The organism is Paenibacillus tianjinensis (genome assembly GCF_017086365.1).
Taxonomy (GTDB): domain Bacteria; phylum Bacillota; class Bacilli; order Paenibacillales; family Paenibacillaceae; genus Paenibacillus_AQ; species Paenibacillus_AQ tianjinensis.
Genome location: NZ_CP070969.1, coordinates 4,430,459 through 4,545,801, shown reverse-complemented (window position 1 = coordinate 4,545,801; position 115,343 = coordinate 4,430,459). Strand labels below are relative to the sequence as shown.

Here is a 115,343-nt window from a genome sequence, read left to right as displayed (position 1 = left end):
GCGCCTCCAAGTATCCACGCAGATGCAAGCCCCGGCCAGCCGGTCATGTCCATCTTCAGCCTGCGCCAGATCTGGCACATAAAGCTTGCAACACTCGCATACATGAATCCGCTATAGAGCGGGACACCAAATATCTTTGTAAGCCCGGGCTCAGGGTAGGACCAGGATCCCATACTGACCTTATAGATTTCCAGAAGCAGGCCAATCAAATGGAATACACAGATTACTTTGATTTCATCCCAAGTTTCGAGTCCGCTGCGGTACATCAGATACTGCACAGTTAGGAGTATAATCAGCACAGCATCATAACGGTAGATGAAAGGGATCTCAACCATGCCGGAAAGCGCCAGGGTTCCAAAGATTGCAACAGGAAAAATACAGCTCATCGCCTGATGATAGCCAAAATGCAGCAGCTGTATGACGGGTTTCAGTGGTATCATCTCCTTAGTGAGGGTTATCCCGCAAGTGTACTTATCGAATCAGCAGGAGGCGGAACGATGCAAAAGAAATGGGTTGTGGTAACCGGCGCAGACAGGGGTGTAGGACTCAGTCTGGTTAAGCAGCTGCTGGATCAGGGTTATCATGTGTTTGCCGGGCAGTTTCAACAAGAGAATGATAATGCACTCGGTCAGCTTAAGGCAAGCCATAAAGAGCGGCTGCAGGTACTGCAGCTGGATATAAGCAGTGAAGATAGTGTGAAGCTTGCGCTGGACGAAGTCTCAGCAGTTACGGACCGGGTGGACATTCTGATTAACAATGGTGCGGTTCTGGGGGATATACAGGCTACGGTGCAGGAAGAGCTGGATTTTGCAGAAATGGAGCAGGTATTCCGGGTAAATACGCTGGGAGCGCTACGGATGTCGAATGGCTTCATTGAACCGCTTCTGCGCAGCGAGAGCAGGCTAATCGTTAATATTTCCTCAGAGGCCGGGAGCATCGGAGCCTGCCGGCGTACCAGCTGGTACGCCTATTGTATGTCCAAGGCAGCGCTCAATATGCAGTCTCAGCTGATCCACAATGGGATCTCGGGGCAGGGCGGTAAGGTGATGGTCATTCATCCGGGGCATGTGCAGACTTATATGCAGGGGAAGCTGGACGAGGCAGGGAGTCTCACTCCTGATGAATCGGCCGCATATATTCTGCAACGGATTGAGAACCGCCTGAAGCAGGATGAAGAGGGGCTGGAGCTTACGCTAACCGATTATGCCGGAAATACGCTGCCGTGGTAGGAGTAAGGCATCCTGGGATTATTTTATTGCAAGGTTACAGTACGCCCGAGAGTGATGGCCTCTTCTATCGCCAGTGATACCCTTACATCCTTTAATGCATCAGATAAGGAGTAGGATGAGATTCCCGTCTGCAGGTAGTCCGCCATATTTAACAAGGATTGAGCCATGGCAATCTCTTCATCGGACAAAGGGGAAGGATGAAAGGGATTCCGGAACAGACACTGCTGGCCTGCCCGCAATTCATAGAGTGCGAGACTTTCCAAACTTCCCTCCTGTCCTCCTTGTATCCGTTTCAGTTGGAGGTATTCTGTTTCATCGGTACCCAGACGTCGGACAATATCATTATCACGGATTTCACCATGTGAACCGCGGATGAGGACCCGGTTAGTGCGGAGCGGAGAAAAATATTGTGAGCGTGTAAAATCCAGCACGGCGCTTTTGCCGGACGGGAAAACCATAATGGCGATATCCTGCTGCTCCATCTTCAAGGTATCTTCGGCCTCTTTGCCTCTGTATGAAAAGTCCATGATGAGAACCTCGAGCCGGCGGGCTGTGATTTCACATGATACTTCAGAGACGGAGAGCCATTTGCGGATCAGGCTGATACCATGGTAACCATGCGCCACAGAGGCTTGAACATGGCATACCTGTCCGAGAAATCCGGCTTGAATCAATGCTGCTCTGGCCTGATGGTGAGGATGAAGCGGATACTGCTCTGCAACCTGGATAGAGGTGGAACCGGCTATGGGGAGGAGTCTCTCATAATCGGGAAGCGTTGCAGCAGTTGGAGTTTCGGCTAGCACCGGTATTTTTAAGGCATTCAATTCTAATAGTAAAGAGACAGCAGCGTCCTTAGATACCGCCAAGACCACAAAGTCGCTGTCAGCAGCAAGACTTTCGATTGAACTGTAGACAGGCAGCTTCCATTTGTCGATTAGATTCTGGTATTTGGAAGGGTTGCGAATCCATAAGCCGGTGACCTGAAATTGCTGCGGATGTTTTGGAGCCAGCGTTATATAACAATTTGCCCTCCAGCCGCTACCGATAATCCCAAAACGAACAGGTTTATTCATCGTTGTAAACTCCTCGGTTGATGTAATCTTTCAGCAATTTATACCATCTCTGTATTTAAAAATCAAGGAGTTTAGAATCAAGTAAGTTAATGAAGAATTTAGTGATTCCCGATAAAAAATAAGGATGTGGCGTATTTACATTCCGTTTGAATTCATAGATTACACTACATGATGTCCGACTACAGAGATGGAGGTAATCAACCTTTGGAATTGTTTGAATATATTTTACTCATGCTGGCAGCGCTGGCGGTATCCAATCTGGTGAACCGGTTTATTCCGTCGGTCTCTGTGCCGATTATCCAAATCGCGCTCGGAATGGCGATCACCTGGCTGCCCCTGCATTATGAAGTGATATTAAACCCGGAGCTGTTTCTGCTGCTGTTCATTGCACCGCTGCTGTTCAATGACGGAAGGCACGCGGATAAAGAGGCGCTTTGGAAGCTGAAGAAGCCCATTCTTTTGCTGGCGTTGGGTCTCGTGTTCCTAACGGTCGGTGCTGTGGGGTATTTTGTACACGCTCTGCTTCCGGTGATCCCGCTGGCGGCGTCCTTTGCGCTGGCGGCAGCCCTGGCGCCTACGGATGCTGTGGCCGTGGGTGCGCTGGAGCAGAAGGTCAAAATCCCTCACCGGACGATGCAGATCCTCGAAGGAGAATCTTTGATTAATGATGCATCGGGTCTGGTATCCTTTCAATTTGCCGCAGCCGCTATGGTTACCGGAATGTTCTCCTTCAAGTCCGCCGGGCTCAGCTTTATTTCCATCTCACTTGGCGGGGTGGCCCTGGGTCTTCTGCTCACACTGGTGAAATATGGAGTGGTAAAATGGCTGCGCAGACTCGGCATGGAGAACGTTACACTCCATATGCTGATTGAGATTCTGACACCCTTTATGATATTTATGGCGGCAGAAGAACTGGGGGTCAACGGCATTCTTGCCGTAGTCGCTGCAGGGATTGCCCATTCTTTCAGCTATAAGAAAATGAATCCCGAGGTAGCCAAGCTGCGGGTTGTCTCCAAAAGCACCTGGTCCGTTATCATCTTTGTACTGAACGGCCTGGTCTTCCTGCTGCTCGGCACACAGCTGCCGGAGATTATTCAGACGATTTGGAACAGCCCGGAAATCGGGAATTTCAAAGTCGTGATGTACACTCTATTGTTGACAGCAGCCGTACTCGGGCTGCGGCTGATTTGGGTACTTCTAATAGATGTCCCGGAGGACGGCGGAGAACGCAGCTCGGGGAAGGGCAGATTCAAAAAGGCGCTGATCCTCTGCCTGTCGGGCGTCCGGGGAACGATCACACTGGCGAGTACGTTGTCATTGCCGTTTTATCTTAATGATGGAACTGCCTTTCCATCGAGGGATCTCATCATCTTCCTGGCGTCCGGCGTGATTTTGTGGACACTGCTGGCCTCCAATTATCTGCTGCCGCTGCTGCTCGGGAAAGAGCCGGCAACGGCGCAGGAAGAAGAGGAGGTACAGGCCAAAATTGAGATTCTGAGAAATGTGGTTGCCGGCTTAAACGATCTGACCACAGACCAGAACCGGCTGGCTGCCGTTCAGCTCATCAATACGTATACCTCCAGAATCCGCACGCTCCGGAAGGACGACAGAAGTGATAACATGCAGCGTGCCCTGGGCCTGTCGGTCCTGCAATGGGAACGGGAGAACACGCTGCTTGCGCTGGAGCGGAAAGAAGTCGATCCTTATACCGGCTACCGGTATTTGAGAAGAATTAACCAGATGCTGTATATGAGTACGAAGGATGCCCGGTATAAAAGAGAGTTGTTCCCTGTTAAGCAATGGGATGATGTGGTTGGCATCCTGCAGCAGGCCCGCCTAAGCTTCCGCGAAAGACGAGCCGAACGGACCAGACTCAGAATTCAAAACATTTCTTATGTACTCAAACAGCTAAACGCGCTCCTTGCGGAGGGAAAGCCTGAGATGGAAACGGTCAGTGCATTCATTCTGCAATATGAACGGATGTTGCTTCGTCTGAACAGAAATCAATCAGGTACTGGCACCCGCGAGGATTACGATCTGTCATTGCAGGAGCTGGCCCGGGCCGGAATTCAGCTGGAGCGGGACAACCTTCAGGCCATGTTCGAGACCGGACGAATCTCCAGACAGGGCATGAAGGAAATGAAGCGCGACATCCTCTTCATGGAGCATGATCTGCGGGAAGAAGCGGTTTAGCGGAAGTCCCGCGCGGTCCAGGAGACGGAAACAGAGGTAAAAATCCCTCTGATTTCGCCCTGCGCGCCCCAGAAGCCGGAATCAGAGGTAAAAATCCCTCTGATTTCGCCCCGCGCGCCCCAGAAGCAGGAATCAGAGGTAAAAATCCCTCTGTATTTTGCCCCGCGCGCCCCAGAAGCAGGAATCAGAGGTAAAAATCCCTCTGATTTCGCTCCGCGCGGTCCAGAAGCCGGAACCACATCCTCGGTTCCGTAAGCTAATTCAAAATGTTACCGGTTCTTACTTGGCATCAGCGGGGATAAGCAGCTCCGTTACCTCACGGCGCATGCTGAGCGGAGCCTCTTTAATAGGCTGGCCCAAGCGCACCAGCATCTGGATTGTACCGCCACCTGGGGCGTATTCCCGGTGAATGGCCCGGTAAGGCTCCTGCATCTGCAGATATTCCTCCAGTACCTGGCTGAGCGGCTGCATGGCCAGCCCCAGCTGATGTGCCTCCAGAATCAGCCGGCTGTATACGATTCCGCTTCGTACCTGACTGTCACGGCTGTTGTCTTTGGTTAGGATTAGGGCATAGGCCGGCGTGCTGTCCACCGCTGTCTGAACAGACTGGATCAGCCGGTCCTCCGCAGCTTTTCCGCTGTTCATGGACGGGAAGAGGGTGACGAGTCCCTGCATGATATGTTTCATGAAGCCGGTAGTGCCTTGGCCCTCTACGGAGAACCCGTAACGGTATTGATTTTTCTCGCGCTCATTCGCACGGAAGATGTCCTCGGATTCTTTGGCTACAGATGCTGCCGCTGCCTCGATGGCAGCCCCCTGCATGGCATAATGGCCCAGCTTATCCAGGTTAGCCTTGTCCTGAACAATGCGGATGGACACGCCGCTGTCATCACTGACAGCTTCCAGCTGTTCAATCTGTTGCCTGGTTAATGGAACTGGCGAATACGCCATCCGGTTAGTATCGGGGAGAAATAGGTCATCATATAACGGGGTGTCTTGGGGCGGGCGCTTTCGCAGCGTTAGTTTTGCAACGGGGTAAGTATCCATACTTTGTGCGAGCGTCTGCTCATTATATTGACCCATGGGAAATAGGTCTAAGCCAACCGCATATCCCAGCTTTTGGCCGGCTACATCGATATAGTCCAGGAAGGTTCCCTGGGAGATCATCATCTGCCGTGCAAGCGGATCAGCCTCCTTGCTCATCCGACTGCTGTCTGCGTAGAGGTACAAGCTCATCGGCTCACTGCCGCTTAGCGCGATTCTCCAGGGCTGCATATTATGTCCGCTTGCGGCAAGCAGGCCGTGTGCAGCCAGGCGGATCCGCGGATCGCCGAATTGTGCAGCATAGGTCGTATTCCACGGTTCAAGATAGGCTGGTTTCTGAAGAACACCGCTTATGTAGAATAAAATGCCAACGATAAGAAGCACTAAGGCGGATAGACTTATTAGAACAAGACTCACAGATTTCTTCACCGCTTTCTTCATATCTATTCTCCTTTAACGCGATTATTGAGCCGGTTCCAGGAAACGGAGCAGCAGGTGGAACGATTCCTGGATGAATTCACCGGGACCGATTTTATAGTAGCGCTCAAGGTAATGCTTCTTGGTCCTTACCGTGCTGAATATGCCAAGCATACTGGCCCATAAGGTCATTGTGGCTTGATCCACCGGCAGATCCGCACGAATGCTGCCGTCCTCCACACCTTTTTGCAGTGCAGTTTTCACGAATTGCAGAGCTTCTTCCCCGAGCGCATAACATTCGTCCCTGGACTCATCGGGTATCCCGTTCTGAAAATCAACCAGGCTGTTCTCATATTCAATAATGGCCTGAAAATAATGCGGCTCCCCGCAGGAAAACTCATAGTAAACCGAGGTAATCTCCCAGAGTGCTTCCATTGCGCTAAAGGAGTTGTTCCCCTGAAGCTTGTCTTGTAAGAGGCCGATTAAGCGCCGGTACCCCCTGATCATAATTTCAAAATAAATCTGCTCCTTGCTGTTAAAGTAAGCGTACAGAGTTCTTTTGCTGAATTCGGCCTGCTTGGCCACATCATCCATAGTAGAGCGTTCATAGCCCTTTTCAAAAAATACATGCTCTGCGGCTTCTATGATGTCCTTCCTGCGAAGCTCCATCTCTCTGCTTCTTCGTTCTGCGCTTCCCAACATAGATCCCTCCGTAAAATTCACTTAAGTGCAGTTGATTACACTATTAGTTTACTTTAATCTACGGGGTTTTTCAATTTTTTGTCAATGACTTCAGTACCTTGTTGAGCGGATTCGGCCCGGCAGCGGGCACACCGCTTACCGGAACCGCCGAAGAGAAGAGTGGCAGGCAAAGCGCTCTACTTTCTTAATGCTTGGCTGGAATGGAGTATCCCTTACGCTGATGGAATGAAATGGACCGGTAGGTACGCGCCAGCTTCCGGCGTTGTTTGGTTCCTACGGCGGATGCTGAGGTTTTTAGCGCTTTATTATTTGCATTTCTGAGCAGAACCGAGGCACGGTTACCGCTGTACACATAATTGGCGTACGTTTCAAATTCGGAAAAGCCGAACTGCTTTTTCCTGTCGATACTGCGGAGAATGGCGGCATGCCAAGGCATTCCATGACGGGCTTCAATGGTTCTTTTTAAAGCGGTAAGCTTAGATTTCTCAAACAGCATATAATGCGTCACAAAGGATTTGGGAGAAGGTGCGGCGGTTCCCATCAGCTTCCGGTAAGTGCGGAAATATTCCGGCTGGCTCCAATTGCGGCAGTAAAAGACGGTTTTACCCTCTGAACGGAACCGGTGGGGGCGAATCAGCACCGTATCGGCATCGATAACCAAAAAATAATTTTCCCGGCAGATATGATCCCCATTCAGCTTAAGCAGCTGCTGATACAGCCACCCGGAACGGTTCCAGCGGGAGGAGGAATAACGGATGTCCTTTTTGGTAAACGGCAGAACGGTAGTCTCATCGACGAAAATACAGCCTTTGCGAGAGCACATTTCCCTGATTCTGCTGCTGCCGGGTGAGACGATATAGATGTGGCTGATGGGGTGGCGTACATAGCGGCGAAGACTGTCGATCACATAGGGAAGGGTGGCCAGATCCTTTTCAATGGCCGGGATTAGTACGTCTATAGAAGGGCCGCTAACGTGTGAGCCTGCTGAGGTTGTAGACATTAGGTTCATCTCCGTGCACAAATTGACACTTGCGCGTCTGCACTAGAATATGCCTGAGCCTCATGGGATGACCGGGCAAAGGAAAGCTGAAACTTAATATTCCCGGACGGGACAGATGGTTCATTCCGCCTCGCCTGATTCTGCATAGGATGCACTGACTTTGTAAATCAGGAAAAGGGTAACCCTTTTCGGACAGGAGAGTGCAGGTGTGAAGGCAAGAAAAGCTGTTTCATTGCAGAGCAAATGGCTAAAAACGAAGCTGCTGCTTCAGAGTGCTTCCATCAGACCCTATATCCCGGATACCCGGAGATTTACCAGACGCAATCTGGAGCAGATGATCTACAGCTATGGAATGATCTACGTCAAGCCCGAAAGGGGAACCTACGGGAATGGCGTAATCCGCGCGGAGCGGGGGGAACGGGGGGGCTTCACCTACCAATATGAAGAAACGGTCCGCCATTTCGACACCTTTGATTCCTTTCATCAAAGTCTGGCGAAGAAGACAGGCGGCAGAAGGTATCTGATTCAAAAAGGGATTCACCTGCTGAAGCATAACCGCCGCCGTTTCGATATCCGGGTAATGGTGCAGTTAAGTCCCAAAGGAGTCTGGGAAGCTACCGGAATTATCGGCCGGCTGGGCCATCCGCGCAAGATTGTTACGAATTACCACAGCGGCGGCAAACCAACGGCGATCGAAACCTTACTCAGTACCCATCTGCCGGCACAGAGGCTTACTCAGCTGACGGGTGAACTAAGCACGCTTGGCGTCCGCATGGCAGCTCATATGCAGAAAACCTATCCGAAGATTGTGCAGATTGGCGTAGATGTCGGATTGGACCGGTCACTGACGCCATGGATTATTGAAGTGAATATGAATCCGGATCCCTACATCTTTAATCAGCTCAAGAATAAGTCCATGTACAAAAAAGTAATGAGATACCGGCGATTTCAGATGAAGAAATAGCTTATGAAGGTGCAGCAGCAGACTTGGCTTGATGTTCCCTGTGGGTTATAGTTAAGGGAAATATTCAGGGCAGGGAGCGAACAGGATGATAGCATTAATCTTGGCTGCGGGGTATGCGACCCGTCTTTATCCGTTAACGAAGGATACGCCAAAGCCGCTGCTGCCGATTCAAGGAAGCCGCACGATTCTGGATCTGTTGGTGGACCGGCTGGAGGTTCTGAAGGAAATCACGGAGATTCTGATTGTGACGAATGAGCGCTTCTTCGGCGCTTTTCAGCAGTGGCATCTTGATTATGGCGGGACGAAGCCTGTCCGTATTCTGAATGACGGCACATCTTCCCCTGATACACGGTTAGGTGCGGTCGGTGATATCCAGTTTGTCATTGAACGGGAACACCTCAAGGAGGATCTGCTGGTTCTGGCAGGCGACAATGTGCTCGGCTTTGGCCTTGAGGGGTATCTGAATTATTTTCATCAGGTGGACAAAGACTGTATTCTGGTCCGGACGGTAGATAATATCCAGGAGCTCCGCAGTGTAGGCGTGGCTGAGCTGGATGAGGAGATGCGTGTCCTTTCTTTGGAAGAAAAGCCGCAGTCGCCCCGGACGAACATAGGTGTATTTGCACTCTATATCTATAAGCGTTCAACGCTGCCGCTGTTTTCCCGTTATCTCGCCGAAGGGGGCAACCCGGATGCGCCGAGTTATTTCCCTGAGTGGCTGCACTCCCGCCAGGAGATCCGTGCCTATTTTACGGAGGGTGCCATTGAGGATGTCGGTACACCTGAGGCTTATGCGGAGATGCGGGATAGGCTGGGTAACATTGAGGAGAACAAAGGTAAATAATTGATAATAAGCTAAAAAGCAGGCTTCCTTCGGGATCATGCCAGCTGTTCACAAGTTCCCGCACAAGTAGAGCGCAATAGAGAAACAGCCCATATGAGCGTAGGGCCGAATTAAACAAATGGCGATGCACCCCGGTGAAATGGGGGCATCGCCATTAGCTGTCTACTCCTCGGAATGCGCGGCTTCGTCCTTAACTTCCTCGCGGAAGCCTTTGATGCTTTCTTTGCGTCGTTCGTTCTTTGCCTCGATTTGTTCACGTTCTTTGCTGCTGATTTCAGAAGAAAACTCGTTTAAATAGTCTTCGGCCTCATGCAGGTTTTGCATGGTGTGCTGAATACTTTGCTGTAAATGCTCAACATTGTCTGCACGGTTATCCGGCTTTGCCATTTGTACAATCACCTCCTGTGATTAGAGCGCCGTTAGGACGCTAACCTGTAGGTTGATCGTTGCCGGACGATTTTATGCATCTTTTTGCCATATGATTTAACACTTTCTGCTTAATAAACATCCCGCGCATACCGCTTGGATAAGGACATTTCTTTTACATAATGATTCGCTTCATCCGCTGTCATGCCGCCGTGCTGCTGGATAACCATCTTCAGCGCGGCATCTACCTCTTTGGCCATTTGCTGGGCATCTCCGCATACGTAGAAATGCGCGCCTTCTTGAAGCCAGGCCCAGAGCTCGGCTCCATGCTCAAGGATACGGTGCTGTACATAAACTTTGTCCGCCTGATCGCGGGAAAAGGCCGTATCCAGCCGGTGCAGGAAGCCTTCCTTTTGAAGATCCTCAAGCTCCTCGCGGAAATAGAAATCACTTTCCTTCCGCTGTTCCCCGAAGATCAGCCAGTTTTTTCCCTTGGCCCCGGTTGCTTTGCGTTCCTGCAAGAAGCCCCGGAACGGTGCAATGCCTGTGCCCGGACCGACCATAATCATCGGGGCATCGGGATTAGCCGGCGGGCGGAAATGGGCATTCTTTTGAATGAAAATGGGAATGTCCGTATCCTCGGTAGCGAGATCCGCAAGAAAGGTGGAGCATACTCCCTTGCGGGCGCTGCCGTTACTCTCGTAGCGGACAGTGGAAACGGTAATATGAACCTCGTCCGGACTGGCTTTCGGGCTGGAAGAAATCGAATAGAGGCGGGGCTGCAAAGGCTTGAGCTGCTCCATAAGCTCCTGTGCGCTGAGGGGAACCGGAAATTCCTGCAGCACATCGATCAGCTGGCGGCCCCACAGCCATTGCTTGAGCTCCGCCGGGTTCTCATTGTCTAGCAGCTTGCTTAACCGGGCATCCTGAGAGCGGTCACGGATGAAACGGAGCATATCCGGTGTCACCCGGGCAATCTCGAAATGTTGGAGCAGCGCTTCGGTCACCGGCATCTCTCCCTGTCCTTTGACAAGCACCGGAGTAGAGGGATTAATGCCCAGCGTATGCAGCAGCTCGTGGACCAGATCCGGGCAGTTGGCAGGCCACACGCCCAGAGCATCGCCTGCTTCGAACTGGACCCCGGCAGACTTAAGGTCGAAGGCGTAGTGGCGGGTTTCTTTTTCAGATCCGGCCTTGTTCAGGTTCTGCTTGAATAGGAGTCTGGACGATACCGGGTGGTTCCGGTGATATCCGTGCGGTTCTGAACTTGAAGCTACCGGAGCGGATACAGCAAGCTGAGGGGACGAATTACGGCTTGCTTCGGCAGGTACACCGGGCTTCGGGCTGCCTGTAAATCCGCTCAACAGTTCAGAGATATCATTCGTCCAAGCATCCACCTGCTCTTGAAAGTCTGTATCGCAATGGGCACAGTCAAGCAGCCGCTGCGCGCCAAGCTCCGTAAGGCGGTTATCCAGATTCCGCCCGAAGCCGCAAAAGAGATCGTAATTGGAATCCCCGAAAGCGAGCACAGCATAACGCAGACCCTGAAGCTGGGGGGCATTCTCTACCTGAAGGGACTGGAAGAAGCTTTCGCCATTGTCCGGAGGGTCCCCGGCTCCGAAGGTGCTGGCGATGAACAGGGCAAACCGGTTCTTGGCCAGATCGCTCACGGAGTATTGGTTCATATTTACGAGCCGTACATCATAACCGGCTTGCTGTAGCTTCCTGGCGCAGTCAATGGCTGCACCCTCCGCATTCCCCGTCTGTGAAGCCCAAAGAATAGTTACCGGAAGCTTGGCCGCAGCGGTACTCTCCGGCAGCGGGGCAGCCACTGATGGGTCTGATTCTGTTAGCGTTACTGTTCTTGCGTATGCTTCCGCTCCGGTAAGCGGGACGCGGGAGAACATGCCTGCGAGCAGGCCATCTACAAAGAAACGGGTAGGTGCTTCAAAAGGTGCGCTGGACGGAAGAACCGGGATGCCGGAAGCGGACCCGCCAGCCTCGGTGCGCAGGCTGGTGAGGAAGCCGGAGAGATAAGCCTGTTCGTGGCTATCCAGATTCAGGGCTGCAGGGACTTCAATCCCTAGCAGACCTGCGAGTGTGTCGAGCTGCTTCATCGTTACGGCCTCCTCAGGGTGGATGGTCTCAGTGCTGGCTGGCTGTGAAGCCGGACTCTGGTCTTTGGCCGGCGTATGCCGTTCTCCGCCAGGCTGAACTGCAGCCTTGACCAGAGACACCGAACAGAATTTTAACTCGGGCTGCAAGGACATTGGGTCGACGGCATCATTGGTAACATCATTGACAGCCAGCTGAGCTCCAAAGACATCATTCCAGTGAAAAGGGGCAAAGCAGTTGCCGGGGCGCACACGGTCTGAGAGGACCGCCGGAAGAACAGCCAGCCCCCGCCGCGAACGGAGCTCCACTGGCTCCCGGTCTTTAATTCCCAGGACTTCAGCATCTTCCGGATGAATTTCTACAAAGGGTCCCGGATTTAATTTATTGAGCTTCTGGACTTTGCCTGTTTTGGTCAGCGTATGCCATTGATGCTGCAAACGGCCGGAATTCAGCACAAAGGGATAGTCGTTGTCCGGCAGCTCTGCAGGCGGCATATACGGACGTGCCCAGAACACAGCTTTTCCGCTTTCTGTCGGGAACACAAGATCCGGAGAACCTTTATCTGAAGGCTCGTTCTGTGCTGTGCCGCCTTGACGGTTCAGATACCGGATGGGATTCCGGTCGTTCGGCTGATCCGGCGCACTTGGCCACTGAACTGGCGTTTCCCGCAGCCGTTCGTAAGTAGCCCCGCGCAGGTCGTATCCTGTTTTCGGATTCCAGGCTTGCTGGATTTCCGCGTAAACCTCGGCTGAAGAAGAGTAGGAAAAAGCCTCAGCATAACCCATCTCAGCGGCTACCCGAGCGATAAGCTGCCAGTCCGGCATGGCTTCTCCAGGCGGCTTCACGGCCTGCTGCATCAGGGTCAGGTTGCGCTCCGAATTAATCATCACGCCTTCACCTTCAGCCCATAAGGCTCCAGGCAGCAGGATATCCGCATACCGGTTGGTCTCGGTATCCAGGAAGCTGTCCTGGGTAATAACCAGCTCTGCCGCTTCCAGGGCAGCGATGACCTTCCTGCGGTTCGGAACGGTAGCCACCGGATTGGTGCAGATGATCCAGCAGGCTTTGATCTGGCCTGTGATCATGCTTTCGAACATGGAGATGGTACCGGCACTGACATCCGTTCTAAGAGTGCCTTGGGGAATTTCCCACAGCTTCTCTATGAAGCTGCGGTCAGCCTCAGACACCAGAGAACGCTGTCCGGGCAAGCCCGGCCCCATGTAGCCCATCTCCCGGCCGCCCATGGCATTGGGCTGTCCGGTGAGGGAGAAGGGACCGCTCCCCGGACGGCAGATCGCTCCTGTAGCCAGATGCAGATTACAAATAGCATTGGTGTGCCAGGTGCCGTGAATGCTCTGGTTGAGACCCATAGTCCAGCAGGACATCCACTCTGGAGCCTCACCAATCCACTCGGCCGCCTGACGGATATCCGCTTCCGGAATGCCGGTGATTTCGGAGACTTTATCTGGCGGATAATCCTCCAGGAATTCCTCCATGCTCTCAAAGCCCAAGGTGAACCGGGAGATAAATTCCGGGTCCGTATGGCCGTTCTTTACCAGCAGATGCAGCAGTCCGTTAAGCAGGGCCAGATCCGTTCCGGGTCTGATCTGCATGAACAGGTCCGCCTTCTCCGCCGTAGCCGTCCGCCGGGGGTCAACGACAATCAGCTTGGCGCCGTTCTTCACCCGGTCCATCATCCTCAGGAACAGAATCGGATGACAATCGGCCATATTGGCTCCGATCACGAAGAATAAATCGGTCTGATCCATGTCCTGATAGGAACCCGGAGGGCCATCCGCCCCCAGGGAGAGCTTGTAGCCGTTCCCGGCACCAGCCATACACAGACGTGAATTGGACTCAATATTCGGCGTCCGGATGAAGCCTTTGGCCAGCTTGTTAATCAGATACTGGGCCTCCAGCGACATTTGGCCCGATACATAGACGGAGAGGGCATCCGGGCCGTGTTCCTCCAGAATGCTGCGCAGCCGCTTCGCGGTTTCGGAGATGGCTGCGCTGATTTCCATTTTTACAGGTTCAGCCCCCCGGGAGGGGCGGCTGTAGGCATACTCCATCCTGCCGGATTCCGTAATCGCAGCTGCAGCGGTGCTGCCTTTGGTGCACAACCGGCCGAAATTGGCCGGATGCTCCTTATCCCCGGTAATTTTGACTACGCGGTTATCCGATACTTCGAGTATGATCCCGCAGCCAACCCCGCAGTAAGGACAGACGCTTTTAACTTTGTCAGTTGTCATGTGAGTTCACCGCCCCGAAGTTTTCTATACGAGCTGATTAGTAATTTACACCCGACTCTGCCTTCGCCCAGGACTTTCTCCAGGATCTTGTTACAGCGTAGAAGATTAGGGTGGTGAGGAGCACAATGGAACCGACCACGAGAAATCCGGTGACCTGTGAGCCTGTGGACTGCTTCAGCGGGCCCAGGACGTAAGTCGGCAGCAGATATCCGCCAAGACCTCCGGCTGCACCGACAATGCCGGTAATGACTCCGATCTCTCTGGAGAAGCGCTGAGGGATGATCTGAAAGACCGAGCCGTTCCCCATCCCGAGGCAGGCCATCATTACGCTGGTATAGAGCAGCATCACAAGGAATGAACCCGGCATTGAGGCAATGGCAAACGCACATACCGAAATCACACTGTACAAAACAAGCAGCAGACGCATGCCGCCAATCCGGTCCGCAATCCAGCCGCCTAAAGGACGGAAGAAGCTGCCCGCGATAACTGTAATGGTAACCAGGTATCCTACCTGGATTTTGGTCAGCCCGCCGGGGTGTGCGGCGTCGCCGTACACATCGTAGAAGAAAATGCTCGCGTAGTTGGCGAACCCGACAAACCCGCCGAAGGTAATGGCGTAGAACATCGAGAACCACCAGGTATCCGCATGCTTGAAGACGCTGAGGTAATCTTTGAGCGGTTTAGGTGCAGGGGCATTCGGGGCATCTTTAGCTAATATGGCAAAAACAATCATAACGATCGCCAGAGGAATCAGCGCGAGTCCGAATACACTGTGCCATCCGTAAGCCTGGGCGATTTGCGGTCCGAAAAAGGTAGCCAGCGCGGTTCCGCTGTTTCCTGCACCGGCAATACCCATCGCCAGCCCCTGATATTGCGGAGGGTACCAGCGGCTTGCAAGGGACAGCGATACGGCAAAGCTTGCACCTGCGAAACCGAGCAGGAATCCGATCATATGAATCTGCAGCAGGCTGCTTCCGCCAAGCCAGCCCCACAGGAGGGGAATAATGGTGAGGAACATCCCGGTCAGACCCGCTTTTTTGCTCCCGATGCGGTCTGCCAGGATCCCCATTGGAATCCGGAAGATCGAGCCGCCGAGGATTGGGATGGCGACCATGGTTGCTTTTTGGGTATCTGACAATCCGAAGTCCTTGGTAATGTAGAGCGATAGCGCTCCGCACAGCACCCAAATCATGAAACTTACGTCAAAGTACAAAAAAGCTGAGAATAAACTCGGGGCATGACCCGCCTTGCGAAAACTTTTTGCTTCCATTGCTGACATCCTCCTTTTAATAAACCCCAAGTAAGTGAATCGACAAAAAAGGGCCGACTGACAGAACCCGCATACCTGCGGATTGTGTTAATCGGCCCCGTTGCCAATTGCAGCCACGTCATCGTAGCTGACTTTATAAACAAATGTAAGAATGCCGGTACAACAGGCCATCCAGCCACAACATTGTGGGGAGAACCCGTTGTTTCCTTTGTTGACACAATGCTGTGTCGTTGAAATCTTATATTGTCAATATAAATAGTCACACTGAAAATGTCAATAATGATGACATATAAATTTTTATTTATTCATATTTATGCTTTTTTTAGAGCGGATTATTGGATATTGTGTTAGGTATTCTAACATATAATGAAAATTCCAACAAATAAGAGATCAACGACCTGGATTGTCGCCGACCTCTTATTTTTACTAAGCTTAGGCTTTTTTAGCTACGGCCTGCTTCAGCACCTGACCAGTGTGGGGCACCCGAGAATCTGTTGGCGAGAGCTGCGTGCCCGGGTAAAAGTGCCTTTGATATCGGCGCACGCGGGCTGTATGGGGAAAATAGAGGTAAATGTACCTTTGATTTCGCCGTAGACGGGTAGTATGGAGGAATTAATGGTAAAAGTGCTGTTAGTCTTAAAAGTGGACACCCGTTAAAAGCCCAGAGATAATGAGAGTAACGAGGAGGTGTCCACATGAGTGGAACACGAAAAAGCTACAGCGACGAGTTTAAGAAACAGACGGTAAAGTATATCCAAGAGCAGACCAAGACGGTGGCGGAACTGGCCCAGGAGCTCGATATCCCTGCAAAAACCCTACATCAATGGCTAGGAAAATACCGGCAGTTTCAGAGCGAACCTGTGTCCAGTCCGGAAAAGGTTAAAGAGCTCGAGCGTCAGCTGAAAGAACGAGATCGGCAACTGGCCGACTTGGCCGAGGAAATGGAAATTTTAAAAAAAGCAGTGCACATCTTCAGCAATCCAAAGAACTGAGATTTCAGTTTATCGAAGATCACCGCTCCCGGTATTCTGTGGAGAAAATGTAACAGCACCCTCGAGGTATCAAGGAGCGGCTATTACAAGTGGAGAACCGCAAAGCCAAGTCTACAAGCAGCCCGGAAAGCGTTGCTGTGCCAGTGGATTACCTATTATTTACACAATGGTAAAAGTACCTTTGAATTCGGCGCAAGCTGGCAGTATGGAGGAATTAAGGGGAAAAGTACCTTTGATTCCGGCACAGACGGGCAGTAATGAGAAATTAAGGGGAAAAGTGCTGTTAGTCTTAAAAGTGGACACCCGTTAAAAGCCCAGAGATAATGAGATTAACGAGGAGGTGTCCACATGAGTGGAACACGAAAAAGCTATAACGACGAGTTTAAAAAGCAGACGGTAAAGTATATCCAAGAGCAGACCAAGACGGTGGCGGAACTGGCCCAGGAGCTCGATATCCCTGCAAAAACCCTACATCAATGGCTAGGAAAATACCGGCAGTTTCAGAGTGAGCCTGTGTCCAGTCCGGAAAAGGTTAAAGAGCTCGAGCGCCAGCTGAAAGAACGAGATCGGCAACTGGCCGACTTGGCCGAGGAAATGGAAATTTTAAAAAAAGCAGTGCACATCTTCAGCAATCCAAAGAACTGAGATTTCAGTTTATCGAAGATCACCGCTCCCGGTATTCTGTGGAGAAGATGTGCAGCACCCTCGAGGTATCAAGGAGCGGGTATTACAAGTGGAGAACCGCAAAGCCAAGTCTACAAGCAGCCCGGAAAGCGCTGCTGTGCCAGCGGATTACCTATTATTTTCACGATACAAAGGGCCGCTATGGCAGTCCCAAAATCACGATTCTCCTGCAGCGTGAAGGCCATGTAGTCAGCGAGCGCACCGTAGGGAAGTACATGAGAGAGCTGGGTTTCCGGTCCTGTGTAGCAAAGAAATTCCGCGTGAATACGACCGACTCCAACCACGATTTGCCTGTTGCACCTAATTTACTGAACCAGCAATTTTTCACCGAAAAACCGAATCAGACTTGGGTCGCAGACATCACCTATATCCCCTGCCGGGAAGGGCGGATGTATCTCGCCAGCGTGCTTGACCTCTGCACCCGGGAAATCGTAGGTTGGAGGCTGGGCGACCGTATGACCACCGATCTTGTTTTAGGTGCCCTGGACGATGCTTACAAGGCTAAACGCCCCAAGAAAGACCTCATCCACCATTCGGACCGCGGATCACAATATGCCTCTGCCGACTACCGAAAACAGTTGAAGAAATACCGCATGAAGGCAAGTATGAGCCGCAAAGGCAACTGTTACGACAATGCCTGTATTGAATCTTTTCATAGCCTGTTGAAAAAAGAGTTTGTGTACTGTACTCGATTTAAAACAAAGAAACAGGCCTATGAAGAAATCTACCAGTACATTGAATTTTTCTATAACCGCAAACGAATCCACGGCGCTCTGGGCTACATATCTCCGGTCCAGTTCGCCGCGAAATTCAAGCGAAAAGCAGCTTAATTTTGTCTTTTGGTGTCCACTTTCTTGACGGAGGTCCAAAGTACCTTCGATTTCGCCGCAAGTGGGCAGTATGGGGGAATTAAAGGTAAAAATCCCCTTGATTTCGCCACAGGTGGGCAGTATGAGGGAATTAAAGGTAAAAATCCCCTTGATTTCGCCGCAGGCGGGCAATATGGGGGAATTAAAGGTAAAAATCCCTTTGATTTCGCCTCATTCGGGCAGCAGCCCTCTCGGCTCCAGAACCTTAGCCTACAGCGGGGCTTTCTGCTAGACCGAGTTAGAGGCCGGGGGCTTACTCACCGATCCCCGGCCTTCGCTCAAGCCGCTGAAGTGCGGTCGGCTGCCTGATTTACCTTGGAGCGGCGGCCAAGAAGGAAGCCTACCAGCGAAGCGAGCAGCTGCTGAAACACCATGCCTAGTACGACGGGGACGGCGACCGGAGCGGGGAAATAGGACACCGCGAGTACCGCGCCGGCGCTGATATTGCGCATGGCGCCGTTGAAGAGCAGGGCGACTTCATCTGCTTCGTTCCAGCGCAGAAGCCTGGCGATGAGAAAGCAAAGACAATAGCCGGTGGAAGCCATCAGCACAATGACAGCGGCCAGACCAACCAGATGAAGATTGATGTCCGCCAGGTAAGGGGAAATGACGGAGCCGTTAATCATAATCACGGCAGCCATGAACAGTTTGGATAGAGGGTTCAGTCTCGGGCTCCATACGGGAGCGACCGCACCCTTGCTCCATTCATTAAGCACCATACCCAGGAGAGAGGGCACGACAATCATCCAGAAGAGGCTGCTCATCATGGCCCAGGTATCCAGCTCCACACTGGTTCCAATCAGCACGGAAAGGACACCCGGTACGATAAAGGGAGCCAGCAGCGTGTCGATCAGAATAATCGAGAGGGTAAGAGCGGTGTTGCCTTTATAAATGCTGACCCAGATAAAGCTGCTGATCCCCGTAGGAATCACCGCAGCAAGCACAAGGCCGGTGATGGTGAATTCATCCGAGTGGTAGAGCACATTCCCGAGTCCGAAGGCAACCAGCGGCATGGCCAGATGAAGGATAAATAAGCAGGCGAACAGGGGCACGGGCTTTTTGAGCACATTCACAAAATCTTTAAATCCAAGACTGATGCTGCCGGCAAACGTCATAAAAGCAAACAGCCAGGGAGACAAAAAGGTGTAAGGAGTAAGCGCACTGCCGCAGAGTACCCCGGTCAGGACACTCAGCGGAGTGATCAGCGGCATCATCCGGTTAAGCACACGGTTCACAGCAAGAAGCATGTCATGACATCCTTTTTTGGTAAGTTCCTACTATTATACACCTTTTGAAAAAGCCTGCATGTGACGACACCTCAATGATACGCCCCGCATCTCTTCCACTTTTTAGTAAGCGGCTTTACCAGCCTATGGTATAATCATTTACAACTTATAACATTAATGAGAGGGAGCCAGGAGGAAGGGAATGGAGGAGCGAAGCAAGAGAAGGAAAGCACAACGCAGCAAAAAACGTACCCGCAAGACACTGCTTAGTATCTCAGCTATACTTGGTACATGTCTGATCGCCGGAGCTGTCTATGCCGGAACACTGTATTTTAAGGCCGAACGGGCGCTTGACCGGATATCGGCATCTGGGACCCCTCCCGCTGAAACTGCTGGTCCTGCATCACCAGTGCCCGGAGCATCGGCAGATGCTGAGGCTCCGGAGGAAAAGGATGAGAATAAGCCGCTTACCTTTTTACTCGCCGGTGTGGATAATAGAAGCGGCAGCGGAGGGACGCTGAATACGGATGTGCTGATGCCGGTGGTTTATGAGCCTGTTACAAGGAAGCTGTCTATCCTGTCGATCCCCCGTGATCTGAGGATCACAAGCCGTGAGATCGGCTCGCATAAGGCCAATTACTACTATGCCTATTATTACGCACATAACAAGGACGAGGATTTAAGCAAAACAAGAGAGTTCTACGGCAGTATCCTGCAAATGGATATTGAGCATATGATTCTGATTAATTTTGCAGCATTCAGCAGCATCGTGGATGAGCTGGGCGGGCTGGATATCAATGTGCCGATGGATATGCGGTACGTGGATAATGCCGACGGTACTAATATTGACCTGAAAAAAGGGATGCAGCATTTAAGCGGCAAAGAAGCTTTGGATTTCGTCCGTTACCGTAAATCCAACCGGGGAACCGCAGAGTCATCCGATTTCTCCCGTAATGAACGGCAGCAGGAGGTGCTGAACCTCATTCTGGATAAGCTGGATTCCGTGAGCGGAATTGCCAAGTGGGGGGAGATTATCGATATTCTGGGCGATAATATCCGTACCGATATTAGCAAGGATCAGCTGATGAGCTGGATTCTGAATTATAACTCCATGAAGCCTGCATCCAGTGAACTGCTCACTCTGGAATCGGAATGGAAGAGCCCGTACGCGTACGCGAATGAAGAGGATCTGGTGGAGAAGCTGCAGAATTTACGCACCCCGCTGGGATTGCCTGCGCTTGATACTCAGGAGCTGCTGCATGATTTTGGCATCACAGAACTTAATTAGCTGAAGATTGTAAATAAGCATTAGGGGAGTAGAGAACATGGGTTACCTGGAGGATATTACGAAGGAATTATTCAACTATAAGCCGGAGCTTACCCGGCAGGAGGACTTTGACCAGTTTTGGGAGGAAACCATTTCCGAGGCTAGGGCAGTTCCATTGAATAGCAGCAGACAAAAAATAACCTATCCCATTGAGCAGGTAAGCGTATATGAGATCAGCTTTGACGGGATGGATACAACGCCGGTGTACGGGTGGTATATTGTTCCTGATTTCATGCAAAAGGAGAAGTACCCGTGCCTAATCCATTATCACGGATTCAACGGCAGCCGGGGGGAGCCCTCCGAGTTCATGCACTGGGTATTGATGGGTTTTGCTGTGGTGTCGATTGATTGCAGAGAGCAGGGCGGACGCACCGGCAGCCGGGCCCCCTCATCCTGGGGATACTCCATGAACCTTGCCAGTAAAGGTGCGCGCAGCAAATATGAGTATTATTACCGCTATCAATATATGGACTGTATGAAGGCGATCGATTTTGCCTGCACCCAGCCGGAAGTGGACCCTAAGCGGATTGTCGTTGAAGGCGGCAGTCAGGGCGGGGCTTTGACGATGGCAATGGCCGCGCTGGATGACAGGCCTGTAGCAGCGCTCGCAGATGTTCCGAGCAACAGTAATCTGGTGCGGAGAATAGAGGGTGAGCATGGCGCGTTTGCCTCTGTAGCCGACTATCTCCGCCGGCATCCGGAAGAACTGGATCTGGTGATGAATGAGCTGAGTTATTTCGATACGATGAATATGGCCGGGCGGATTACCTGCAAGGTGCTTGCCTCCGTAGGCCTGAAGGATGAGACCTGCCCGCCGGAGATGTATTTTGCCACCTATAACCGGATTACCGGGGAGAAAGATATCAATATTTATCCGTTCAACGCCCATGAGGGCGGGGGAGCGATTCAGACCGAGGCCAAGCTTAAATCGCTGAAACAATGGTTTCCGGAGTGGTTTCTCTAAGCATAGAAACTGGAACTGTACACCGCCGGCCATGATCCATCCGGAGTGAAGCTTCTCTACGATCATCATTCCAGCCGTAGGTGGATAACCCTCGGCAGTTAAGCTTGGCCGAACCCAGCCGGTGCCGCCCTAATGTATGAACGGCTGATTCTGCCGGATTCAAGCACCGCTGCAATAGCCCCGCCGGATATTGTTCCGGCGGGTCTTTTTGTGCAGCTATCAAGTGGTTTGCCGGCAGACGAACAGGTCTTTTCCTTACCATTACCATCAGGACTTATCTGTGTTCCCGGCCCGATTCCCGGTACTCCCTGGGAGATTTGCCGTACCAGCGTTTGAACTGGCGGCTGAAATGAGCGATATCGCGGTAGCCGAGCAGGGCAGAGATCTGGCTGACCGGTAGCCGCAGATCATCCAGCAGCACCTTGGCCTCATGAAGCATCTGCTGGGAGAGGAACTCCCGGGGGGAGAGACCGAACACCTGCCGGAATACCCGGTAGCAGTGCGAGGAGCTGATGCCCAGCTCTGCAGCAATATCATCGACGCCAAGCGTCCGGTCTTCCTGTACATCGTGTTTGAACTGCTGGTAGACAAGTCCCTGGAGCCGGCTGCGGATCTGGTGGGCAAGCTCTACCTTCTCATAAGTAGCAGAAGCATGCAGATTCGCCTCAATCGAGAACGCCTCCCACAGCTGGCCGAACAGGTCGAAGACCGCGGACTGCAGCATCATCCGCTGAGACATGGTAATATCCCCATGGATTGTAGTTGAAATGTCCACCAATTTGCTTAGGGGAGGCGTGAGTTTATGCGCAATGGGGCTTGCCGCGGTAAAGAGCATATGATTCAGCCGGCTCAGCAGCGAGATCAGAAGCTTGTCATCGATGTCAAAATGAATGCAGAAATAGGTGAACGGCTGGCCGTTGCCACTCTGGCTGGAATGGGAGTCTCCGGGTCTGAGCAGGACCAGATCCCCGGCCCGCTGCGTATAGCTGCGGTTATTGACGTTCATCCGCTGCTCCCCTTCAAGCACATAGTTGAATTCGTACTGCGGGTGGGCATGAATTGGATAATTCCAAGCACCGCTTACTTTCCTCAGATGCATGCCGAACAGGTTCAGCGTAGTTTTTACGTCCGGTATAATCGTTTCACTGATGCTTTCTCCAAGTGCAGGCGGCATAAAAGCTGAAGCCATGAGCAGTTCCCCCTTGGTTTATCTAGTTCAATGGTTTATCTATTAGTATAGCTGACATTAGCTTGATTTGGGTAAATTATTGCTTGATTTGACAATGTTCCCTCCGGGTAGCCCGTGGTAGGATAAGGAAGTACCATCAGGCAAATCGATCCTAAACGTACGAACCGGGAAGGAGTCATTATGACAAAATCTAATCTGTTCTATAATGTCCAGCATTCACCGATAGGTGCTTTTGCAAGCTTCACTTTAGGTTTTAAAGGCAAACATGGGGGACTTGGACTGGAGCTGGGTAAACCGGCTGACCAGAATGTGTATATCGGATTCCAGTCCGCAGACGGTGCAAGTTACGAGGCGCTGCCTTTTTTCGATCAGGTCGAGGATGCCGGCGCCAGATACGATATAGAAAAAGCGGATGAAACCGCAAAGGAATTGCAGCAGGGACTCCCTGTTCCGCCGGGCGAGAATGACGAAGCTAAGACAAATGGATCCCATCAGCCGTCCGGCGTACTTTTGAAAGCGTTTCAAGACCATGAAATCAGCAGAAAACTTGGGGCAGCGACTGATACCTGGCAGGCGGGTGACCTGACTTTTCAATTGTACTCCCCTGTCCGTCCGGTTCCTGACCCGGCCGCTGCTGATGAAGCTGCGCTCAAGGCAGCCCTGCTGCCGGCAGTCTTCGCCGAGCTTACACTGGACAATACAAAGGGTACTTTTGCGCGAAAAGGCTTCTTCGGTTATGAAGGCAGCGATCCCTACAGCTCCATGCGCAGACTCAGCGACACCAGCGGAGGGGCTTTTCAGGGAATCGGACAAGGCCGGCTGATGGCAGTTGCCTGTGACGCTGAGGAGGTCCAGTCTGCACTCGGGTTCACGATGGAGAAGATTCTGGAGGCTAAGCTTACGCACAACCTGGCATTCGGACTGGGCGGCACAGGCGCCGTGTTGATGGAGGTTCCTCCGGGGGAGAAACGGACATACCGTTTTGCCATCTGTTTTTACCGGGGCGGATTGGTGACCACAGGAATCGATGCCAGCTATGCATATACCCGTTACTTTAACAATATTGATGCCGTGGCCGGCTATGCGCTGGAGCATTTTGATGAGCTTACCGGTTCCTGTTCAGCAGCGGATGCATGGATTGCCTCTGCGGGGCTTACCGGAGATCAGACCTTTATGCTCTCGCATGCGATTCACAGCTATTATGGCAGCACTCAGCTTCTGCACGACGGGGACCGGTACATCTGGATCGTGAATGAAGGTGAATACCGAATGATGAATACGCTGGATTTAACGGCGGATCAGCTGTTCTTTGAACTGGTAATGAACCCGTGGACGGTGCGCAATGAGCTCGAATTGTTCGTAGACCGCTACAGCTATGAGGATAAGGTTGTCTTTCCGGGCGGAAACGAGGAGTACCCCGGAGGGATCAGCTTCACTCATGATGTCGGCGTCGCCAATGTATTCTCGCGGCCGCAGTATTCCGCTTATGAGCTGGCCGGGCTGGATGACTGCTTCTCTTATATGAGCCATGAGGAGCTGGTCAATTGGCTGGTCTCGGCGCTCGTCTACATCGAACAGACCAAAGACCGTGATTTTACCGATAAAATGCTCCCGACACTCCGTGCCTGCTTTGACAGCATGCTGAACCGCGATCATCCGGACAGCAGCCAGCGCAACGGCCTGATGGGTCTGGACAGCAACCGTACCCAAGGCGGTGCCGAAATCACTACCTATGACAGCCTTGATACCTCGCTTGGGCAGTCCCGCAATAACATTTATATGGCAGGAAAATGCTGGGCGGCCTATGTGGCGCTGGAGAAGTTCTTCGGACAGGAAGGACTGGCTGAACTGGCAGCAGAGGCAGGGCAGCAGGCCGTGAAGTGTGCCGCTTCGCTATCTTCCCAATTAAACAGTGACGGTTATATTCCTGCTATTATCCATGAAGACAACCAATCCTGTATCATTCCGGCGATTGAAGGACTGGTCTTCCCGCTCTTCACCGGCTGCGGAGAAGCGCTCGATCCCGGCGGCAGATTCGCGGAGTATCTCAGCGCGCTGAATACCCACCTCCATACGGTGCTGGTTCCAGGCATCTGCCTGTTCGAGGACGGAGGCTGGAAGCTGTCGTCCACAAGCAATAACTCGTGGCTCAGCAAAATCTATCTGTCCCAGTTCATCGCCCGGGAGATTCTGCAGCTGCCCTGGGAGGAAAGCGGACTTGCGGCTGATGCTGCGCATGTGAACTGGCTGCTGCATCCCGAGCTGTCCTACTGGTGCTGGAGTGACCAGATCTTATCCGGCCTGATAGGTGGAAGTAAGTATTACCCCCGCGGAGTTACAGCAATCCTCTGGCTCCTGGAAGGTACGGGCAGCAGATCGCTGACGGACTGCAGAAAAGCCAATAGCTAGGTAAATCCTACACTCAGGTAAAACACAGGAGGAGTCTTCCAGATGATGAAAGAATCCAATGAGCATCATGTTTCGATCGAAGATCATGGTTACGGCGCCTGGCTGGGCTATCCGGCACTGCCACAGGGCAGGCTGCAGGAGCAATATGTAAAATGGTGCGGAGCGGTGAGCGTTACGGAAGCTGATGATACGGTTCAGGCTGCACTGGCGGAATGGAGCAGGGGCATCGAAGGTATGCTTGCTATCCGGGTCCAGGCGGATCATAAGTTAAGCTCCGGCAATTTAAGGGTTGCCATCGGCACCTTCGGGGGCGGGAATGCGCTGATCCACAGTGTGTTTAGTGAGGCTGACATTCGCAAGGTGGAACGTGAAGGATTCGCCATCCGCACGAGTGCAGATCATCACTGCATTGCTGTAGGAGCCGCTTCGCCGGCAGGTGTTCTCTATGGAGTGTTTCACCTGCTGCGCCTGCTCGGCACATTGCAGGAGATTGAGGAACTCGATATAACCTTGAATCCGGTAAACGGGCTTCGGATGATTAATCATTGGGATAACTTTGACGGCAGTGTAGAGCGGGGGTATGCGGGGAGATCCTTCTTCTATGAAAATAACCGGTTTAAAGGGGATATGGGACGGATCCGCGACTACGCTCGGCTGATGTCCTCGACCGGCATCAATGCCATCGCGATCAATAATGTGAATGTCCATGCCCTGGAGACGCTGTTTATTTCGGATTATTTGCCCGAGGTGGCAAGCATAGCTGATATATTCAGGCTGTATGGCATCCGGCTGTTCCTGAGCGTTAATTTTGCCGGACCGATGCATGAAGGGGAAGTGGGTACAGCTGACCCGCTCGATCCGGGCGTGCGCAGCTGGTGGCAGCGCAAAGCGGCCGATATTTACCAGGCGATCCCCGATTTCGGCGGCTTCGTGGTCAAGGCGGATTCGGAGAACCGTCCGGGACCGTTCACGTACGGGCGCGACCATGCCGATGGTGCGAATATGCTGGCGGAAGCCCTAGAGCCCTATGGCGGAATCGTCATCTGGCGCTGCTTTGTGTACAACTGTAAGCAGGACTGGCGTGACCGCAAGACAGACCGGGCGAGAGCGGCCTATGATCACTTCAAACCGCTAGACGGCAAATTCAAAGACAATGTCATTCTGCAGATCAAGAACGGGCCGATGGATTTCCAGGTCCGGGAACCGGTATCCCCGCTGTTCGGGGCGCTGGAGCGGACTAATCAAGTGATCGAATTCCAGATTGCCCAGGAATATACCGGCCAGCAGCGCCATGTCTGTTACCTTGTCCCCCAGTGGAAAGAGGTGCTGGAATTCAATACGTATGCCAAGGGGGAAGCTTCTCCGGTTAAGCATATTGTAGACGGCTCGCTGTGGGGCAACCGGTACAGCGGGATCGCGGCGGTGTCCAATGTTGGCAATGACTTGAACTGGACCGGCCATCTGCTGGCCCAGGCTAATCTGTACGGATACGGCCGTCTGGCCTGGAATCCGGAGCTGAGCGCGGAAGAGATTGCCGGGGAATGGATCGCTCTTACCTTTGGCAAAGATCCGACAATAGCAGCTGTGATCAGCCGGATTCTGCTGGATTCTTGGGAGATTTATGAATCCTACACAGCTCCGCTCGGCGTGGGCTGGATGATCAATCCGGAGCATCATTACGGGCCGAATGTGGACGGCTATGAATATTCCCAGTGGGGGACGTACCATTATGCTGACAACCACGGGATCGGAGTCGACCGGACCGTGAAGAGTGGTACAGGCTACAGTTCCCAGTATATCGGCAGCAATGCTGCACGGTATGATTCGCTCGAGGAATGCCCTGATGAATTGCTGCTGTTCTTCCATCATGTTCCGTATACCCATGTGCTCCATTCCGGAAAAACGGTGATCCAGCATATTTATGATACTCATTTTGCTGGCGCAGAACGTGCGGAAGAGCTGGTCACCTTATGGAGCAGCTTGCAGGGGAACCTCAGAGAGGATCTGTATGTGCAGGTGGAGGAGCGCCTCAAAGGGCAGGCCGCTCATGCCAAGGAATGGCGCGACCAGATCAATACGTATTTCTTCAGAAAGAGCGGCATTATGGATGCAAGCCAGCGGATCATCTACTAAAGAGGTGAATGGCCATGACAATAACCTTTGGACATATCATTGATCGCTTGACGGCCGGCGTCGTCCGGCCTGATCCAACCGTGGACAAGCTGGACCCGGGAAGCCTGGAGACAGAGGTGCGGGGGATCGTTACGGCCTTTGCAGCCTCACACTATGTAATTGAAGAGGCGGCTTTGTTTGGGGCGAACCTGATCGTGACTCATGAAGGGGTTTATTACAGCCACCAGGATCAGCGGGAATGGCTGGGCGGGGATCCGGTATTTTTGCAGAAATCTGCTTTGATTGCATCATCAGGTATCGGGATTTACCGGTTTCATGATGATGTGCACCGTTACACGCCGGACGGAATAACAGAAGGGCTGATCCGTGCACTCGGCTGGGAGGATTATGTAACTGAGCATCGGGCCGCAGTGTCGATATTAACCATTCCGGCCATGTCCGTCAAAGACGCTGCAGAGATGGTGAAGCGGCAGCTGGCAATCTCTTACCTGCGTGTGGCGGGCAATTTAGCTGCTTCCTGCACCCGGGTGGGCATTCTGGTTGGTTATAGAGGCGGAGGTTCAATGACAATTCCCCTGTTCGAACAGGACGGCCTCGATCTGATTATTGCCGGAGAAGGGCCGGAATGGGAAACTCCGGAGTATGTAAAAGATGCCGCCGCACAGGCGCGCAACCGGGCGTTAATGATGCTGGGCCACGCTGAGAGCGAGGCACCCGGCATGAAGCTGCTGGCAGAGCGGCTGTCGCAGCAATTCCCCGGCCTGCCCGTCCGCTTTGTGCAGGACAGGCCGGTATTTCAAATCCTATAGTTAATCCAATACCTCTTTGCCGACAGGCGGACGAAAGGGACCCTCAGGTTCCGTATGTTTCCCCCTGCCGGCAAGGAGGTTTTTGCAGTTTATAGAGCGTGAGGGTGGTCTTATTCAATTGTAGGCGTAGAAGCTTAACAAATACCTAGACTTTGATGTAGTCTGAGAAGTTCTCCTGCAAATAGAGCGAGTTAATGTCTTCGCGCAAATGGTGATGGATCAGCGCATCCAGCTTGTCCGTTTCCTGCCGGGTCATGTATTCAAGGATGCGCTGGTGCTCCGTCCAGATCTCCTCCAGCTTCTCCTGACGGAGCATGTGCAGACGCCGGTATCTGACATAATGCACATTGGACTGCTGTATCAGATTCCATAGGAATTCCCGTCCGGCAAGCCGGAAAAGGGCAGCGTGGAATGCATCGTCCAGGTTGAGGAAATGCTCTGTGGCATCCTCTTGATGAATTGCCGCCTTCTGCCTGTCCAGAATCTCCTTCAGCTCATGTACACCCTTCAGCACAAGATGGGCCGAGAGGTATTTCATGATCTCTTTTTCCAGGACACTGCGCAAATAAATAATCTGTTCAACCGACTCCAGATCAATAAACGAAACCAGGTTGCCCTTCTTCGGATAGATATCAATATAGGATTCCAGACTGAGCTGTTTCAGCACATCACGCAGCGGGGTCCGCGAAATCTGGAACCGTTCGGATAAAACAGTCTCACTGAGAATAGTGCCGGGCTTCAGTGTCAGGGTCAGAATTTCATCTTTTAGCGTCTTCATAATTTGTTCTTTGATCGACATTGTGTTTCGGCTCCATCATCCGTATTTTAAGTTCTAGTATACATCAATGCCCGCGGTGATAAAAGAAAACTTTCACTATACAATTCAATGTTTTCGCTATATATCGATAATCGTATACGTTTTCAAAAGAAGTATTGACAAAATTATGTTGTTTATTTATGATCTACTCAAAACTTGTATACAAGATTTTAGGGTATGTGCAATCATTGGTTTATACATCATAAGGAGGGTTTATCAATGAACATGACGTGGAGATGGTATGGCGAAGGGAACGATAACATCACGCTTGACCATATACGGCAGATTCCGGGGGTAATGGGCATCGTCTGGTCGCTGCATGACAAGGTAGCCGGTGAGGTCTGGGAGATGGAGCGGATACAGGAAGTGGCGGATCAGATTACGGCCAAGGGCTTCAGCACCGCCGTGGTGGAAAGCGTCAACGTTCATGATGATATCAAGATCGGCCTGCCGACCCGTGACAAATATATCGACATCTATATCGATACAATCCGTAAGCTGGCTACAGTCGGCGTTAAAGTTATCTGCTATAACTTCATGCCGGTGTTTGACTGGACGCGCACGGAGCTGTACAAGGAGCTGCCTGACGGTTCGAACGCCCTCTTTTATGAAAAGGCTGCCATCACCGATAATCCGCGTGAGATGGTAGACCGGATTCTCAAAGGCGCAGGTCAATTCACCATGCCGGGCTGGGAACCGGAACGGCTGGCGAAGCTGGATGAGCTGTTCGCGGCTTATGCTGATGTGACGGAAGATAAACTGTTCAGCAACCTGCAATATTTCCTGGAGCGTATTATTCCGGTATGTGAAGAAGTGGATATCAAAATGGCGATTCACCCGGATGATCCGGCCTGGCCCATCTTTGGCCTGCCGCGCATTATCCGCAGCCGCGATACGATCCGCCGTTTCCTGGATTTAGTGGACAGTCCATACAATGGCCTGACTTTCTGTACAGGGTCGCTTGGCACGAATCCGGAGAACGACCTGCCGGCGATGATCCGCGAGTTCCATGACAGGATATATTTTGCCCATATCCGCAATGTGAAGGTTTTTGACAACGGGGACTTCATCGAAGTATCCCACCGCGGCCGCGACGGCAGTGTCGATGTGGCGGAAGTCGTAAAGGCCTACCACGAGAACGGGTACACGGGTTATGTGCGTCCGGATCACGGCCGTCATCTGTGGGGCGAAGAGAAAAACTGCCGTCCGGGGTACGGCTTGTATGACCGGGCGATGGGCATCATGTACCTGCTCGGCGTATGGGACAGCCTGGATAATGTGAAGGGAGCGAAATAAATGCTGCGCCTGAGCCGATCCAGTATCCGGGATGAAGCAGAATCATGGGAGGCAGCCGGAGCCATCCTTCCTAAGTTTGACTATGACACAATAGCGAAGAACACGCTGGTGAAGCCGGAATGGATTCATTTCGGTGCGGGCAATATCTTCCGCGGGTTCGTGGCGAATGCCCATCAGAAGCTGCTGGACAGCGGCGCAGCGGACACGGGTATCATCGCGGCGGAAACCTTTGACTTCGAGATGATCGATAAAGTCTACAAGCCGTATGATAATCTGACTCTGCTGGTGCTGATGAATGCGCGCGGCGATTTCCAGAAGAAAGTCGTCAGCAGCATCGTAGAAGGCATCACCGCCGATAAGAACCGTGAGGATGATTACAACAGGCTGACGGAGGTGTTCGAGAACCCGAGCTTGCAGATGGCAAGCTTCACCATCACGGAGAAGGGGTATTCCCTGACCGGCCCGAACGGGCAATATCTCGGCATCGTCGAGAAGGATATTGCGGGCGGGCCGGAGCAGCCCGTGCATGCCATGAGCATTGTTGCTTCGCTTGCATACAATCGGTATCTGAAGGGCGCATACCCGATGACTTTTGTCAGCATGGATAACTGCTCCCATAACGGCGATAAGCTGAAGAATGGCGTCGTAACCATTGCCAAGGAATGGGCCGCCAAAGGGCTGGTGGAAGCAGGCTTCTTGGCTTACCTGGAGAATGAGCAGCTGATTACCTTCCCGCTGTCGATGATCGACAAAATCACACCGCGCCCTTCGGAAACGGTGCAGGCAGCACTGCTTGAGCAGGACATCGGTGAGATGGATGTGATTGTCACCTCCAAGAATACCTATACTGCCCCGTTTGTAAACGCTGAGATCAGTGAATATCTGGTCATTGAAGATAAGTTCACGAATGGCCGTCCTCCGCTTGAGCAGGCGGGCATTATCTTCACCGACCGGGATACCGTCAACAAGGTGGAGACGATGAAGGTGACCACCTGCCTTAATCCGCTGCATACCGCACTCGCCGTATCGGGCTGTCTGCTCGGTTATACCCTGATTGCCGATGAGATGAAGGACGATACGCTGCGCAAATTTGTGGAAATCATCGGCTACACGGAAGGGCTGCCGGTTGTTGTGGATCCGGGCATCCTTAGTCCGAAGCAGTTTCTGGATGAGGTGCTGCAGGAGCGCTTCGCCAATCCGTTTATACCCGACACGCCGCAGCGGATCGCAACCGACACCTCGCAGAAGGTGGGCATCCGCTTTGGAGAAACGATCAAGTCCTATGTCCGCAGAGAAGATCTGGACCCGGCTGACCTGACGGCCATTCCGCTTGCTATCGCCGTCTGGTGCCGCTATCTGCTGGGCGTGAATGATGAAGGAAGTGCCTTCAACCTAAGTCCGGACCCGCTGCTCGAAACATTGCAGGGACATCTGCAGGGTGTGAAGCTGGGCGACACCAGCTCTAATGTGCGCGCTATTCTCGAAGATGAGCAGCTCTTTGGCGTGAATCTGTATGACATCGGGCTTGGCGACAAGATTGAGGGTATGTTCTACGAGCTGCTGGCCGGACCGGGCGCGGTAAGAAGCACACTGGAGAAGTATCTGAAATAAGGGGTAAGGGGACATGAGCAATGAAGGAACTTATTCATGAGGATTTTTTGCTGCAGTCTGAGGAAGCCCGGATACTCTATTATGAGTACGCCAAGGACTTGCCGATTATAGACTACCACTGCCATCTTGATCCGCAGGCCATTGCTGAAGATAAAAGGTTTAACAGCATTACAGAGTTGTGGCTGGGCGGGGATCATTATAAATGGCGTGCGCTTAGAACCTTTGGCGTTGATGAGAAATATATTACGGGCAGTGCTCCGGATGAAGAAAAGTTCGCCAAGTGGAGTGAGGTTCTGCCCTTTACCATCGGCAATCCGCTGTTTCACTGGTCGGCCCTGGAGCTGAAGCGCTTTTTTGGCGTAGAGGAGCAGCTGAATCCGCAGAACTGGCGGGAAATCTATGAGCATTGCAATACGCTGATTGCAGATAAGGGCTTCTCCGCCCAGGGGCTGATCACACGCTCTAATGTGAAATGGATCTGCACTACGGATGATCCGGTGGATGATCTGAAGTACCATGCCCGGATAGCCGGGAATGGTCTGGACACCTTCAAGACCGGCGTGACCCCGACCTTCCGGCCGGATAAGGCGCTGCTGATTGAAGCAGAGTCTTTTCTAGGATATGTATCCAGTCTGGAGCAGGTGGCAGGGTACCCGATTACCAGCTTCGCGCTGATGGAACGTGCCCTGCTGGAGCGGATTGAATATTTCCACCGTCAGGGCTGCATGATCTCCGACCACGGCTTCTCGCATCTGCCGTATGAAGAAGCTCCGGCCTCAGTCCTCGAAGATATCTTCAGCAGACGTCTGGGTGGTGACAAGCTCAGCAGGCTGGAATGTGACCAATACGCGACTGCACTGCTGCTGGCTATGGGACGGAAATACGCTGCGCTCGGCTGGGCCATGCAGCTGCATATCGGGGCCATCCGCAATCCGAATACGCGCAGGTTCCGCGAGCTGGGACCGGATACAGGCTTCGATACCATTGGCGACAACAGCTATGCCGACCGGTTATATAAGCTGCTTGACGGGCTTGACCGGACCGGAGAGCTGCCCAAGACGATCATATACAATCTGAATGCGGCACAGAATGATGTGCTGGCAGCGATGATCGGTTCTTTTCAGGGCGACGGCATCAAGGGCAAAATCCAGTTCGGCTCCGGCTGGTGGTACAATGACCAGAAGGACGGCATGATCAAGCAGCTGACATCCCTGTCGAATCTTGGTTTGCTCAGCTGCTTTGTAGGCATGCTGACGGATTCCAGATCGTTTCTTTCCTACACGCGCCACGAGTATTTCCGCCGTATTCTGTGCAACCTGATCGGAGGCTGGGTCGTAAACGGCGAAGCGCCAAGGGATCTGCCTTTCCTGGGCCGCATCGTACAGGATATCTGTTATCATAATGCTGACCGCTATTTCGAATTAGGCTGATGACCTGATTCCGTTATTCCTATTTAGCGCAGAGACTGTAGTTCCGGGCTCTGCGTTTTTTTTGCTATTCTGATCTTGTCTCGTTTGTCCGTTAGAGCGACTCTATGATGTATAATGAGATATCAATGTAGAGGAATTAATTGATTTAAATTTAAGGGAAGGTGGCGGAGGAGAATTTTGGAACTGTAGGAGCGGTAACGTCCGCCTTTGTGTGCGGATTTCCACCGCGATCAGCGGTACAAATTCGAGAAATCTGCAGACAACAGCGGCCGGAAGGCCAAATATTCTCTGTAGTCACGGCCATTCCTTAAAATATAAACCGATATGGTAATAAGATCATGAGGAGCGGAAGGAATGAACGCATCAGAATTTCAGCAGTATGTTAGAGCATTTAGTGAAGTGAAGGGCTTTGATACGAGTACCATTGAGCAGCGGATGTTATACTTGATGACAGAGGTCGGCGAATTAGCCAAAGAAGTGCTCTCAGTGTCCTTTCATCCCGATGCGGAACGTAAAGCGAACCTGGGTTACGAGATGTACGATGTGGTGTGGAATATTTTTGATCTGGCCAATAAGCTGGACATTGATCTGGAGAAAGCGTTCCGCGAGAAGAGAGTGATTAATGACCTGAGAAATTGGGATTAGGGCCGGTCCAAGACCGGCTCCTTTCTATCTAACAGTAATCCCTTGTTCACAAGATAACTTATTCGCTGCGCAGTGCAACCACCGGATCTTTTTTGGCGGCGAATTTGGCAGGAATGAATCCGCCCAGCATGGTCAGTCCAACGCTGAGCACGACAAGTCCGAAGGCATGCAGCGGGTTCAGCTGAGCCACATTCGATAGTTCAGTAATCGACTTGAGAATGATGTTGACGGGAATGGTCAGCAGATAAGCGATTCCGATGCCCAGCAGTCCAGAGAGCGAACCGATAATGCAGGTCTCTGCATTGAAGACACGCGTAATATCCTTTTTGCGTGCCCCCAAGGCGCGGAGTACACCGATTTCTTTGGTCCGTTCTAGCACGGAGATGTAGGTGATAATCCCGATCATGATCAGGGACACGACCAGCGAGATGGAGGCAAAAGCGATCAGCACCATCGTAATTCCGTCCATAATGCCGCTGGAGAGACTGGTGACCATCTCAGCCAAATCGGTGTAGACAATCATTTCTTTATCGCTGCGGCCTTCATTCCATTTATCCAGATACTCCACAATGCCTTCTTTGGCTTCAAAATCTTTAGGATACAGGGAGATGGAAGCTGGAGTGGCTACAGCACCCAAAGCGGCAAGTGTATCTTCCTTGGAACTGGAGCTGCCCGGATCAGTACTTGAACCGGAGCCCCTCATTCCAAGGCCGAGGCCCATACCACCGCCGCCCATGTTCAACCCGCTGACTTGAGAGAATACCTTGCCAGTAAGCACATTAACCTGATCCTGCTGTTGCTGGGCTTTGACAATGGCCGAGTTCTTAGCATTGGTTATAAACTGTTCTGTCAGACTGTCAGAGTAAGCAATTCCCGCCGACATGGTGGACATTGGGGAATCCTGCTGCTTACGGATGATGCCGGAAATTTTCAACGTGACGGCATTGCCGCTGTTATACATTGTACTCAAATTGGCAGCATTGCCGTTCAGCTTAAACATACCGTCAGATTCAATATAGTAATCATCGTTATAGATCAGCTTGAACTCCCGGCCGACTATATTATCGAAGCTGATGTTAGCTGCTTTATAATCAAGGCCGAGAGCTTCCAGAATGCTTTGGCTCATCCGGTTATATTCATCGACGACCATAACGAGATCCGTGGATTTCTCCGGCAGGCTTCCGGCGAGCAGATCATAATAATCGGCAAGATAGCTGCCTTCCGCACCGGCGGGCTTATCGGGATACGAGGTGAAGTTCAGACTTGCTGCATCGACGGGAACAGCAGTAGCGCCGTCAGATTTGAGAATATTCATGCTCACCTTGCGGCTGTAAGACACACCGTCCAGCAGGGCAGGGTCGATACCGTCCAGATAATTCAGATATGCTTCACTTAGTACATTAGTATGCATAACCGTGTTGGCGGATGGATCATAAGGGTATATTTCATCCGCGCTGGTGAACTCTGTCCACTCTTTGTCGGTCTTACGGGCGTCTTCCGACGGCCGGCTGGACAGATCAATACTGGCAGCCGATTCATTGATGGTCACCGGGAAATTGGATAACGCCCCTGATTCATAGCTGCTGATCTGCTTGTCGAACCCGTTCGAGAGCGACAGGATTAGCGCAATACCGATGATGCCAATGCTGGAGGCGAAGGCGGTGAGCGCCGTTCTCCACTTTTTGGTGGAGATATTTTTGCCGGATAATTTGAGTGCGGTAAAATAGCTCATGGCCGTCTTTTTCAGCTGATAATTGGTATTCTCCTGAATCTCGCTTGGCGGATTGCTGTCCGAAATGACCTTTCCGTCCCTGAACTGTACGGTCCGGTCGGCATAAGCCTCGGCCAGCTCCGGATTGTGGGTGACCATGACAACCAGTTTGTCCTTGGCAATCTCTTTGATCAGCTCCATAATCTGTTCGCTGGTTACCGTATCCAGTGCACCGGTCGGCTCATCGGCGAGAATAATGTCTGGATCATTAGCCAGTGCTCTGGCGATGGCAACACGCTGCATCTGGCCTCCGGATAGCTGGCCGGGCTTTTTGTGGATATGTTCCTTCAGTCCGACCTTTTCCAGCGCTTCTACAGCCTTGCGGTGTTTGATCTCAGCACTCACACCGCTTAAGGTCATCCCCATTTCCACATTGTCTGTAATGCTCAGGTGGGAGATCAGATTATAGCTCTGAAAGATAAAGCCCACACTGTTATTGCGGTAAGCATCCCAGTCACTGTCCTTGAAATGTTTGGTTGAGGTTCCGTTAATGATCAGATCCCCGCTGTCATATTGGTCGAGCCCGCCGATCAAATTCAGACAGGTTGTTTTGCCCGAACCGCTGGGTCCGAGAATCGCCACAAACTCGTTTTTTCTGAAGTCCAGATTGACATCATTTAAGGCAATTTGCGTGAAACTGCCCGTGGTATAACTTTTAGAAATGTTTTTTAATTGCAGCATACCGTAATCTCATCCTCTCTTAATCCATCCATCTCTCTTGTGTGTGCAAAGCGTAACATACGATTATGAACTGAACATCAACTCGTACAGCCTGACAGCCGGGGAGCTGCTTATGTATAGTAAGTGTTACGCTGTCCGTTCATAATGGGTTCATAAAGTTGTAGTACAATGTTATAAGGATTACTGAACCTCAAGGGAACGCAGGTGGAGAAATGATCAACATTCTTGTAGTAGAGGACAACGACAAGCTGCGGCAGCTGATCGGCACAGTGCTTACCAAACACGGGTATAACCCGGTAATGGCAGTGGATGGACAACATGCGCTGGAGCTGCTGGATACACATTATATTGATTTGATTATCTCGGATATTATGATGCCAAACGTGGACGGATATGAACTGATCCAAAGGCTTAGAGAGGCAGGCTATAATACTCCGGTGCTGATGGTTACCGCGAAGGAAAGCTTCAAGGACAAGCAGTGCGGGTATCTGGCCGGCACGGATGATTATATGGTGAAGCCGATTGATGTGAACGAGATGATTCTGCGGATCGGGGCACTGCTGCGCCGGGCACAGATTGCGAATGAACGCAGGCTGGTTGTCGGGGAGGTCATACTGGATTCGGATTCCATAACAGTCTATCGCGGGGATAAAAGCCTGCTGCTGCCCCAAAAGGAGTTCTATCTTCTGTACAAGCTGCTGTCCTACCCGAACAAAATCTTTACCCGCCAGCAGCTGATGGACGAGATCTGGGGGATGGACTCGGAGACGGATGCGCGTACCGTGGATGTGCATATCAACAGGCTGCGTGAACGTTTCAAGGACTGTCCTGAATTCGAGATTGTTACCGTCCGGGGATTAGGGTATAAGGCGGTGAAGCGCTGTTGATCAGGCCGAGGAAAATACGTAATCTGTGGGGGACGCTGGTTCTAATGGTGTTCTTGATTATGCTGAGCGCGGCGCTGTTAATGGCACTGATGAGCTTTTTGATCGTACATTCGGGAATTATTGATGTGGAGCGGTTCAATATCTTTTGGCCGATTTCCTTTGTAATGATTGCCAGCATCCTGATCGGGACGGTTATAACTGCGATTTCGGGACGCAAAATTCTGACCCCGATCATCGATCTCAGTGAAGCCGCCAAGCAGGTCGCCAAAGGCGATTTCAGTATCAGAGTTGCGCATGAGGAGCATAGAGTCGATGTACTTGGGGAGATGGCCGTCAATTTTAACCGCACGGTGCAGGAGCTGGGCGGCATTGAGACGCTGCGTAATGATTTTATCGTTAATGTCTCGCATGAATTTAAGACCCCGATTGCGGCGATTGAAGGTTATGCCACCTTAATGCAGGACCATGATCTTTCGCCTAAGGAACGCCAGGAATACAGCCGGCTGATCATTGAGAGTACAAGGCAGCTGTCCTCTCTGTCCAGTAACATCCTGAAGCTGTCCAAGCTAGAGAATCAGGAATTCATTGTGGACAAAAGCCAGTTCGGCCTTGATGAGCAAATCCGCCAGGCCCTGCTGCTGCTGGAAGCCCAGTGGAATGACAAAGATATCAATCTGGACCTCGACCTGGAGCCTGTCGTGTTCTATGGCAACGAAGATCTGCTGATGCAGGTATGGCTGAATTTACTCGGGAATGCCATTAAATTTACGGATAGCGGAGGGGAAATTGCCGTCCATCTCTCCACCACAGGCCATGCCGTTACTGTGACAATCACAGATTCCGGAATCGGGATGACAGAGGAAGTAATGAAGCATATCTTCGTGAAATTCTATCAGGGGGATAAATCGCGGTCGGCAGAAGGCAACGGCCTCGGGCTGCCGCTGGTCCGGCGCATCGTGGAGCTGTGCGGAGGAGAAATTTCGGTTGAGAGCACGCCGGGGGAAGGCTCAGGGTTTGCGGTTAGTTTTCCTATTGAGAATAATAGATTGTGAATAAATTGAATTGTAATGGAAAACCTCTTTACCCGTCAGAGTCTCATTTGCACTGGCAGCGGTATAGAGGTTTTTTAATGCTAATTTAGTTAGAGTATTGACAGTTAGAGTTCTAACTATTATGATATCTTTATTACTTAGAATTCTAACTAAACATTATGAAGTGAAAGTTCGGAGGAATGAATATGAGTCAGGAAACATCTAATCAATATTATCTGGAATCAGCCCCGCTGAAGAAGGCGATTACCCATTTGTCGATACCCATGATGATTGGAATGTCGGTCGGGACCATTTACAATGTTATCAACGCCTATTTCATCGGGCTGCTGCACAATACGCATATGCTGACAGCGATTACGCTGGGCCTGCCTATTTTTACTGTATTAATGGCCTTCGGCAATGTGCTGGGAGTAGGCGGCGGTACGTTTGTGACCCGGCTGGCTGGTGAGAAGAATCCAGAGAAGGGCCAGAGAATCGCCGGTTATTCCTTCTACGCAAGTATTATCACCGGTATCGTAATCGCACTGCTTGCTTTTTTGGCGATTAACCCGATTACACGGCTGCTTGGTGCGGATGACGCTACGTTTAATTTTACAAAGACCTATGCCACGACCCTGTTCGCCGGCGGGTTCGTGATTGTGCTCAATTTTGCGCTGGAGCAGCTGGTTCGCTCGGAGGGGGCATCGAAGGAATCGATGTACGGGGTGTTTATCAGTACTGCGCTTAGCCTGATTTTTGATCCGCTGTTTATTCTGGTGCTGAACTGGCATGTGGCAGGCGCGGCGCTGGCGATGATCCTGGCGAATGTGGGCTCGGTAGTTTATTACATCTATTTCCTGGAGACAAAGAGTGAACATTTAAAAGGATTCTTGAAGCATTTCAGGATTTCGGTGCAGGATAAGCTGGAAATTTATAAAATCGGAATCTCTGAGCTGCTTCAATCCGCTTTTCTGATTGTGACAACGCTGCTGCTGAATAATTATGCCATTCTATATGGAGACCATGTGGTTGCCGGCTTTGGTGTGGCGCTAAGAATCGTTCAGGTTCCGGAGTTTCTGTCGATGGGGTTATTCCTCGGTCTGATCCCGCTGTTTGCTTTTACCTATGCCGGCCGCAATATCGAGCGTCTTAAATCAAGTATTAAATATGCCTTTGCCTGCATCGGAACCATTTCTATTGTGTTCGTCAGCCTGGTATTTATCTTCAGAGACACGGTCCTGCACTGGTTCTCCAACGACCCGTCTGTGATCAGCAGCGGCGTAACGATCCTGGCAGCGATGCTGATCTCGGCTTTGTTTAATGGATTCACGGGACTTTTCATGAGTATTTTCCAGGCCACCGGACAAGGCGCACCTACAGCGATTATGGCGATTACTCAAGGCATCCTGTATATTCCGGTGATTATCGTGCTTCATTATCTCTTCGGACTGAATGGTGTTATCTGGTCTATGACCGTAACGGAAGTGATTACTAGCGTGATGGGGGTTATGCTGTTCGTTATGTTTAATCGGAAGCTCAAAAAGGTGAGTGTGAACGAGGCAGACGGGAATGTGGCTGGAGCATAGAGGCAGCGCAGGCAGTATTGCTTTTAATGAAAAAAAGTACCATAAAAGTATTCGCGCGTTAATTTGCTCTAATCCGGCTTCTGGAAGTGTGACGCGCAAAATAGGTATGGAGCAAGAAGGGGTACTTAGAGAGCATGTACGGAAAGAAGGCCGGTATGAGGATCTGGTGTATTACGGAATAATTAACCTATCATGGACTAACGGGTCTATCTGAAACCGTTCCGTCATGGCTCATAACAAATAGATGAACTTCATGATCCTTAGGATTAACATAAGCTATGATAATATGATCAGCATGAGCTGGAAGATCATCCGAACGGTCATAACCGGGTACTTTGAAATTCATATTTCCAATACGGCGTAGCGGGATTTTCTCCCGCTAATATCTCCAACATGGATGGCGTAAAGTAAGTTGTGTACCAAGATTTGGAGCCTAGTCAGGCAACAAAAAAGTAGGGTATTCTCGGGATTGCGAAGTCCACCAAGAAAGGAACCCTACTCGATGACTATTCTACCCGAAAACATGTTAAATAATCTATTTGAAAATCTTGTCACCCAGTTTGTAAAAGATAATCTGGAGTCCATTATGAAAGCGGAAATCCAGCAATTCATGACCAGTGATGAGTCAGGGAATCACAACAGCCGTAACGGATATTACACCCGGAGTCTGCACACGAAATACGGAAATGTTGAGGATCTGGCCGTTCCTAGGGACCGTCAGGGAGCTTTCCAAACGCAGTTGTTCGAGCCCTACCAGCGGCGGGACGGGTGGCTAGAAGAGGCCGTCATCCAGATGTACAAAAGTGGCATGGGAACGCGAGATGTGGCCCGGTTCATTGAAAGTATGTTCGGCAGCCACTACTCACCCACCACCGTCAGCAACATTACAGCTACGGTACTTGACGACATTCATCAGTGGCAGAAACGCCCGTTAAACAAACGCTACTCCGTGATCTACCTGGACGGCCTATATGTGAAGCTCAAGCGCAGCACCGTGAGCGGAGAAGTCGTTTATTTCGCCATGGGTATCGACGAAGAGGGTCACCGGCAGATCCTTGGCTTTTACGTAGGCGGCCAGGAGAGCGCAAACGGCTGGCGTGAGGTGCTGAAAGACCTTTACAACCGTGGTGTCCAGGAAGTCTTGCTGGGCGTATTTGATGGGCTGCCGGGACTCGATGCAGCGTTTCGTGAAACCTATCCGAAGGCGGATGTGCAGCATTGTATCGTCCACAAAGTGCGTTCGACCTTTCCGAAAATTCGAGTTCAGCACAAAACGGAAGTCATTGAAGATCTGAAGACCATCTACACGGCTGCAGACCATGATCTGGCCCGGGCTGCGTTTGACACGGTGAAGGCCAAATGGGGCAAGCTCTACCCGAAAGAAATGCGGTCCTGGGAAGAACAGTTACCGACGCTGCTGACCTTTTACAAGTATCCCGTGCTCATAAAAGAAGCCATTTACACATCCAATCCGATTGAACGAATGAACAAGGAAATTCGAAAACGCCTGAAGCCAATGAACAGTCTCACGAATATGGATGCGGCAGAGAAAATTGTCTACCTGGACGTCATCGATTACAACGAACGTTTTAGCGAACGGGTCATTCGCGGCTTCGGCGATCTGGAAGTAAAGAAGAAACTAAATGAGATGTTTGAAGCGCGATATTCAGCGCAGGCAGAGCAAGAGAAGTAACTCAAAATCCCTTGTTCTTTGGGGCGGGTCCCCCCGCCCCAAAGAACATCTGCACTTACCAACGAACACCCGAGAAGTTACATTCTGCTCTTTTACACAAACTTCTTGACGCTACCCCAACATGGCTTAAAGTTAGCTAATTCGAAGATTTTAGAGGGACTTTTTCCACCTAATATTCATTTTTAGTATAAAATGATTGAATTAGTGGGAGCTTTTCCCGCTAGATTGATGAATATAACTGACCGGGAGGGGTTCCATCCACGCTATGCTAGATATCCATCAGATCCATGTTCGCCTTCAGTGGATAATTACAAAATAAGGCCAGACGAGTCAGCAAGTGACGGTCTGGCCTTTTTAGGCGATACAAACAGGGAAGACTTCCTATTTAGTTGAGGCTTTTTTCAGGATCTCATGGACTTGGCTGACCATGGCGGTAGCGTCTGCACGGGTGATGGCGTCTTTTGGATGGAAATTGCCGTCTGCGTCCAGGCTCACGATCTTGAGGGCGATCGCCGTTTGAATAGCCCCGGAGTTTAAGATGTCGATCTCATTATTATCCTTGATCTCCACCGGATTCAGCTTGATCATCGGCAGCTGACCGCTCGTTTGCAGCGTATGCACCAGCAGGTAAGTGAAGGATTCACGGCTCATGCTGGAAGCGGGAGCGATCTTGATCTGCAGGCCGGCTTCAGGTCCTACGGCTTCTTTGATCAGTTGAACAGCCTGCTCTGCCGTAAGGATCTCGCTTGCAGCTTCAGGTGCCGGGTGAGCCTTCAGGTATGCCAGTGCATTGCTGATGGCTACGGCTGCTTCAGCCCGGGTGATTTTCTGCTGCGGGTTAAACTTCCCGTTTGCATCCAGCTGCACAACACCGTAGTTCAGGGCGCGTTGGATCGAACCGGAATAGTCCGCCTTCACTTGGTCCTGGTCTTTGAATTCTACGACGACTGGCTTGATCATCGGCAGACGGCCGCTGATTTCGATGGCATCAATAAGCTGATGCGTGAATTCCTCGCGTGTTAACTTCTGGCCCGGCTTCAAATCCGCCGGCAGGTCCAGTCCGTGGACAGCAGCAATAATGAGAGCCTGTGCGTACCAGGCGGAATCATTGGCATTGGCAAAATAGTCCGAGGCCTTGGGCTCCTTCACGAATCGGATCAGATCAAGATTCAGTCCTAAGGCACTCACGATCATTTGAACCCCTTCAGCTTCCGAGATGGGAATATGCGGGCCGAACTGGGAGGCGCTGATTCCTTTGATCAGGCCGCTATTTTGCAGGGCGATGATCTTCTCTTTATCGGGAACGTTATTTAAATCTGTAAAGGCTGCGGCGGAAGCGAATTGCTGTCCGGCAAAACTTAGCGCCAGAGCAGCGGCGGCGGATAGGGTAACAAGCTTGAATGTTTTTTTCATTTTTTCTTCACCTCGTGATGTAGTTTGTGGTTTATTTGAGCTCTTAGACGTGCATTCGGACAAAAAGGTTTCCGCAAGAGATTAATTAATTTATGAATGAACGTTTACCCTATGCTGTACGTATAATAATTATTTGCTAACAGTTAGGAAGAGGTGAAGGACCATGCTTACCATCAGACATTTTACCAAGAGCTATAAAGGCGGAAAAAAAGCAGTAAATGACCTGAACTTAGTGGTCGAACGGGGAGACATATACGGCTTCATTGGACATAACGGTGCAGGCAAGACGACGACCATCCGGGCGGTGGTGGGCGTACTTGATTTTGAAGAGGGAGAGATTGAAATTGACGGGATTTCGATGAAAAAAGACCCGTTAGCCTGCAAATCCCGTATCGCGTATATTCCTGACAATCCGGACCTGTACGAACATCTTACCGGGATCCAGTACCTTAATTTTATCGGCGATCTCTTTCGTGTATCCAAAGCGGAACGCGAGCGGCTCATTCAAAAATATAGTGATGCTTTTCAGATGACTGCCCATCTCGGCGATATGATTTCATCGTATTCTCACGGAATGAAGCAGAAGCTGGCGATCATCTCGGCGCTTATTCATAAACCGAAGCTGCTGGTATTAGACGAACCCTTCGTGGGACTTGATCCCAAGGCTGCCCATATGCTAAAAACAATCATGGCAGAGCTGTGTAGTGGGGGAAGTGCGATTTTTTTCTCCACACATGTACTGGATACCGCAGAGAAACTCTGCAATAAGATCGCAATCATTAAGGCGGGCGAGCTGATCGCCCACGGGAAGACGGAAGAAGTTAAGGGCGAGAACAGCCTGGAGGATGTATTCATGGAGCTGATCGATAATGATTAATATCTGGAGATTAACGAAGATTCAGCTGCTCTCTGCCTTCGGTTTGAATAAAGCCCTGCATACCCAAGATGTGAAGGAAAGACGCAAACTGCTGCTGCTAAGTATCGCCATAGTCCTTGGTGTGCTAATGATCGCGGTTTTTTCATTTGGATATAGCTATGCCATGGCACTGGCTTTTGAACAGATAGGCCGGGTGGAGCTGCTGCTGGCCATAATGATGGCTGTTACTTCGATGGTAGGGTTCTTCACGACGGTTTATAAGGCAAGCGGTGTCCTGTTCAGCTATAAGGATTACGATCTGGTGATGTCGCTGCCGGTAAAGACGAGTCATGTGGTGGCAAGCCGTATTCTCCAGCTCTATGTGCTGAATCTGTTTTTTACGTTGATGGTGATGCTGCCGGCGGGTTTGGTATATGCGCTAAAAGCACATCCGGAGGCCTATTATTATCTGCTGTTTCTGCCGGCGATGCTGTGTATTCCATTAGTCCCGATTATTGCAGCAACCGTGATTGGCGCGTTCATCAGCTGGTTTTCTTCCCGGTTCCGGGCCAGCCGGATGATCAGTCTTGTCCTGACCTTTGCCGTCGTGATTGCGCTCATGGCAGGTTCATTTACTTTGAAAGGTAACGGGCAGGAGGAACTTGCTGATCTGGGCACCGGACTGGCAGATATGATCTATAAGCTGTATCCGCTGGCGGCTATGTATGTCGATGCTGTCTGCTCCTACCGGATAGATTCATTTGTTTTATTTATTCTGTTATCGGTGCTGTCCTTTGTATTCTTTGCTGCCGTACTAGGGTCGCGTTATAAAGCGATTCATACAGGTCTAATGACCAGCCATGCAGGCGGCAAATATACAATGAAGCCGTTAAAAGCATCCACGGTATTTCACGCTCTGTATCAGAAGGAGCTGCGCCGCTATTTCAGTTCTTCCAATTATATTTTGAATACAAGCATTGGCATGGTTCTGTTATTGATGTCGTCAATTTCCCTGTTGTTCATCAGCCCGGAGCAGCTGGGGGAGCGGGCCGAAATTCCAGAGCTGCAGCATTACTTGAATACACTGGCGCCTGTCTTCGTCTCCATGTTCATAGCTTTAAGCTGCACAACGTCAAGCTCCATTTCTCTGGAAGGCAATAATCTTTGGATACTCAAAAGCGCTCCCGTACCTAAGCACATCATCCTGCTCTCCAAGGTTGCTGTAAATCTCACCATTACAGTACCTATCACGATTGTGAGCTGTGTAATACTGATACTATCGCTGCGGACAGGATGGATGGATAGTCTCTTACTGCTCGTAATCCCTGTGATCTATGCCTGCTACTCTGCACTGATAGGCGTTATGGTTAATCTGAAACTGCCTAAGCTGGAGTGGACAAGTGAGGTTCAGGTGGTTAAGCAGAGTGCGGCGGTACTGGTGGGCATGCTTATCGGGATGATTAGTTTGCTTGTTCCGGCAGGGCTGACGATTCTGCTGACGGGTGTGGACGGGAAGATTATCATGCTTGGAGCCGCCGCAATTATGATTGTGTTGAGTATGGGGCTGTATAGGTATATGAAGCGGAACGGGGAGAAGCTGTTTCGAGGATTGTGAGGATTGTGTACAATAACTTAACCGTAGTTTAACCAAATCCATGTGTACACCACATATACAAGTGTCATAATAGTTTGAACACTTGGGTCCCCATACGTTGTTCCCTATAGATGGAGAACGTGGTTATTGCAGCAAAGGAGCGGTGACGATATGCAAACGGGTCAGCAAGAAGCACAGAAAGAGGCTCGGATGGGAAGGTTGGGTGCTCTTTTAGAAGTGCTGAGGGTGTCTGCCAAATTGGGACTTACCTCTTTTGGGGGGCCGGTTGCCCACCTGGGTTACTTTCATGATGAATACATACGCCGCCGAAAATGGATGGATGAACGTAGTTATGCTGACCTGGTAGCTCTTTGTCAGTTCCTTCCCGGTCCAGCGAGTAGTCAGGTTGGAATTGGAATAGGTGTTGTAAGAGCAGGTCTGCTTGGGGGTCTTGTGGCATGGCTAGGCTTCACTTTGCCGTCAGTCATTGCGTTAGTTGCCTTTGCCTTCCTGCTTCAAGGCTATGATATAGGCAGTGCGGGGTGGATTCATGGACTAAAGATCGTAGCGGTAGCTATCGTTGCCCACGCTATTCTTGGGATGGGACAAAAGCTTACACCGGACAGGAACAGAGTAACAATCGCTGTCATTGGAGCGGCTATTACCTTGTCTTGGCAAACGGCATTCAGTCAGGTCCTTATTATCGTTGCTGCCGGAATAGCAGGTTTATGGCTTTATCGTAAAAAAGCTGCGGAGGGAACACCAGACCTGCAAATACCAATCAGCAGAACCCTCGGAGCCGTCTGTTTAGTTTTATTTTTTGTGCTGCTGGCAGGACTGCCTCTTCTCAGGGGGGCAGGAGAAGCCGGGTGGTTAGCCATGTTTGACAGCTTTTACCGTTCCGGTTCTCTGGTGTTCGGCGGGGGACATGTCGTCCTCCCCCTCTTGGAACGCGAAGTAGTTCCTGCGGGTTGGGTTAGCCAAGAGGAATTTTTGGCGGGCTACGGGGCTACGCAGGCAGTTCCAGGCCCGTTGTTCACTTTTGCAGGGTACCTTGGGACTATGGCGGGTGGGATTTTTGGGGCAGTGGTTGCCATTTTCGGCATTTTCCTGCCAGCCTTTCTTCTAGTGATCGGTGCGCTTCCTTTTTGGAACGGATTACGAAACAGCCCGAAAATCCAAGGGGCATTGGTTGGAATCAACGCTGCTGTAGTCGGTATACTGCTTGCTGCATGGTATGATCCCCTTTGGACTACAGCTATTTTGGAGCCATCAGATTTCGCGTTAGCCGTCATTTTATTTGTAATGCTGTTCTTCTGGAAGCTGCCGCCTTGGGTGGTTGTGGTAGCTGGTGCAGCAGGTGGAATGTTGCTGGGGGTTTGAGGGACACTATGTCATGGTGCTTACGAACCCGAAGGGAGCTACAACAATGATAAAAGGACATATTATCACCGGTATCCTTTGCATACTCCTCATGTTTCACACGCAGCCGGTTGAAGCGTCAGGAGGTAGTTTGAAATCAAGGCCGGTTGAACCCTCATTGCTAAATTCGCTTCGTCAGGGTGGATATATTCTTTATGTCAAGCATGGAGAGGCCACAGCAGGAGAAGATATGGCGGATATCGATTTCAATGATTGTTCAACCCAAAGAAATCTTTCTGAGACCGGGAGAAGACAAGCTGTGCAATTTGGTGAGGCGCTGCGCAGACTGCATATTCCAGTCGAGACTCCGGTTCTGGCGAGTCCCTTTTGCCGGGCAAAGGAAACTGCGGAATTGGCTTTTGGTAAGGGCAAGATCCAAACTGATCCATTCTGGATTAGAATCTATCAATTAAGTGGTACCTTGTCTCCCGCCGAGCAGCAAGGGATTATAAAAGACTTAACTTCTGTATTAGAAGTATTGCCTTCCCCAGGGACTAACCGGATTATCATCGCCCACAGTTTCCCTCAAGGGGTTGGATTAGGGGAAATCGCAGATTTGGGAACCGTAATTGTAAAACCAAACGGGCAAGGCAAAGGCTATCAGGTTGCAGGCCGGTTCACTTTAGATGAATGGTTAGGCTTACTTCGGGAAGCGAGTTAAAAGGATTGACAACCACAATTTAGACATGTTAATTTATCACTAGAATAAAGGCAATGTAACCTTAGGGTTCAACCTCGCTGAGAAGTGCGGGTTGGACCCTTTTTGCATTCAACCTATAGAGGAGGATTGGGTATGATTAGAAAAGAATTACTCCTTCAGCGGCTTCATGAGATCGGCAAGTCGCTCGAACGTAAAGGTGGAGCTCTTGTATTATTAGGGGTGGGTTCCGTTGGGGTTGAGACTGAACGGCTGGATGAATATTCGGATTTAGATTTTTTTGTGATTGTGAGACCGGGGGAGAAGGACAGATATATTGACCGGCTGGATTGGCTCGAAGATGCACATCCTCTTGCCTATTCCTTTAAGAATTCAGAGGCAGGATGCAAGATCCTGTTCGAGGACGGAATATACGGGGAATATGCTATATTCGAGGAACGGGAGCTCCCGGAAGTCTCCTATACAGAGGGACGGGTCGTATGGAAGGATCCGATGTATGATAACACGGAAATCGCCAAGCCAGTAAGTCCGCTGCCCTCTCAAAAAAGTGATTCCCTGGACTTTCCTTTGAACGAAGCCTTAACTAATCTGTACGTGGGGCTGTGCCGTTATGCAAGGGGGGAACGCTTATCTGCTATGAGGTTTATTGAGGTATATGCGGTAGACCGAATCCTGTCGGTGCTTCATCTGCTGGAGCAAGAGGTGGATTACTATCCCGACCCGTTCGGGAATGAGCGGCGGTTAGAGAAGAGATATCCCCGTTTTGCAGAAATCATCGGAGACATGATTCAGGGGTACGATCGTGTTCCCGAATCGGCACTCCGTATTTTAAATTTCATCGAAGCCGTGTATCCGGTTAATTCAAGGCTAAGCGAAGAGATCCGGCGGCTGGCTAATCGGATTGACGGATAGATAAACCGAAGTTCTTATTGGCAAATTAGGTTGAATAAAGAATGGGGTGTGAATAAGACCATGAAGACAATAGGACTTATAGGTGGTATGAGCTGGGAATCCTCCATGCTGTATTACCAAATCATCAATGAGACGGTAAAAGTGAGGAAGGGCGGACACCACTCTGCAAAGTGTCTGCTGTATTCATTAGATTTTCAAGAAATTAAGGATCTTCAGCATCAGGGGAATTGGGCGGAAGCTACGAAGGTTATGATTGAAGCGGCACAAAAACTTGAAGCAGGCGGAGCAGATGTCATCGTCATATGCACGAATACGATGCACAAGATGGCCTCCCAAGTGATGAACTCGGTTTCGATTCCGTTACTTCATATCGCTGCTCCGACGGCAGAGAAAATTGTTTCCGATAAAATAAAGAAGGTGGCCTTGTTAGGAACCGCTTTTACGATGGAGCAACCCTTTTATAAGGATCGGCTGACCGGTCAGTTTGGACTTGAGGTTGTAGTACCGGATGAAGCAGACAGAGCGGTTGTTCACGATATTATTTATCATGAGCTTTGTCTTGGAATTATAAATGAACATTCAAAGAAAAAATATCTGGATATCATTGACAGTCTTATCCGAAAGGGGGCGGAAGCCGTTATTCTCGGATGTACGGAAATCACTATGCTTATCTCACAGGAGGACTGTACTATCCCGGTTTATGATACAACGCGGCTTCATGCCGAGGCTGCCGTTGATTTTTGTATAGGGGACGGGGAGTAGAAAGACTGACGGGTAAACTCTATAACTAGTGTAGGTATGTGGTATATTCTCAAAAAGAAGGCATGAATCCGGAAAATATACGGAATTCTTGCCTTTTTGCTGATAAGGGAGATCAGTGACACGATTCAAAAGGGAGGTAAATGAGAGGAGCCAAGCGAAAAAGTGGATGAATTGTAGCTCACTGAAGACCGATAGGGAAATAACGGGAAAAACCCCGTTGATCCTGGCGGATCTGCTGGTTTCTCCGCAACTGCCTGAGCCTGCGGGAAATCGGAGTTGATGCACAGAGAATTAGCGGTCTCGCGATATTCGTATGTGCAATAAGTGGCACCACTATATTCCAGGCAACCTTGGAGGGGCAGCGCAGTCCGTAGTTGCTGAATTGTTCCTACGGGTGGTCGGTTCCGTGAGAGGAACAAAGATAGCGAACTTTTCATTATACATCTTGAAGGAACCTCACTATGATGGATTTACTCACTTAAAGGGAGGGATTGGTTTGATTGCATTGATCGAGTACGTTATGGAAGATATGAATAAGCAGCTTGACCGGATTGAGAAGAGCATGAATCCATTGAACAATGAGCTGGTTTGGACAAGAACGAAGGAATCCATGAACAGCATCGGTAATCTGTGTCTGCATTTAGCCGGTAATGAATATCAGAATTTTGTCAGCGCCATCGGAAACCGTCCCTTCATCCGGGAGCGTTCCCGCGAATTCACAACGGACGGAGGCATATCCAAAGACGAGCTGATCAGCCTTCTCCGCGGCATACGGTCACAATCGGAGGAAGTGCTGTCGAGTCTGTCAGACGACGATTTGTCCCGGGAGGTCATCATTCACTATGGCCATGAAGACTGGAACCGCATGTACCGGAAGGCTGACCGTGCCGGCGAAACCTATGATACAAGAGTAATTGGCCGTCTGATTGTTCAGGTATCGGCTCACTACGGATATCATGCCGGTCAGATCGTAGTGCTTGCCAAAATGCTGCAGGATATGAGTGAGCATGTCACAGGTCAATACCATTAAGAGAGGCGGAATCGTTATGATCAGACTGGAGCCGTTCGAACGTAGCGACTTTAAGCAATTAATGGCCTGGATTGATTCGCCGGAGTTTATGGTGATTTGGGGAGGGAAGACGTTCAGCTACCCTTTAACGGAACAACAATTAGAGACTTATATTTGCAGTAATGCGCTAATCTATTGTGTGGTATATGAAGATAACAATGAGGTTATCGGGCATATCAATTTAACGATGGATCCATCCAATCATTCGGGCAGAATCGGTAAGGTCATCGTCGGGAAAAGAAACCTGCAGGGACTTGGCATAGGGCAACTCATGGTACAAAAGGTCCTGGATATCGCATTCGGACAACTGAAATTACACAGAGTCAGCCTCGGTGTATTTGATTTTAACCATGCTGCAATTGCCTGTTACGAGAAAGCGGGGTTTGTAAAAGAAGGTTTACTCCGGGAAGCGCGCAAAGTGGATAATGAATTCTGGAATCTGTGGGAAATGGGCATTTTACAAAAAGAATGGTTGAATAGCCAAATTTGAAGATATCTGTTATGGATGTCCGTGCTGCAATGGGTTTTCATAAATGATAATCATACCTTAATCGGCCTCGGTCCTGAATTCCACAGGACTGGGGCCGTTTTGTTTTGACGGAGGAAAATTTTACTTGCATCCTGCCGGTTCATCTGCTATTTTGATATTAACAAAATGTAATTATCAATAAGTTAATAAGTGTTTATCAACACGAATACGCGCAGAAAACGGAGGGGATGCAAGGTGAAGAAGGTTCTGGATGGGTGGAAAATGTTCGAAGTCGTCTGGCTGGTTTTGTTTACTTTGGTGGCTGTCAGTTTTACGTTTCTATCCAAGGATTCATTATTCGGCTTCACGGTCTTTATCACCGGGGTGCTATGTGTGGTACTCACGGCGAAGGGGAAGCTGACGAGTTATGCTTTTGGCATGTATAATACCTTCGGCTACGCCTACTTGGCTTACATTAACGGGTTATTTGGGGAAGTCATGCTGAATTTGCTGTTCTTTGTCCCGATGAATGTCGTCGGCTTCTACATGTGGAAGAACAATTATCAGAGCGGCAAGCTGACCATGCGCCAGATGGAGCTTAAAGGGATGTTCCTCACTTTCGCGGTCTGTCTTACGGGTTCACTGCTGCTGGGGTTTGGCCTGTCATTCATTCCGGGACAGAATTCGCCTTACATTGATGCCATAACTACCGTGTTGTCTGTCGTGGCCACGATTCTGATGGTGAGAAGATTCAAGGAGCAATGGCTGGTCTATATTGTGCTGAATATGTTTACAGTGCTGCTATGGGTCATCCGGACGCTGGAAGGCAGCGGTGAGGGCCTGCTGATGATCGTTATGTGGAGCGCCTATCTGATTAACGCGGCATATGGTTACTATAACTGGAACAAAGGTGCTAAGGAGGCATTAGCATGAAGACTCTTGGATTAACCCTTGGAAAATTCGCCCCGCTGCATAAAGGGCATCAATATATGATCGAGACGGCGCTGCAGGAGGTTGACGAATTAATCGTAGTGATTTACGAAACCACGGTTACCAGCATTCCGCTGCATATCCGGGCGAACTGGATCCGCAGGCTCTATCCGCAGGTTAGGGTAATTGAAGCGTGGGATGGTCCGGACGGGTACTCCGATGACAGGGAGCATGAGATCCGGGAAGAGCAGTATATTCTGGGGCTGCTTCAGGGAGAGCGGGTGACTCATTTTTATTCCAGTGAGTTCTATGGCGGGCATATGAGCACCGCTTTAGGCGCAGAAGACCGGCGGGTGGATGAAGCGCGTATAAAAGTACCGGTATCCGCCACAATGGTTCGTTCCAATCCTTATAAGTACAAGAAATATGTCAGTGATCTGGTGTACCGGGATTTAATTACAAAAATAGTTTTTGTGGGAGCAATGTCAACCGGCAAGTCCACGATCACCGAAGCGTTGGCGCGGCGGTACCGGACTGTATTTGCCAGCGAGTACGGGCGGGAGTATTGGACGGAGCATCAGGTGGACCGGCGGATCAGCCTTGAGGCTTTTGATGAAATCGCTGTGGGTCATATGAAGCGGGAAGAGCAGGCACTTTTGGAAGCCGACCGGTATCTTTTTGTAGATACCAATGCGATTACCACTTATATGTATGCCTTGGATTACCACGGACGCGCTCCGGAGCTGCTGACCCGGCTCGCCCTGGAGAACGCTCAGCGGTATGATTTGTTTTTCCTGTGCGACGACGATATTCCTTACGACGATACGTGGGACCGCAGCGGGGATCAGAAGCGGCATGTTTTTCACAAGCAGATAATAGCAGATTTGCAGGAGCGGAGAATCCCCTATATAACGCTGAAGGGAACGCTGGAGGAACGTATGCGCAAGGTAGACGCGGTGTTAGCCGAGTTTGAGCCTTACCGCAATTATTTCGGAGAGCTGCACAATTACATCACAGCAACTGCCCCTTCGGAACACTAAGCGTCACCTTTCCTCCGCCGGAGGGGAACACATTGTCTAGGGTTAAGCTGCCTCCGTGCAGCTCGGCGGCGGATTTGGCAATGTACAGCCCCATTCCGTGATGCTTGCCGGAGCTTCGGCTCTGGTCACCTCTGTAGAACTGGGTGGCGGCCTCTTTCAGGTCGGTTGGGGAGAAGCCGCCACCTGTATCCGTGACTGTGAAATGGATGGCATCGTCATCCCCCCGGACCTGCAAAGTGATGCTGCCCTGCCGGGGAGTATGCTCCGCCGCATTGGATAACATATTGGCAATTGCCCGCTGAAACAGCTCCTTATGGATGAAGAGGAATTCCGGAACGCTCTCCTTCAGGACAGAAGGATGCAGATTTTTCCCGGAGCACAGAGCCTTCATCTGCAGCTCTAATTCTTCAATAAACTCTGCTGTAGATACAAGTGATTGCCGGGGGAACGGGCTGGACTGCAGGCTGGACAGGTCAATAAGCTCCTGCACGAAGGCCTCAATATCCCCGGCGCTGCGGAGAATGTATCCGTTATATTCCCGCTGGGACTCATTCTGGGTGGTCTCCTTAAGCAGCTCGGCATTTCCCCGGATCACGGTAAGCGGTGTCTTGATATCGTGGGCCAGCGCGGAAATCTGTTCTCTGCGGGAACGCTCCAGCTCCCACTGCTGCTTCAGGGAAGTGTGCAGGGCTTTCTTCATCTGGTCCAGTGAGGCCAGCACATCGTCGATTTCACGGATCCCGCTGGGCTTGACGGTGAATTCGAGATTCTCATGCTGGATGTTCTCGGTCGCTTCCTGTAACCCGGCCATTTTCTCTGAAAGTCTTCTGCCGAATAGGGCGGCGAGCAAGGCTGCCTGGAGCAGAACCCCGAAGATGAAGAGCAGGATTCCCAGCAGCTGCGGATTCGGCAGATAGCTGCGCAGCAAGGGAGAGGCATACTGCGGCGTTAAGCTATAGCGGAATATCCAGATTTCCTGGCCGCGCCGGGCGGTTGTATAGAAATGAGAGTCCTGATGATCACCTTGCTGTGTAATCTTCCAGGCATCTGCTGCTTCGCTCCGGCTAAGATTGCCTTCGAGAAGCTTTCCTTTGTTGGTGAAAACCGTATAATCCAGCATTTCCGGAACGTTTTCGAGTGTTCCTGCTTCGCTAGAGGCAAGACGCTCCTTGAAGACCGCTATCTCCTTCTCGGCATAGTTGGCAGGCAGGATGGTGTTCGAGGCAAAAGCCAGCGTAAACAAGCCAAGCAGCACTACCAGCAGCAGGATCGTCCCCGCGCTTAAGAACAGAAGGTATTGCAGGAAAAAGGTGCGAAGTCGCACGGTTTTTATTCGTTTTACAGTTTCCACTTATATCCGATCCCCCAGATGGTCTCAATGGCGTCGATGCTGTACTTGCCTAGTTTGGCGCGGATGTTCTTGATATGCTCCGTAATAGCGCTGCTGTCGCTTACCCCGTCAAATCCGAAGACCGCTTCATAGATATGCTCTTTGGAGAAGACCTGTCCGCGGCTGCGGGCCAGAAATTCGCATATTTCATATTCGCTTTTGGTGAGAGGCACCTTGTCCTCCCGGACAAACAGTTCCTTACCGGAGAGGTTAAAGTGAACATTCTCCAGATACAGGACACTCCGCCGCTCCCTGCTTTCCCGCCTGAGGTGAGCACTAATCCGTGCCCGCAGCGCACCTATACCGAAGGGCTTCACAATATAATCATCTGCGCCCAGTCCCAGGCCGTACATCAGATCGCTTTCCAGTGTTTTGGCTGTTAAAAAAAGAATCGGACAATCCACAGCCCCGCGGATCTCCCGGCAAAGGGTAAACCCGTCCACCCCCGGCATCATCACATCCAGCAAAATAAGATCATACGCGCCAAGGTCGGCCCGGCGCACCTGTGCAGAATCAGAGATCGCCGTCACCAGATGCTGATCTGTAAGGAGTGCGTTACGGATCAGTGACAAGATGGCGGGTTCATCGTCTACCACGAGTATTTTTGCCATATTCGTTCCCTCGATTGTAAGTTGTAGGTCTTAATTATCAGTTGAGCGTCCTTCCCACCGCCGGAACCATAAGCAGCTTAGGAGGACCGCGGTTAGCGTTGCCAGCATACAGACCGTTATTCCGGTGTTCAGCCCGGATATAGCGGGGGATAACGGGTTACCGGAAGCGTGGATTGTCCAGATCGAGATAAAGCGGACGCCCCATGCAAAGGGAAGATACACCCAGACGGCATCGCCCAGCCCGGTGAGCATTAAGGCAGCGATCAGACTCCCCACAATCCCAGCCCCAATGGAAGCGCCTCTTCCAAAGCGCAGGCTGACCGTCAGGTGAAGCAGATAGAGAAAAACATTACTTCCGAACAGAATAACTGCTCCGGTGATATAAAAGGGGATGCCCAGCCGGTCCTGCTGCAGAATCCCGCCAAACCCCAGTCCAAAAAGCATGTAAGCAAACAGAACAGCTCCAAGGCCAAATAACAGCAAAAGCAGCAGCTTGCTTGTAAAGGCTGTGATTTTAGTTGCGGGAATGGCAAGCATGCCCTGGAACTGTCCTGCATTCGCCTCCTGTTCCGCTGACATAGAGCAGACCAGCCCGATCAGAGTAGGAAATGCACACCCTAGAGACTGCATGAATGCCAAAGCTTTGTCGGCTGCACTCCAAGGAGAGTAAGAATAGTACGCCAAGAACACCCCGGCCCCGGCAAGCGGAGCCAGCAGATGAATGAACATGAACGGCGTGTGCCGGGTTTTGAGCAGATCCGCCCTCAGCAAGCCCAGTAGTGAAGCCATGTTACTTCGCCTCCTGTTTACGGAACCATAGCGCAGTAAGGAGGGAGAGCACTCCGAACCAGGCCAGGGAGATCAGGACATCCGGAAGGATCATGTCCGTGCTGCTCGGCGGGCTGTCCACCGGTACGGGAAGACCGTTCGGCAGGATCGATAATACCGGGCACATGAGTCTGAAAGTAATTGTATAAGGGAGAAAATGCCACAGCCCTCCAGAATCGAAGGCAACAACACCCATGACATTACCGAACATATTAAGCAGTACAGCGGCGAATAATCCGAACCGTGCAGCCAGGAACAGACACAGTGGAATCTGCCACAGAAACGTGACGAAGATCAGGAAGCTGCCGGCCATGCTGTTCAGCAGCGGAATAGTTTGGCCAAGCAGCAATCCCCCTGACGTAATGCCAATCAGGAACAGGAGGAGAGCAGCCAGGAGCCATCCTGCACAGGCGATTATTTTCCCGGCCCAAAGGGTTCTCAGGTCAACGGGCAGAGCCAGCAGTCCGCGGTATTTCATCTTCGCATCTTTCTGCAGAGCCAGCGAACAGGCGAGGGTCAGCGCTCCGGGCAAGAGCATGGTATACCACCAGTTATAAGCCCCGCTTTGAAAATGACGTCCCCCCATTAAAATGGCGCAAAGGAGAATCGTGAACACAGGGGCGATCCAGGCAAGCTTGGGAATGAAGGTGCCCCGCCATTTTAAGCGTTCAGCCCGGAGATGACTAAGCATGAACCGCACCTTCCCTCCGGTTAGCTGCTGCCACCTGCATGAACAAGGCTTCCAGCTCTTGCCCGTGAGGAACGGCACCCTGATACCCTAGAACTCCGCCGGCGATAATTCCAATCTGATCGGCAACCTGCTCGACTTCGGAGAGGATATGACTCGACAGAATGACGGTAATCCCTTGCTGTGGAAATGAACGGATCAGCTCCCGCAGCTCTTGAATCCCGATAGGATCCAGCCCGTTCATCGGTTCGTCCAGAATCAGCAGCTCCGGCTGGTTTAACAGTGCAATCGCGATGCCCAGCCGCTGCTTCATGCCCATGGAGAATTGCCCGGCACGTTTCTTGCCGGTATGAGTCAAATCTACAACGGCGAGTACCTCCTCGATCCGGGAATGCGGAAGTCCAAGGGAAAGCGTACGTACCTTGAGATTCTCACGGGCTGTCAGATTCTCATACAGCGGAGGTGCTTCAATCAGTACACCAATCCTGCTTAGAGCCTTACGGGTCCATTCATGGCCATGAATGCGGATACTCCCGGAATCGGGGCGCAGCATGCCGGCGATCATCTTGAGTGTTGTCGATTTGCCTGCGCCGTTCGGACCCAGCAGCCCGTAGATCGAATTATGGGGTATGGCTAACGATACTTTGTTGACGGCGGGCTGATGTTTGAAGCTTTTGCATAAATCCTTCGTTTCTAAAATAATGTCCTGCATATTATATCATCCTTTCTACCTCCACAGTGTAAGGGGAGATTCTAAGGATTCTGTAAGGACTAACGGAAGCAGAGAATAATTTTAATAATACTCTACTGGGATAGGCTTCCATTTTGATGCTATGATTAATGAATGCTCATCTATATTGCGGAAGGATGATACGATTGCTTTTTAAACAATGCCTAATTAACGAGGTGCAGCATCTCATTCAGGATTATATCCATACCTTGTCCTCGCCATTTGATTCCTTCCTGGAGGAACATATATTAAACTCAACGTTTTATGTAATCCTCGACAAATTAACTGAAGCCGGCTATTATGCGATTCATCAGAATCAGCTGTTAACGCAATTTTACATCCAGCCTATGTATCTCAAGCATGCTCAAGAGCTTTTTAGTCAAGTGATAGAGAATCATGCCGTGAAGTCTCTATTCGTACCGACCTGTGATGAATTGTTTGTAAGCTTAGCGTTAGATAAAGACTATTCAATCACCAAGCAAGCTTATTTCTTTCAGGACAGTCACTTAACGATACCGGAGAATAACTTACTAAAAGGCGATTGTTTCATTCCGGCAACATTAGATGATCTCGTACCCATACAACAGATGTGCGGGGATTTCCTGGATCAATATGAAAAAAGAATTGCGAATGGAGAGCTTTTCTCATACTACCGGGGTTCTCTCTTGCTGGGAATTGGAGTTCTTGAACAGAGCAAAATGCTTAATGGATTGGCGAGTATAGGCATGTATACGAATGAGGCCTACCGCAAGCAAGGGATTGGGAGAAACATTATTCTAAAATTAAAACAATGGTGCTATGATCACGAATTAAAGCCGGTTTGCGGATGCTGGTATTATAACGGGGCATCAAAATCAACGCTGGAAAGTGCAGGTATGATTACAAAAACCAGGCTGTTAAACCTTTCAGTAAACCGAAAGTGAGGGGAAAGGTATAAATTATAATGAGGCTGTTACAATTGGAGATGCTTGTTTACTTACAGTAGTATCGGAGTTATACGGATTAGAATGCTATGCTATCCGGCTGATTCCAGCACATGACGGAGGGCGGAATGTCGTATATACCTGTGAGAAAGCGGGGAGTCCTTCCAAAATACTCAGAATCGCTTTCTTACCAGACAGGAGCCGGGAAGATATCCTGGGCGAAGTGGAATATATCCGGTATCTCTATGAGCATGGAGGCAGTGTCGCCAATGTAATTAGTTCCCGGAAAGGAAATCTGCTGGAGGAGATCACTTACAACAATCACACCTTTAGGGTCTGCCTGTTTGAAAAGGCTAAGGGGAAAATGCTTGTGGAGAACAATTACCAGTACCGGGAAGGCGCTCCAATTACCGAATATTATTATAATTGCGGTAAAGTCCTGGGGAAAATGCATCAAATCGCGAAAGGGTATGTGCCTGTTCATCCCCGGCATAGTTTTTTTGACAAATACAACGCTGAATATATCGATCAACTGATACCAGATTCCTTATCTCTGCTTAAGGAGAAAATGGCAGAGCTCCTTGATACCTTACAAGGGTTGGACAGAAACCAGGAGACTTTCGGTATGGTCCATTTTGATTATAACGATGGGAATTATTCGATAGATTTTGATACCGGACAATTAACCGTTTATGATTTCGATAATTCTTGTTACTGCTGGTATATGTTTGACTTGGCCAGTCTCTGGGGAAACGGAATGGGCTGGATACAATCTGAACCAGACGCCGGTAAACGGAAACAGTTTATGGATGATTATTTTGAAACCGTCCTTGCGGGCTACAGATCTGAGACTTCAATCGATAATTCGATGCTGGATAAGCTGCCCTTGTTTATCAAAGTAACCCTCATGGAAAGTATTGTTGATGCCTTCGAGGTGATGCAGAACAATGGTGAGGAACCAGCCTGTGATGAGGAACTGTCGTATCTCATAAAGTGTTTGGAAGACGATATCCCGTATAAGGGATTTTTCCATGACATGTTCTCGTGTGAAGACCCCTTTGAGGCCAAGGAACGGAATATCTAGACAACTAGCATGAAGCTAGCATGAGGTGAAATCACGAATGAAGATCTCCGGAAAGTTAGTCCTTTCATTTGTTCTTGTATTTGTCATGGCCTATGTCTCGTTTGGTGTATGGATCGCACATGATACTAAGATTATTCTGGAAGAAGCCATGCAGGGAAATGCTGATACTGAATACATGAATAGCTCCGCTTATAAAAGTATTAATCCAGACGAACGCGGCATGACCCCAGATAGCTTTAGTTATGAAAGAAACTCGCATAATATCGGTTTTGTACTTCCTTTGCATTTCTTCTTCGTATCCAAAGTGTATGTAACTCAAGAATATGTGACGGATAATCTGGCATTTAGAGAACCCGTCAACTTAACGCTACATTTAAGATCCGGAAAGTGGTATGCGGTTAAGGCAAGCATTAAACCGTAGAAAATATTGCTATCTAGATTGAACTTAGGATTTCTCTATTGGGGATTAGCCGTGACTACAGATCGCAGTAGAAATCCAAACCTAAAGGCGGACGCTACCGCTCCTCCAGCTCCAAAATTCCCCTCCGCCACTTTCCCCTCTAACTATCCCACCCCATGCGAATGCTGCTCCTTCTTATACTCATTCGGCGACAGGCCGACCTCCTGCTTGAACAGCTTCGAGAAATAGGAATAGTTCGTATATCCGGTTTTGCTGGCAATGGTATACACCGACAGGTTGGTCGTTTCCAGCAGATGTTTGGCGGCGGCGATACGGACTTGGATCACATAGCTGCCGAGGGAAATGCCTGTTTCCCGCTTGAACAGTCTGGCCAGATAATCCGGGTTCAGGTAGACGATTTCCGCCAGATCGTTGCGGGTCAGATCATCGCCATAGTGCGCATGAATGTACTGCTTGATTTCCTCGGCGATCGATTTGGGCTGGGCGGCGAAGTTGCGGTATTCCATGGCGGTATTGACGAGATACTTCAGGTATTCCTCCATATCCTCTATCGATTGCAGGGAGTGCAGCAGCATCTGATCATTGACCCGGCCGGCATATAATTTATGCGCCTGAATGCCTTTGAGCTTGAGAAAGGTATAGACCAGCTGCACAATATCCAGCCGGAACAGGCCGAGTACAGAGGTGTCGAGACTTTGATGGCTCAGCATGCTTTTTAGATAACGGATGGCCTCCTCCAGAAAATCTGCCAGCTTGTTCTGGTTCAGCAGCTCTTCCAGCTGTGCCAGATCGGGCGGGGTGTAGGCTGTCTTGGGCTGATGCAGGTAATTGGCCACGAGATAGGTCCGGTTCCGGCATTTGGTCAGCTCCTCATCCATATTCAGCAGCTGCTTCAGAATGTTCCCGATATTGTGCAGCTCACCGGCTGTGCCGATACTGCAGCAGGCATCGCATTTCAGATAAGGGACGGCCTTTTGGATAAAGGAAGATCCGAACGCTTGCAGCGCTCCGCTATCCTCCGGGTGCCCGTTCCATTTCAGGATGGCGATCCAGTTGTACTCTTTAACCTCCAGAATACTTTCTATCGTGTAGAGGGGGCTTTGCAGTAGCTCATAGAGTACATTCAGCAGCGCAAAATCAAACAGGTCCTTCTCTTCCTTGCCCATGCTGCCGTTATGGGGGAAGACATTGATTAATAGAGGCTGGATAAGATCATTCATCTGATAAGACAGATGTTGCTCTTTGATTGCATGGGTAATGTCCGCTTGTTTAAGCGGGAAGGAGGTACTGCCGCTGACCAGCCTGCGCCAGAAGTGCTCCACGTTTTTGGACTGGTTTTTTTGCCAGAAGTAGCCCTCCAGGATCGCCTGCTCGTTGCTCTGCTGCTCCTTGGCCCGGACCACCGCCTTTTGGATGATCAGCATCAGCTTGTCGAATTCAATCGGCTTCAGGAAATATTCAAAGCTCTGCAGCTCAATGGCTTTCTGGGCATAATTGAAATCTGCATAGTTGGTCAGGAGGATCGCCTGGATGCTGTAATTCTGCTCCCTGATCCAGGCCAGCAGCTCCAGGCCGCTGCCCTGCGGCATTTCAATATCGGAAATCAGGATCTGTACGGAATGCTTCTCCAGAATCTCCCGGGCCTGCGCGACATTATTGGCCGTATAGACCGTTTCGATATTCAGCATCTTCCAATCGATTTTTTTTTGCAATGCAGCGATTACGTAGTAGTCGTCATCCACAAGCAAGATATTCATAGGCGGCTCTCCATTTCTAGTGAGGTGTCGGGAAGATCCGGCAGCAACAGGGTAACACAGGCACCGCCGTCTTCAAGATTGGAGAAGCTAACTTCGGCCAGATTATAGTACAGATATTCCAGCCGCTTCAACGTGTTCATAATGCCGATATGTGTGCCCTTCGTCTGATCCAGGGGAAGTTCGGCATGCAGCTTCTCCAGCACATCCTGAGGGAAGCCCGGTCCGGTGTCCGTAAGCTGAATCACCGTCGCGTCGATGTCCCCCTCCAGCAGGTCACGGTTCACAGTGACTTTGATCTGCACTTCATTTTCGCGGGAGATGGCATATTTGACGGAGTTCTCTATGAACGTCTGCAGCACGAGCGGCGGGATGTTCACTTCCTTGGCATCCTCGGCCAGCTCCACGTAATAGCTGAAGGCGTCCCGGTAACGCTGCTTCTGAATCTGCAGATACATCTGTACATGCTCGATTTCATCGGCAAGCGGCACAAAGTTCTCACCGTTCTGGAACAGGTAGCGGAAATACTTAGAGGTGGTCATCGCCATATCCTCAATTTCCTGATACATTTGAATTTGCGCCATGCTGTAAATGCTGGTCAGGCAGTTCAGGAAGAAATGCGGCTTGATCTGCTGCTTCATATAATTCAGCTGGATGCGCTGTTTCTCCAGTTCCTGCTCATACATGGTGATTTTGAACGTTTTGATCTGGCCTACCAGATCCCTGAACTGCTCATTCGCCTGCTCCAGCTCGATAATTTTGCTGCCTTTGTAATCCGCCGGTTGGCTCTCTTCATTAATACGCGCCAAATTTTCGGAGAAGCTCTGAATCGGGCCGAGCACTCTTTTATTGAAGAAGAGCATAATTACAAACAGCGAAGAGGTGACCATGAAGAACAGCAGGACGATCAGGAGCTGGGCAATCATGATTTTTTCAAAAGCCCCGAATTTAATGACCATCTTCGCACTGAACGTTGTACCCTGGAAATCACTGATGATTGTAGTGCGCGGCTGTAACAGAGAGAAGAGGCCTTTATCTTCCTGCAGCGGTCTGCCGATGTTCGAAAGAGGACTGGAAAGGGCTGTACCCTGCTCATCTACAAGTGATGCATAGCCATTCGCTCCCAGATTGATGTCACGCAGCGGGCGGATCAGGTTGTCTGCGGAGATCAATCCGATTAAATACCGGTTATAGTAAGGGACGATGTTGATTACATAATATTTGCCGCTTACGAGCACAGGGGTCCATTTGGAATAATACTTCTCGTACACCTTCTTGTCGTCGATAAAAGAAATGATCTGTTCTCTCAGCGCCAGATATTCCGAATAGCTGATACTGATCGGCGAACAGTTCAAAAAATACGACTGATTTTTTAAATAGTAGAAGAAATTGTATTCCTGCCCGTAATTCCTTTGCAGCTCGGTGAACCGTTTGTGCAGATTCTCGTTGGACTTGAGGAACTCGATGCTGTTGATATGGTAGGCATTCATCGTGTTCAGCGTTTCATCATTCGCCAGCGTCCAGCCCATATAGTGATTCATGTAAGCGAAATCATGATCGATCCGGTTGATGTAAAGGGCGGCGGTATCCTTCAGATACCGGGTAGACTGCTGCTTAACGATTATAATAGAAGCGATGCTGATTACCAGATCTACAAGAAGTACAGTAACTGCAATCAGCACCATAACTTTCACATAATGGCGGATTGGAAGCGGTTTAGTTCCTGCTGTTTTTTTGGCCATAGGCTCTGTCGTACCGGGTCCTTTCTATGCAATCACATCTATGAATGCGTTTTATTGTAGGTAACAAAATCATTATAAAACCTTTACGGCAAAAAAACATAAGAACAGACAGCCGATTCCCCGCAAAGTCCGGAAAGCGCTAACAAAAGTCTGGAAACTGTTATATGAATTTTTGAAGCGGGCAGTGTTAAGCTACTCCAGGGTGTACAAACGGAGACAGAGGTCCGAATAACGGCGGCAAAGCGTCCGGAATACGGAGATGCGGGCGGTTATGATTAGACATGTAAAGAGGATGCACACAACAGAAACGGGGGATGTACACAATGGTTAAACAGAGCAGAAAGTTTACAGCCAAGAAGCTGACTACCGGCCTTCTGGCAGCTGTAATGGTAGCGGGACTGGCCGGCTGCAGCGGCAATAATAAGGAGAATAACTCCGCAGCCAGCGATGCGGGGAGCTTCAACAAAGAAGGGCTGCCGATTGTAAGCGAGCCGGTGACGCTGAAGGTACTGACCGTACGCTGGGGCAGCATGGGCGATACGTTTACCCAGAACCAATGGCTGAAGGATCTCGAAACCAATACAAATGTGAAAATAGACTGGCAGGTTATGTCCTCCAATGACTGGGCCGAACAGAAGTCGATCATGCTGGCCAGCGGGACGCTGCCGGATGTGGTGCTGGGTGACCAGACCTTCTCCGACTCCGATATCGTGAATAACCTGAGCTATTTCCGCCCGCTGGATGACTATATCGACCAGTATATGCCTAACCTCAAGGCAGCGATGGAAGAAACGCCGGATATGAAGAAGATCAGCACCTTCCCTGACGGAAAAATCTACTCAATGCCGGCCAGACTGCCTTCGCGTCCGATGAGCTCCCGCCAGCCGGTCATCAACAAAACCTGGCTCGACAAGCTGGGCCTGAAGGTTCCGGATACTATCGACGATCTCTACAACGTGATGAAAGCCTTCAAAGAGCAGGACCCGAACGGCAACGGCAAGCAGGATGAGATTCCTTACATCGAAGTGAGCAATGACCTGATCAGCCCCTTCGGAATTGCCGACCTGAACAATAACAACATGCTGGTGAAGGATGGTAAAGCGATCTATTACCCGACATCAGAAGAATACAAGGAAGGCCTCAAATGGGAAAATAAATTGTATAACGAAGGTCTGCTCGACAAAGAGCTGTTCACACAGGACGATACGATGAGATCCGCGAAGTTCCAGAATCCGGATGCTCCGGTTGTCGGCTTCTCCTACCAGTGGACACCGGATGCCGTATTCGGCAAATGGGGCGACCAGTATGAAACTATTCCGCCGATCGCCGGACCGGACGGCAAGCGCTACACCATCGGTAATCCGATTGGGATGAACCTGGCACGCAATGAGCTGCTGATCACCTCTTCCTGCAAAACACCGGAAATCGCTGCCCGCTGGGCTGATCAGTTCTACACCAATGAAGCAAGTATCCAAAACTTCTGGGGCGCGATCGGAACCGTTATCCAGAAGAACGATGACGGCACTTATACCCTTATGGACCCGCCAGCCGGAACCAGCGCAGATGCCTGGTACTGGGATCAGTCGCTCCGCGATTTCGGTCCGAAATATGTAAGCCCTGCGTTTGAGAAGAACATTGTGCTGAGCACGGAAAGCGGAGACGGCCTGAAGCTGCAGCTCGATAAGCTGGGCAGTGAATATGTGACAGAGCCATTCCCTAACGTTATGTACACTGCCGAGGAATTCCAGGAGCTGCCTACCTTGACTACGGACATTGACACCTATGTGAACACCATGCGTGCCCAGTTTATCAGCAAAGGCGGTATTGATGAAGGCTGGGATGACTATGTGAAGAAGCTGAACGACATGGGTCTGGAAAAGCTGCTGAAGATCCGTACGGAAGCTTACAGCCGCTATGTAAGTGTAAAATAATTCGTTTCCCTCTCTGTTCATCCGCCCTGCGCAGCCCATTGCGCGGGGCGGTATTGTCTCCGGGACAGCTGCAGGCGGCCGGGGATGAGGAATGACTGGCCAAGCCCATGTTAATAAGAGGCGAGTGACCTGCTGGAGGAGGATATGATGACAGTTACGATGAAAAAAGTAGCCCGCCGGGCGGGAGTCTCCATTTCCACGGTCTCCCGGGTATTGACGGGCCATTCGAATGTCAGGGAGGAGACTTCCCGCAAAGTCCGCCAAACGATGGAGGAATTGGGGTATACGCCGAATATTATCGCGCAGAACCTTGTCACGCGGTCAACCCGCTGCATCTGCGTGCTGCTGCCGGGTACGGCGGAGAAATGGTCCTCCAATCTGTTTTTTATGGAATTGATCCGCGGAATTGTGCTGGGGGCCGGGCGTCTCAGCTATGACATTCAGATCGGGTCAGGCGCAGGGGAACAGGAAGAGCTGGAAGCCGTTTCCCGTCTCATGAAGGGCGGACGTGCCGATGGTGTCATACTGCTGGCCTCCCGCATGAACAGCGCGGAAGTCAATTTTTTGAAGCAGGGCAGTTATCCGTTTGTACTGGTCGAGGATGACCGGGCGGCGTTTGGTAGGAACCAGAGTCAAGGACAGCAGGTCAAATTCAAATCTCAGGTGGTTGATCCGGCAAGTGCAGGCTTTACAGGCTGCTCACAGGGAGGGCCTTTATTTGACGGGCTGATGGATGACTGCATCTCGCGGATGGGCGCTATGGCCTCACTAATGCTGATTGAAAGCATCCAAAGACCAGGCAAAACGCCGCTCCCGGAGGGACGCTTCATCAAAGCGGCCCAATTCGTCCTGCGAAATCAATCTTGAGATGATAAACCGTCTGCTCCAGAGCTTAGTTTAGTTGGATTTTCTCCACCTAAGTCCATTACTTTTCATGAATTACGATATTTAACTGGAAAACCTCCATCTATTTCGGCCAATTATCCCTCTGAGAAACAAATTCGAAAGGATTAAGTGGAGTTTTTCCCACTATTATTCTAAAACCGTTGTTTGATGAAGAATTAAGTGGAGAAATTCCACTTAGTATGCTAAGCGTACAGCTAATCAACAGGGCGTTTGTCTATTTCAACTATAGGAGTGTAACGGAATGGCGAAGGTAACAGCGAAATCACTGCGCAGCAGTGTTGTTTATTCGGTTTATGTCCGCAATCACAGTGAAGAAGGTACCTTCCGGGCTGTGGAACGGGATCTCGGGCGTATCCGCAGGCTGGGTGTGGACATCATCTGGCTGCTGCCGGTTCATCCGATCGGCCGTATGGACCGCAAAGGAAGACTCGGCAGTCCGTATGCCAATCAGGACTACCGGGAGATTAACCCGGAGCTGGGAACGCCGGAGGATTTCACACGTCTGGTCGGCGCGATCCATGACCATGGGATGAAATGCATCATGGATGTGGTGTACAATCACACCTCGCCGGATTCGGTGCTGGTGAAGCAGCATCCGGAATTTTTCTACAAAACGCCGGAAGGCCAGTTTGGCAACCGTGCCGGTGATTGGGCCGATATTGTAGATCTGGATTATACGAGCACAGAATTATGGGAGTATCAGATCGAGACGCTGCGGATGTGGGCCGGACTCGTGGACGGCTTTCGCTGCGACGTTGCACCGCTGCTGCCGCTCGAGTTCTGGCAGCGCGCCCGTGAGGAGGTTGCTGAGGTTAATCCGGACTGTCTGTGGCTGGCTGAATCGATTGAACCAGGCTTTATTATGCATCTCCGTTCACTGGGCTTGACCGGACTCAGTGATGCTGAAATTCTGCAGGCCTTCGATGCCTGCTATGACTACGATATTTATCCGTATTACAGCGGATATCTGGCCGGAGAGAATACACTGGGCAGCTATGTGGAGAAGATCAACGCCCAGGAATATCTGTATCCCGATAATTATGTCAAGCTGCGGTTTCTGGAGAATCATGACCGGGCCCGGGCCAAGTCGGTAATCCCGGATGAACAGGACCTGATCAACTGGACGGCCTTCCTGTATTTCCAGAAGGGAATGGCGCTGATTTACGGCGGACAGGAAATGGCGAATGAGGTTTGCCCCGACCTGTTCGATAAGGACAAGGTCAGCTGGAACACCGGCACCGACCTGTCCTGGCTGTTCGCTGCGCTCTATTCCGTCAAACAGAAGGAGATTATGGCCCAGGGCATCTGTAATCTGTGCGCACTTGAAGAAGAAGACATAATCACCGGTACCTATATCTGGGGTGAACAGAAGCTGGTTGGCGTATTCAGTCTGAGAGGTAAGTCCGCAGAAGTAGATACAGGACTCCCGGATGGAGTCTACTGCAATTTGATTGACGGCAGTGAGGTTACTGTAGCCGGAGGCAGGCTGTTCTGTGCTGCCCGGCCGGTCATATTAGAGTCCAAACAACTAATGATTCAGGAGGGGATTTCATGAGATCCGGCCAAGCGAGTCCCGCGGGGACGTTCGGAGCTGTGAAAAGAAACTGGGGACTTTATTTGCTGCTGCTCCCCGCTGTCGTGCTTTCACTGTTATTTGCTTACAAGCCGATGTATGGCGTACTCATTGCTTTTAAAGATTACAGCCCGGCTATGGGGATTGCCGATAGTCCGTGGGCAGGCTTCAAATATTTTGAGAAGTTTTTTAATTCATATCAATTCTCGAATACCATTAAGAACACGCTGATTATCAGCGTGTACAGTCTCGTTACCTTTCCGATTCCGATTATCCTAGCGCTTATGGTTAATCAGATGCGGCCGAACCGCTTCCGGCGTTTTTTTCAAACCGTATCCTATATGCCGCATTTCATCTCAACAGTGGTCATGGTCGGGCTGATGGTCATTCTGCTGTCTCCAAGCACGGGGCTGGTGGGCAATCTGTACAGCTTGTTTGGAAAAGAAGCACCTGATCTGATGGGCTCCTCCGCGCTGTTCAGCAGCGTGTATGTATGGTCGGATGTGTGGCAGCATGTCGGCTGGGACAGTATTATTTTTATCGCTGCATTGTCGGCCGTTGACCCCAGTCTGTATGAAGCCGCAACCGTTGACGGCGCAAGCCGCTGGCATAAAGTGCGGTTTATCGATATTCCGATGCTGATGCCGACGGCGGTCACCCTGCTTATTTTGCGTGTCGGGGGTCTGCTCGGGGTTGGTTTTGAGAAGGTCTATCTGATGCAGAATGATCTCAATGCCACCTCGAGCGAAATTCTGTCCACCTATGTCTACAAAATCGGTCTGCTCAGCAGCCAGTACAGCTTTTCTTCGGCGGTCAACCTGTTCAACACCGTCATTAACTTTATTCTGCTCATCATCGTCAATCAGATTTCCAAAAAAATCAGCGAAAACAGCTTGTGGTAGAAGGGAGGAGCAGAGTTATGGGAGTATTAACGCCTGTAATTAAAGAGAACAAGAGGAAGATCAAAAACAACCGTTCCTCGGACACGGTTATGGAAATAGTGATGTACGCTGTTGCGGTGATCTTTCTGATCATCCTGATTTATCCGCTGTATTTTATCATTATCGCTTCCTTCAGTGATCCTTCGGCGGTGTCCGGCGGGCAGGTCTGGCTGTTTCCGAAAGGGTTCACCCTGGACGGATATCAGGAGCTGCTGCGCCATAAAAATATCTGGATCGGCTACCGGAATACAATTCTGTACACCATTGCCGGAACAGCCATCGGCCTGGCTGTAAACATCTCAGCGGCCTATGCGCTCTCACGCAAGGATCTGAGAGGACGCAGGTTTTTGTCGCTGTTCTTTATTTTTACGATGTTCTTTAACGGCGGACTGATTCCGACCTTTCTGACCATCCGCGATTTTCATCTGTATGATACGTTCCTGGTGATGGTGCTGCCGTTCTCGGTAGGCGTGTATAACATTATTGTCGCCCGCACCTTCTTCCAGACGAGTATTCCCGGGGATTTGTGGGAGGCGGCGCAAATTGACGGCTGCGGAAATCTCCGCTTTTTTACACAGGTCGTGCTGCCGCTGTCCAAAGCGATTATTGCCGTGCTGGGCTTATGGATCGCCGTCGGTCACTGGAATTCTTATTTCAATGCCCTAATCTATCTGAAAAATCCGGATCTGCATCCGCTGCAGCTGATTCTCCGCAACATTCTGATTACGAATCAAATGCAGTCAGGCATAGGATCCGGTGAGGCTGCGCAGCTCGCGCTGCGGCTGGCGAATATGATGCGCTATTCGGTCATCATCGTGGCTACTGTACCGATCATGTGCGTATATCCGTTTATCCAAAAATACTTTAACCAGGGGGTCATGATCGGCGCGGTGAAGGAGTAGTCTTCATCTACGCCGGCTGGCCGGAAAAGAGGTTTGCAGACAGAATGAACAAAACTAATCATGCCATTCATGAGCAGCGGCCCCTGCCTGAACATATGAAGCTGCAGGTGCGGCCTTCCGCTAATACGGACGCAATCATCCAGGGAGACTGTTATCGCTTCACGGTCCTGACTTCGCAGCTAGTCCGCCTGGAATACAGCGCAGCGGGAATCTTTGAGGATCGGGCTACACAGACTGTGGTCAACCGGGAATTTACAGTCCCGGAATTCCGCATAATCGATCACGGGAACAAGCTTGAGATGATTACCCAGCACCTGCATTTGAGCTATGACAAGCAGCCTTTTTCACGCCACGGCCTTAGTGTGCGCGTCCGGAACGGTTCGGGTCACCTGATGAGTGTCTGGAATTATGGCGACACGCCGCTGGACCTCGGCGGTACGGCGCGGACGCTGGACAATGCGGACGGGGCGATTCCGCTGGAGCCCGGGCTGTTGTCCCGCAGCGGGTATACGCTAGTTGACGACAGCATCTCACTGCTGCTGGAGGAGGACGGTCAGGTCACGCCTCGTGCCGTGGAAGGGCAGGACTTGTATTTCTTCGGCTACGGCCATGATTATCTGGCCTGCCTGAAGGATTTCTATCAGCTGTGCGGGCCGACACCGCTCCTGCCGCGTTATGCGCTCGGCAACTGGTGGAGCCGCTATTATCGCTATACGGCGGATGAATACAAAGCGCTGATGGAGCGGTTTGAGCAGGAGCAGATTCCTTTCTCGGTCGCGGTGATCGATATGGACTGGCATATAGTCGATGTCGATCCGCAGTACGGTAGCGGCTGGACAGGTTATACCTGGAACCGCGAGCTGTTCCCGGACCCTGGACAATTCCTCTCCTGGCTGCACGAGCGGGGACTGCACGTAACCCTTAACGTTCATCCGGCGGATGGGGTTCGGGCCTTCGAAGACCCTTATCTGGCGATTGCCGCTGAGCTGGGCATGGACCCGGAGCGGGGCGATGCGGTGGAGTTTGATATTACCGATCCGAAATTTCTGCAGGCCTATTTCAAATATCTGCACCACCCGCTGGAGGAGGAAGGCGTAGACTTCTGGTGGATCGATTGGCAGCAGGGCGGAGTGACCCGCGTGCCGGGCCTCGATCCACTCTGGATGCTGAACCACTACCACTATCTGGATAGCGAACGGCGGGGGAGCAGGCCGTTAACCTTCTCCCGCTATGCCGGACTTGGCAGTCACCGTTACCCGGTAGGTTTCTCTGGCGATACGATTGTCACCTGGAAATCGCTCGATTTCCAGCCGTATTTTACGGCCAATGCCGCAAATGCAGGGTACGGCTGGTGGAGCCACGACATCGGCGGACATATGCAGGGATATCTGGATGATGAGCTGGTGATGCGCTGGGTACAGTTCGGCGTCTTCTCGCCGATCCTCCGTCTGCACAGCTCAGCCAGCCCGTTCAACAGCAAGGAACCGTGGCGGTTCAACCCGGTCGCAGAGTCCGTGATGAAGGCTTCGCTGACGCTGCGGCACCGGCTGATTCCGTACTTATATACTATGAACCGTTATGCCAGCCGGGACGGGCTTCCGCTGGTCCGGCCGATGTATTATCATCATGCCGAGCAGCCAGAGGCTTATGATGTGCCGAACCAGTACTACTTCGGCACGGAGCTGATCGCCTGTCCGGTCACCCGGCCGGCGGACCGCAGAACGGGTGTTGCCGAATTCAAAGCGTGGCTGCCGGAAGGCCGCTGGATTGATTTCTTCAGCGGAAGAGTATATGACGGCGGACGCAGCCTGGCGCTCTACAGGAATCTGGAGAGCATTCCGGTGCTGGCCAAGGCTGGAGCTATCATTCCTCTAGCCGACCTGACCGGGTATACCTCCTCGGTGGCGAATCCGCAGCAGCTGGAGGTTAGGGTATTCGCCGGCAGCGGCGGCAGCTTTCAGCTGTGGGAAGATGCGGAAGAGGCACCGGAAGACCGGGAAGAGAACTGGTGCTGCACGGAAATGACACTGAGCTGGGAAGAAGCAGCCCGCTTTACGATTGGCGCTGCCCGCGGGAACCTTGCGGCCGTGCCTTCGCGGCGGAGCTGGAAGCTCTGCTTCATGGGAATGGCCGATACGCAGGTGCGGGTGCTTGTTGGTGGCGAGGAAGCCGGGGCGGTAAGCGGGTATGACGATGCATCGCATACCCTAACGGTTGTGATAACGGAGGTGGCGACGGATACCGCCATTGAGGTTGATTTCGCCGGCGCAATGCTCGCCGAAAACCGGGTAGAAGCAGACGTATTCGCCCTGCTGAACCGGGCACAAATTGAGTTCCAGCTGAAGGAGCGGATCTTCGGTTTGGTTAAGTCGTCAGCATCGCCTGCGGCTGCGCTGGCTTCCCTGGCAGCGCTTAAGCTGGAACATTCGCTGTTTGGTGCGTTATGTGAAATTTTGACGGCTAGAATAGGGTGAGAAGGTCCACGGGGGAACTGCTGAAAACGGGGAACTACGGCTATGGCGGCAGAACCTTAATGCTCATGCAGATTTCTTAAAACCCTAATTGGAACAGACCTAGTTGGATTTTCTCCAGCTAATTTACACTCGAGATGATGTGAATAGACGCTAGTGGGATTTTCTCCATCTAAATTCCCAGATACGGGCTGAGTGCCGTGTTTTTAGGGGAATTAGATGGAGTATCTCCACCTGATTCGATGTTCTAGGGGAAAGAGGACCAATTAGTTGGAGCTTTTCCCGTTAAGTTTGAGCTTGCCTTTCATCTGAATAAAAGCTATTATAGACTAATAAAGTCTTTAATTGAGGTGGAAGATGAAGTACTCCAAAGCCACGAATTATGCGCTGCACACGATGCTTTTTCTGGTCGCCGCTTCTCCTGATAAGCCGGTAGGTGTTCAGCAGCTGGCCGAACGGCAGGATGTTTCGCCTACGTATCTGTCCAAGATTCTGACCAAGCTGGTGAAGGCTGGACTGATTCAGTCGGCCTCGGGGGCGAAAGGCGGTTATCTGCTCAAGCAGAAGAAGGATGAAATTTCTTTTCTCGATATTATTCACGCGATTGAAGGAACGGCCTCGCTGTTTGACTGCACACTTAACCATCCCAGCGAATGTCTGATCCAGCAGGTGATGGTCGAAGCCGAGAACCGGATGGAAGACTATTTGCGGAACAAAAAAATTGCCGAGCTTGCCGCACAAATAACGGTGGATTGATTATCGCCGTTATTTTTACGGCTTAATTATAGATATTATAAGTCTTTTAAATCTCCGTATTTACAGGAGTATATCTCGAAAGGAATGATACACATGAGTCAAGATTTATTTAACGTTCAGGTATGGGAGCAGGCATGGAAGGAGGATGCGAGAGCCCACGGCAATCTGATGAAACGGGCAGGCATTGATCCTACGCATTCTTTTGATCACAAGGCGGTGAGCTTTAATGCAGAGGTATTCAGTGAAGGCGGAAGACACAGAGCGGAGCGGATTATCGGCTGGCTTGAAGGGCAGGGAGTCGATTTTGACGGCTTGTCTGTACTGGATGTCGGCGCAGCTTCCGGCGGATTCAGTGTGCCGTTTGCCGAACGTGGAGCAGAAGTTACAGCTGTTGAACCGAATGCTCCTCTGGCTGACTTGCTGGAAGGGAACAAAGCGCGGGTCAGCCCGGGAAAAGCGGAAATCAGGCTCGTACGCGAAGCCTTCGAGAATATTGATATTGCAGCCAAGGGCTGGGAGCAGGCCTTCGATCTCGTTTTTGTCTCGATGTGTCCGGCGGTCTATGACTGGGAGAGTGTGAAGCGGGTGATCAGCTGTGCCAGACAGTACTGCTACATCAGCTTTGCGGCAGGGGCCAGGCAGCATAGTCTGCTGAATGAGGTGCTGCCGCTCCTGACCGGCAAGGAGACGAAGGTGGAATCCTCGGATATGGCTTATCTGCTTCATCTGCTCTATTTGAACGATTACGCTTATGAGTCGATTGTGACAAAAGAAATGAAAAGCACCGAGCTTACAGCAGACGGCGCTATTGAAGAGGTGCTGGAGATGCTGAAACATCACGGGCTGGCTTCCGGAGACAGTACCCGGCAAATCGTCACCGAATATGTGCACACCGCCTATCCGGAAGGGACAGTAGTAGTGCAGCAGGGCGGACGTTTCGGCAAGGTGCTGATCCGGCTGCAGGATCAGAATATGTACAGCAGACGTTAAGGCCGTCTGCTAAGGCAAGCGCTTTGCTGAAACCGGGCAAGCGCTTGTGCTGTATCTGCACGTAATCAGTCCGTTTCCCAGGCCTTCAGCAGCGGTCCCGCCTGACCGTAGATGGGATCGTTTTCCGGCAGCGGCACCATGGCAATTTCCGGCAGCGCAGCTGCGAGGTCGTCGGATGTAGCCCGGCGGGTGTTGTAATCGGCTCCGCCGGGATAAGCACCGGCCACACGGAAGTCCTGCGTTGCGGTTAGGCGTTTGTGCGCCGTTCCTGCAGGCAGCACTAGCACATCTCCGGCCGACACCTGAACGGTACGGCCGGAATCACCACCAAGCTGCAGGCTGGCGCTGCCGGACATCACCCCAAGCACCTCATGCGCATTGCTGTGATAATGGTGATAGCTGAACACACCGTTCACCCAGCTGTTCAGCCAGCCGTTGCTATTAAAGATCTGTTCTGCCTTTTCCGGTTTGTCCTGAAGTGCACCCATATACAGGACCGCTGGAAGCTTCGGATTGTTCGGCAGCAAGCCGTCAGCTTTGAGATGTAAAGTCTCTATGGAACGGTCCGCTCCCGGCTGTGAAGATACGAAGAATGTCATGCACCGCACCCTCCTTCATAATAATTCTGGGATTATTGAATCTGCTGCAGTTTGTCGGGAAGATGAATAGTTTTACCCGGATTGTTCCGGTTCTAACCATCATGTACCGGCATTTAGCAACTAAAAAGGACAATCCCGCAGTCACAATGACCGGGGATTGCCCTTTGTTAGAGATAAGATGGATGATGCTAGTAATGGATGCGTTATGCTTAAGCTTTTTTTACAGCCAGTTTGCTGGTATCTACGGCTTCTTCTGGTGCTTCACCTTCTGCCGATCCCTTGTTCGAGGAGCGCAGCGGAAGCTCCTTCAGGAAGAAGACGAGCACGAAGGCAGCACACAGGACAATGGTTCCGGTTAAGAAAACGGTGGACAAGGTCTGGCCCAGCGCGTCACGGATACTGTCAATCATCTGTGCGAAGAGCGGCTGGACATCAGCAGGAAGACTCGCTTGCGTCTGCTCCAGCAGCGGCTTGTTCATCAGCGCCTGCGGATTGGCAAAGGCTGTCAGCTGCTCAGCCATCTTGGGATCCAGTGTGCTGAAATCCGGTGCGGAAGGTGACGTCAATGCTTCTTTTAGGTGTCTGGTCAGATTATTCGACATAACTGTACCCATTACTGCGATACCAATCGTGCCGCCAAGGTTACGGAACAGCTGGGAAGAGGCTGTTACTGCGCCTAGCTCCGTATGGGACACAGCATTTTGTGTAGCCAGGGAGAATACAGGCATCCCGAGACCAAGGCCAAGACCGAATACAATCATACTGAGGACAGCCATCGGCACGTTGTTCATGAAGATCATGATCGCCATCCCGGCAACCATGATCGGTACACCGATCAGTGCGAAACGTTTATATTTGCCTTTCTTGGCAATCATCTGGCCGGTTAAGGCACTGGCTACTACCATAACGATCGACATCGGCATGGTGACATAACCTGCATAAGTTGCGGAAATCCCCAGCACGCCCTGCACGAAGAAGGAAAGGTAGATCATCGCCCCCATCATGCCGAAGTTCATCAGGAACCCGATCAGATTAGAGACGGTAACTACGCTGTTTTTGAACAAGTGCAGCGGCAGGATCGGATTCTTGGCTTTGGTCTGGGTGAAAATAAAGATGCCAGCCGACACGACGGTTGCGGCCAGCAGGCCGAGAATCTGCGAAGAACCCCACTCATATTCTGTACCCGCCCAGGAAAAGGCCAGCAGAAGCGGTACAATCGTAGTTGTCATAAACAGAGAACCCAGGTAATCGATACTGGTCGACTCTCCGCGTTTGGCTTTCGGGAACAGGGCAAGGATCATTGCGAACGCTACAAAACCAAGCGGCAGGAAGATCCAGAACAGCCAGTGCCAGTCGAGATGATCAATCAGGTACCCGCCGAGTGTCGGTCCAAGTACGCTTGAGAAACCGAAGACCGCTGTCATCAAGCCCATCCATTTGCCGCGTTCGCGCGGAGGGAACAGGTCGCCTACAGCTGTGAATGCGGTGGACTGGATAATCCCTGCGCCAATCCCTTGAATCCCGCGGTAAATAATGAATTGATACACATCATCAGAAGTTCCTGTCAGAAAGGCGCCAACCATAAATAGCAGAATCCCGGCCAGCAGGAACGGCTTGCGTCCGAACATATCGGAGAGCTTGCCGACCAGGACAGTGGCAATCGTCGAGGTAAGCAGATAAATATTGATAGTCCAGGTATAGTAATCCATACCGTCGAGAATAGCGATAATACGAGGCATCGCCGTGCTTGTAATCGTCTGGTTGATCGCGGCAAACAGCATAGCTGCCATAATGGCGATCATAATAGAAAGCTTGCGCTTGTCAGATAAATGTTCCATGGTTCTCTTCTTCACCGTCTCTTTTTAGTTTTTGTCAATTTCCTTAATCAATACAGCAAAAATTCTTCTTAAATGACCCATGTCTTCTTCGGACAGGATACTGAAATAGGAATGCATAACTTCCTTCTGCTTATCCTGCACCTCTTTGATGATGGATTTCCCTTCGGCTGTGAGTGTGATTTTTACCGCCCGGCGGTCCCCTTCGGCGCGCTCTTTCTGAATATAAGCTTCAGCGAGCAGCTGATCCGTAATGCCGGTAACTGCGGCAGGAGTCAAATCAAGGGCAGCGGCAAGCTGCGATACCATCATCGGTCCTTCCTTCGACAAGACATACAGCGCCTTGAACTGCGTCTGGCTTAAGCGAAAGCCTTGTTTGTTCCATTCCTGGGCAACCCCCTTCAAGAAAGTCTTGAATAGCAAGGAGATTTCAAAATAATCATCACGTTCTGTCAATTCTTCACCTCCATGGCTGCTTCCGGATAGATAAATCATTTATTAGATCAAAGTTTATATATTAACTGAAAAATAATTAAACCATAAATAATTAAGAACTTAATTATTAAAGCATGAAACAATATATCATCTGAGCAGATATACGTCAAGGACCTAACTAATTTTTTTACGCACAAAAAAGCTGTCCCGTGCATCAGCATTATCTGACGCAGGGAACAGCTTTATTCAAGAAATAATATTTACAGGTTCTCCACTTCACGCAGCCATAGAGCGGCGGAAGCATCGCTTGGCATACGCCAGTCACCGCGCGGCGAGAGGCTTACGGTTCCGACCTTCGGGCCGTCCGGCAGGCAGGAGCGTTTGAACTGCTGGGTAAAGAAGCGGGAGATGAATACCTTGAGCCAGGCCACCAGCTGTTCTTTAGGATAAGACTCCCCGAACGCATGCCGGGCGAGGTACAGCATTTTTGCCGGAGCAGCACCTGTCCGCAGCATATAGTAGAGGAAGAAATCATGCACAATGTACGGTCCCAGGATGTTCTCGGTCAGCTGGACAATTTCGCCGGTTGCCGACGGCGGCAGAAGCTCGGGGCTGATACCTGTTTCAATGATGCTGTACAGCAGCTTGTTTACCGTCTCGTCCGCTTCATGATCGGCATACCACGCGACAACGTACTGGATCAGCGTTTTGGGTATACCCGAGTTAACGCTATACATCGACATATGGTCACCGTTATAGGTACACCATCCGAGGGCGAGCTCTGACAGGTCGCCGGTACCGATCACGATGCCGCCGTTTTTGTTGGCCAGGTCCATCAGAATCTGCGTCCGTTCCCGCGCCTGCACATTCTCATACGTCAAGTCATGGACATCCTTGTCATGGCCGATGTCCTCGAAATGCTGAAGACAGGCGGCTTTGATATCAACGACCTTGAGCGAGGCTCCGAGGGCTTTGATCAGTCCTACGGCATTGTCGTAGGTCCGGTTCGTCGTTCCGAAGCCCGGCATGGTTACGGCAAGCACATCGCTGGCCGGGCGGCCGAGGCGCTCCATGGCACGTACAGCAACAAGCAGCGCGAGCGTAGAATCGAGTCCGCCGGAAATGCCGATGACGGCCTGCTTGGTGCCGATGTGGCGGATCCGCTTCATCAGGCCGGAGACCTGAATGGAGAGGATCTCCCGGCAGCGTTCGTCACGCTGCTGCGGATTGCCGGGTACGAAAGGATTAACACCTACGGGGCGGTTAAGCTTCCGCTCACTGTGCTGCGCTGCCGGATCGGCATACAGCACTTCGCGGTAATTGCGTCTGCCTTTGCCGGCACGGAACGTACCCATTACGGAACGGGAATACTGCAGCCGCGGCACATCGATATCAGCGGTGATCATCCGGCTCTCATGGGTGAACCGCTCCGATTCGGCCAGTGTTTGTCCGTTCTCGGCGATCAGCGAGTGTCCGCCGAAGACGACATCGGTTGTCGATTCGCCGGTATTGCTGCCGGCATAGACATACGCCGCCACGCAGGAGGCGGACTGGCTGGATACCAGCTGACGCCGGTAATCCGCTTTGCCGACCAGCTCATTGCTGGCGGAAGGGTTGAACAGCAGCACCGCACCTGCCTGGGCCAGCAGGCTGCTTGGTGGAACAGGCACCCACAGATCCTCGCAGATTTCTACGCCAAAGGACAGATTGCCGTCCGCTTCGTTCGCGAAGATCAGGTCGTTGCCGATCGGCACCGTATGATTTCCCAGGCGCAGCTCTGTAAGCTCCAGCTCCTCGGCTCCGGCGAACCAGCGGGGTTCATAGAACTCGCTGTAGCCAGGAAGGCAGGTCTTAGGCACAATGCCCAGAATAGCTCCCTGCTGAATGACAGCAGCGCAGTTAAACAGCCGGCCCCGGACAGCGATGGGAAGCCCGGCAATGACGACCAGGCTGGAGCCTGCAGTTGCGGTAGTGATCTCATACAGCGCCTGCAGGGCCGAATCCAGCAGCTTGGGCTGCAGAAACAGATCTGCACACGTATATCCTGTGATACATAGCTCCGGCAGTACCAGGTATTCCACCTGCTGCCCGTCCGCCTGCTTAATAACTTCAATAATTTGTGCTGCATTAAACTCGCAGTCGGCCACCCGCAATTCAGGGGAAGCGGCAGCGACACGAGCGAATCCGAAATTATGCATGGTTTCACCTATCCTTTGTATAATGACACTTGTAATAATTGTACCCATGATCTCGACTCACTAACATATGTAAGGGGAAAGCAGACGAATCAGCAGTGAACTGCTTAGTTTATTGGCCAGTCATTTCTATACATGAAATCAAATCCCGTCCTCCTCAAAATAATCTGAAAGGGTATGCAGCCATAGTATGCTTACCGGCATTATTACTATTTTACATGAAAATCTTGAGGAACACATCGGTAGCAGGCCTTTCATTAAGGAATAGGCCAGGACGAGGTGGAAATAGCACTGCGAAAGTAGGTCAGCGCGAATAAGCACCTGCGCTTTCGCAGGTGCTTGGATTCTTTGATCAGGTGCGTAAACAGTCGCTCGCTATACTTCGTTATACAGCCGGTGCAGAAAATCCACGCTTTCCTGTATATACGGCTCCGTAGTGCTCTCCAGAAGTCCCTGAATATGCGGCCTTTTGTATTTCATATAATGAAGAATAGGTGCAAATTGCAGCTGACCCTGGCCCACGGGAACGATAACAATCCGGCCGTCTTCAACGGTGAAATCCTTCAGGTGGATGACAGCAATCCGGTCGCCCAGCAGTTCCAGCGCCTCTGCAATAACGGACTCTTGCTGCAAATAATTGTCCGGCGACATCAGATTCGCACAATCAAGGATAATCTGCAGATTATTGGAAGGTACGAGCTCCAGCAGTCTTTTGGTCAGCTGTGCGGTATGCAGGGGATGATTCTGTCCCGCTTCAATGCCTACCGTTACCCCGAAACGTTCCGCTTCGGCCACCATCGCCCTTACCGAAGTGACCACCTCCTGAAAGGCATTTTCGGTAAAATTGTCCGGAGTATAGCCCTTGCCTACGCTGCCTGTTTCCGTCCCGACCAGACTGGCTCCGAAATCGCGCGCCAAGCGCAGATGGGTGCAGAAATCATCAAGCGCCTGGGCCCGCTTGGCTGGATCCGTGTCGACGATGTTGACATAGCAGCCGAGCACAGCGACCCTTATACCGGCCTGACGGAAGCTTTCGCCGAAATAAGCAGCCGTACCGGGACTGAGCGAGGAGAGAGAAGGGACACTTTCCGGGAAGGATTTATGGACCGAAAACTGAATATGGCTGAACCGGTAGTGCTTCAGCTTTCCGATCAGCTCCGGCAAGTAATGCCGGGGAAAGTCATGGGCGCGGATGCCGAGATGCAGCGGAACGGTCATGATATGGAGTCCCCCTTTAAGTGATGCAAATTAGTTGACATGCGATTGTCCGGCACGGATGCGGTACATCGTTACCATTTGAATTCCTGTTCCATAGTATTTCAGTTCATGGTATTTCAGTTCATTGTGTGAATGTAATCACAGGCTCAATCTATACTATGTATTTGCATTCAAATGTAGAAACGGATGCAACCCGGATAAGGCTGAGGATTCTCTGATGGCCACGGCTACAAGCTCAGCAATCCGTTTGGCCCCTTCGGTACTGAAGTGCGTATCATCTGTGATGCCGTCCCGGTAATTAGGATGCTGTACGGGCGGCAGATGCATGAATAAATGCTGCGAGCCCTCGAAGCCGAGTGTCCGGTACAGCTGCTGGGAGGCAGCGAAAATATCGAGGAGCGGGGTTTCGGTGAGCTCCGCCACAGCACGCATGGCCGCAGGATAGACTCCGACTGCCAGCGGATCGGGCTGACCCTCCGCAGTGAAGCGGTGGCTGACTGAGGTCAGCAGGACAGGATGTCCGCCCTGCTGCGGGCAGATTCGATATACTGCTGCAGATTCTGCTTGTACCCTGTATCAGGGTCAGTGTACCGGAAAGGGTCCTCCTGCTTCTCGTCATTATGTCCGAACTGGATCAGCAGGTAGTCTCCCGGCCGGAAGTCCTTCTCGATGTCGGCCAGGCGACCTTCTGCCAGAAACGACTTGGTGCTCCGCCCGTTGATGGCGCGGTTGTCGATGATAATGTCCGGGCTGAAATGCTTCTGGAGATATTCACCCCACCTTGCCATCGGTTTTGCCTCCGCACCCTTTAAAGCGGCTGTAGAATCCCCGGCAATATATAGTGTCGGCAGCATGCTTGCTCCCCTTTATTTATTCCGCAGACGGAAATCCGAAATAACCGGCGGCATTATTATAGGAGATATCCCGGACCAGTTGTCCCAGCAGGTCCATGTCGTCAGGTGCTTCTCCGCGTTCAGCAAGCTCTCCGATCAGGCCGCATAGCACCCGGCGGAAATATTCGTGGCGGGTGTAAGAGAGGAAGCTGCGGGAATCGGTCAGCATGCCGACGAAGTTGCCCAGCAGGCTGTTGTCGGCAAGAAGGGTAAGCTGCTGCCGCATACCGCTGAGGGTATCGTTATACCACCAGCCGGAGCCGAGCTGCATTTTGCCTGCAGTATCCTTCTGGTAACAGCCCATCAAAGCCAGCAGGGCTGGATAATCCCCCGGATTGAGCGAGTAGAGGATCGTCTTCGGCAACCCTGATCCGCATTCGGCCCGGTCTAACAGCTTGGAAAGGCTTTCGGTAATGGACAGGTCATTAATGCCGTCGTAACCGGTATCCGGCCCCAGCTTGTGGAACATCGGCGTATTATTGTTACGGTACGCGTGGATGTGCAGCTGCATGGTCCAGCCTTTATCGAGATAAAAGCCGATGAGCGCAGTAAGCAGCTCCGTGCGGTATAGTGTAATTTCCTCTTGAGACAGCTCAGCGCCCTCCAGTCTTTTGGCGAAAATGGCCTGGGCTTCAGCGGCTGATCCGGCCCGGTAACGCAGCACGTCCAGCGCATGGTCGGACAGGCGGCAGCCGTGGTAATGGAAGAATTCAACCCGTGCGCGCAGCGTGTCAAGCAGTTCGGCATACGTGGTCACTGGCGTTCCGGCAGCCTCTTCCAGTGCCTTAAGCCAAGCGGGGAACCCGGGATCGTCAATGTTCAGCGCCTTGTCAGGACGGAAGGTCGGGAATACGCTGAAATCCTTCTCTGCTTCCTTCAGCAGCTTATGATAAACTAGCGAATCCGCCGGATCATCGGTGGTGCAAATGGTCTTGACACGGGAGCTGCGGATCAGCCCCCGCCTTGTGAATTCCGGTTCAGCGAGTTTGCGGTTCACTTGCTCCCAGATGGCCGGGGCAGAATCCTCATTCAGCAGCTCTGATACACCGAAGAAGCGGCGCAGCTCCAGATGGGTCCAGCTGTAGAGCGGGTTACCGACAGCTTTGGGAAGCGTCTTGGCCCAGGCCAGGAACTTGTCGTAATCCGATGCGTCCCCCGTAATATGGGATTCCGGAACTCCGTTAGCGCGCATCAGCCGCCATTTGTAGTGATCGCCGTAGAGCCAGGCGGCAGTCAGGTTATTAAACGGCTGATCCTCATAAATTTCCCGCGGGTCGAGGTGGCAGTGGTAGTCGATGATCGGCATTGCTTTGGCGTAATGATGAAAGAGCTGCCGTGCAGGTTCGGTGGTTAATAAAAAATCGTCGTTTAAAAACATGAGGACGCTCCCTTTACATGGATTTAGGATAAGAGATTATAGCGTTACTCCGGTTTTGAAAATGGCCAGCTCGCGCACTTCGTTCTGCTCATTGCGTGTCTTTTGGCCGCTGGCAACGGCAATAATGTAGTTGATAAATTCTTCGAGCACCTCGGCCATCGGCACTTCCAGCAGCGGTCCGGCGTTGAAGTCCATCCAGTGGCCTTTTTTGGCGAATAGCTCATTGTTGGTAGCTACCTTAACTGTAGGCACGAAGCTGCCGAACGGGGTGCCCCGGCCGGTGGTGAACAGCACCAGCTGGCAGTCGGAGGCGGCCAGCGCAGAAGCGGCTACAAGGTCGTTGCCGGGCGCCTGCAGCAGGCTGAGGCCCTTTTTACGCAGCTTCACACCGTACTGCAGCACATCGACAACCGGAGAGGTTCCGGCCTTTTGGGTACAGCCGAGTGATTTGTCCTCCAGGGTGCTAATTCCCCCGGCTTTGTTGCCCGGCGAAGGATTCTCGTACACCGGTTCACCGTAGGAGAGGAAGTACTGCTTGAAATTATTGATCAGGGAGACGATATCTTCATAGACCTCGCGGCTCTCTGCGCGGGCCATCAGCATTTTCTCGGCACCGAACATTTCTGGCACTTCCGTCAATACCGAGGTGCCGCCCTGGGAGATGATGAAATCGGAGAAGGCACCCAGCAGCGGGTTAGCGGTAATGCCGGAGAAGCCGTCAGAGCCGCCGCATTTCAGGCCGATGTTCAGCTCGCTGAGCGGAACCGGCTCGCGGGCATCCTCCTTTGCGGCTTCATACAGCTCCTCCAGCAGGACAAGTCCTGCCTCAACCTCATCGCCCACCTCCTGGGCTACGAGGAATTTGACCCGTGATTCGTCGTAATCGCCCAGCATGCTGCGGAACTCTGCGACGATATTGTTCTCACAGCCGAGGCCGAACACGAGCACACCTCCGGCATTGGGATGATTCACGGCATCCAGCAGGATACTGCGGGTCATGCGGTGATCATCTCCCAGCTGGGAGCAGCCGTAAGGATGCTTAAGCACAGTGAAATTGTCGAAGCCGCCAAGATCCGGATGCGCGGCCTTGAACTCCGTCAGCATTTGTTCGGCAATGCCGTTCACACAGCCGACTGTAGGGATAATGAACAGGTCATTGCGGATGCCGACCTTGCCGTTAGCACGCCGGTAGCCTTGAAAGGTCAACTCCCGCTTCGGATAGGTGACCGGATAGAGCTCGGGCTTGTAGTCATATTCCTCTTCTCCGGCCAGGTTGGTTTTGATGTTATGCGTGTGGACCCAGTCGCCCGCTGCAATAGGTGCAGTCGCGTACCCGATGGGGTAGCCGTATTTGGTGATTACTTCATCCGGTGCGAAGGCGGTTAGTGCTATTTTGTGGCCCTGAGGGATATCCTGGCTAGCCTGCAGCGTCAGCCCTTCGAATTCAAGCTGTTCACCGGCAGGGATTGGGCGTAGCGCTACAGCCACTGTATCCCGGGGGTTCATTTTCATTAATCGTTTCATGCTGTCTATCCCTCCTAAAAAAGTGGTTATGATATCAAGGCAGTGTACCCGCCTTATTATGATTCTTACGGACTGCGGAGCCCTTATTTGGCCTGATAGTCTACATTCCATCGGCTAACGGACCGTACTGCACTTATCTCTTCATTTGTTGCCGGAAGGTAGAGAGATGACCGTCAATAAGGGCGCTGGAGTCCGTTAGACTGTCAATAAATGAAATTCAGGTGAAATAAGAGCTGCTCTGTCCGTTAGGTAGAGCTATAGTCTTTGGTTCAACAGATCCTGCTGTTAGTGAGGTATCAAAAGTACCGCCATTTGTCCGGAAACGGTGTTCTATTGGTTCACAACCTGCTGCAGCGCAGCACGGCTGTCTGTGCTTTCCAGCTTCTGCAGGTTGGCGGAGATGGCGTCCGAAAGGCCTGGCACCAGCGTCAGATCCTGGCCCCACAGGCTGTCATTCTTCAGGATGCTCTGCACGAAGCTGCCCGGATGGCTCCAGGCCAGATCGAATACTTCCAGCACTTCGGCTCCGTCCTGACGTGCCACGCGGTCTCCCCGGTAGCTGAGGAGCAGGGCGGCAAAGGCGAGCGTCATCAGTTCAGGTAATCTGCCGCGCTCCTGCTGGTAGCGGAGGAGAAGCGGAAGCAGCCGTGATTTGAATTTGGAGATGCTGTTCAGGGAAATGGACGCTAGCTCATGACGGACGAACGGGTTCTTAAAACGCTCCAATACGGCAGCAGAGTATGAGGTGAGCTCATCGGCAGGCAGATCCAGCATCGGAATCAGCTCCTCGTTCATCAGATCCTTCACAAACCGTAAGAAGGTCTCGTCATTCATCACATCTTCAACAGTTTCCAGGCCGGCCATCATACCGAGCGGAACCATTGCGGTATGCGGCCCGTTCAGCAGATGCACCTTACGTTCGCGGTAAGGCGTCATATCGTCTGTTATAACTACGTTAAGACCGGCTTCCGTCAGCGGCAGCTTCTCGGCCAGCCAAGAGGGGCCTTCAATCACCCAGAACAGGAAAGGCTCGGCGGTGACCATCATTTTGTCCAGATATCCAAGCTCTGCTTCCAGCTGCGCAGCCTTGTCGCGCGGATAGCCCGGTACGATCCGGTCCACCAGGCTGCAGCAGAAGGTATTCTCTTCAACTAACCATTTATCGAAGGCCTCTCCAAGCTGCCACTCTACAGCGTACTGCTGCACAATCTCCCGCAGCTTCTCACCGTTGCGGTCAATCAGCTCGCAGGGGATAATGACAAAGCCCTTTTTGCCCAGCTCAAAACGTTTATAGAGCAGTGCCGTCAGTTTGGCCGGGAAGCTCTTCGGCGGAGCATCATTCAGCCCATCTCCCGCGTGATAGGCAATGCCGGCTTCGGTAGTGTTGGAGGTGATGAATTCCAGATTGTCGTCCTCAGCTAATGCCAGATAGGCAGCGTAGTCCTCGATAGGACTGATGACCCGGCTGACGCTTGCAATGATCTCCCGGGAATTCACGGTCTGCTGCTGCATAATTCCGTTTAGCAGCACGGTATACAGATTGTCCTGTTCAGCCATCAGTGCCCCAAGCCCCTGGCCGATCGGCTGTACCAGCACTGCACTGCCGTTAAACAATCCCTGGTTGTTCATCTGCTGCAGCTGCCAGTCTACGAAGGCACGCATGAAGTTGCCTTCACCGAATTGAATCATCCGTTCAGGATACACGGGCAAGCCGGGCTGGGTGCTTCTGGATAGGCGTTTTGTCATGGGTTTCTCAATCTCCTTTAAGATACATAATAAATGCACACGTGAACATTTTTATCAGGAAGAAGCGGATTATCCCTCTGCTTGGGAAGGGCATCCGGTTCTGCAAGAAACAAAGATAATAAGAGCTGCTTAACACCCTGCAACAGTATCACGCACGACGAGTGAGGTCTTAACGAATAATTGCTGCGGTTTCGTCTCCGGCTGCTGCAGCAGCTGGATCAGCATCTTCGTGCCTAGTTCACTGATATCGGCAATCGGTTTGCGGACGGTTGTCAGCGCGGGATTCGTATACCGGGCGAACATAATATCGTCGAATCCGAGCAGGGAAATCTGCTGCGGGATGCTGATCTTGTGGGCGTAGCAGGCATTCATGGCACCGATGGCCATATCATCATTGGAACAGAATACGGCAGTAGGCCGCTCAGAAAGGCTGAGCAGTGCAGTCATTGCGGCATAACCGCTCTCAATACTGTAATCCCCCGCTGCAAAATAATCGGAATTCAGCTGCAGGCGGTGGTCAATCAGACTGTCCATAAAGCCTTGCTTGCGTTCGGTCGAAGATTTGAATCCGGGTTTTCCCTCAATAATAGCCAGCCGCTGATGTCCTTGCGAGACCGCATAGTCGATAGCTTCCTTGACGCCCTCGCGGTCGTTTGCCACCACGTTCATAATACCAGGGTCTTCCAGCTGGCGGTTCAGCACGACCAGGGGAATCCCCACCGTCTTGACATGGTAAATAAAAGCATTATCCTCATCGCTCTGGCTCATGACGAGAATGCCGTCAAAACGCTGCGGCCGAATATTTCCAAGGTTGTGGACGCCGTCGATTCCGTGAACGGTCAGGTTGAAGTTCTCATCCAGCACATGGCTGATTCCTTTGATCGCATCCACAAGAAAGCTTGAAGAGGTTCCCTGATCAATGCTGGAGAAGAAGAGCCCGATGGTAAAGGAGCGTTTGGTAACCAGGCTCTTGGCGCTGTAATTCGGCACATAATTCATTTCCGCGGCGATTTTCTCAATCTTGTCGCGGGTGGCCTTCTTGATCAGCGGGCTGCCGTTAAGCGCTCTGGACACAGTGGTATGGGAGACGCCGGCAACACGGGCAATGTCTTTGATGGTAATCATAAGTTCTCCCCGGCAATAGAATTGTTAACGATTTCAGTGTAGTCCTCAAGCCCCTTCAAGTCAAGATGATTATGAAATGCACACGTTAAAATTTTTGTTGACCGGTCGGACCTGACGATAACCGGCATTGGAGAGGTGATGATCAGGAGTAACCGCTATGCCCGGCAGCTGGATGATACCGGAGAAGAACAGGGGACCTTTGCCACACCGACCCTATTTCTGGGGGGCAGCAGGCTGATTGTTGAGAATCTTATCGTTGTCAATACAGCGGGGCAAGGCCCTGAAATTGGGCAGGCGCTTGCCTTGTATGCCCACTGCGATGAAACGGTGTTCCGCAACTGTACATTTAAAGTAAAGGGCACCAGGACACTATTTTTACCGGCCCGCTGCCTGCGGCCAACAAGCACGGCGGCCCCTTTGGCGGTATTCCGCTGCAGGAGCGGCATGAAATCTGCCGCCAGCTGTACACGGGCTGCTATATCGAAGGAACGGTGGACTTTATTTTCGGCGGAGCAGCCGCCTATTTTGAGCATTGTGAAATCCGCAGCCTGAAGTCCACAAACGAAGGGTCGGGCTTCATAACAGCAGCGTCTACTCCGCAGGGGCAGAGCTTCGGATATGTTTTTGATGAATGTTATCTGACGGCTGCCGAAGGCGTATCCGGAGTGTATCTGGGACGCCCGTGGCGCGGTTATGCTAGGACAGAGTTTATGAATTGCCGGCTCGGATCCCATATTCTTCCTACAGGCTGGGATAACTGGGGCAATCCTGCCAATGAAACAACGGTCTGTTACCGGGAATATGGCATAGCTGATGATGATAAGCTGCGGGAGCGGCGTGTGCCTTGGGCTCTTTTACCAGGGGAGGGGGAGGCTTGCCGTCTAAAGCGCAGGTCTTTGAAGGGACGGAGTTCTGGAAATAGCTGCATAGCACAAGCCATTACCGGAAAGGAAGGTGGAGATCATGGAGCGCATAGGAGACGGTTGTTGTTCTATATCCTTAAGCATGCTCCGACCTGGGTCATACCCGTTATTACCGCCGATATTATTAATCATCTCAGCCGCCCGGACTTATTCAGTCTGCGTTGGCAATGGATCGAACTGGCGATTGTATCCGTTGTCATTGTGCAGAATATCCCGTCCACCTATATGCAACAAAAAGCGGACACATGCTGGTCATGTGTCCGCTTTGGTACGGTCGTGGTACCCGGGTCAGGCAATTATTCACTTATCCTTCCCGGATTGCTTGTTTTTCTCCCCTGTCAGGCTCTCCTGCACATTATCAACAATGCCTCCGACGATATCCTCTACCTTGCCGGTGGCACCCTCTTGCCCAAGCCTGCTGTGGTCAGGATCCGGAATCTGCTCAAATGCAGCTCCCCGTTCATCCTTGAACTTGTCCTTATCGCTCATGTCGCTCATCCTTTCCGGTCAGTAAAAGTTAGGATATGCCAGATGCGCATATACTATGTAACCAGTAAACCGGTCCGGAGCATTTGAACCAGGACACATGTGAGGTTATTAGAACCCAGAAGCAGGAAAATTCGCACGCAAAGGGAAGTATTACTAGGTGTTACGCCCGGTTATGCTGAAATTTCGTAATTTCCCGGTCATAATGCGAGACGGAGCCGTCAAAACGTTTTACACGCACATATTCTTCAGAGAACTTCTCAATAATTCCGCAGCCGACCTGGGAATACATTCCGTCAGGGTCTAGCTGCAGCGCGGATACAAAGGTCTGCGACATGGCGGCAACAAAAAAATCAATGTTTTTAACAAGTGTTTTCGGCATAAGTCCCGGTCCCCCCCGTTTAGTAGCTTGAATCCAATTTGCCCGAAAAAAGCTTTTCAATCATTTTACGACAGGCTGTATATTTTGAAAACAGGTTTATTTTGCAAAAGTGATGAAAACATAACAATTTGTATGAAAGGCAGGGAAGCGGGAAAATGAATGATGAATTTCTGCAGGCCCGTGAGCTGTTTGTCCGCTATTCCGGCAGCCTGGTTCAGATGCACCGTGAAGGTGCACTGAAGACCTATCAAGAGTACAACATCCCGAAGGAGACTGAGCAGCAGTGGCTCAAGGAGCTGGCGGGCGATTATCTGCAGCGGTTGTCTATAAGAGACTGGGAAGCGGTTGCGGGACTGGAGATACTCTCCAAACAATATCAGGACCCGGGGATCGTAGAAAAAACCGTGTCGTTCGCGGACCGCAACATCATGAGCGCAGACAGCATCGTCAGGCTGATGTATGCGGAGGGGCTGGTTGGCATTATCCGTGGCCATAAGCCGCTAATTTCACGTGAGCAGCTGTTCAGCGCCTGTCGCACGGCTGTACAGATACTGGAGGCGGTCATAGTCCAGCCGCTGGTGATCGACCCCGGTCATGAGCTGCAGCAGCTCCGGCTGAGGGACAAGCGAACGCTGAATAGCAGGGCGAAGAAAAGCATTGAAGAAGTGGAGAAGCTGCTAAATTAATGAATTTGGATGGCAGTGCATTAGTTGGATTTCTTCCCACTACAATTAAACGATATCAGTTATTGATGCGAGGAGAGCAGCGTATGCAGATTAGAACAGAAATGGTGAAGGATTATGAGCAGGTCTTCCAATTAAATGAGATTGCGTTCGGCAATCGTGAGGATGAAGCGAAGCTGGTTGAAAAAATTAGAGCCTCTGAAGAGTTTATTCCGGAGCTGTCCATAGTAGCTGAAGTGGCGGGAGAGATTGTCGGTCATGTCTTGATCAGCGGAGCCATGGTAATAGAGGATAACCTGGAACATCAGGTGATTGTACTGGCACCGATTGCGGTTCGTCCGGATTACCAGGGAAGAGGTGTCGGCGCACTGCTGATTGAAGAAGGGAAAAGACGGGCCTCGAAGCTGGGCTTCGGTGTAGTCCTGCTGATCGGATATCCCTCGTATTATCCCAGATTCGGTTTTGTACCGGCGAGAGCCCATGGGCTGGAGCTTCGGCAGTTCCCGGTGGAGGATGATGTGTTTCAGGTATGTGAGTTATATGATGTCCGGAAGAGATTTTCCAAAGCTGACAACGAACATGACACAAGGCTGTCCAGTTCTCCATGGTAAGCTGCATCCAGAAGGTCTGAAGAATCAGCAGGAGGAATGAACTCATGGCGGAACCATTAAAAGCAATGTACAATGAAGAATTTCTGCGGGGCTTAGGCATGAAGCTTGCCCGGGTGTATAGCGCATTCAACACAGAGGATTTCGTCTCGGCGGCGATGAAGGGGCCATGGGAGGAGCTGGAGCTGAAAGCCCGAATGCGACGGATTACGGAGACGCTGGGGGCTTATCTGCCTGCGGATTACGAAGAGGCGTTGTCGGTTCTGTATGCGATAGACAGGGAATGCACTGGTTTTCCGTACCTGATCTTTCCCGATTTCGTCGAGGTATACGGGCAGGGGGACAAGCACTGGGAGCTGTCGATGGCAGCGCTGGAACGTTTTACGCCGGGATCGTCGGCTGAGTTTGCCGTCAGGCCGTTTATGCTGCGTGATCCGCAGCGGATGATGGCTCAGATGCAGGTCTGGTCGCGCCATGACAATGAGCATGTGCGGCGGCTGGCCAGCGAAGGCAGCCGGCCACGCCTGCCTTGGGGTCAGGCGCTGCCGATGTTCAAGCTTGACCCGTCTCCGGTCCTTCCGGTGCTTGAGCAGCTGAAGGCGGACCCTTCGCTGTATGTGCGCAAAAGTGTTGCCAACAATCTGAATGACATCGCCAAGGACCACCCGGATGTGGTCTTAGACATCGCACGCCGCTGGAAGGGTGTTAGTGAACACACGGACTGGATTGTGCGGCATGGCTGCCGCTCCCTGATCCGCCAAGCAAACCCGGAGATTATGGCTTTATTCGGGTATGCGGACGAGGCGGAGGATATGCCGCTGGTGGCTGCTGCCTCTCTGACTGTAGATCCGACTGTGCTGCACATTGGCGACAGCTGCGAGCTGCGCTACAGTCTTTCGGTCCGTGAAGGTAATCCGGTGCGTATCCGGATTGAATACGGCATAGACTTTGTGAAGGCGAAAGGGAAAACCTCACGCAAGCTGTTCCTGCTGTCTGATAAGACAGTGCCGGGAGGTTCGAGACTATCAGCGGTACGGACGCACCGCTGGGCAGATTTGACGACCCGCCGCCATTATCCGGGAGAGCACCGGATGACGCTGCTGGTGAACGGGCGTGAGGCCGCATCAGTGCTGCTCCATCTTGAAGCTGATGAAGCAGGAGGTAGCGGAAGATGATCATTAATAATTTAATGATTAAACTGAAAGAACGCAGTCCTGAGAGTATTGCTGCCGCAAAAGACAAGCTGCTCAGCATGCAAGGGAAAATTGAGTACATTCGGGACTTGCGGGTGGAGACGGATATCCGCAGCGGTGCTTACGATCTAATGCTGATTGTTCAATATGAGACGATTGAAGACCTCGAGGCTTATCTTATCCATCCTGTTCATGTTGAAGTATCCGGATATATTACCGGTGTGCTGGAATCGGCGGCGTCTTTTTGCTATGGAACCTAGTTCTTTTTTGCAGAATCTGTATTGAAGGAAGAAGGATGATGCGGCCATTGCTGCCTCTGTTTTCGCTGCTGCTCGTGTTTTGGCTTGCCGGGTGTGAGGGGAATACGATCGATCGGTAGGCGGGTATGAATGAAGCAATAAAAAAGGGCGTCCTGCACAGGCAGGTGCCCTTTTGCTTTATATAAGCTAGTCCGTAATGTTACCGGCCATTTTAAGCCGTTTGGCTATTTCCTTAAAGTCCTCGGCAGAAATGCCGGGTGCGAACTCTTCTTTGGATTCCGGGGCTTCAGGAATCGGTACGCCCTTTGGTGCGCCGGCGATAACTTCAAGCGGAAGCCCGTCCTCAGGATGTGTGCCTTTCCAGATCTGGTCAATGGAGCTGAAATCCTGGTCACTCCAGGTGTATAGCTTCGTATGAACGCCTTTTTTCTCGTATTTCCTGGCTTCGGTGAAGGATTTATTGCTTAATGACGGAACCGGCACCAGCTTGGTCATATTCACGCCTGTAGCGATTTCCAGCGCCTTGGCGTAAGCGACAACATGGACGCGCGGACCAGCAGGAAGCCGACGACCGCGCGGGCAGCCGGATGATCGGTCATTTCAGTTCCACATGCCCAGCTCCTCAGCGGTAATACTCATCACCAGATCGTAGAAAGGCTTCAGCTTTTCTTTGGAGCGGAAATTAAAGGACTGGTACAGATAATTGTTGAGGGTGGACATTTCTCCGAACTTCCCGCCTAAAAGCTCCTGTACGGCTGCTCAGCATTCGGGTCCGGCTTCTCGACATCGGGGATCTCAATCATGATTTCATCCATGCGCTTGAACATTGATTTGTTATCCTCCTTTGAGCCTATTGAATTATTCTGCTCGACCCTACTTAAACGTAATTCACGCTACACCCTACCGTCCGGTTAATTTTACTTGCAGGTGATGATTATCTTGTTGTTCCAGCTGTGCCATGCCCATAACATAACTCCGTAATCTACTTGCAGGTGCGTCTTGCCAGAGATTGTATCCTTCCGAGGCAAGAACGGCTGCATGATTCGAATCCGCTATCCCGGCAAAATAAATTTTATTAAGCTTTCCGACAACGTCAGCCATGGTTTGGAGCTGGGTGGACGTATAGTTGGCATACCTGCTGTCCTGTGATAAACGCACGTAGCTCCGGTCAGCGGACAGCTTCCGGAATGCCTCTTCGCTGTAAGTATTGAAGTGAAGCAGATTTGAATCTGTGCTTCCTGCTGCTTTTGCCCACAGCTCCACGTTCAGGCTGGAAGTACTATAATCTAGCGTCTGACTTGCGGGAGAATAGTTTAGAACTCCATATTGATACGGGTAGACGGAGAGCGCGCTTTCAGCAATATCATAGATTTCCGTACCTTTTGCACTGTGCTTGCGGATATCCTGGATATGGATGTGTCCGCTGAACACGGTGGTAATGCCGCTTCGGACAAGCCTTTGGATGACCTGATTATTGTCATTAATCGTGAAGCCTTCCTGAATGAAATCACTGTGATCCAGCAGGCTGTGATGCATGACTGCAATGATACGGGCCCCGTTGTCTGCCGCAAGCCTGCCGCATTTATCGATCCATTTCAGCGTGGAGGCAGACAGCTGACCGTCCAGCTGAGGGTGGCCCAGTTTTTTATTACTCCGGTATTGGCTGGAATCGAGCATCAGGAGCCACAGGTCATCCGAAGGGGCAGCCAGGTAACTAAGCGAATCTTTATCCGATAACACCGCTTCATCATAACCGAAAGCGCCGTAAATGCTGCGGAATGCTTTGGGGGAGACGGAGTCTGCAGGGATTTGCCGCTCTCCTTCGAAGCTCCGGGCCCAAGGGTTCTGCACATCGTGATTACCGGGAATCACATAGACCTGCGTACCGGTGCGCTGCTCAACAGACTGCAGGTGTTTGGCTAATTCATGATGGCTGGCTTTTTCCCCGTTAAAGGTCAGGTCTCCGCTGATAATGACTGCCGCCGGCTGCTGAAGTCCGATATCGTATTCCAGGGCATTCAGGGTTTCGTCGCTGTAGGTGACCTGTTTACCGTCCCCGGCAGCCAGAAAACGGCTGAAAGCCGGGCCGTTATCCGTTAATCCAGGGGATAAATAATGTGTATCTGTTGTCGTGAGAAGTTTTATATTCTGGCCGGACTGAATCCGGAATACCGGATTTTGCTCTGCTGCCTGTCTGCTGCATGACAAGAGAATGAGCACTAAAGACAGCAGGATCCATAGAAGCAGCCGGCGTACTGGCGAATGCATCGCTGCACCTCATTTCTTGTGGACAAAGTTGTGTTGAAGTGATGAAGTTCACGATTATGAGTAATATTTACCGAACGTTCTATAAATGGTAAAATAGCACCAGAAAGGAGCATGATTATGGCTAGAAGCAAGGAGTTTGATGTTGACAACGTACTCGGAAAGGCAATGACGATCTTCTGGCAGCAAGGTTATGAGAAGACCTCCATGCAGGACCTGGTTTCCGGTATGGGGATCCATAAACGAAGCATGTACGATACCTTTGGCGATAAGCATACTTTATATATGAAAGTGATTGACCGTTATGCGGAAATCTTTTCTTCCAAGATGGAGAACCGGGTGGAAGGGCTGTCCTCCGCGAAGGAGGCTATCCGGCTGTTGTTTGAAATGGCCATACTCCGGGAAGAGATTGAACCGAAAGGGTGCCTGCTCGTCAATACTGCGGTGGAGCTGTCCAATCTGGATCCGGACGCGGCAGCCAAAGTGAATGAGGCCTTTCTGTACACCGAGCGGCTCTTCGAGCGTTTGCTGTGGCAAGGACAGGAGAGCGGAGAGCTTCAGCGCAGCTATGAACCGGCTGATATGGCAGCTTATCTTCACAACGTGCTGGTAGGCTTGCGGGTTATGGTCAAAACAACACAGGATCGGGGCAAACTGCAGAATATCATCGATACTGCGCTCAAGGTGCTGGATTGAACAGCCCGCCATAGTATGAGCCCTACCATAATTAATTATCCGGCTTTCCTCCGGGCTGCAGGCAGTCCCAATAAATGCACTTCAATCTGGACGCGGTTTCGATTACAATATTCTTCTGATGAATTTTTGGCGGCAGGGGGTGCAGTAACGATGGCAAAACAGAAATATTATGTAGTATGGGAAGGCAAGCAGCCGGGTGTATATAGCACTTGGGCAGAATGCCAGGCCCAGACCGATCATTACACAGGGGCTAAATACAAGTCCTATGAGTCTAAGGCAGCAGCCGATACCGCCTACAAGGCAGGCTGGAAAGGCAATTGGGGAACCGGTGCTGCAGCATCCGGCGGTGCTAAGGGCAAACCGGCAAGCTCGTGGAGCCGGAGCGCTTCCGTTCCGACATCGGCAGAGATTGATTACGACAGTATCTCTGTGGATGTCGGTACCCGGGGCAACCCGGGTCCGGTTGAATATAAGGGCGTGGATACCCAGACCGGGGATATTATCTTCTCCTGCGGCCCGATTAAGAAAGGCACGAACAATCTTGGAGAGTTCCTGGCGATCGTCCACGCACTGGCGCTGTTGAAAAAAGAAGGCAGCAGCAAAACCGTTTACAGCGATTCCGTCAATGCCATGAAATGGGTCAAGCAGAAGAAGGTGGCCACAACGCTGGCGCGGGATGCTTCAACAGAGGAGATCTGGACGCTGATCGACCGGGCCGAGAACTGGCTGCGGACGAATACCTATGATAATAAGGTCCTGAAATGGCAGACCAAGGAGTGGGGCGAAATCAAGGCGGATTACGGGCGGAAATAGTACCCGCAATACTGGGTAATAAAACATATAGATGAATATCAGCAAAGAAGCGGGAGGAGATCGGGGATGTTCGGCAACGATTGGGATGAGGTGCTGCAGCAGGAAACTGAGAAACCCTATTTTCAGGAGCTGCTTAATGCGTTAGATACGGAGTACGAACAATATACGGTTTACCCGCCGAAGGATTTGCTGTTCTCGGCACTCAAGCTGACGCCTTACAGCAAGACGCGGGTCGTTATATTGGGACAGGACCCCTATCACGGAGCGGGCCAGGCTCACGGGTTAAGCTTTTCAGTGAAGCCCGGGGTGCGGATTCCGCCTTCACTGCGCAATATATATCAGGAACTGCATAACGATACCGGTGTAACCGTTCCGAATCATGGCTCATTGCTGCATTGGGCCGAAGAAGGCGTGCTGATGCTCAATACAGTCTTAACTGTACGTGAAGGACAACCCAATTCTCATAAAGGACTGGGCTGGGAGACATTTACCGGTGCCATTATGGAGAAGCTGAATGAACGGACAGAGCCGGTCGTGTTTATCCTCTGGGGCAGCCATGCCCAGCAAAAAGGGGCCAACATTGACCGGAGCCGTCATAAAATCATTCAGTCTCCGCATCCTAGTCCGTTCTCCGCACATCGCGGATTTTTAGGCAGCCGGCCTTTTTTACAGGCCAATCAATATTTGGAGTCACATGGTTTGAAAGGAATAGATTGGTCCATACCGAATGTATAGGTAGCTAGGACACAGCGAAGGGGGTGGAGCAATGAAGCATTGGGTAGGCAGACCTGTCATTATGTATTGCGGCGAACCGCCGTATACGATCATGAAGGGCGTGCTGCGCAAATGGGACCCTGCGGCTTCGGTGGCCGTTATCGGCCATCAGGAAATTGCTGTACCTTTTCGTGACATTGTGTTCATAAAGGCACTCGCTCCCAAAGAGAGAGCTTTGCCCCCGGTTCTACACTCCGTCGGATACGTCATGAGAGAACGGCAGCAGTTTGACAACGCAGTTTATTTTAAATCAGCGGTAACCGTCTGGAGGGGGGATCAGCTGATCGCGTATAATTCGATCATCATCTCGCATACCAAAGGCTCGGTTACCCTCCAGGACGGACAGAACCTGATGAAAGGCTCACATCTATTTGTGGTCCGTTCCCTGCGCGGCTAAGCAGATCCACTAACAAAAGGCCGTGCCCTCCGGAAGGAGCGGCACTGCCTTTTTTATTTTTCCTATAGCTTCTCCTCTGGGGTGATTTGAATTTCCTCCACCCTTTCTGCAATGACAATCTCGTAGATCCGCAAAAAGATGATTTTGGCAATCATGTAGACCGGCAGAGCAATCAATACCCCGATAATCCCGAAGAAGTCTCCACCCACCAGCACAAGGACAACAGTGGTTAGCGGATGCACATCCAGCGATTTACCGTAAATGATCGGAGAGAGTACATTATCCTGAATTTGCTGGGCAATGACTATAATAACGAGCGACCAGATCGCCATTGATGGAGATTCGATGAATCCGACGATAACCACCGGAACAGCGGCAAGCAGCGAACCGACATATGGAATGAAGTTAAGCGGTATAGAGATGACTGCAAGCAGCAGTGAATAGGGCAATCCGATAATTAAAAAACCGATATACAGCATGATGCCCAGGACAACATTCAGCAGCACACGGGTAACGATAAAACCGCTCAGCGCACTGTCAATATCCTCCAGAATAACCTGGCCCTCCTTGCGGTATTTCCGTGGAATCAGACTTTGCAGAATCGGCGAAAGCTTATGCCCGTCCTTGAGCATGTAATACAGGATGACCGGCAGCGTGGCTATAATAACGACAATGCTGGAGATGACGCCGATAAGATTGGACATGGAGTTGGTTACCCAAGTGACGCCATTGCTCAAATACTCGGAGACTCTCACCGAAAGATCGGTATCCCCTTTGAAAAAGCGCGAGAAGGTAGGATCGCTCTGCAGCTTGGTGAATTGATCTTGTATTCCTTGGACAAGGTAAGGCATATTATCGATAAAATTCTGGAACTGCTCGCGCAGCGTTGGCCAGACGAGGATCCAGAAGAGCACGAACAGGCCGATGAACACGAGATAGATTAACAGAATAGACAGTGCCCGGTTCAGATTATGCTTCTCCAGAAACTTTACTAGAGGCCTCAGCAGATAATACATGAACCCAGACAGCATCATTGGCACCAGCAGCAGATTTAGAATCGCCAGCACAGGATTAAACAGAAAAAATACCTTGGAGCCCAGATAGAGAATCGTTAAGAAGGCGATAATGGACAGACAGGTCCGAAAATACTTACTTTGCAGCATAGCAGCACCTCCTATTTCTAATAACACATTATGTATCCGTTAGGATCATGGATGTCTAGTAACATAATCCCGATTCTATCTTTATAACCGAATTGCTAGTGATTGATTCAGCCGGGTGATGCATCCAATACCCCCCCTGTCCAGGTTTAAGCGGTAAAATAGGCGGTTAATATCGCAATAATAGGAGGGGATTGCAGATGACTACACTGGTTATTGGGATATTCGGGCACAGGAGCGATGCTGCGCTTGCTATCGAGTCCTTGCGTAAAAGTGGAATTAAAGCGAAGCAGATCTCAGCCGTCACGAAACAGAAGAATACGCTGGAGATCATCAGCCAGGATACCGGTATTGGAAAAACGGAGAGCGGAAATGGGAATTCGGGCTTGTTCGGAACCGCCCGGGAGATTGGGGTGGGGCTGGACATGATCGATGATACCGCTGTGGCCGCAGGACCGGCTGCGCGCAAGCTGGCAGGGGCTGACCTGGAAGGTGATGGCCTTATCGTCAGCCTGATTAGTATAGGAATTCCTAAGCAGGATGCCGCACGGTATGCGGAGCATGCTGAACAGGAGCATATTCTGGTCATCGTGAATGTTCCGGAGGATCAGCGCAAGCAGGTTAGTGAAATCCTGGAGCAGCACCAGACCCTTCCATTGGAGTCCGTATAACAGGCTTTTGAGGGAGTACAGCTGCCTATAAAAAACATCAGCGCGGTGGACGGGATTTCCGTTTCATCGCCTTTTTTCGTGATTGAATAAACAGATCCGGCGCCAGATCTACCTGTCCCCCGGTTTCCTTATTGACTTCTTTTGCCTTGACGAGTGCTAAGAAAGCGAAGAATTCTCCCAGAACGGAAAGTCCGGCAGCAATAATCTCATAATCGTCAGCTGTCAGCTCTGCAGCTTCAACCGGATTTCCGTTGCTGGCGGAGCTACTGCTGCTTTTGCTATTGCTCTTGCTGCTGCCGTTCCCGTTATTGTTATAGGCCATTTCCTGTTCACCCGCTTTTCGCCATATGTATTATAAAATATGTCATTGTCTACATAGATGAGATAGGCAATCAGGAGGATATTTCCAGCGAAGAGCCGGATGCGCATTTGTGATTAAAAAAGCGCTTTACAGACCTTGAAAACGCTGTTAAAATCATAAATGAGCACAAATGATCAATAACGAGCATGGTGATCCAAGCAAATGAGCAAAATTATCAATAGTAAGCATAGATGATGCATGGCTGGCGGAATATAAGCCCGCGCACTGCATCCAAGGAGTGATGGATGTGCTGTTTGAAGAGGAAAGAAAACGCAGCATTGTGCAGTTCGTGGAGCAGCAGACGAGAGCATCCGTGCAGGAGCTCAGCCAGCAGCTTGGCGTCTCGGAATCGACGGTCCGCAGGGATCTGAAGGAGCTGGAGGAAGCAAGGCTGCTGAAGCGGACACACGGCGGAGCAGTTTCGCTGCAGAGTGTTAACTTTGAGGCCGCATTTCCGGACAAGGAAGACCGGTTCCAGGAGGAGAAGCTGCGGATAGCCCGCAAGGCGGTCGAGCTGATTCAGGAAGGAGACGCGATCCTGCTGGACGGAGGAACGACGACCCTGCAGATTGCCAAGATGCTGAAGGGCTTCTCTAATCTTAAGGTCATTACCAATTCGATTATGGCGCTGAACGAGCTGAAGGATTGCCGGAATATCGAAGTGTCGATTACCGGGGGCATGCTGCGGCCGGATACAATGGCTTTTGTAGGCCCGATGACGGAACGTTCCCTGGAGATGGTACGGGTGGATAAAGCCTTTCTCGGTACGAATGGACTTGATCTGCACGACGGGATTTCCACCCCGAATATGCTGGAGGCGGCCACGAAGCGCAAAATGATTGCCGTTGCCAAGCAGGCCATTCTGCTGGCGGATCACAGTAAGATCGGGCAGGTCTCCTTTTGCAAAGTGGCTGACCTGCAGGATATCGATCATCTCATCCTGGATTCGGACACGCCGGACAGCTTTATCCGCGGGCTCGAAGCACTGGATGTAGACTTTACCATCGTCTGAGATCAAGTAAACCACAATAATGAGGGATGAAAATGATATATACAGTGACACTCAATCCTTCCATTGACTATATCGTGGAAGTTGAAGATTTGAGGCTCGGCAGCTTAAACCGAATGACACGTGATCTGAAACTGCCGGGCGGCAAAGGGATCAATGTGTCGCGCGTGCTGAATCAGCTCAAAGTTAGAAATACGGCGACCGGCTTCCTTGGCGGGTTCACCGGACAGTTCATTGAGGACTGGCTGCAGAAAGAAGGCACTTCCAGCGATTTTGTTCCGGCCTGTGGCGACACCCGGATCAATATCAAGCTGAAATCCGGCGAAGAAACCGAGATCAACGGAGCCGGACCGGACATCAGTATGGAAGAAGCCGATGCACTGATGAACAAGCTTTATAATCTCAAGTCCGGAGATATCGTTATCATGTCCGGGAGCATTCCCCCGTCGCTTGGCGAGAGCTTTTATAACAAGCTGATCGGAGTATGCAAGGAGCAGGGGGCGGATTTCGTCATCGATACGACCGGTCAGGCCTTGAAGCAGGCGCTTATCCATGGTCCGCTGCTCGTCAAGCCGAATCATCATGAACTTGCCGAATTGTTTGGCGTGACGATCAGCACCAGAGCGGAAATTATCACTTACGGACGTAAGCTGCTGGAATCGGGTGCGCAGCATGTGCTTGTATCCATGGCAGGTGAAGGAGCGCTGTTCATTTCAGAGCAGGGGGTGTTTTATGCGAACGCGCCGGCAGGAAAGGTGAAGAATTCTGTAGGCGCTGGGGATTCGATGATTGCCGGGTTCGTGGGTACGTTGTCCAAGACGGGGAATGTGCTGGAGGCATTCCGCACAGGTGTTGCATCGGGAAGTGCGACTGCATTCTCTGATGACTTAGCGGACGGGGAGCTTATTGAGCAGCTTCGGCCGCAGATTCAAATTACACAGTTATAAGCAAGTGGCATTCATAGGAAGATAGGGAGCTGATAAACATGAGAATTACAGACCTGTTAATAAAAGATACAATGATCATGAACCTGCAGGCTACAACGAAGGAAGCGGCGATTGATGAACTGATCGCCAGTCTTGCAGCCAACGGACGGATCAATGACACGAAGCTGTTAAAAGAAAAGATTCTGGCGCGTGAAGCCCAGTCCAGCACGGGGATCGGCGGAGGGATTGCAATGCCTCATGCCAAGACAAAGGCGGTCAATGAAGCAACCGTAGTGTTCGCCAAGAGCCGCGCCGGTGTCAATTTTGCTTCACTGGATGATGAACCGGCTAAACTGTTCTTTATGATTGCAGTTCCGGACGGGGCTGGAAATATGCACCTGCGCACCTTGGCTTCGTTGTCCAGGTTGCTGATTGAAAGCGAATTCATAGAAGCGCTCATGAATGCAGGTACACCGGATGAGGTTGCTGCCCTGTTTGATGCCAAGCAGGCAGAGCAGGAAGCTAACGAGCAAGCTGATGCTTCTTCAGAAGCTGCTACAACAGCTCCTGCGCGGGTCATTACCGGTAATCCGGCTTCCTCAAGCTTCGTTGTCGCAGTAACAGCTTGCCCAACAGGGATTGCCCACACCTTTATGGCAGAGGATGCCCTTAAGAAAAAAGCGCTGGAAATGGGCGTTAATATCCGTGTGGAGACTAACGGCTCCGAAGGTGCGCAGAATGTGCTGACTGCGGATGAAATCCGCCGGGCCAGCGGTGTTATTATTGCCGCCGACAAGAATGTTGAAATGGCCCGCTTCGCCGGCAAGCCGGTGCTGCAAAGACCGGTCAGCGACGGCATACGGAAGCCGGAAGAGCTGATCAGCAAGGCTGTAAAGGGCGATGCTCCGATCTACCGCAGTGAAGGACGCGGCAATGATGAAGCTTCGGCTGTAAAGTCCGGCAGCATCGGAAGTAAAATTTACAAGGACCTGATGAACGGTATTTCGCATATGCTCCCGTTCGTAGTCGGCGGAGGTATTCTGCTGGCGATCTCCTTCCTGATTGAGCAGGTGGCCAGCGTTGACAATCCGCTGGTGAAGCTGCTCCAGACAATCGGCGGCGGAGACGGTGCGTTCCACTTCCTGATCCCGATTCTCGCCGGATTTATCGCGATGAGCATCGGCGACCGGCCGGCGCTCATGCCAGGGATGGTAGGCGGTATCATGGCCCTGAATTCCAACGCTGGTTTCCTCGGCGGTCTGGCAGCAGGTTTCCTCGCTGGTTACGTGGTCGTTGGCCTGCGCAAAGCTTTTGCCGGATTGCCGCGCACCCTTGACGGACTGAAGCCGATTCTGCTCTACCCGGTGTTCTCCCTGCTGATTACAGGCGCCGTAATGTTCTACCTGTTTGATCCAGTCTTCAGCTGGCTCAACGAAGGACTCATTGATGCACTGAACAATTTGGGTACCGGAAACATGGTCCTTCTGGGAATTATACTTGGCGGAATGATGGCTATTGATATGGGCGGTCCCTTCAATAAAGCAGCATATACCTTTGCAATCGGGGTATTTACCTCAAGCGGCAATGAGAACGGATTGATGATGGCAGCTGTTATGGCAGGGGGGATGGTTCCTCCGCTGGCCATTGCATTGGCAACTACGCTGTTCAAGAATAAATTCACGGAAACCGAACGTAAATCCGGTATCACCAACTATGTGCTTGGATTATCGTTTATCACGGAAGGCGCGATTCCTTTTGCTGCAGCCGATCCGCTGCGTGTCCTGACTACCTGTATCTTAGGCTCAGCCGTAGCCGGTGGACTCACTCAGCTTTGGCATATTAACGTCCCTGCACCGCACGGCGGGATTTTCGTGGCCGCTCTTTCCAGCAATGCGCTGCTGTTCCTGCTGGCCGTTCTGATCGGTTCTGTCATCTCCGGTCTGGCCTTTGGACTATGGAAGAAGCCGCTGCAGGCTAAACAATAAATCTCATTAATCACAATAAAAAACTGCGGGACATCAGACACCTTTCTGCTGCCCGCAGTTTTTTGTTGTAGTCTGCTGCATTTTTCAGGCGTATTTCTGTATAATGACCAATATATATAAAGTGAAGCTAAAGGAGAGAGCGAGATGATTCTGCATAAAGGGGAAGCCTTGTTCCGACAGGGAGACAGCTGCGATTATCTGTATCGGGTGAAAAGCGGGCTGTTTAAAGTAACAAGGCTGCATGAGAACGGGAATATGGTGCTGTTTAACCTTCTGTATCCCGGCGAGACCGTTCCCCACCATTCCCTCATTTCGCCAAAGGAGGCGCATGGAACAGCTGTCGCGATGATGAAAAGCGAGGTTGAAGTCATTCCGGCTGCGGAATGGTACCGCGAGCTGCGTGAGAATCCGGGGAAAGTCATGGAGATTGCACTTCTGCTCCAGGAAAAGGTGCGTTTTATGCAGACGCGGGTAGATCATCTTACAGTTGGATCGCCGGCTGAGCGGATGGATCTGCTGACCCGCTGGATGAATGAATATGCGCATGGCGCACAGCTAACAGATCTGTTAACACAGGAAGAAATTGGCCAATTGATCGGCGTCCGGCGAGAGACAGTCAACCGTTTGCTGCGTAATCAGGAATAGCCGCAGATTTTACACAGTTCGTGAATTATTTTACTGGAAAAATGTTTAGAGAGTACCTGCGGCGTGGTATAATCTATTCAGAACTTATTAAATTAGAGAAAGGATCAGGATACCATGTGTCCCCGAAGGACGATTCCCCAAAGGACGATTTGGAAACGTTATGATCTGTCTTATACTTAGCTTCCCTGTAGAATGTGCGTACGTTGTTCATTGACGAAGCCGCCTCTCACAAGGGAAGGGAGTATTGTATGCGAAGGAATAGCTCCTCTGGTATGACCCTCGTAGAGGCACCGGTGACGTCTAAGCCGCCATCTACGATAAGGGGAGACCTGTATGAGGAATCACAACAGTGGCACAAGTTTGCCGCTACGACTCACCGTTATTTTGTCCGGAACTTTGCTATTAGCGTTTACTTATTATCACATTAATTATCAGAATCATTTGACCGAGGGCGGGTTTGTCGGCCTGGCACTGCTCGGCAAATACGTTTTAGGAATTTCGCCTTCATTATCTACACTACTCTTAGACATTCCAGTACTTCTAATCGCAGTGATATTCAAAGGAAAATCGTTCGTGGTCAACACCTTCATCTCCGTAGGAGCCTTCACGCTGTTCTATGGACTGATGGAACGCTATTCCGGATGGGTGATCAACTTGCAGGATAACTTGCCGCTTGCGGCGTTGTTGTCCGGTGTACTGACAGGTCTAGGAGCGGGATTGGTCCTGCGCGGCGGCGGGGCGAGCGGCGGTGATGATATCTTATCGCTGCTGATCAGTGAATGGAAGGGAATTAAGGTAGGTACTGTATTCATCCTGATGGATGTCATTGTTCTGGCCTTGTCGCTTTTCTACATGCCGGTTAAGGAGACGCTGTATACGGTGATGGCCGTGGTAGTTGCCGGTTATGTAATCACCTTTACCACTTCTTTCGGCAGAGCGAAGCTGAGCAAAGTGCCGAAGCTTCAACCGAAGCTGGGCAAGCCGCACGATGGTACAGTGATGTGAATAATGCAAAGTTAACCCTGTGTCACAGGGTCCATGATGAGAGGCCAGCTGGATTAGATTCCGGCAGGCCTCTTTTTGTTTCTTTTTTCATTGATAATCAGGAACCGTCCCTCTGCACTGAACGTATATATCTCATTCAAACATCATAGAAATGCAGGAAGTCTGGGAGCTGTACTCAACAAACACTTAGGAGGAAACAGGAATGAGTGCTCACGAAATCGATTATGTCATTATGGGTGAAGAAATTCAGTGTGTAGAGGTGCAGCTTGATCCCGGAGAGAGCGTAATTGCGGAAGCGGGCAGCTTTATGATGATGGACCCGGAGATCACCATGGAGACAATTTTTGGCGACGGCTCGGGTTCCCAGCGTGGGAGCGGGCTGATGGGTAAGCTGATGGGCGCGGGTAAACGTATACTGACTGGAGAAAGCCTTTTTATGACCCTCTTTACTCACACCGGGGGGTATGGACGGAAGAGTGTAACCTTTGCCGCCCCTTATCCGGGCAAAATCATCCCGCTCGACCTGCAGCAGTATAACGGGAAGATCATCTGTCAAAAGGATGCGTTCCTCTGTGCAGCCAAAGGGGTGTCTGTGGGGATCGAATTCCAGCGCAAGCTGGGCGTAGGGTTCTTCGGGGGGGAAGGCTTTATTATGCAAAAGCTGGAGGGAGACGGCCTCTCCTTCGTTCATTCCGGTGGTTACGTAATGGAGCGGACCCTTCAGCCAGGGGAGACCATTAAGCTTGATACCGGCTGTCTGGTCGCTATGACTTCATCGGTGGAGTACAATATCGAATTCGTCAAAGGTGTAAAAACAGCGCTGTTCGGCGGTGAAGGCCTGTTCTTCGCCACCCTGCGCGGACCGGGCAAGGTATGGGTGCAGTCACTGCCGTTCAGCCGGATGGCAGACCGCATTCTGTCTGCTGCAGGCAATTCTGGACGCAAGGAAGAGGGCAGCATCCTCGGCGGCCTGGGCAATCTGCTGGACGGCAGATAGCCTGCAACAAGTTAATCAGCCGTTCCTACCGGATTGAACCGGAAGGACGGCTTTTTACTTTGTGAGGACAGCAATATGGAGTTATTAATGAATCGAAACGGGAACAACTCATTTTCTGGCTAAATACAAGTCGATAGTATCATAGACACTTAGTACATCTCCAAAATTCATAATGGCTTCTTTAATCTCAGCCTCCAACCCTTCTTTTGCAGCGGATGGCATACTTCTATGGTCTGAATAAGAATTCAATAATGCGATATAGTCGGCCGAAGGAAATCTTCTGGTTAAATGATATAACTTAAACACAACATTCCTAAATCCATAACCTTGAATAGTCTTTAAGATGTAATTATATCGTTCAGTGTCATTTTCAATTATTTTGGTATTAGCAGGTCTGTATTTTTGATATATGCTTTGAATGTTCTGATGTAATTCGTCATTTTCCCGTGCTACAAACGGCCGGTTCCAGAATAATGCCAGTGTTCCATTGGTTTTCAATAATTTAGAGACTTTTGGATAACTTGTTGCTTCAGGAATCCAATGAAATGCAGTGGCGGAATAAACTAGATCTACACTGTCATCCGGATATTCAAATTCCTCAAAGGCAGTGTTGCATACCGTGAAATTTTTATATTCCTGAAACTTTAATTTTGAGTACGCTGCGAGGTCTTTTCCTAATTCAATTGCCGTTAATTCACACCCCGTGTTCAAAAAAGGCCTTGTTGCCTGACCGGTTCCAATCCCTATTTCAAGTGCCTTTTTACCCTGCCCAATTTGAGAATACGCCATAATATCTTCGAATAATTCTTCGCAATAGGTGGGTCTCCATTTGTCGTAGTTCTCCACATCCTCATTAAATGTTAATCGTTTATCCATAAAGAATCATCCTCCTATGTAAAAAACTACTAAAAGAGTATACCTCATATTTGACTAGCCTGCAGGGACTGTATATATTATGGGCAACCCCCTTGGCTTACGCTAAGGATGCAACCGGAGGCCTCCTATGTTCAAAATATTCATTATTGAGGATGACCAGGGTCTGGTAACCCTGCTTCAGAATTATCTTCATAAGTTCGGCTATGAGACGCAGGCGGTGCGCAATTTTGATGCGGTAAAAGCGGAGTTTGAGCAGTATGCGCCGCATCTGGTCCTGCTGGATGTGAATCTGCCTAAATTCGACGGTTACTACTGGTGCCGCCAGATCCGCGGGATTTCCACCTGTCCGATTCTGTTCATCTCTGCCCGTGACGGTAAAATGGATCAGGTCATGGCGCTGGAGAACGGGGCGGATGATTATATTACGAAGCCGTTTGATTATGAAATTGCCTTTGCCAAAATCAAAAGCCATCTCCGCCGTGCCTACGGCTCCTATGCCGCGGGGAGCAATGAGCGCAGCCTGAGCGTTTCCGGACTGATGCTAGATGTAGAGCGGCTGGTTCTGTCACGCGGCAGCGCAAAGGTTGAGCTTAGCCACACCGAAGCGAAAATTCTCGATGAACTCATGCAAAAAGCCGGCACAATCGTCACACGCGACCGGCTGCTGGAGAAAATCTGGGATGAACAGGCGTTTGTTGATGATAATACGCTGAATGTCTATGTCACCCGGGTACGCAAAAAGCTGGCCGTCCTGGATATCCAGGATGGGCTTCAGACCGTCCGCGGTCAAGGCTACCGGTTAACGGGAGACTGGGGGGAAGCGTAGGATGAAGCTGTTTTTGCGGGAACAGACGCCGCTGATCATAGTCTACATAGCCCAATTGCTGATCATCACACTCATATACCGCCTGGACGGCGGAAGTGCGGTAGAGGTGAGCCTGTATGCGGGGCTGCTCAGCACTTGCCTGCTGCTGGGATATCTGGCTTACCGTTATCTTAGCAACCGCTCCTTCTATGAGCGGCTGCAGTCGCTGCCGGGCTCGCTTGATGAATCAGGCGGTCCCGCCCAGAGCTCACCGCTTGCCGACAGCCTGCGCACACTGCTGACCCAGCAGTTCCGGCTCTATCAGAATGATCTGCACAGCTACCGCCATAAGCTGGAGGAGCATATCCATTTCATTAACCAGTGGGTGCATGGCATGAAGACACCGCTCTCGGTCATCCATCTGATCATACAGGACAAGGACGGACCTCCATTCACCGCAATCGGCGACGAGTTGGACCGGCTGAAAAAAGGGCTGGATACGGTGCTCTACACCGCCCGGCTGGATACGTTTGAGCATGATTTTTACGTAGAGCAGCTGAAACTTGCAGACATTGTGCGCAGTGTGACTTCAGAGCAGAAGCGGCTGTTCATCCGCAAACGGGTGTTTCCGGCCATTTCCGTAGACAGCGGCATCACGATTACTTCTGACGAGAAATGGCTGACTTTTGTACTGACCCAACTGATCACCAATGCTCTGCGTTATACAGTAGAGGAAGGCAGATTTGTACATTTTCATGGTTATGCAGAGGAGCAGGGGAGAGTCACGCTTGAGGTGCGTGATGAGGGGGTAGGTATTCCCCCCGGTGACCTGCCGCGGGTATTCGATCCGTATTTTACCGGTGTGAACGGGCGAAGCTTTCAGGAATCAACCGGGATGGGCCTTTATCTAGTCAAGCAGATCTGCGGCAAGCTGGGGCATGAGGTGGAGATTTCCTCTGAGGTGGGCAAGGGGACGGCGGTACGGATTATTTTTTCGGGACACACGGTGAATGGTAGCGCAGGATCAGGAGAACGACGGTAGAAACAACGGTGAGGGACATCGTATTCGTAACCAGAAAAGCCAAGCTGTTCCCGTCAGCAGCCAAGCTTACCGCGTAAGCCTCCATCAGCCCGATACCCAGCAGCATCAGCAGATAGGCTCTCAAGCAAATATGCTGGATAAACAAATATAACAAGAAAACCCGCCATCCCAGAAATCGGACAGCGGGTTCTTGTTTGTATCCTGCCAGGTCAGCAGCAGATCATTGCTGTTTCGGGCGGGCAAGCTGCTCCAGAAGCTGCGCGGTTTCACTCTGGGGGAAGGCCTCAGCCAGCACCTCGTTCACGGTTACCCGCGCGCGGTCTACCTTGCTCTGCCCGTAGGCAGTCAGCGAAGTATAGATACTTCTGCGGTCAGCGTCGCAGGATTTCCGCTCCAGCGCTCCGCAGCCCTTGGCTTCAAAGCGGCTGACCAGCCGGGAAACGGCGCTCTGGCTAAGCCCGACCATCGCCTCCAGCTGCTGGAGCTTCAGCTTCTTCTCCGGAGCCTCGGAGAGAAAGAGCAGCAGGTAGAATTCCTTCAGGGACAGCTGATAATTCTCCTGCAGCCTCGCTTCAAGTTCATTCGCCACATTCATCTGTATATGAGTCAGAGACAACCAGCTGGTAATCAGCTCATCCTCCAGGTTATTCTTCATCTGCAAAATCCTCTCCCGGTGTATGCCGGCACATGAAATTTAGTAGTATCCATTATACCATCATCACCCCGCAGGTTGCGAGAAAAGAAGCCCGACTGACTGAACGCCGTGTGCTCTGTAGACTAGAACAGTTTAGCTCCCGGCTTAGTTGTGGACTCTCGGGAAACCAAATGTATACTGCTTTGGAACACCGGCTTCTTTGCCTAGCTGTACGCCGGCCTCCAGCGTCCAGTAAGGATTTCTCAGCATCCCCCGGCCCACAGCTATCAGATCAGCATCCTCATTGCCGATAACCGCGTTGGCGAGCGCTGCTTCATCCAGCCGGCCGACAGCAATTACCGGAACTGCCAGCTCCTGCTTGAAGGCCCGTGCAAGCGGAACCTGATAGGCTGCATGTGTACCCGGTCTGCCTGCAGCAGCAATCGCTCCTTCACCGCCGGCGCTGATATGGAAAATATCCGCTCCCGCTTCCTTATAGGCTGCGCCAATAGCAAGACTCTCCTTGATGCCGTAGCCGCCTTCAACATATTCCTGTGCCGAGATGCGCATAATGAGCGGCATACCTTCCGGTATTTCACGTTTGGCGGCAGCGATGACTTCTTTTCCGAACAAAGTAAGGTCCTGGCCGTATTCATCGGTTCTGCGGTTTGTCAGCGGCGAGTGGAACTGGTGGATCAGATAGCCGTGGGCGCCGTGCAGTTCAATGACATCGAAACCGGCCTGAACTGCCCGTCTTACACCTGCCTGGAATTTGTTCACCATTTCTTTCACTTCCGCCGTTGTCAGTTCACGCGGTGTTTTGGATTTATCATCGAACGGGATCGGGGAGGAGGACACAGGCACTGCTGCGTCTTCGGCTTTGCGTCCGGCATGGGCAATTTGAATCCCCACTTTAGCGCCATAGGCATGGCAGGCGTCTACAATTCTCGCCAAGCCGGCAATATGCTCATCCGACCAGATGCCCAGATCATAATCTGTAATCCGGCCATCCGGATCTACGTCGGTCATTTCTATGATGATCAGTCCGGTTCCGCCGACGGCCCGGCTTACGTAGTGGTTATAATGCCAATCCGTAGCAATCCCGTCCTTAGCCGTAACTGAATATTGGCACATAGGAGGCATAACCACACGGTTTTTCAGCTTTAAATCCTTTAGCTCATAAGGTGTGAACAGATCGTTCATTTTTTATCTCTCCTTGGCAGGGTTCTGAATTTGGCATGCTTTTATGTAAACAGGTCAAGCGAAATAATAAATGCATGCTCATGCATATAAATATAGTCTTTCCTATATTCGCTGTCAACCCTGTCTTGCTTACAATTATGTAAGGTGACTGTAAGTTTCAGAAATAGCAGCTAAAGTTTACAGTTTGTATAATGAAGACAATCCAAATCACAGAAGGAGCGGACGCACTTGCCCCTGTTAGACGTTCATAATCTATCCAAAATATATGAGGGCAAGGTGTCCATCCATGCGCTTAACCATATCCGCTTTGCTGTGGAGAAAGGGGAGTTTGTCGGTATTATGGGACCTTCGGGCAGCGGCAAAACTACCCTGCTGAACGTCATTGCAACGATAGATGAGCCTACCTCGGGTGAAGTCATGATCGGCGGACGGGACCCAAACAGGCTGGGGCGCAAGGATAAGGCGCTGTTCCGCCGCAAGGAGCTGGGGTTCGTCTTCCAGCAGTATAATTTGCTTGATACGCTCACTGTGGAGGAGAACATCGTGCTTCCGCTGACGCTTGCCGGCGTCTCCGTAGCGGAGATGGAGAGCAGACTGAAGGAAGCAGCGCTGAGACTGGACATCACGCCACTATTATCCAAGCGGACCTATGAGCTTTCCGGCGGCCAGATGCAACGGGTAGCGATTGCCCGGGCGATGATTCACCGCCCGTCGCTGATTCTGGCGGATGAGCCGACAGGCAGCCTGGACTCCAAGGCAGCAGGCGAAGTCATGAACCTGCTGGCCGAGGTGAATGAGGCAGAAGGCGCCACGGTATTGATGGTTACACATGATGCGGTGGCAGCGAGCTTTTGCCACCGGGTGATTTTTATTAAAGACGGACGTTTCTACAGCGAGATGTACCGCGGCAGCAGCAGGGCGGCTTTTTTCCAGAACATCATCGACATGCTGTCGCTGCTGGGGGGAGCGGCTCATGACCTTTCGCCAGTTCGCTTATAGGAATGTCGCAAGGAATAAACGCAAATATGCCGCTTATTTTGTCAGCAGCGCTTTTTCCGTAATGGTTTTCTTTCTCTGTGCACTGTTTATTTTTCATCCGGCCATCGCCAGGGATACGATTCTGAGCACGGCGGCTAATACGATGATGGTGGCGGAAGGGATAATCTTTGTGTTCTCCTCGCTGTTCATGCTGGTGTCCGTAGGCTCTTTTCTGCAGTCGCGCAAGCTGGAATTCAGCATTCTGCTGATGCACGGGATGACCAAGGGACAGCTGAACACGATGGTGTTTCTGGAAAACATGCTGATCGGCAGCTCTGCAATTCTGACCGGCACTGTGCTTGGCCTGCTGCTCGGCAAGCTGTTTCTGATGATTGGAGCGGAATTTCTCGGGATCGCGCCGCTGGAATTTTACTTCTCCTGGCAGGCACCCCTGTTAACGGTCAGCAGCTTCGCCCTCCTGTTCGTGCTGATCTCCCTGTGCACCTTTGCCTTTATCGGCCGGGAATCTCCGCGCGGGTTGTTCCAGAGCGGACGCAGAGCGGAGAGGGAGCCGCGGGTGTCTCCTTTGCTGGCTGTTGTCTCTGCGCTGCTGCTGTTGGGCGGTTATGGTCTGGCAGCTTCGGCAACAGCAGCTTCCGTAGAGATGGTCATGTTCCCGGTGGTGGCCATTACGGTTGCCGGGACCTATCTGTTCTATACACAGCTGAGTCTCTACATCGTTAAGCTCCTGCGGGGGATGCGCCGCTTCTATTGGCATAAGACCCATATGATTATGCTCTCAGGCTTGTCTCACCGCTGGAAGGACAACGGGCGGATGTTTTTTATGGTGACCATTGTTTCGGCAGTCTCTTTCACTTCTGTAGGTGTATTTGCATCCATTCATACTTTGTCTAGAGAGCTGAAGCTGGATTATCCTGCGGCTGTAGGTTATGTGGCCAAAGGAAGTCAGGCCGGCTACAACGCAGAAGGAGATCTACGGGGCATCCGGGATGAGCTGGAGCGTCTGGGCCTGCCTTATGAAACGCTATCAATACCGGTAAAATACGCGGAAGTAAGGTCCCAGACCGGGCCGGACCGGACCCGTCAGCTGCCGCTGATGGCATACAGCGATTATAAGCTGGCTCTGCAGCAGGCCGGATTTATCTCCCATGAGCAGCCGCTTCAAGGGAATGAAGGACTGGTGATGATCGGCTCCCAGCGGGACCGCAGCTTAACCAAGGGCCGGATCAAAGTAGTGTACACCCTGGAACAGGGTACAGAGATTGTGGAGACCGGCTATACGGAGCATGTCCCGATTGCCGAATATCTGTTGCCTGAGCTGGACGGGCGGGACGGCGGGGATTTCAGCGGAGTTGTAGTCAGTGACAGTCTGTTCCACTCCATTGTTCCGGCACAGATTGACTATTATACGGGCTTCTACGTTGATGATTTCCCGCAAACTGCCGGTATTGCAAGGACACTCGCTGATAAAGGCAAAGTAGCCTATGAAAGCTACTCCCCGTATGCGGTTGTGGTCAGCGGGACGCTGTTTGAAATTCAGAAGACGCTGTACAGCACAATGCTGTTCGCTTCGCTCTTGGTCGGTACCGTGTTTTTTATCGCCGCAGGCAGCTTCCTTTATTTCCGGCTATATACGGATCTTGACCATGACCGGCTGCAGTATTCCACTTTGTCCAAAATGGGGCTGACCGATCAGGAGCTGGACCGTTCCTTAACCCTGCAGCTTGCGCTGATGTTCTTCGTGCCGGTAGGGATAGCCATGATGCACAGTTTGTTTGCTTTTATTGCCCTGCAGCGGCTCTTCTATCTGTCTATCGCTGCTGAAACAGGGGCGGTGCTGGCCGGTTACCTGGCAGCGCAGGGGCTGTATTTCATCCTGATCCGCGGCCGTTATCTGCGCAATCTCAAAAAAAATCTGTTCTGAAAGCGGGGACCTGCTAATGAAAACATGGATTACTGACTTTATGGAGCAGTTCGGCTACGCCGGCATTCTGCTGATGCTGGCTCTGGAAAATATTTTTCCGCCGATTCCTTCAGAGATCATCCTCCCGTTCGGCGGGTTCATGACCACCACCTCCGGTATGACCATTACCGGTGTGCTGATTGCGGCTACTGCCGGATCACTTCTTGGTGCAGTCGTGCTGTACTGGATCGGCCGGATGCTGGATGTAAGCAGACTGGAGCGGATCGTCGAACGCTGGGGCGGATGGATCCGGATCAGCGCCAAGGATATCCGCCGGGCCGATGCCTGGTTTGATAAATACGGCTACTGGACCGTGCTGTTCTGCCGGATGATTCCGCTGGTGCGCAGTCTGATTTCGATTCCGGCCGGGATGTCCGGGATGAAATTCGGCCACTTCCTGCTGTTCACCACCATCGGCACACTGGCCTGGAACCTGCTGCTCATCTCGCTGGGTGCGGCCCTGGGAGAATCATGGGAGGATATTGCAGTATATATGGACACATACTCGAACATCGTATACGCCGTGCTTGTTGCCGGGGTTCTTGTACTGGGACTGCTGTATTTCCGCAGACGCCAGACAGCGGGCAAAGCGCGTGGAAAAGCTTAAACATAAGGAGGGATAAACATGGAGCTGCTAACCATTATTAAAGCTATTATTCTGGGTATTGTAGAAGGTTTGACCGAGTTTGCTCCGGTTTCCTCCACAGGCCATATGATCATCGTTGATGATATGTGGCTGAAATCGCAGGAGTTTCTGGGAAAATACACAGCGAACACGTTCAAGGTTGTAATCCAGCTGGGATCAATTCTGGCGGTGGTCATTATCTTCCGCAACCGGTTTATTGATCTGCTGGGCCTCAAGCGGTTCAGCCGCAAGGAGATGACGGCTGTACCGGAAGGCGTGCCGCAGGTGGAGACGGAAGGCCGGCTGAAGCTGGCGCAGGTCATTGTGGGACTTATTCCGGCGGGGATCTTCGGCTTTCTGTTCGAGGATTATATTGATGAACACCTGTTCTCGACCTCGACGGTACTGATCGGGCTGGTAGTCGGGGCGGTGTTCATGATCTGCGCCGACCGTTTTGCCCCTAAGAAGGTCAAAACAGAAAGTGTCGATCAAATTACATACCGGCAGGCGATATCAGTCGGTTTGATCCAGTGCATTTCCCTCTGGCCGGGCTTCTCACGCTCCGGCTCGACGATATCTGGAGGCGTGCTGCTGGGGATGAGCCACCGGGCCGCGGCGGATTTCACCTTTATTATGGCGGTACCGATCATGGCCGGTGCGAGTCTGATTTCACTGATCAAGAACTGGCAGTATTTCACGCTGGATGCGCTGCCGTTTTTTATATTCGGCTTTATTAGCGCCTTTCTGTTCGCACTGATCTCGATGCGCTTCTTCCTGAAGCTGATTAACCGGATCAAGCTGCTGCCGTTCGCGATTTACCGGATTCTGCTGGCCTTAGTGGTCTATCTGATCTGGTTCTAAGCAGCGGACAGAGCGTTACCCATAAACCTAATTTATAGCCCGTTCATTGGAACGGCAATGCCACCCGGTTAAGGGAATGTATTGCCGTTTTTGTGCGTCCTCTCCGTTGTTTCCGGTCTTTTGGAGTGGAAATCGTGTGGAGAAAGTGCATGGGCTTATGCGGCATCAGCAGTGCTTAGAAGTTCCTGGCGGCACCAGCTATAGGGAATGTGTATAGCTGGAAAGCCAGGAATCTGTTGCGGCAGCCCCTTGCGATTCAGTATGATGGCATCAGATTAGGTAAGCGGGCAGCGGCAGAGCTTGAGCCAATGTCAGAGGTAGAGCCAGAGATACATGCACTTAGCCTGATATTCCTGTGCGGCGTATAACAACGATATTCATATGATTTATTCAAAATAGGAGGGATTCAAAATGGCTAACAAGATTACAACGAGCAGTCTCGGGTATCCGAGAATCGGCAGAAACCGGGAGTGGAAGAAGCTGCTTGAAGCGTTTTGGGGCGGTAAAATCAATGAGGCGGTTTTCCGCACAGAAATGGCCGGACTTCAGCTTCAGCATCTTAAAACACAGCAGGAGGCAGGCATCACGCTGATCCCGGTCAATGATTTCACGTTCTATGATCATGTGCTTGATACGGCCGCCATGTTCGGCATTATCCCGCCGCGTTATGGTTATGACGGAGGCGAGGTCTCCCTCGATCTTTATTTCGCCATGGCGCGAGGCAATACCGAAGCAACCGCCTGCGAAATGACCAAATGGTTTAATACAAATTACCACTATATCGTACCCGAGATCGGAGAACAGAACCCGAGCCTGACAGCCAACAAGCCGCTTGCCGCATACCGGTTCGCCAAGGAACAGGCGGGCATTGAGGGCAAACCTGTTATTATCGGTCTCTATACCTTCCTAAAATTATCCAAAGGCTTCCCGGCGGCGGATATCCAGTCGGTTGCCGAGCGGTTCATGCCTGTCTATGTGCAGCTGCTGCAGGAATTGCAGCAGGAGGGTGTAAGCTGGGTACAAATCGATGAGCCTGCGGTTGTAACAGGACTGACTACAGAAGATACTACACTGCTGGAGTCCATCTACAGCAGAATCGCCGTAGAGGTGCCAGGGCTTAAGCTGCTGCTCCAGACCTATTTTGAAGCCGCAGAGCCGCTTGAAGCCCTGCTGAAGCTACCTGTACAAGGTATCGGCCTAGATTTCGTCCATGACGGCGGTGCCAATCTGGAGTCGGTCCGGCAGCTGGGCTGGCCTGAGGAGAAATGGCTCTTCGCAGGCATTATTGACGGACGCAACATCTGGCGCAGTGATGCCGATGCCAAGCTGGAGCTGGTCAGCGATTTGAGCACTCATGTGCCGGCCAGCCGGCTGGTTCTGCAGCCTTCGTGCAGCTTGCTGCATGTGCCTGTGTCGGTACAGAGTGAGGACCGGTTGAAGAGCTCAGTGAAAAATGCCCTTGCTTTCGCGGATGAAAAGCTGGCCGAGCTAAGTCTGATCGCAGCCGCAGCCGGGGATGAGCAGGGCAGCTATGCTGCAGCGCTGGCAGAAAGCCGTGAAGCGTTGGCTCGCTTCCGAGCGCTGCCTGAGCGCGGGCGCCGGGACGTAGCAGAGCAGGTCCGCGCACTGGAGCAGCTTCCGGACAGCCGCAGCCTGCCGTATGCTGAAAGGCTGAAGGTGCAGCGCGAGAAGTGGCAGCTGCCGCTGCTGCCGACGACGACCATCGGAAGCTTCCCGCAGACCGCTGAGGTACGCCAGGCCCGGCTTAAATGGCGCAAAGGCGTGTGGAATCAGGAGCGGTACGACGGCTTTGTCCGCGAACAGATTGAGGGTGCGATTGCCTTCCAGGAAGAGCTTGGACTG

Annotated in this window: 103 protein-coding genes and 3 pseudogenes (2 of these 106 running past the window's edge); 65 read left to right on the top strand and 41 right to left on the bottom strand. The window is 51.3% G+C overall.

Annotation, left to right across the window (positions count from 1 at the left end; translation table 11 throughout):
- Positions 1-440 carry the 5' portion of a DUF817 domain-containing protein gene (locus tag JRJ22_RS21230; protein WP_408637848.1) on the bottom strand. 340 nt of this gene lie to the left of the window's left edge, so only the first 440 of its 780 coding nucleotides appear in the window; the start codon lies at positions 438-440; its stop codon lies beyond the left edge, outside the window.
- A gap of 57 nt (positions 441-497) precedes the next feature.
- Here JRJ22_RS21230 and JRJ22_RS21225 point away from each other — a divergent pair, with 57 nt between their 5' ends.
- On the top strand, positions 498-1,229 hold the full coding sequence (locus tag JRJ22_RS21225; RefSeq protein ID WP_206101380.1) for an SDR family oxidoreductase: 732 nt from the start codon (positions 498-500) through the stop codon (positions 1,227-1,229).
- Between the two features lie 23 nt (positions 1,230-1,252).
- Here JRJ22_RS21225 and JRJ22_RS21220 read toward each other — a convergent pair whose 3' ends face one another.
- Positions 1,253-2,302 carry a Gfo/Idh/MocA family protein gene (locus JRJ22_RS21220; protein WP_206101379.1) on the bottom strand — a complete coding sequence of 350 codons (1,050 nt, stop codon included), beginning with the start codon at positions 2,300-2,302 and terminating at the stop codon, positions 1,253-1,255.
- Between the two features lie 204 nt (positions 2,303-2,506).
- Here JRJ22_RS21220 and JRJ22_RS21215 point away from each other — a divergent pair, with 204 nt between their 5' ends.
- On the top strand, positions 2,507-4,495 hold the full coding sequence (locus JRJ22_RS21215; RefSeq protein ID WP_206101378.1) for a Na+/H+ antiporter: 1,989 nt from the start codon (positions 2,507-2,509) through the stop codon (positions 4,493-4,495).
- Between the two features lie 279 nt (positions 4,496-4,774).
- On the opposite strand, the gene JRJ22_RS21210 is transcribed toward JRJ22_RS21215, so the two are convergent.
- The 3 genes from JRJ22_RS21210 to JRJ22_RS21200 all read right to left on the bottom strand — a co-directional run bounded on the left by JRJ22_RS21210 (position 4,775) and on the right by JRJ22_RS21200 (position 7,658).
- A complete protein-coding gene (locus tag JRJ22_RS21210) occupies positions 4,775-5,980 on the bottom strand; it encodes an Acg family FMN-binding oxidoreductase (RefSeq protein ID WP_206101377.1) in 1,206 nt (401 codons plus the stop codon).
- Between the two features lie 21 nt (positions 5,981-6,001).
- Positions 6,002-6,658: a TetR/AcrR family transcriptional regulator gene (locus tag JRJ22_RS21205; RefSeq protein WP_232380915.1), complete on the bottom strand. Its 657-nt coding sequence runs from the start codon at positions 6,656-6,658 to the stop codon at positions 6,002-6,004.
- A 184-nt stretch (positions 6,659-6,842) separates the two neighbouring features.
- The gene (locus JRJ22_RS21200; protein ID WP_206101376.1) at positions 6,843-7,658 is read right to left on the bottom strand and encodes a DUF6492 family protein; all 816 of its coding nucleotides are present in this window, start codon (positions 7,656-7,658) and stop codon (positions 6,843-6,845) included.
- Between the two features lie 208 nt (positions 7,659-7,866).
- On the opposite strand from JRJ22_RS21200, the gene JRJ22_RS21195 reads away from it, so the two are divergent.
- Both JRJ22_RS21195 and JRJ22_RS21190 read left to right on the top strand, forming a co-directional pair.
- Positions 7,867-8,622 carry a YheC/YheD family protein gene (locus JRJ22_RS21195; protein WP_206101375.1) on the top strand — a complete coding sequence of 252 codons (756 nt, stop codon included), beginning with the start codon at positions 7,867-7,869 and terminating at the stop codon, positions 8,620-8,622.
- 85 nt (positions 8,623-8,707) lie between these two features.
- A complete protein-coding gene (locus JRJ22_RS21190; RefSeq protein WP_206101374.1) occupies positions 8,708-9,466 on the top strand; it encodes a nucleotidyltransferase family protein in 759 nt (252 codons plus the stop codon).
- Positions 9,467-9,628: 162 nt separating this feature from the next.
- On the opposite strand, the gene tlp is transcribed toward JRJ22_RS21190, so the two are convergent.
- The 3 genes from tlp to JRJ22_RS21175 form a co-directional block, all read right to left on the bottom strand.
- Positions 9,629-9,853, bottom strand: coding sequence for a small acid-soluble spore protein Tlp (gene tlp, locus JRJ22_RS21185; protein WP_074088328.1), 225 nt, complete (start codon positions 9,851-9,853; stop codon positions 9,629-9,631).
- 110 nt (positions 9,854-9,963) lie between these two features.
- Positions 9,964-14,199, bottom strand: a complete 4,236-nt coding sequence (locus tag JRJ22_RS21180) for a sulfite reductase subunit alpha (protein ID WP_206101373.1) — start codon at positions 14,197-14,199, stop codon at positions 9,964-9,966.
- A gap of 37 nt (positions 14,200-14,236) precedes the next feature.
- Positions 14,237-15,469, bottom strand: coding sequence for an MFS transporter (locus JRJ22_RS21175; RefSeq protein ID WP_206101372.1), 1,233 nt, complete (start codon positions 15,467-15,469; stop codon positions 14,237-14,239).
- 695 nt (positions 15,470-16,164) lie between these two features.
- Here JRJ22_RS21175 and JRJ22_RS21170 point away from each other — a divergent pair.
- From JRJ22_RS21170 to JRJ22_RS21160, 3 genes and pseudogenes are all read left to right on the top strand, one after another.
- Positions 16,165-16,461: a transposase gene (locus JRJ22_RS21170; RefSeq protein WP_206101371.1), complete on the top strand. Its 297-nt coding sequence runs from the start codon at positions 16,165-16,167 to the stop codon at positions 16,459-16,461.
- A 348-nt stretch (positions 16,462-16,809) separates the two neighbouring features.
- On the top strand, positions 16,810-17,106 hold the full coding sequence (locus JRJ22_RS21165; RefSeq protein ID WP_206100472.1) for a transposase: 297 nt from the start codon (positions 16,810-16,812) through the stop codon (positions 17,104-17,106).
- Positions 17,100-17,975: pseudogene (locus JRJ22_RS21160) on the top strand (IS3 family transposase); the annotation flags it as partial. The gene JRJ22_RS21165 and the pseudogene JRJ22_RS21160, both read left to right, overlap by 7 nt.
- 317 nt (positions 17,976-18,292) lie before the next feature.
- On the opposite strand, the gene JRJ22_RS21155 reads toward JRJ22_RS21160, so the two are convergent.
- Entirely contained in the window at positions 18,293-19,261 is a 969-nt protein-coding gene (locus tag JRJ22_RS21155) for a bile acid:sodium symporter family protein (RefSeq protein WP_206101370.1), read from the bottom strand.
- Between the two features lie 181 nt (positions 19,262-19,442).
- On the opposite strand from JRJ22_RS21155, the gene JRJ22_RS21150 reads away from it, so the two are divergent.
- A complete protein-coding gene (locus tag JRJ22_RS21150; RefSeq protein WP_206101369.1) occupies positions 19,443-20,528 on the top strand; it encodes an LCP family protein in 1,086 nt (361 codons plus the stop codon).
- A gap of 37 nt (positions 20,529-20,565) precedes the next feature.
- Entirely contained in the window at positions 20,566-21,531 is a 966-nt protein-coding gene (locus JRJ22_RS21145; RefSeq protein ID WP_206101368.1) for an acetylxylan esterase, read from the top strand.
- Here JRJ22_RS21145 and JRJ22_RS21140 read toward each other — a convergent pair.
- Both JRJ22_RS21140 and JRJ22_RS21135 read right to left on the bottom strand, forming a co-directional pair.
- Positions 21,491-21,793: a hypothetical protein gene (locus JRJ22_RS21140; protein ID WP_206101367.1), complete on the bottom strand. Its 303-nt coding sequence runs from the start codon at positions 21,791-21,793 to the stop codon at positions 21,491-21,493. The two genes, JRJ22_RS21145 and JRJ22_RS21140, sit on opposite strands and share 41 nt — an antisense overlap.
- 12 nt (positions 21,794-21,805) lie before the next feature.
- On the bottom strand, positions 21,806-22,720 hold the full coding sequence (locus tag JRJ22_RS21135; RefSeq protein WP_206101366.1) for an AraC family transcriptional regulator: 915 nt from the start codon (positions 22,718-22,720) through the stop codon (positions 21,806-21,808).
- Between the two features lie 180 nt (positions 22,721-22,900).
- On the opposite strand from JRJ22_RS21135, the gene JRJ22_RS21130 reads away from it, so the two are divergent.
- Genes JRJ22_RS21130 through JRJ22_RS21120 form a run of 3 tightly spaced genes read left to right on the top strand, consistent with a single transcriptional unit; the run spans position 22,901 to position 28,071 of the window.
- Positions 22,901-25,129 (top strand): glycoside hydrolase family 52 protein, encoded by a 2,229-nt coding sequence (locus JRJ22_RS21130; RefSeq protein ID WP_206101365.1) that lies wholly within the window; start codon positions 22,901-22,903, stop codon positions 25,127-25,129.
- A 42-nt stretch (positions 25,130-25,171) separates the two neighbouring features.
- Positions 25,172-27,262 carry an alpha-glucuronidase family glycosyl hydrolase gene (locus tag JRJ22_RS21125; protein WP_232380914.1) on the top strand — a complete coding sequence of 697 codons (2,091 nt, stop codon included), beginning with the start codon at positions 25,172-25,174 and terminating at the stop codon, positions 27,260-27,262.
- Between the two features lie 14 nt (positions 27,263-27,276).
- On the top strand, positions 27,277-28,071 hold the full coding sequence (locus JRJ22_RS21120) for a Nif3-like dinuclear metal center hexameric protein (protein WP_206101364.1): 795 nt from the start codon (positions 27,277-27,279) through the stop codon (positions 28,069-28,071).
- A 145-nt stretch (positions 28,072-28,216) separates the two neighbouring features.
- On the opposite strand, the gene JRJ22_RS21115 is transcribed toward JRJ22_RS21120, so the two are convergent.
- Complete coding sequence (locus JRJ22_RS21115; RefSeq protein WP_206101363.1) at positions 28,217-28,870, bottom strand: GntR family transcriptional regulator; 654 nt, start codon at positions 28,868-28,870, stop codon at positions 28,217-28,219.
- Positions 28,871-29,107: 237 nt separating this feature from the next.
- On the opposite strand from JRJ22_RS21115, the gene uxuA reads away from it, so the two are divergent.
- From uxuA to JRJ22_RS21095, 4 genes are all read left to right on the top strand, one after another.
- Positions 29,108-30,184 carry a mannonate dehydratase gene (gene uxuA, locus JRJ22_RS21110; RefSeq protein WP_206101362.1) on the top strand — a complete coding sequence of 359 codons (1,077 nt, stop codon included), beginning with the start codon at positions 29,108-29,110 and terminating at the stop codon, positions 30,182-30,184.
- A complete protein-coding gene (locus JRJ22_RS21105) occupies positions 30,185-31,795 on the top strand; it encodes a mannitol dehydrogenase family protein (protein ID WP_206101361.1) in 1,611 nt (536 codons plus the stop codon).
- 20 nt (positions 31,796-31,815) lie between these two features.
- Positions 31,816-33,225: a glucuronate isomerase gene (gene uxaC / locus JRJ22_RS21100; protein WP_206101360.1), complete on the top strand. Its 1,410-nt coding sequence runs from the start codon at positions 31,816-31,818 to the stop codon at positions 33,223-33,225.
- Positions 33,226-33,579: 354 nt separating this feature from the next.
- Entirely contained in the window at positions 33,580-33,870 is a 291-nt protein-coding gene (locus tag JRJ22_RS21095; RefSeq protein ID WP_206101359.1) for a MazG nucleotide pyrophosphohydrolase domain-containing protein, read from the top strand.
- Positions 33,871-33,928: 58 nt separating this feature from the next.
- On the opposite strand, the gene JRJ22_RS21090 is transcribed toward JRJ22_RS21095, so the two are convergent.
- The gene (locus JRJ22_RS21090; RefSeq protein ID WP_206101358.1) at positions 33,929-36,322 is read right to left on the bottom strand and encodes an ABC transporter ATP-binding protein/permease; all 2,394 of its coding nucleotides are present in this window, start codon (positions 36,320-36,322) and stop codon (positions 33,929-33,931) included.
- A gap of 212 nt (positions 36,323-36,534) precedes the next feature.
- Here JRJ22_RS21090 and JRJ22_RS21085 point away from each other — a divergent pair, with 212 nt between their 5' ends.
- The 4 genes from JRJ22_RS21085 (at position 36,535) to JRJ22_RS21070 (ending at position 41,519) form a co-directional block, all read left to right on the top strand.
- Positions 36,535-37,209 (top strand): response regulator transcription factor, encoded by a 675-nt coding sequence (locus tag JRJ22_RS21085; RefSeq protein ID WP_206101357.1) that lies wholly within the window; start codon positions 36,535-36,537, stop codon positions 37,207-37,209.
- On the top strand, positions 37,206-38,261 hold the full coding sequence (locus tag JRJ22_RS21080; RefSeq protein ID WP_206101356.1) for a HAMP domain-containing sensor histidine kinase: 1,056 nt from the start codon (positions 37,206-37,208) through the stop codon (positions 38,259-38,261). The genes JRJ22_RS21085 and JRJ22_RS21080 overlap by 4 nt, the downstream gene beginning before the upstream one ends.
- 185 nt (positions 38,262-38,446) lie before the next feature.
- Positions 38,447-39,826: an MATE family efflux transporter gene (locus JRJ22_RS21075; protein WP_206101355.1), complete on the top strand. Its 1,380-nt coding sequence runs from the start codon at positions 38,447-38,449 to the stop codon at positions 39,824-39,826.
- A gap of 502 nt (positions 39,827-40,328) precedes the next feature.
- Entirely contained in the window at positions 40,329-41,519 is a 1,191-nt protein-coding gene (locus JRJ22_RS21070; protein WP_206101354.1) for an IS256 family transposase, read from the top strand.
- A 381-nt stretch (positions 41,520-41,900) separates the two neighbouring features.
- Here JRJ22_RS21070 and JRJ22_RS21065 read toward each other — a convergent pair whose 3' ends face one another.
- The gene (locus JRJ22_RS21065; protein WP_206101353.1) at positions 41,901-42,932 is read right to left on the bottom strand and encodes an S-layer homology domain-containing protein; all 1,032 of its coding nucleotides are present in this window, start codon (positions 42,930-42,932) and stop codon (positions 41,901-41,903) included.
- A gap of 163 nt (positions 42,933-43,095) precedes the next feature.
- Between JRJ22_RS21065 and JRJ22_RS21060 the strand changes: the two genes are divergently transcribed.
- The 10 genes from JRJ22_RS21060 to JRJ22_RS21015 all read left to right on the top strand — a co-directional run bounded on the left by JRJ22_RS21060 (position 43,096) and on the right by JRJ22_RS21015 (position 52,644).
- Positions 43,096-43,809, top strand: coding sequence for an ABC transporter ATP-binding protein (locus JRJ22_RS21060; RefSeq protein ID WP_206101352.1), 714 nt, complete (start codon positions 43,096-43,098; stop codon positions 43,807-43,809).
- Entirely contained in the window at positions 43,802-45,403 is a 1,602-nt protein-coding gene (locus JRJ22_RS21055) for a hypothetical protein (protein ID WP_206101351.1), read from the top strand. The genes JRJ22_RS21060 and JRJ22_RS21055 overlap by 8 nt, the downstream gene beginning before the upstream one ends.
- A 189-nt stretch (positions 45,404-45,592) precedes the next feature.
- Positions 45,593-46,765 (top strand): chromate transporter, encoded by a 1,173-nt coding sequence (locus tag JRJ22_RS21050; RefSeq protein WP_232380913.1) that lies wholly within the window; start codon positions 45,593-45,595, stop codon positions 46,763-46,765.
- 46 nt (positions 46,766-46,811) lie between these two features.
- Complete coding sequence (locus JRJ22_RS21045; protein ID WP_232380912.1) at positions 46,812-47,465, top strand: histidine phosphatase family protein; 654 nt, start codon at positions 46,812-46,814, stop codon at positions 47,463-47,465.
- A 132-nt stretch (positions 47,466-47,597) separates the two neighbouring features.
- Positions 47,598-48,374, top strand: a complete 777-nt coding sequence (locus JRJ22_RS21040) for a hypothetical protein (RefSeq protein WP_206101349.1) — start codon at positions 47,598-47,600, stop codon at positions 48,372-48,374.
- A 60-nt stretch (positions 48,375-48,434) separates the two neighbouring features.
- Positions 48,435-49,136 (top strand): aspartate/glutamate racemase family protein, encoded by a 702-nt coding sequence (locus tag JRJ22_RS21035; protein ID WP_206101348.1) that lies wholly within the window; start codon positions 48,435-48,437, stop codon positions 49,134-49,136.
- A 496-nt stretch (positions 49,137-49,632) separates the two neighbouring features.
- The gene (locus JRJ22_RS21030; RefSeq protein ID WP_206101347.1) at positions 49,633-50,166 is read left to right on the top strand and encodes a DUF1572 family protein; all 534 of its coding nucleotides are present in this window, start codon (positions 49,633-49,635) and stop codon (positions 50,164-50,166) included.
- Between the two features lie 16 nt (positions 50,167-50,182).
- Positions 50,183-50,695, top strand: coding sequence for a GNAT family N-acetyltransferase (locus JRJ22_RS21025; protein ID WP_206101346.1), 513 nt, complete (start codon positions 50,183-50,185; stop codon positions 50,693-50,695).
- 234 nt (positions 50,696-50,929) lie between these two features.
- Entirely contained in the window at positions 50,930-51,607 is a 678-nt protein-coding gene (pnuC, locus tag JRJ22_RS21020; RefSeq protein WP_206101345.1) for a nicotinamide riboside transporter PnuC, read from the top strand.
- Entirely contained in the window at positions 51,604-52,644 is a 1,041-nt protein-coding gene (locus JRJ22_RS21015) for an AAA family ATPase (RefSeq protein WP_206101344.1), read from the top strand. The genes pnuC and JRJ22_RS21015 overlap by 4 nt, the downstream gene beginning before the upstream one ends.
- On the opposite strand, the gene JRJ22_RS21010 is transcribed toward JRJ22_RS21015, so the two are convergent.
- From JRJ22_RS21010 to JRJ22_RS20990, 5 genes are read right to left on the bottom strand one after another with little or no spacing between them, the layout of a single operon-like run.
- Positions 52,616-53,995, bottom strand: a complete 1,380-nt coding sequence (locus JRJ22_RS21010) for a HAMP domain-containing sensor histidine kinase (protein ID WP_206101343.1) — start codon at positions 53,993-53,995, stop codon at positions 52,616-52,618. The two genes, JRJ22_RS21015 and JRJ22_RS21010, sit on opposite strands and share 29 nt — an antisense overlap.
- The gene (locus JRJ22_RS21005; RefSeq protein ID WP_206101342.1) at positions 53,983-54,645 is read right to left on the bottom strand and encodes a response regulator transcription factor; all 663 of its coding nucleotides are present in this window, start codon (positions 54,643-54,645) and stop codon (positions 53,983-53,985) included. The genes JRJ22_RS21010 and JRJ22_RS21005 overlap by 13 nt, the downstream gene beginning before the upstream one ends.
- A gap of 30 nt (positions 54,646-54,675) precedes the next feature.
- On the bottom strand, positions 54,676-55,434 hold the full coding sequence (locus JRJ22_RS21000; RefSeq protein WP_206101341.1) for a lantibiotic immunity ABC transporter MutG family permease subunit: 759 nt from the start codon (positions 55,432-55,434) through the stop codon (positions 54,676-54,678).
- 1 nt (position 55,435) lies between these two features.
- A complete protein-coding gene (locus JRJ22_RS20995; RefSeq protein WP_206101340.1) occupies positions 55,436-56,164 on the bottom strand; it encodes a lantibiotic immunity ABC transporter MutE/EpiE family permease subunit in 729 nt (242 codons plus the stop codon).
- On the bottom strand, positions 56,157-56,873 hold the full coding sequence (locus JRJ22_RS20990; RefSeq protein WP_206101339.1) for a lantibiotic protection ABC transporter ATP-binding protein: 717 nt from the start codon (positions 56,871-56,873) through the stop codon (positions 56,157-56,159). Before JRJ22_RS20990 ends, JRJ22_RS20995 begins: the two co-directional genes overlap by 8 nt.
- Positions 56,874-57,028: 155 nt before the next feature.
- On the opposite strand from JRJ22_RS20990, the gene JRJ22_RS20985 reads away from it, so the two are divergent.
- The 3 genes from JRJ22_RS20985 to JRJ22_RS20975 are packed head-to-tail and all read left to right on the top strand — an operon-like array spanning position 57,029 to position 59,319.
- Complete coding sequence (locus JRJ22_RS20985; RefSeq protein ID WP_232380911.1) at positions 57,029-57,814, top strand: GNAT family N-acetyltransferase; 786 nt, start codon at positions 57,029-57,031, stop codon at positions 57,812-57,814.
- A 10-nt stretch (positions 57,815-57,824) separates the two neighbouring features.
- Positions 57,825-58,898 carry a phosphotransferase enzyme family protein gene (locus JRJ22_RS20980; protein WP_206105236.1) on the top strand — a complete coding sequence of 358 codons (1,074 nt, stop codon included), beginning with the start codon at positions 57,825-57,827 and terminating at the stop codon, positions 58,896-58,898.
- 37 nt (positions 58,899-58,935) lie between these two features.
- Entirely contained in the window at positions 58,936-59,319 is a 384-nt protein-coding gene (locus JRJ22_RS20975) for a hypothetical protein (protein ID WP_206101338.1), read from the top strand.
- A 143-nt stretch (positions 59,320-59,462) separates the two neighbouring features.
- Here the strand turns inward: JRJ22_RS20975 and JRJ22_RS20970 are convergent, their stop codons facing one another.
- Together JRJ22_RS20970 and JRJ22_RS20965 are read right to left on the bottom strand one after the other, a co-directional pair.
- Positions 59,463-61,076 carry a response regulator gene (locus tag JRJ22_RS20970; RefSeq protein ID WP_206101337.1) on the bottom strand — a complete coding sequence of 538 codons (1,614 nt, stop codon included), beginning with the start codon at positions 61,074-61,076 and terminating at the stop codon, positions 59,463-59,465.
- On the bottom strand, positions 61,073-62,815 hold the full coding sequence (locus JRJ22_RS20965; protein WP_232380910.1) for a sensor histidine kinase: 1,743 nt from the start codon (positions 62,813-62,815) through the stop codon (positions 61,073-61,075). Before JRJ22_RS20965 ends, JRJ22_RS20970 begins: the two co-directional genes overlap by 4 nt.
- A gap of 323 nt (positions 62,816-63,138) precedes the next feature.
- Between JRJ22_RS20965 and JRJ22_RS20960 the strand changes: the two genes are divergently transcribed.
- The 8 genes from JRJ22_RS20960 (at position 63,139) to JRJ22_RS20925 (ending at position 73,285) form a co-directional block, all read left to right on the top strand.
- Positions 63,139-64,746 (top strand): extracellular solute-binding protein, encoded by a 1,608-nt coding sequence (locus JRJ22_RS20960; RefSeq protein WP_206101336.1) that lies wholly within the window; start codon positions 63,139-63,141, stop codon positions 64,744-64,746.
- 144 nt (positions 64,747-64,890) lie between these two features.
- Positions 64,891-65,613, top strand: a complete 723-nt coding sequence (locus JRJ22_RS20955) for a LacI family DNA-binding transcriptional regulator (RefSeq protein WP_232380909.1) — start codon at positions 64,891-64,893, stop codon at positions 65,611-65,613.
- Between the two features lie 280 nt (positions 65,614-65,893).
- On the top strand, positions 65,894-67,207 hold the full coding sequence (locus tag JRJ22_RS20950) for an alpha-amylase family glycosyl hydrolase (protein ID WP_206101335.1): 1,314 nt from the start codon (positions 65,894-65,896) through the stop codon (positions 67,205-67,207).
- A complete protein-coding gene (locus JRJ22_RS20945) occupies positions 67,204-68,127 on the top strand; it encodes an ABC transporter permease (protein ID WP_206101334.1) in 924 nt (307 codons plus the stop codon). Before JRJ22_RS20950 ends, JRJ22_RS20945 begins: the two co-directional genes overlap by 4 nt.
- A gap of 17 nt (positions 68,128-68,144) precedes the next feature.
- Entirely contained in the window at positions 68,145-69,068 is a 924-nt protein-coding gene (locus JRJ22_RS20940) for a carbohydrate ABC transporter permease (protein ID WP_206101333.1), read from the top strand.
- A 44-nt stretch (positions 69,069-69,112) separates the two neighbouring features.
- On the top strand, positions 69,113-71,542 hold the full coding sequence (locus JRJ22_RS20935; RefSeq protein ID WP_232380908.1) for a glycoside hydrolase family 31 protein: 2,430 nt from the start codon (positions 69,113-69,115) through the stop codon (positions 71,540-71,542).
- Positions 71,543-71,896: 354 nt separating this feature from the next.
- Positions 71,897-72,295, top strand: a complete 399-nt coding sequence (locus JRJ22_RS20930) for an Rrf2 family transcriptional regulator (protein WP_206101332.1) — start codon at positions 71,897-71,899, stop codon at positions 72,293-72,295.
- A 93-nt stretch (positions 72,296-72,388) separates the two neighbouring features.
- The gene (locus tag JRJ22_RS20925; RefSeq protein WP_206101331.1) at positions 72,389-73,285 is read left to right on the top strand and encodes a class I SAM-dependent methyltransferase; all 897 of its coding nucleotides are present in this window, start codon (positions 72,389-72,391) and stop codon (positions 73,283-73,285) included.
- A 65-nt stretch (positions 73,286-73,350) separates the two neighbouring features.
- Here the strand turns inward: JRJ22_RS20925 and JRJ22_RS20920 are convergent, their stop codons facing one another.
- The 11 genes and pseudogenes from JRJ22_RS20920 to JRJ22_RS20875 form a co-directional block, all read right to left on the bottom strand.
- Entirely contained in the window at positions 73,351-73,884 is a 534-nt protein-coding gene (locus tag JRJ22_RS20920; protein ID WP_206101330.1) for a cupin domain-containing protein, read from the bottom strand.
- A 209-nt stretch (positions 73,885-74,093) separates the two neighbouring features.
- Complete coding sequence (locus JRJ22_RS20915; RefSeq protein ID WP_206105232.1) at positions 74,094-75,722, bottom strand: MDR family MFS transporter; 1,629 nt, start codon at positions 75,720-75,722, stop codon at positions 74,094-74,096.
- Positions 75,723-75,746: 24 nt separating this feature from the next.
- Entirely contained in the window at positions 75,747-76,175 is a 429-nt protein-coding gene (locus JRJ22_RS20910; RefSeq protein ID WP_232380907.1) for a MarR family winged helix-turn-helix transcriptional regulator, read from the bottom strand.
- A gap of 239 nt (positions 76,176-76,414) precedes the next feature.
- Positions 76,415-78,352, bottom strand: coding sequence for an NAD(+) synthase (locus JRJ22_RS20905; RefSeq protein ID WP_206101328.1), 1,938 nt, complete (start codon positions 78,350-78,352; stop codon positions 76,415-76,417).
- Between the two features lie 372 nt (positions 78,353-78,724).
- Positions 78,725-79,567, bottom strand: coding sequence for a sugar phosphate isomerase/epimerase family protein (locus JRJ22_RS20900; protein ID WP_206101327.1), 843 nt, complete (start codon positions 79,565-79,567; stop codon positions 78,725-78,727).
- Positions 79,568-79,723: 156 nt separating this feature from the next.
- A complete protein-coding gene (locus JRJ22_RS29330; protein WP_232380906.1) occupies positions 79,724-79,999 on the bottom strand; it encodes an SGNH/GDSL hydrolase family protein in 276 nt (91 codons plus the stop codon).
- Positions 80,000-80,070: 71 nt separating this feature from the next.
- Positions 80,071-80,421, bottom strand: coding sequence for a GDSL-type esterase/lipase family protein (locus tag JRJ22_RS29325; protein WP_232380905.1), 351 nt, complete (start codon positions 80,419-80,421; stop codon positions 80,071-80,073).
- Positions 80,422-80,437: 16 nt separating this feature from the next.
- Entirely contained in the window at positions 80,438-81,838 is a 1,401-nt protein-coding gene (uxaC, locus tag JRJ22_RS20890; protein ID WP_206101326.1) for a glucuronate isomerase, read from the bottom strand.
- A gap of 36 nt (positions 81,839-81,874) precedes the next feature.
- Positions 81,875-83,362, bottom strand: a complete 1,488-nt coding sequence (locus tag JRJ22_RS20885) for a UxaA family hydrolase (protein WP_206101325.1) — start codon at positions 83,360-83,362, stop codon at positions 81,875-81,877.
- Between the two features lie 330 nt (positions 83,363-83,692).
- Positions 83,693-85,108 (bottom strand): tagaturonate reductase, encoded by a 1,416-nt coding sequence (locus JRJ22_RS20880; protein ID WP_206101324.1) that lies wholly within the window; start codon positions 85,106-85,108, stop codon positions 83,693-83,695.
- A 129-nt stretch (positions 85,109-85,237) separates the two neighbouring features.
- A pseudogene (locus JRJ22_RS20875) lies at positions 85,238-86,236 on the bottom strand (LacI family DNA-binding transcriptional regulator); the annotation flags it as partial.
- A 135-nt stretch (positions 86,237-86,371) separates the two neighbouring features.
- Between JRJ22_RS20875 and JRJ22_RS29800 the strand changes: the two are divergent.
- Both JRJ22_RS29800 and JRJ22_RS29795 read left to right on the top strand, forming a co-directional pair.
- Positions 86,372-86,785: a pectinesterase family protein gene (locus JRJ22_RS29800; RefSeq protein ID WP_408637847.1), complete on the top strand. Its 414-nt coding sequence runs from the start codon at positions 86,372-86,374 to the stop codon at positions 86,783-86,785.
- Positions 86,725-87,732 (top strand): pectinesterase family protein, encoded by a 1,008-nt coding sequence (locus JRJ22_RS29795; RefSeq protein WP_408637846.1) that lies wholly within the window; start codon positions 86,725-86,727, stop codon positions 87,730-87,732. The genes JRJ22_RS29800 and JRJ22_RS29795 overlap by 61 nt, the downstream gene beginning before the upstream one ends.
- A 73-nt stretch (positions 87,733-87,805) precedes the next feature.
- On the opposite strand, the gene JRJ22_RS20865 is transcribed toward JRJ22_RS29795, so the two are convergent.
- The gene (locus JRJ22_RS20865) at positions 87,806-88,024 is read right to left on the bottom strand and encodes a hypothetical protein (RefSeq protein WP_206101322.1); all 219 of its coding nucleotides are present in this window, start codon (positions 88,022-88,024) and stop codon (positions 87,806-87,808) included.
- A 155-nt stretch (positions 88,025-88,179) separates the two neighbouring features.
- Between JRJ22_RS20865 and JRJ22_RS20860 the strand changes: the two genes are divergently transcribed.
- From JRJ22_RS20860 to JRJ22_RS20845, 4 genes are all read left to right on the top strand, one after another.
- Positions 88,180-88,710 (top strand): hypothetical protein, encoded by a 531-nt coding sequence (locus JRJ22_RS20860; RefSeq protein WP_206101321.1) that lies wholly within the window; start codon positions 88,180-88,182, stop codon positions 88,708-88,710.
- Positions 88,711-88,793: 83 nt separating this feature from the next.
- Positions 88,794-89,318: a GNAT family N-acetyltransferase gene (locus tag JRJ22_RS20855; protein ID WP_206101320.1), complete on the top strand. Its 525-nt coding sequence runs from the start codon at positions 88,794-88,796 to the stop codon at positions 89,316-89,318.
- A 44-nt stretch (positions 89,319-89,362) separates the two neighbouring features.
- On the top strand, positions 89,363-90,490 hold the full coding sequence (locus JRJ22_RS20850) for a DNA alkylation repair protein (RefSeq protein WP_206101319.1): 1,128 nt from the start codon (positions 89,363-89,365) through the stop codon (positions 90,488-90,490).
- Positions 90,487-90,768 (top strand): Dabb family protein, encoded by a 282-nt coding sequence (locus JRJ22_RS20845; protein WP_206101318.1) that lies wholly within the window; start codon positions 90,487-90,489, stop codon positions 90,766-90,768. The genes JRJ22_RS20850 and JRJ22_RS20845 overlap by 4 nt, the downstream gene beginning before the upstream one ends.
- A 186-nt stretch (positions 90,769-90,954) precedes the next feature.
- On the opposite strand, the pseudogene JRJ22_RS20840 reads toward JRJ22_RS20845, so the two are convergent.
- A pseudogene (locus tag JRJ22_RS20840) lies at positions 90,955-91,595 on the bottom strand (manganese catalase family protein).
- A gap of 73 nt (positions 91,596-91,668) precedes the next feature.
- Entirely contained in the window at positions 91,669-93,036 is a 1,368-nt protein-coding gene (locus JRJ22_RS20835; RefSeq protein ID WP_206101317.1) for a metallophosphoesterase, read from the bottom strand.
- Positions 93,037-93,153: 117 nt separating this feature from the next.
- Between JRJ22_RS20835 and JRJ22_RS20830 the strand changes: the two genes are divergently transcribed.
- From JRJ22_RS20830 to JRJ22_RS20815, 4 genes are all read left to right on the top strand, one after another.
- Entirely contained in the window at positions 93,154-93,729 is a 576-nt protein-coding gene (locus JRJ22_RS20830; protein ID WP_206101316.1) for a TetR/AcrR family transcriptional regulator, read from the top strand.
- A 150-nt stretch (positions 93,730-93,879) separates the two neighbouring features.
- Positions 93,880-94,542, top strand: a complete 663-nt coding sequence (gene rnhA / locus JRJ22_RS20825) for a ribonuclease H (protein ID WP_206101315.1) — start codon at positions 93,880-93,882, stop codon at positions 94,540-94,542.
- A gap of 66 nt (positions 94,543-94,608) precedes the next feature.
- Positions 94,609-95,277 (top strand): uracil-DNA glycosylase, encoded by a 669-nt coding sequence (locus JRJ22_RS20820; RefSeq protein WP_206101314.1) that lies wholly within the window; start codon positions 94,609-94,611, stop codon positions 95,275-95,277.
- A gap of 31 nt (positions 95,278-95,308) precedes the next feature.
- Positions 95,309-95,713 carry a hypothetical protein gene (locus tag JRJ22_RS20815; RefSeq protein WP_206101313.1) on the top strand — a complete coding sequence of 135 codons (405 nt, stop codon included), beginning with the start codon at positions 95,309-95,311 and terminating at the stop codon, positions 95,711-95,713.
- A gap of 62 nt (positions 95,714-95,775) precedes the next feature.
- Here the strand turns inward: JRJ22_RS20815 and JRJ22_RS20810 are convergent, their stop codons facing one another.
- Entirely contained in the window at positions 95,776-96,876 is a 1,101-nt protein-coding gene (locus tag JRJ22_RS20810) for an AI-2E family transporter (protein WP_206101312.1), read from the bottom strand.
- 197 nt (positions 96,877-97,073) lie between these two features.
- Here JRJ22_RS20810 and JRJ22_RS20805 point away from each other — a divergent pair, with 197 nt between their 5' ends.
- Entirely contained in the window at positions 97,074-97,544 is a 471-nt protein-coding gene (locus JRJ22_RS20805; protein WP_206101311.1) for a general stress protein, read from the top strand.
- Positions 97,545-97,581: 37 nt separating this feature from the next.
- Here JRJ22_RS20805 and JRJ22_RS20800 read toward each other — a convergent pair whose 3' ends face one another.
- On the bottom strand, positions 97,582-97,866 hold the full coding sequence (locus JRJ22_RS20800; protein ID WP_206105361.1) for a hypothetical protein: 285 nt from the start codon (positions 97,864-97,866) through the stop codon (positions 97,582-97,584).
- Positions 97,867-98,146: 280 nt separating this feature from the next.
- On the opposite strand from JRJ22_RS20800, the gene JRJ22_RS20795 reads away from it, so the two are divergent.
- The 6 genes from JRJ22_RS20795 (at position 98,147) to JRJ22_RS20770 (ending at position 104,472) form a co-directional block, all read left to right on the top strand.
- Positions 98,147-98,917, top strand: coding sequence for a DeoR/GlpR family DNA-binding transcription regulator (locus JRJ22_RS20795; RefSeq protein ID WP_232381208.1), 771 nt, complete (start codon positions 98,147-98,149; stop codon positions 98,915-98,917).
- A 32-nt stretch (positions 98,918-98,949) separates the two neighbouring features.
- Positions 98,950-99,861, top strand: coding sequence for a 1-phosphofructokinase (gene pfkB / locus JRJ22_RS20790; RefSeq protein WP_206101310.1), 912 nt, complete (start codon positions 98,950-98,952; stop codon positions 99,859-99,861).
- A gap of 38 nt (positions 99,862-99,899) precedes the next feature.
- Positions 99,900-101,825, top strand: a complete 1,926-nt coding sequence (locus JRJ22_RS20785; protein ID WP_206101309.1) for a PTS fructose transporter subunit IIABC — start codon at positions 99,900-99,902, stop codon at positions 101,823-101,825.
- 144 nt (positions 101,826-101,969) lie between these two features.
- Entirely contained in the window at positions 101,970-102,470 is a 501-nt protein-coding gene (locus tag JRJ22_RS20780; RefSeq protein ID WP_206101308.1) for a Crp/Fnr family transcriptional regulator, read from the top strand.
- A gap of 333 nt (positions 102,471-102,803) precedes the next feature.
- Positions 102,804-103,475 (top strand): YitT family protein, encoded by a 672-nt coding sequence (locus JRJ22_RS20775; protein ID WP_206101307.1) that lies wholly within the window; start codon positions 102,804-102,806, stop codon positions 103,473-103,475.
- A gap of 202 nt (positions 103,476-103,677) precedes the next feature.
- Positions 103,678-104,472, top strand: coding sequence for a TIGR00266 family protein (locus JRJ22_RS20770; RefSeq protein WP_206101306.1), 795 nt, complete (start codon positions 103,678-103,680; stop codon positions 104,470-104,472).
- A gap of 108 nt (positions 104,473-104,580) precedes the next feature.
- Here the strand turns inward: JRJ22_RS20770 and JRJ22_RS20765 are convergent, their stop codons facing one another.
- A complete protein-coding gene (locus JRJ22_RS20765) occupies positions 104,581-105,348 on the bottom strand; it encodes a class I SAM-dependent methyltransferase (RefSeq protein ID WP_206101305.1) in 768 nt (255 codons plus the stop codon).
- A gap of 127 nt (positions 105,349-105,475) precedes the next feature.
- Here JRJ22_RS20765 and JRJ22_RS20760 point away from each other — a divergent pair, with 127 nt between their 5' ends.
- Together JRJ22_RS20760 and JRJ22_RS20755 are read left to right on the top strand one after the other, a co-directional pair.
- On the top strand, positions 105,476-106,174 hold the full coding sequence (locus JRJ22_RS20760) for a response regulator transcription factor (protein ID WP_206101304.1): 699 nt from the start codon (positions 105,476-105,478) through the stop codon (positions 106,172-106,174).
- Position 106,175: 1 nt separating this feature from the next.
- Positions 106,176-107,195, top strand: coding sequence for a sensor histidine kinase (locus JRJ22_RS20755; protein ID WP_206101303.1), 1,020 nt, complete (start codon positions 106,176-106,178; stop codon positions 107,193-107,195).
- Here JRJ22_RS20755 and JRJ22_RS20750 read toward each other — a convergent pair.
- The 3 genes from JRJ22_RS20750 to JRJ22_RS20740 all read right to left on the bottom strand — a co-directional run bounded on the left by JRJ22_RS20750 (position 107,140) and on the right by JRJ22_RS20740 (position 109,032).
- Entirely contained in the window at positions 107,140-107,349 is a 210-nt protein-coding gene (locus JRJ22_RS20750) for a hypothetical protein (RefSeq protein WP_206101302.1), read from the bottom strand. The two genes, JRJ22_RS20755 and JRJ22_RS20750, sit on opposite strands and share 56 nt — an antisense overlap.
- Positions 107,350-107,415: 66 nt before the next feature.
- Positions 107,416-107,850: a MarR family winged helix-turn-helix transcriptional regulator gene (locus tag JRJ22_RS20745; RefSeq protein ID WP_206101301.1), complete on the bottom strand. Its 435-nt coding sequence runs from the start codon at positions 107,848-107,850 to the stop codon at positions 107,416-107,418.
- 144 nt (positions 107,851-107,994) lie between these two features.
- Positions 107,995-109,032, bottom strand: a complete 1,038-nt coding sequence (locus JRJ22_RS20740) for an NADH:flavin oxidoreductase/NADH oxidase (protein WP_206101300.1) — start codon at positions 109,030-109,032, stop codon at positions 107,995-107,997.
- 228 nt (positions 109,033-109,260) lie between these two features.
- Here JRJ22_RS20740 and JRJ22_RS20735 point away from each other — a divergent pair, with 228 nt between their 5' ends.
- The 5 genes from JRJ22_RS20735 to metE all read left to right on the top strand — a co-directional run.
- Positions 109,261-110,031 (top strand): ABC transporter ATP-binding protein, encoded by a 771-nt coding sequence (locus JRJ22_RS20735; RefSeq protein ID WP_206101299.1) that lies wholly within the window; start codon positions 109,261-109,263, stop codon positions 110,029-110,031.
- Positions 110,006-111,955 carry an ABC transporter permease gene (locus JRJ22_RS20730; RefSeq protein WP_206101298.1) on the top strand — a complete coding sequence of 650 codons (1,950 nt, stop codon included), beginning with the start codon at positions 110,006-110,008 and terminating at the stop codon, positions 111,953-111,955. Before JRJ22_RS20735 ends, JRJ22_RS20730 begins: the two co-directional genes overlap by 26 nt.
- 16 nt (positions 111,956-111,971) lie before the next feature.
- The gene (locus tag JRJ22_RS20725) at positions 111,972-112,601 is read left to right on the top strand and encodes a DedA family protein (protein ID WP_206101297.1); all 630 of its coding nucleotides are present in this window, start codon (positions 111,972-111,974) and stop codon (positions 112,599-112,601) included.
- 18 nt (positions 112,602-112,619) lie between these two features.
- A complete protein-coding gene (locus JRJ22_RS20720) occupies positions 112,620-113,480 on the top strand; it encodes an undecaprenyl-diphosphate phosphatase (RefSeq protein WP_206101296.1) in 861 nt (286 codons plus the stop codon).
- 411 nt (positions 113,481-113,891) lie between these two features.
- A protein-coding gene (metE, locus tag JRJ22_RS20715) for a 5-methyltetrahydropteroyltriglutamate--homocysteine S-methyltransferase (protein WP_206101295.1) crosses the window boundary here: on the top strand, positions 113,892-115,343 show its 5' portion. The gene runs 840 nt beyond the window's last position; 1,452 of the gene's 2,292 nt are visible here — the first part of the coding sequence; its start codon is at positions 113,892-113,894; its stop codon lies off the right edge, out of view.

What these genes read in the sequence shown, in the direction of transcription:
- JRJ22_RS21225 (WP_206101380.1), top strand. Translation starts at nt 498, where the DNA reads ATGCAAAAGAAATGGGTTGTGGTAACCGGCGCAGACAGGGGTGTAGGA.
- JRJ22_RS21220 (WP_206101379.1), bottom strand. Translation starts at nt 2,302, where the DNA reads ATGAATAAACCTGTTCGTTTTGGGATTATCGGTAGCGGCTGGAGGGCA.
- JRJ22_RS21210 (WP_206101377.1), bottom strand. Translation starts at nt 5,980, where the DNA reads ATGAAGAAAGCGGTGAAGAAATCTGTGAGTCTTGTTCTAATAAGTCTA.
- JRJ22_RS21205 (WP_232380915.1), bottom strand. Translation starts at nt 6,658, where the DNA reads ATGTTGGGAAGCGCAGAACGAAGAAGCAGAGAGATGGAGCTTCGCAGG.
- JRJ22_RS21200 (WP_206101376.1), bottom strand. Translation starts at nt 7,658, where the DNA reads ATGTCTACAACCTCAGCAGGCTCACACGTTAGCGGCCCTTCTATAGAC.
- JRJ22_RS21190 (WP_206101374.1), top strand. Translation starts at nt 8,708, where the DNA reads ATGATAGCATTAATCTTGGCTGCGGGGTATGCGACCCGTCTTTATCCG.
- tlp (WP_074088328.1), bottom strand. Translation starts at nt 9,853, where the DNA reads ATGGCAAAGCCGGATAACCGTGCAGACAATGTTGAGCATTTACAGCAA.
- JRJ22_RS21180 (WP_206101373.1), bottom strand. Translation starts at nt 14,199, where the DNA reads ATGACAACTGACAAAGTTAAAAGCGTCTGTCCTTACTGCGGGGTTGGC.
- JRJ22_RS21175 (WP_206101372.1), bottom strand. Translation starts at nt 15,469, where the DNA reads ATGGAAGCAAAAAGTTTTCGCAAGGCGGGTCATGCCCCGAGTTTATTC.
- JRJ22_RS21170 (WP_206101371.1), top strand. Translation starts at nt 16,165, where the DNA reads ATGAGTGGAACACGAAAAAGCTACAGCGACGAGTTTAAGAAACAGACG.
- JRJ22_RS21165 (WP_206100472.1), top strand. Translation starts at nt 16,810, where the DNA reads ATGAGTGGAACACGAAAAAGCTATAACGACGAGTTTAAAAAGCAGACG.
- JRJ22_RS21155 (WP_206101370.1), bottom strand. Translation starts at nt 19,261, where the DNA reads ATGCTTCTTGCTGTGAACCGTGTGCTTAACCGGATGATGCCGCTGATC.
- JRJ22_RS21150 (WP_206101369.1), top strand. Translation starts at nt 19,443, where the DNA reads ATGGAGGAGCGAAGCAAGAGAAGGAAAGCACAACGCAGCAAAAAACGT.
- JRJ22_RS21145 (WP_206101368.1), top strand. Translation starts at nt 20,566, where the DNA reads ATGGGTTACCTGGAGGATATTACGAAGGAATTATTCAACTATAAGCCG.
- JRJ22_RS21140 (WP_206101367.1), bottom strand. Translation starts at nt 21,793, where the DNA reads ATGGTAAGGAAAAGACCTGTTCGTCTGCCGGCAAACCACTTGATAGCT.
- JRJ22_RS21135 (WP_206101366.1), bottom strand. Translation starts at nt 22,720, where the DNA reads ATGGCTTCAGCTTTTATGCCGCCTGCACTTGGAGAAAGCATCAGTGAA.
- JRJ22_RS21130 (WP_206101365.1), top strand. Translation starts at nt 22,901, where the DNA reads ATGACAAAATCTAATCTGTTCTATAATGTCCAGCATTCACCGATAGGT.
- JRJ22_RS21125 (WP_232380914.1), top strand. Translation starts at nt 25,172, where the DNA reads ATGATGAAAGAATCCAATGAGCATCATGTTTCGATCGAAGATCATGGT.
- JRJ22_RS21120 (WP_206101364.1), top strand. Translation starts at nt 27,277, where the DNA reads ATGACAATAACCTTTGGACATATCATTGATCGCTTGACGGCCGGCGTC.
- JRJ22_RS21115 (WP_206101363.1), bottom strand. Translation starts at nt 28,870, where the DNA reads ATGTCGATCAAAGAACAAATTATGAAGACGCTAAAAGATGAAATTCTG.
- uxuA (WP_206101362.1), top strand. Translation starts at nt 29,108, where the DNA reads ATGAACATGACGTGGAGATGGTATGGCGAAGGGAACGATAACATCACG.
- JRJ22_RS21105 (WP_206101361.1), top strand. Translation starts at nt 30,185, where the DNA reads ATGCTGCGCCTGAGCCGATCCAGTATCCGGGATGAAGCAGAATCATGG.
- uxaC (WP_206101360.1), top strand. Translation starts at nt 31,816, where the DNA reads ATGAAGGAACTTATTCATGAGGATTTTTTGCTGCAGTCTGAGGAAGCC.
- JRJ22_RS21095 (WP_206101359.1), top strand. Translation starts at nt 33,580, where the DNA reads ATGAACGCATCAGAATTTCAGCAGTATGTTAGAGCATTTAGTGAAGTG.
- JRJ22_RS21090 (WP_206101358.1), bottom strand. Translation starts at nt 36,322, where the DNA reads ATGCTGCAATTAAAAAACATTTCTAAAAGTTATACCACGGGCAGTTTC.
- JRJ22_RS21085 (WP_206101357.1), top strand. Translation starts at nt 36,535, where the DNA reads ATGATCAACATTCTTGTAGTAGAGGACAACGACAAGCTGCGGCAGCTG.
- JRJ22_RS21075 (WP_206101355.1), top strand. Translation starts at nt 38,447, where the DNA reads ATGAGTCAGGAAACATCTAATCAATATTATCTGGAATCAGCCCCGCTG.
- JRJ22_RS21070 (WP_206101354.1), top strand. Translation starts at nt 40,329, where the DNA reads ATGACTATTCTACCCGAAAACATGTTAAATAATCTATTTGAAAATCTT.
- JRJ22_RS21065 (WP_206101353.1), bottom strand. Translation starts at nt 42,932, where the DNA reads ATGAAAAAAACATTCAAGCTTGTTACCCTATCCGCCGCCGCTGCTCTG.
- JRJ22_RS21060 (WP_206101352.1), top strand. Translation starts at nt 43,096, where the DNA reads ATGCTTACCATCAGACATTTTACCAAGAGCTATAAAGGCGGAAAAAAA.
- JRJ22_RS21055 (WP_206101351.1), top strand. Translation starts at nt 43,802, where the DNA reads ATGATTAATATCTGGAGATTAACGAAGATTCAGCTGCTCTCTGCCTTC.
- JRJ22_RS21050 (WP_232380913.1), top strand. Translation starts at nt 45,593, where the DNA reads ATGGGAAGGTTGGGTGCTCTTTTAGAAGTGCTGAGGGTGTCTGCCAAA.
- JRJ22_RS21045 (WP_232380912.1), top strand. Translation starts at nt 46,812, where the DNA reads ATGATAAAAGGACATATTATCACCGGTATCCTTTGCATACTCCTCATG.
- JRJ22_RS21040 (WP_206101349.1), top strand. Translation starts at nt 47,598, where the DNA reads ATGATTAGAAAAGAATTACTCCTTCAGCGGCTTCATGAGATCGGCAAG.
- JRJ22_RS21035 (WP_206101348.1), top strand. Translation starts at nt 48,435, where the DNA reads ATGAAGACAATAGGACTTATAGGTGGTATGAGCTGGGAATCCTCCATG.
- JRJ22_RS21025 (WP_206101346.1), top strand. Translation starts at nt 50,183, where the DNA reads ATGATCAGACTGGAGCCGTTCGAACGTAGCGACTTTAAGCAATTAATG.
- JRJ22_RS21015 (WP_206101344.1), top strand. Translation starts at nt 51,604, where the DNA reads ATGAAGACTCTTGGATTAACCCTTGGAAAATTCGCCCCGCTGCATAAA.
- JRJ22_RS21005 (WP_206101342.1), bottom strand. Translation starts at nt 54,645, where the DNA reads ATGGCAAAAATACTCGTGGTAGACGATGAACCCGCCATCTTGTCACTG.
- JRJ22_RS21000 (WP_206101341.1), bottom strand. Translation starts at nt 55,434, where the DNA reads ATGGCTTCACTACTGGGCTTGCTGAGGGCGGATCTGCTCAAAACCCGG.
- JRJ22_RS20995 (WP_206101340.1), bottom strand. Translation starts at nt 56,164, where the DNA reads ATGCTTAGTCATCTCCGGGCTGAACGCTTAAAATGGCGGGGCACCTTC.
- JRJ22_RS20990 (WP_206101339.1), bottom strand. Translation starts at nt 56,873, where the DNA reads ATGCAGGACATTATTTTAGAAACGAAGGATTTATGCAAAAGCTTCAAA.
- JRJ22_RS20985 (WP_232380911.1), top strand. Translation starts at nt 57,029, where the DNA reads ATGATACGATTGCTTTTTAAACAATGCCTAATTAACGAGGTGCAGCAT.
- JRJ22_RS20975 (WP_206101338.1), top strand. Translation starts at nt 58,936, where the DNA reads ATGAAGATCTCCGGAAAGTTAGTCCTTTCATTTGTTCTTGTATTTGTC.
- JRJ22_RS20970 (WP_206101337.1), bottom strand. Translation starts at nt 61,076, where the DNA reads ATGAATATCTTGCTTGTGGATGACGACTACTACGTAATCGCTGCATTG.
- JRJ22_RS20965 (WP_232380910.1), bottom strand. Translation starts at nt 62,815, where the DNA reads ATGGCCAAAAAAACAGCAGGAACTAAACCGCTTCCAATCCGCCATTAT.
- JRJ22_RS20960 (WP_206101336.1), top strand. Translation starts at nt 63,139, where the DNA reads ATGGTTAAACAGAGCAGAAAGTTTACAGCCAAGAAGCTGACTACCGGC.
- JRJ22_RS20955 (WP_232380909.1), top strand. Translation starts at nt 64,891, where the DNA reads ATGATGACAGTTACGATGAAAAAAGTAGCCCGCCGGGCGGGAGTCTCC.
- JRJ22_RS20950 (WP_206101335.1), top strand. Translation starts at nt 65,894, where the DNA reads ATGGCGAAGGTAACAGCGAAATCACTGCGCAGCAGTGTTGTTTATTCG.
- JRJ22_RS20945 (WP_206101334.1), top strand. Translation starts at nt 67,204, where the DNA reads ATGAGATCCGGCCAAGCGAGTCCCGCGGGGACGTTCGGAGCTGTGAAA.
- JRJ22_RS20940 (WP_206101333.1), top strand. Translation starts at nt 68,145, where the DNA reads ATGGGAGTATTAACGCCTGTAATTAAAGAGAACAAGAGGAAGATCAAA.
- JRJ22_RS20935 (WP_232380908.1), top strand. Translation starts at nt 69,113, where the DNA reads ATGAACAAAACTAATCATGCCATTCATGAGCAGCGGCCCCTGCCTGAA.
- JRJ22_RS20930 (WP_206101332.1), top strand. Translation starts at nt 71,897, where the DNA reads ATGAAGTACTCCAAAGCCACGAATTATGCGCTGCACACGATGCTTTTT.
- JRJ22_RS20925 (WP_206101331.1), top strand. Translation starts at nt 72,389, where the DNA reads ATGAGTCAAGATTTATTTAACGTTCAGGTATGGGAGCAGGCATGGAAG.
- JRJ22_RS20920 (WP_206101330.1), bottom strand. Translation starts at nt 73,884, where the DNA reads ATGACATTCTTCGTATCTTCACAGCCGGGAGCGGACCGTTCCATAGAG.
- JRJ22_RS20915 (WP_206105232.1), bottom strand. Translation starts at nt 75,722, where the DNA reads ATGGAACATTTATCTGACAAGCGCAAGCTTTCTATTATGATCGCCATT.
- JRJ22_RS20905 (WP_206101328.1), bottom strand. Translation starts at nt 78,352, where the DNA reads ATGCATAATTTCGGATTCGCTCGTGTCGCTGCCGCTTCCCCTGAATTG.
- JRJ22_RS20900 (WP_206101327.1), bottom strand. Translation starts at nt 79,567, where the DNA reads ATGACCGTTCCGCTGCATCTCGGCATCCGCGCCCATGACTTTCCCCGG.
- JRJ22_RS29330 (WP_232380906.1), bottom strand. Translation starts at nt 79,999, where the DNA reads ATGCGTGCTGTGGCGGAGCTCACCGAAACCCCGCTCCTCGATATTTTC.
- JRJ22_RS29325 (WP_232380905.1), bottom strand. Translation starts at nt 80,421, where the DNA reads ATGCTGCCGACACTATATATTGCCGGGGATTCTACAGCCGCTTTAAAG.
- uxaC (WP_206101326.1), bottom strand. Translation starts at nt 81,838, where the DNA reads ATGTTTTTAAACGACGATTTTTTATTAACCACCGAACCTGCACGGCAG.
- JRJ22_RS20885 (WP_206101325.1), bottom strand. Translation starts at nt 83,362, where the DNA reads ATGAAACGATTAATGAAAATGAACCCCCGGGATACAGTGGCTGTAGCG.
- JRJ22_RS20880 (WP_206101324.1), bottom strand. Translation starts at nt 85,108, where the DNA reads ATGACAAAACGCCTATCCAGAAGCACCCAGCCCGGCTTGCCCGTGTAT.
- JRJ22_RS29800 (WP_408637847.1), top strand. Translation starts at nt 86,372, where the DNA reads ATGATCAGGAGTAACCGCTATGCCCGGCAGCTGGATGATACCGGAGAA.
- JRJ22_RS20865 (WP_206101322.1), bottom strand. Translation starts at nt 88,024, where the DNA reads ATGCCGAAAACACTTGTTAAAAACATTGATTTTTTTGTTGCCGCCATG.
- JRJ22_RS20860 (WP_206101321.1), top strand. Translation starts at nt 88,180, where the DNA reads ATGAATGATGAATTTCTGCAGGCCCGTGAGCTGTTTGTCCGCTATTCC.
- JRJ22_RS20855 (WP_206101320.1), top strand. Translation starts at nt 88,794, where the DNA reads ATGCAGATTAGAACAGAAATGGTGAAGGATTATGAGCAGGTCTTCCAA.
- JRJ22_RS20850 (WP_206101319.1), top strand. Translation starts at nt 89,363, where the DNA reads ATGGCGGAACCATTAAAAGCAATGTACAATGAAGAATTTCTGCGGGGC.
- JRJ22_RS20845 (WP_206101318.1), top strand. Translation starts at nt 90,487, where the DNA reads ATGATCATTAATAATTTAATGATTAAACTGAAAGAACGCAGTCCTGAG.
- JRJ22_RS20835 (WP_206101317.1), bottom strand. Translation starts at nt 93,036, where the DNA reads ATGCATTCGCCAGTACGCCGGCTGCTTCTATGGATCCTGCTGTCTTTA.
- JRJ22_RS20830 (WP_206101316.1), top strand. Translation starts at nt 93,154, where the DNA reads ATGGCTAGAAGCAAGGAGTTTGATGTTGACAACGTACTCGGAAAGGCA.
- rnhA (WP_206101315.1), top strand. Translation starts at nt 93,880, where the DNA reads ATGGCAAAACAGAAATATTATGTAGTATGGGAAGGCAAGCAGCCGGGT.
- JRJ22_RS20820 (WP_206101314.1), top strand. Translation starts at nt 94,609, where the DNA reads ATGTTCGGCAACGATTGGGATGAGGTGCTGCAGCAGGAAACTGAGAAA.
- JRJ22_RS20815 (WP_206101313.1), top strand. Translation starts at nt 95,309, where the DNA reads ATGAAGCATTGGGTAGGCAGACCTGTCATTATGTATTGCGGCGAACCG.
- JRJ22_RS20810 (WP_206101312.1), bottom strand. Translation starts at nt 96,876, where the DNA reads ATGCTGCAAAGTAAGTATTTTCGGACCTGTCTGTCCATTATCGCCTTC.
- JRJ22_RS20805 (WP_206101311.1), top strand. Translation starts at nt 97,074, where the DNA reads ATGACTACACTGGTTATTGGGATATTCGGGCACAGGAGCGATGCTGCG.
- JRJ22_RS20800 (WP_206105361.1), bottom strand. Translation starts at nt 97,866, where the DNA reads ATGGCCTATAACAATAACGGGAACGGCAGCAGCAAGAGCAATAGCAAA.
- JRJ22_RS20795 (WP_232381208.1), top strand. Translation starts at nt 98,147, where the DNA reads ATGGATGTGCTGTTTGAAGAGGAAAGAAAACGCAGCATTGTGCAGTTC.
- pfkB (WP_206101310.1), top strand. Translation starts at nt 98,950, where the DNA reads ATGATATATACAGTGACACTCAATCCTTCCATTGACTATATCGTGGAA.
- JRJ22_RS20785 (WP_206101309.1), top strand. Translation starts at nt 99,900, where the DNA reads ATGAGAATTACAGACCTGTTAATAAAAGATACAATGATCATGAACCTG.
- JRJ22_RS20780 (WP_206101308.1), top strand. Translation starts at nt 101,970, where the DNA reads ATGATTCTGCATAAAGGGGAAGCCTTGTTCCGACAGGGAGACAGCTGC.
- JRJ22_RS20775 (WP_206101307.1), top strand. Translation starts at nt 102,804, where the DNA reads ATGAGGAATCACAACAGTGGCACAAGTTTGCCGCTACGACTCACCGTT.
- JRJ22_RS20770 (WP_206101306.1), top strand. Translation starts at nt 103,678, where the DNA reads ATGAGTGCTCACGAAATCGATTATGTCATTATGGGTGAAGAAATTCAG.
- JRJ22_RS20765 (WP_206101305.1), bottom strand. Translation starts at nt 105,348, where the DNA reads ATGGATAAACGATTAACATTTAATGAGGATGTGGAGAACTACGACAAA.
- JRJ22_RS20760 (WP_206101304.1), top strand. Translation starts at nt 105,476, where the DNA reads ATGTTCAAAATATTCATTATTGAGGATGACCAGGGTCTGGTAACCCTG.
- JRJ22_RS20755 (WP_206101303.1), top strand. Translation starts at nt 106,176, where the DNA reads ATGAAGCTGTTTTTGCGGGAACAGACGCCGCTGATCATAGTCTACATA.
- JRJ22_RS20745 (WP_206101301.1), bottom strand. Translation starts at nt 107,850, where the DNA reads ATGAAGAATAACCTGGAGGATGAGCTGATTACCAGCTGGTTGTCTCTG.
- JRJ22_RS20740 (WP_206101300.1), bottom strand. Translation starts at nt 109,032, where the DNA reads ATGAACGATCTGTTCACACCTTATGAGCTAAAGGATTTAAAGCTGAAA.
- JRJ22_RS20730 (WP_206101298.1), top strand. Translation starts at nt 110,006, where the DNA reads ATGACCTTTCGCCAGTTCGCTTATAGGAATGTCGCAAGGAATAAACGC.
- JRJ22_RS20725 (WP_206101297.1), top strand. Translation starts at nt 111,972, where the DNA reads ATGAAAACATGGATTACTGACTTTATGGAGCAGTTCGGCTACGCCGGC.
- JRJ22_RS20720 (WP_206101296.1), top strand. Translation starts at nt 112,620, where the DNA reads ATGGAGCTGCTAACCATTATTAAAGCTATTATTCTGGGTATTGTAGAA.